Below are 115,343 nucleotides of genomic sequence, written 5' to 3'. Positions count from 1 at the left end.
TCGGGGGTCGATCTCCTCGAACGTCCGCCCCTCGCAAAGGGGCTTGAGCAGTTCGATGCCACTGAGAGCGGAATGCGCCTTCGCGAGCATAGATGTTTCGGCTTCTGCCGGATCGTACTCGTCACCAACAAGCGCAGTGAAGGCCTCCCTTATGTTGGCCTGCGCTCGCTGGAGGGAGACAGTCGCAGTGTTCTGCTTGGCTTCCTTGGTGGCGACGCCAAAGTGATTGTTGAATGCTCTCGTATTTGTCAGCGAGGCCACCCCCTGTCGCAGTGCCGAATACCGCTTCAGGCCTAGCAGCCCGGCGAACGATCGGCCGCGCTTCTGGGGCGCTAGATCGATAAAGTCCTGAAATGTTTTTCCATCGAGAAGGACGAACTCGCGATTGAGGTCGGCCAGAATCGCGTTTCCGTCTGCCCCGGTACTTGCTGCTACGGTTCGCCCGCCGGCCGCATCGCGCCGGACCGTCACATCGACCTCGGCGCCGCCACCGGCTGGCACAAGGGTCAGGGTGATCGTTCCAACACCACCCGCATGGAAGCGGTTGAGGTAGTAGGACGAGCCTTTTTCGGCCGCTGGCAGCTCGTCGAGCTTGGGAATGCGACCGGTAATCGCGTAGACCACCGCATCGAAAATCGACGTTTTCCCGACACTGTTCGGCGCGGAGATGGAGTTGACGCAATCCGGCTTGAGTTTGAGAACGAGGGGAGCACCCTCATTGTTAATGCCGCGAAAGCCTTCGATTGAAACCTTCTGAAGATACCAGCCGCTCATTGGGCAGTGCTTTCCTCAGGGCAGGTCTGATGCGGCTGCACCGGCTCAGTCGCTGCGTACAACGCATCGAGGAGCGCCTCCTGATCGACGGCGATTTCCAGGCTGAGCTTTTCAAGTGCCTCTGACAGGACGTCCGCTAGCGGATCGTCGATTCGTTTCAGCGCGGCCGCGAGCGCCGAGATGTTTTGATCAACGGTATTCTTGTCATCGATCTCAAAAGCAATGTCATTGTTGGCCACCATCGTCCCCCAGCACATCGCCTTCCATCATCTCATCTCGAAACCGCAAGCACATTTGGTTTTTTTCACGGTTCGCGCGCAAGAGATTCGGCGCTCATTTCGACACGCGTAGCGCGTTATCAACCTCGCACACAGCACGTCCTTTGTACGTTTCGTACAGAATGAATTCCAAGCGACCGCATTGGTCGTCCGAGCCGGCCTTCAAGCACCCTTGCGTCGTCATGTTGTCAAATGCGGCCATCGGCTGGGAGCGCAGCGGGGCAACTCATCGAACTTTCCGAGCATGGCAAGACAACTATGCGCCCGGGGCGGCGCGGCGCCGCGCAACACGAGCATGGCTGGCGCGCGCGACCATCTGGATAGCGATAAGGATGGCCGCGTTCTCCATGCTCGAGATTGGATGAGCGTTGCTTTCACTATAAACGGCCAAGTCCACCTCGACGCCAAACCCAGGGACAGCAACCGTCTGACGCAACTTTCTGATGCCAGTCACAGTTCGAGAGCAGATGAAGCACTCGCCGTCATATAAAATTCGGAAGGGGATTCGTTGCTCGCGCATCATCACCGGCCTTGATGACTCAAGGGAACTTTGGACGCCCGCGCTGCGTTCGCGCCTCGATATCATTGCTACGCGCCGGACGAAAACATCATCGCTCTCACGATATTAGCGCGATTCGCGCGCTATATCGTTTGGTCAGCAGCCTCACATTGCAGGATTTCGGCAGATTAGCCTGTAGTTTTGTTCAATTCCGCCCCCGTCCGGAGGCTTTGTCATTGACGAAGCCTCTCTCACACCATGCGGTTCTCCTAACATGTCGTCGGAGCAACCGGTCCTCCCACGAGTCTTACCAAGCCACCGCCAACGTCGCAGCCGCTGAAGGCCACTGCCACAACAGCAATTGCAGTGGATTGCCTCTGAGCTGCTGATGCTGTTTCGGCCCGACAGACCTCGTGCCGGGTGATCACATCCCGTGTCGGCCACCAGTTCTTTCGAGTCGTTCGTCTGGCCTGCGGCTACATGGGACCATCGTGCAGTTAAAAGCCGGCGAAGGATCTCCTCGCGCGAACTGCCGCACCGCTGAGTGCCGTCTAGCCGCGCGCGACCACAAGCTGATCTAGCAGAAATACGACAGATCATGCCCCTCAAACGCCGCAGAACGTCCTGGTTGCAATGTTAACATCCCTCGCCGATCGCCCGGGGAAACAAGCATGGTTAAAGCATTTCGCAATACCGTCATGGCACTCACTTTTGTCGTCGTCGCCGGCAGTAACATAATTTGGAGTTTGCTGGATGACTACGTCGCCTGCGGCCTAGCGGTAGCCGCTTCAGTCACCGCCGGCTTTTGCGTCGAGCGCGCCTTCATCAAACGGTCCCATAGCGAAATGATCCGTCAACACGGCGCAGACTGGCAGGCTGGTAGCGAGCGCATAGAGTCTGGCGGACCAACTAGGACGGCGAAGGCAGAGAAATGACAATCGATCGGAATATCATCGAGAGCGGCACAAAGCAGGAGGCGCCCAAGCTGGAGGTGCTCGATTGCCAAACCTCGTCGACAGTTGCTAGCCCATGCATCGGCGATCGAGGCATTGCGCGCCTAGTACGCCATGCAATCAACCGTCAACACCATCGCGCCCTACGACGCCGCAGCCGCGCTGTTCGGCTCCGATTTCGGCCGGGCCGAATACCACGATGTCGAGTGAATATAACTTATCTCGACGCGCTTGCAGTTGCGAAAGCGCGGGCCGAACTCCAGATTATCTTACGTCGACAGAACGAGTGAAAGCCTCTAATTCGATTCCTTCCGTTACGTCGCGAGGCGGCCGCCATAAGTCTCTGCCTCACAATAGCCATGGGCCCGAAGAGGCAGGTGATCACCCTGAAATTATTTTATGGCGCCCTTAAGGGGACGCCGCTCGATCGAGACAACACTCTGTCCGCTCGACCGGCGTTTCGACAAAGATTCACAACATCATAGAGATCGCGCGGGCGCGTTCACTCGGCCAAAACCCTGAGGTTTCAGTGAAGGCCTCAACGTAGTCGTAGGCCGGTACCTCGATGCCGTCTTCAGGCATGGCGGAATAAGGGTGAAAGATGTCGACGGGCACCGGCGGCGGGAGGATGCGTTCGTCAGCCGTCAAATCAAGTTTAACTCGCGGAAGAGGGCGGGTCGTGAAAGGGGCCCCTTGTAGCTGGTCTTGCTCCGACATGAGAGCTTGCCGCGCCGATTTTGGACGAGTTCGAGTTCTTGCTGATCCGCCGGGACCACAATTGCGCTTTCGTCATAGACCTAGGCGCCACCTCGGCGAACACCCGCGAGAATGCTTCGTCGAGGTGCGCTTCATTGCGCAACGTAAAATCCAGATACTCAGAAAAGCGATAGTCTCCAAAGAAGCATTTTTTCGGACTGTACCGCCCTTGAAGACCTTGCCTTCGGCGAGTTCCTCATGCGCGCAGAGCTAAAGACTGCTATGGCCGGCAAAGGTCTGAACTGTTTTTAGTTCAGGTCGGCCTCGATCCAGCAGGATACCGCGAAATGTCGCAAGGCGTGCCACTTGAAGCGCAATCCGGCATCTTGCGCGTTTTTCGACCGAAGTGTGGCGATCGGGCAGGCCCATTTGGCTCACCGAAATTCTCTGAGTGCGTCAGCTTGACGACAGCTGGTCCTAATAGAGCGAGAGCGACACACTCGAACCGGGGGCGGACATGGACCCATTTAACACCATCAACCCATTCGACGCAGGGTTCGCTGCTTACGGCGCCGCGGTGCCGCAAGCGCACCAGCAGCAAGCGGATTTTGAGCCGTACTTGGATGAAGTGCCGCAAGTTGGTACCTCCGCGGTTGCAGAGAATCCTGTTTCTGCTGATCCCTACTATCCTCATCTGTCGGAAGAAGGCCTTAGACTCGCCGGGACCTTGGGACTTGAGCACCAGAGGGCCGACGGTTCTCATCCCGAACACGCAGTCACCGGACGCGAGGACGCCGCTGCCCTGATGGGTGAGGACTACACCGGCCAGTTGAGGCCTGCGAAGAGGCAGAGGACACTAAGCCAGACGCAAGCCGATGCCATTGAGCACCAGCCCAGCGAGGCTAGCAATTCAGCCGCTCGCGAGCTGATTGAAGAGGCTGGCACACCGTTTCGGGCCAGCGATCGGTTGATTCTTCCCGCGGAAGACTACGCTCAGGATCTGCTGTGGGCGATGCTGGAGAACGCCGGCTCATCGTCGTCTCTCGAGGCAACCGAGCGTCATGACCACGCCGTGGATTCAGGAGCGGCCGTTCGCTCCTTCAACTCGCGGCAGGACGACCAGCGCACGTCAGCCGCGCATGAGGGTAGCAGCGTCCCGCCGAGCCAGGACACCCCACCCGCTCCTTTCATAGTTCATAACGACCGCTTCACGGCGCTGTTCGTGCCCGCGGCGGCGATGAGGGGCGGGTCTCCACTCAATCTGTCAGCCGCACCCATTCATTTCGGATCTCGACCGGAAAGCTTTTCGCAGCCGAGCGCACAGCCGGCGAATCGGCCCTCGCCAGCACTGCTTGCACAGACGATGGAGCAAGCCGCCCCGGCGTCCGTCAGAGCTGAGACGACGCCGCCCGCGGCCCGCGAGATTTATGCCGCATCATTCGCCGTTCCTGAGGGCTTTTCGCACGGCACACAACCCGCCCCAATGACGATGATCTCCAGGCTCGGCCGCTGGGGCCTCTTGCCGGACGCAGCGCAGCCGATGAAGCAATACGACATTCGCGGCGAGCGTTACACGGCCCTATTGGGGCCGGGAGGACCGAACGACGTTCGGCTCATCCACCATCCACAGATGTAGACACCAGGGACAGTCCCTACGTGAGAGGCCGCTCCAGAAGCTCAGGTAGCGGACTTGGTGATGGACGATAGCTTGCTTCAGCGACTCTTGCGAGCTTAGTGGGGCTCAGGGCGGTGCGGATAAGTACTGCCGGCCCCAACGAACTTGCGGGCGCCCATCGCTTAGCGGCTCCTTGTTGAGCCGAACAGCCAAGGACCCTTCTTGTTTGTGAAGAGCGTGATCACGTTGCGGGCTGGTTGCGGCGAGGTGATAGTCCAGAAGAAATCGGAGGTGACTGCCGACCCCTCAGGGGCCGCGAGTCGCTATAATGTCTGCCTATGTCTCGACTTTCTTTCTGGCAAGGCATAGGAACGAATGGGCATTGACGCATTCGGCCCCTGCTCTTGAAGGTCTTGATGAAGGCCTTGTCGGGGCTTGCAGGGTCGCGAGAAAGTCCGGCGTGCCGCCGCGCTGAGAGTCTACAGGTCACGATCACTCGCCTCCTTGATCGGCGCGGATCTTTGCCCGGAATCCCACCGACCTGCAGCCCCTTCCAGCATCACCACGTTGGCGGTGCCGCGGAAGGCGATCCTGACCAAGCAGCCGAAACCAATCCAGAGGAACTCCAAATTGTGATGAAGGCGCGGATAGATGACCCTACCAATTCGTGCAGGAGATTTTGCAGCTCACGTCAGTTAGCTTGCTCGGTGATAGTGACTTTGGGAGATTTCTTCGATGTTGATTGTTGAAACTATTTTGAAGCCAGACCAGTTTGGCGGTATTGGACTTTTCTCTGCGACTCGTTTGTCTAAAGGCGCGCTACTTTGGATTCACAACCCGATCGTTGACATCGCGGTGACGCGCGAACAATACGAAGCTCTAGCTCCAACATTTCAAGCTCTACTTGATAAGCATGCCTATCCGAGAGACCACAAGGTTAATGACGGCGTCGTAGAGTATAATGCTGACAACGCTCGCTTCATGAATCACAGCAGTCATCCAAACACATATCAAGACGATCATTGCAGAATTTTCACAGCCCGTGACGTACAACCTGGTGAAGAACTGACTTGCGATTACTTGTCTTTCGATCCAGGGTGTGACTTATCGTGGAATAAGGAGCTATTGCCGATCGCCAGCTCCTGCTTTCCAAGCCTGGAGCCGGCTCCGACAGGTTGATCCTGCGCCGTACGCGCTGTTCTAGTGATTCAGTGAGCAGTTCTCGACAACCTAAAAATTCTCGCCATCCGATCGCGCAGCGGAGCAGTGTCGCTTTTGGAGCGGACTCGCGACGTTCAGGACGTCAGACGCTGTAATCGCATGCAAATGCAGCTCGTGAAGCAGGAATTCTGCATATGAGAGTTGTATTTTGAGTGAATTCACCGGGTTGAGTGTGTGAAGCTGCTTTGCACCTAGGCAGCTTCGGCACCGGACGTGTCTGCAAAAAGGGTTGGCACAGAAGCGAGTTGGTGGGATTGCTTATTGACCCGAGATTCGACGCTTCGAAGTAGGCGCATATGTAGTCCCCGCCAACTGCGCTCTGCTCGCCCGGAATAGTTTTAGGACGGAGGCTCCCTGAAATCTGATGCCGTCTAAGCTGCCAGGATTGAAAAGACGGCTCGGGAAGAGCCCTGCCGCGAGTCAGGATGTGCTCAGGCGATTCACGTGGGAGATCAGAGCCATTAATGTGTGTCTGGACGACCTTCGTTCTTTCCAGGCGCATGCGCTGGGCATTGCTGCACCACAAATGATGATCTTGATGGCGTTGATCGACTTGGAAAATGACGGCGGAGTTCCGGTCAACGTGGTTGCAAAGTTGATGAAGGTTGAGTCCGCCTTCATTACGAGGCATTCGAAACAGCTTGAGGATAAGCGATTTGTGCGACGTAAGCGCTGCGCGAACGATGCACGAATCGTCAACCTGTCGCTAACCGACAGCGCTCGCAGACAACTTGCGAGCATCGCGGCACAGCAGGAAGAACTCGATGAGTTTGTTTCTGGTTATCTCGATATTACGGACTTTGCAAAGCTGGCTAGTTGCCTTAGCGGAGTCAGGCAACGGCTGGAAAAGGCCCGCCTGCACGCCGCGTTAAAGATGCAAGAACCTTCAAGAGAGCAGCAGCTGCGGGACGCCTAGCGGGCAACAACTTGAGACCACGAACCTATTCGCCGCGCGATCACAGCGAGCACAACCCCAATCAGGAGCTTGGACTTCCTCTGCCGCACTGAACAGCTCGAGCCGAGTGACCAATTCGGTCCTCCAAGCTATGGCTGTGCGCATGCTGAAGGAGCCATGCGCCGACACAAGCTCCAACGCAGCGATTTACGTGGCTCTAGCGATCGTTTCTGCATCTTGTTCAGTGAGACGATGATAAGCGATAACTCTGCGGCATTTGACCAATCCTTTGCTCGTAGGCGCGGTATTCTACGAGTGCCCCTAGGGCTCTATCGGCTATCCTTGATAGCTCGTCGCGTCGTTCGTTCTTGGTTGCGCATTTTGGCTGATCGTAAGAATGACTTCACCGTCTAATGTGAGGACAACTGGCCCGATGCGTTCATTTTGCACGAGGCAGCACCCTACACCGTTGCTTGATACTTCTCTTCTGTTAAGAACGCATTATTTTGCAGCCAACCACGACGTGCCATCGAATTGCGGCGAGCACCATCGTCGATGTCTTACAGCAGAGAAGCAGGGATTCCTGGACAACTGCCCCCGCGGGCAGTCGGCTGGTTGATAGCCATGGCGCTACGTGATCAAGCGCGACTGAGCGGGGGCGGATCCTGTATTCTCGCGTTTTCATAGAACTTTTCACATGACTCCTATTGAAACAATCAAACATTGGTACGTGTCCCTGGACGACGAGCTTCAATCAGACATCGCGTATATGTTCGTATCTCTCACGCTCGGAGACTGCCAGTTGTCGCCTACTGCAGCCGTTCGAAGACTGCTGCAATGGTTCGACTTGCGCAGCGCAGGCACGGAATATGAGGATGCGCTAGCCGCGGTCGTGTTTCGCGCCTCGTTCGAATACATGTTTGCCGACCGCTTCACAGCCGCCGGGTGGACCTTTCCCGAACAATTGTTCAAAGACGTGATCCGCGAGGCTGCTGAAGGGAAAGAGGCAAGCAAGTTTGCAACGAGGGCATTTCGGTTGCTGCGTAACCTTCCGGACCGAAAGACGAAATGGAGAGAGGCAGGTGAGAATTGGAATGCCTTGGTCAACTCGGTACTCAACGACGATGCGCTGAAGCAATGGACCCACGAGCAATTCCTGGCGAGCGACTTCGGGCCGACGCAAGACTGAAAATACCCGGAAATATTGCGAGAGCGCCGATTCGGAATGAAATTGGGTGAGACCAGGCAGCGCGACGATTAGAACGGTAACCTCCAAAGAGAGTAGAAAAGCTACCCGAGAGCGCCCCAAAAGAGCACCGCCGCGACAGGGAAATATAGTGATCTAACCAATGGCCGGTTTCTCTTAGGGATATTTGGCGATATAGCATCGCAACAAGCAGGATAGCGGCGATTGCAAAAAGGCGTAGGCGCCGTATTTCTGCTCGGAATTGGCGCCTAGCGGCCGAGTGCATCCATACTCGGGCAGCCAATCAGAGCAGTGGGGCCGCCCTGGCTCAGCGCACAGGGCGACCCGTCGCCAATCTGCTACGGCCGCTGGCCCAAATCGACAGCCGCAGCCGGCCCACTAATGTTAAGACAAATTGCCTGACAATCTTCGGCCTCTTGGAGGGCTGTCTTGATGAATCTCGGCTCAGCCACTGCCTCGAACGGAGGTTATACTCCTTATTTGTCTGTGGCGGAGAAGCACAGGGCTTTGGGTATCCGCGGGCTTCGCCGGCATCCGAGAAAAGGCGAGCGCAGAAAGGGTGAGGCGAACGAACGGCAACAGGAGCCTGCCCGGGCAAATGTTCAATCCGCCGCTTGGCGTACCAGCAATTCTGATTCACATCAGCGCGATTGTCTTCCTTGCTGCCCGAAAGCGTAGGTCGGATTGATGCCGCAATAGGCGTATGTACCTGATGCAGTAGCCATGCACTGGTCATAGGTCGAGAACTGGCAATTGCCCGGATATCCCCAACTGCGTCCCTGCAGACAATAGACGTCCTGGCGTACCGGTGGCGTGTACGAATGAGCCCTCGAGCCAGCCGTCGAACGCGATCCTGAGCCGACGAGGATGGGAAGTGCGAGCACTCCGATAAGGAGAAGGTAGCGCATGAGACTCTTGCCTCCGTTAAGTTCACCAGAAGATACAGGATCTGAATTGCACGCTTTGATCTTAGTCAATGGCAGATTGCCGGGGTCACTCCGCGGGCCAGCACGGGAAACAGGATTCAGCGTGACTGGTGCCTGCGGGCAGGACCGAAGTTGAGCGGGACCGCGGGTACACAAAGGCGCGAGCAATGAGACGGCCCAACGGAACGGCCCCGCGGTCAGGGGTGAACGTCGGTCAAACCTTGGCGCAGCTTTCCTGCTACTTTCCCCGGCAGAAAGACACTTATGGGCGCGCTTTGGCATGTTTGTGCGGACTCGCTAGCAGGCAGAATGAACGACCGTTACATTCGCTTAGCTCGCCGTGACGAACATCGTGCGCGGCAAGCATCATGGACGTTCTGGGAGGCCTGCGTCATGCTAGGGCTCGCCGCTATCGAGGCCTTGGAAAGCGCTTCGCGACCGATTTGTTTCAGCCGATCGGGCCTCGTCTCACCTGTGCTGGCACCTCCAGAATTTGCGAGGTGACATCAACGCGAGCGCTCGTCTCGTACCGGGCGAGGCTCACGCAGACCTCATCGAGGACCGACCGCAATAGCGCGGTTGTAGCGGCGTTCAACATTTGGAGATCCCACAGTGCCGGCGGGCGAGGCAGTGTAGGTGCGCATCAACTCCATAGCGATCGAGCAGAACTCCCTCGACCTAGTCTGCTCTCGCCCCATCCCAGTGAAGTCAAGGCGTAATCCTCAACCCAGGCGATCGCTGTCGAGGCAACCCAGAGCAGAGCGCCGCGACGATGGAATAAGAAGCTGCCTCCTCTACATTCTTGCGCGTGTATTAGTCCTAAAAATGCATTCTCGCGCAGATCTAGAGCGTCTTCTGGCTATTTGCCGCCGATTCTCTGCCGCAAGCTTTATTACGCAAGCTGAACGAAGGCTCACATCGATTCTGTTGCAGCGCACCGCCTGCTCACGCAGGTCAGTCCCGGCGGGCCGATTCAAGTCAAAACCAGTTCAGCGTATATAGCCTATGGGGCAAACGGGCTGCACTTGTATCGCGCCACGCTGGTGCGCGGCACTGCCTTACAACGATACGACTTCTTCTTCTCATACAAGCTTGTTACAACCCTCGCAGCCCCGCAGATTGCTCCCGACATTGAACAACGATCGATTCAGTCATTATAATCTTTCAGTGGTTCAGGAGTGCCGGATTATGTTTGTAGGCATCAGCACGGACCAAAGATCTTGCCGTAATGCGCTCAATCAGCTCGGCATATCGAGCCCGTCAAATCCGATCGTCGGGTTGAGTGAATTCACTTACAAGAAGGGGAGGACGATCTACATCGACGGCGGCCCCGCCGAGTACGTCTATCAGGTCATGAAAGGGACGGTACGGACCTACAAACTGCTGTCCGATGGGCGACGCCAGATTGGCGCATTTCATTTACCAGGTGACATTTTTGGATTCGAGAACGGTGGGGTACACCGATTTACCGCGGAATCCGTTACGCAGAGCACTGTTCGCCTGATCAAGAGGCACACTCTTGATGCGATCGCCCGGACTGACGCAGTCGTCTGGCGCACCTTGCTCAGCATGACCACGATTAAATTGCAGCACGCGGAGAACCATATGCTGCTGCTTGGACGTAAGACTGCTCTGGAGCGCGTTGCCGCTTTCTTGCATGAGATGGATGTGCGGCTCATGGCTGTTGATGTTATGTCACTGCCAATGTCTCGGCGAGACATCGCGGACTACCTGGGCTTGAGCATCGAGACCGTCTCACGCTCAGTGTCACAATTGCATAGTGATGGCGTTCTTGGTTTCATCGGCAACACTCAACGCGAGATCATGATTCTAGACCGGCAGCGGCTTGCTAGCTTCGAGTTGCAAAGTTGAGCGCCAGCCGAGTGCGCGCAAACCGTAACTCGGACGAACATGAGGCGGCGCAGCAACGGCCTATCAGGCAGCCGTTCGGTGAGCGCGCCGATATCGGAATACATGAGCTCGTGGTTGCGCTCGACTCCCCTCAACTGATGGATGATCCGTATCTTAGATCCCCTTTCAGAGCGTGTTCGCAATACTTGGCTCGCGTACCCAAAGCCGTTGCCAATTGCTCCACGACAGCGTTCTCCAATCCCTCCTTTTGCGCGCGCGTGCGAATGTCCGCCACCAGGTCGGGGATCTGCCCGGCCATAGAGATCAGGGTAGCGATGAGTACGTCCGCATCAACACGCGTCTCCACTGGCGCAAGCCAATTTGATCGAGCTTGTATTCCCCCCCGACTTTCATGGCGAGTTTGATCTTGCGCTGATCGACATGGTCGTAAGGAAGAATGCTGGCGATGTCGTAAAGGGGGGCGAGACGCACGAGAAGACCGCTGGCCAGAAGCAATGAATAGTTCTTGGCGTGAGCATCAGAGCCTCCAATGAGCCAGTTGAAGACCAAAGCACTGACGAACGTCTCAAGGTCAGCCTCGCGGTCTGTCGAGTAGGTACGCAAGAGCTCGACAATATCGGCAGGCGTTGGTCCGCCCTTGTTCTGGTATTTCTTCGTCGGCAGGATGCCCATGGCCTGGCAGATATCTTCCTGATGAACGCGGATGATGTCGTTCCCTCTGACCTGCCGATCGTAGCGTTCAACCACGATCGCGATTTCCTGTTCGAAGCGCATCACCTTGGTTTCAGCGGCTGGCAGTCCGAGCTCGCGTGCGAGCTGCAGGCAGATATGCTCATTCTCGGCGTGGCCATCAAAATGGCCTGTCGGTAGTTTCAAAATGTGGGTGGTCGGTATGCGCCCGGCCGGAATACCCCATTTGTTGTCTTTGAGGACAAGCGCGGTTTTCGGCTGGACGCCTGCAAGACTGAATTGACCCGTGTCGCGGGGCAGACGCCAGGCAGCGTGATCTTCGCGCAAGATTCGAAGCCGGTTTGCTATTTCCGGCTTATCCAGCCATTCGATCTTGTCGTCTTTGCCTGTTTTCAGAGCCTCCAATCGATCAGGCGTGACGAACTGGACAGCCCCGGCGCAATCTTCGCCAACGTTAGAGATGAGGGCAAACACGTTGCGCGCCGATACCTGAAATTTCTTGGCCCAGCGCTCGAGCACCTGCTCGTTGTCAGGAAGCAGCCCCCACAAGAAGGCCTGAACGGTGGCTGGACCGTGCTCCTCAGCGGCAAGCGGCATCGATAGCGATAGGGGTAGGCCCCGTCCGCGTTGCGCCATGCATGGTCGTAGACGAAGGTCAGCCGACCGCGTGCGTCACTGCGGACGCGACCGGCTTCGGTGCCATCCAAGAGTGCAATGAGCTCGGCCATTATGTCTTGCCTTTTTTGGCTTTGGTGACGATGGCTTTGATATCAACTGCGGAGGTAGACCCGCGGCTGGTGGGCGCTCCACTGTTGGCGTCCACCGGGATGCCGAGAACGTCGAGAGCACGGAGGATAAGGGCCAGCTCTGCGCGGGGATGACCGTGCTCAACCTCAATTACCCATTGACGGCTAACGCCGATCCGCTTGGCCAGTGTCGACTGGTCTAGCTTGAGGCGTTTGCGTCTGTCGCGAATGCCGAGGTCGGCCGGTGTACGGATAAGCATGGCAATTCCAAATGTCAGCGGTCGCTTACATTGTTCTATGTCGCCGTTCGCTGACAACCGAGAATGTCGCCGCTCGCCAACATTTCAGAATGTCATCGATCGTCGACGTTGTCGACCCGGGAAGTATTAACCTTTTCAGAGACATAAAGAGCATAACCCGGCATTAACCAAGCAATGCTCGCTCCGCGCTGCGGCAAGGTCCTAGCCTGCTCGGTGTCTCCTTGCTCGGATGTGACACCGAATGGCGGCTCCTCGCGGGTCATGAGCCGCGCGCGCTCATGTGCGTGCGGATCAATCGGCATGAGCATTTCCTTCTGGCCGCTCCGATACCTTGCGGAGCTTCTTCACCGCTTTTGCGGGTCTGAGAAGATGATGACGTTGCGAGCTATGCTGCCCATCCGCGTTCGATGCGTGGCTGCAACATTGCTTCGGTCATCCACCTCTACCGGCCAAGCAGAACCCACAACCCTAGCCCGTGGATAAGGCGCACAACTACTCCGATATTCAAAGTCGCCCCTTACTCGCGATGCCGTTCTCAGGGAGAACAAGGCGCGCCGCGGCGCAGGCCGCGGCGGAATTTTGGCCTGAAACCGATACAGGAAGTCCGCCGCCCGCTGGGCATTGGACGAGGTCTTAAAGATCGCGCGTTGGTCGTTCTTCAGCACGTTGATCCAAGAGGGGATATAGGAGGCGTGACCCTCCCTCACCTCCGGTGTCAGGCCGAGATCGGCGGACAGGAAGGCCGCGCCAAGCTCTGCGACCAACTCTTCCATGGCATAGCCTTCATCGCCGAAGCGCTTGCGGCCGAACTCGCGATTCAGGCGGCTCTCATGGCGGTATGTAGTGTCCAACGCCACTCATTGCGCGCCTCGCGGCAGAAATGGAAGTACGTGGCCCTCACCTTTTCAGGTGGTGTACCGACCTTCGCCAGAGTACCTGCGAAGCTTGTCGAGATAGCCACCGCGATCGGTCGGAGCGAGATGTAAAACAGTGCGGGCGCGGCTCGGTGCTAACCGACCCGGGGGCTGAAACCAAGCCAACTAGTCCCTACCACATCCGCACTGCCGATGAGATTAGCGGAAAGGTGACTCGGCGCTGATCGATCTGGAGCAATAGCGCTGTCCCTGCCACATCCCGTTAACCCCAAAGGGCTCTGTATCTGTGATAGCTTACCGCAAGCTGACAGGCCTTTGCGCAGTCGGTCAATGGTACGTGTGGACTATCAATACCCGCTCAATCTGCCACGGAAATTCCTGCAACCACTCAGACATGCTCTCAGTCTGTCAGCCGTCACGACTTCAGGATCACCCGGACAGTTCAGGCTGCTAATCAGTGAGACATTTTCGGTTGCGGACCATACCATAGTAGATACTCCGCCCCCGTTAGAGAGCAGGTCTCCTGTGGCGTTAAATTGCGAATTCGGTGCTTTGCGCCCGCCCATACCTCCGCCGTGCATATTGTACAGCCATGTTCGTCGCACTCCGCGTATCGGTCGATTGTCGAAGTGCATTTGTGGAATTCCAGTAAGCCTTCAACCGGGGAATCCTGCGGATTGACGAAAAGCGAGCCAGAGTGATGATTGCACACTTAAATTGTAGGCTCTGTGATGCGAGAGAAGTACAGCATCGCACGACTGAGCGACATAACGCCGGTCAGCAATAGATGGAAAGGAGCGGGGATGCGACTTGGCGCCTATCGAGGGAACTTGATGAGAAAGGCGCTATCCCTATCCGCATCCGCACTGCCAATGAAGTTAGCCACGGGATCGAGAGGCTAACGCATCGGTTTGCCCTGAGGGCTGCTCACACGAGATGCCTCGTGGGTATTAACGAGAAATCGGCCTTGAGCGACCTACCCGGACTGATAGGCGAGACTGAGGGCGTAGCTGATCGCTCGGATTCATCCCAAGGGAGATACCATAGTCTGCGGAGAATGAGCAAAGACGGGCTTGCTGACGCCGCTGCCGATAACGTCGTCCGCCAAGCGTCATCATTGAAGTAGAGCTTAGTCCTCGACATCACTCATCGACAAGCCGCCGGGATACATAAGTATATTCTAGAGCGATCCGGCGTGCCTGTTCAATGAGGTTGGCGGCGGCGCTATGCCCCCCGTCGGTATTCTCATAGTAGAGGTACGGTTGGCCCAACGCAGCGAGCCTCGCCGCTGCCTTGCGGCCATGCGCTGGATGCACGCGGTCGTCCTTGGTGGACGTGAGAATGAAGGGGGCCGGGTAGGTCTTGCCTGGCACCAACCTCTGATAGGGCGAGTAGGCCTCGAGCCACTTGCGCTGTTCGGGAATGGTGGGATCGCCATACTCGCCGATCCAGGAGGCTCCGGCGCCCAGCTTGGTGAACCGAACCATATCGAACAGCGGAACCTGTAAGATGGCCGCATTGAAGAGCTCGGGTCGTTGGGTGATTGCGGTCCCTACCAGGAGGCCTCCTTGGCTACCGCCGACTACGCCCAGCCGGCGGGGAGAAGTGATTTTGCGCCGGATCAAGTCCTCCGCGACGGCGATAAAATCATCCCATGTGCGCTGCTTCGTTGCTCCTTGGGCAGTCTGGTGCCATTGGGGCCCGAACTCACCCCCGCCGCGCAGGTTCGCGACAACATACGCGTTGCCCTGCTCGAGCCAGAGTCGTCCGGTGAGGCCCACGTAAGAGGGGATGAGCGGAGTCTGAAACCCACCATAGCCATAGAGAAGCGTTGGAGTTGATCCGTCAAACCTTGCGCTCTTGGGTCGTAGCAGAAAGTAAGGAATGCGGGTGCCATCGCGCGAGATTGCCTCGAACTGTTCGACGACAAGTCTCGAGGCGTCGAACCTAGGAGGTGTCGCCTTCAGTGTCTCAAGGCGTTCGGTTGCAGCGTCGAAGTACCAGAGCATCGTCGGGCTAAGAAAGCTGGAGACGGTGAACATCGCCTCGTCAGTTTCATGCGATGCCGCAGCCAGACCGACACTCGCATTCTCTGGAATCGGGATCGGCGTGGCCTGCCAGGCGCCCTGATGGTACTTGTAGACGAACGCCCTGCTCTGAACATTGTCGAGAATCGTTAGGATTAACAAGTTTCTTGTGGCGGTGAATCCGACGAGCGCTTGTCGAGGCCCAGGCTTGAAAACGAGCGTGGGTCTGGCGCGCAGCGGATCCTGCTTCCATTCGGCCAGGTCATACGAGATGATCGAGCCGCCTGAGAAGGGGGTGTCTCCGGACTGTGGCATCCAGTCTTCGTTTAGCGTCACCAGCAGGCGACCACTCGCGATGCCCCCGATGGTCGCTTTCTTTGGCAGATTGAGCTTAGTCGGCTTGGACCCAAAGAGAACATACTCATGCTCGAACGAACTGATGCTGCGGACGGCGCCGGTCGCATGGATCGTGCCTTCACTGTCGCGCAGCACGAATGGTGTGGCCGCGACATCGGTCGGCTCGCCACGGAAGACCTCGTGCGCTTCCGCGAGCGACTGAGCGCGCTTGAGCTCCTTCACAACGAAAGGGTAACCGGCTTGCGTCATGGTCCCTTCGCCCCAATCTCGTGTAATCAGGACCGTGTCCCTATTTACCCAAGTGACCTGCTGTTTTCCCTCCGGAAGTGCGAAGCCGTTCGTGACGAAGGTTTTGTCGACTGCGTCGAACTCCCGGACGAACACAGCGTCCTTTCCGCCATCGGACAGGTCGAGCAAGCATAGGCGCTCTTCGGGCGGAAGGCAGCTCACCCCTTTAAGAACCCAGTTCTTCTTGTCCGCGTCAGCGAGAGCATCCACGTCGAGGATGGTCTCCCATCGAGGGCTCTGGGTGCGATAGCTTTCAAGCGTCGTACGCCGCAAGACGCCGCGCACCTGGTTCTCGTCCTGCCAGAAATTATCGAGACCGCGCCGTCCCAATGAGACGTACGGAATCCGGTCCTTGGCCTGAAGAACGTGGAGCGCTTCCCCGTAGAAGCGCTGGTAACGTGGATCAGATTGCAGCGCACTGAGCGTCTTGTCGTTCTCGGTGTGAGCCCAAGCCAATGCGCGCGGCCCTTCGATTTCCTCAAGCCAAAGAAAAGGATCCTCAGCCCCGCTCGCAGGCGCTAGCGCCTGGGACAGTCCCGCGGCCATCAAACAGCTCATGGATAGCGACGCTGCGAGAAAAAGCGAATTTTTCATGGGAGTTGACCTGAAGTTAGCCAGCCGGACTTGGCGTCTTGCTAGGTGAGTGGAAGCATTCGGAAGATGCATACTCGGCTTCAAAGAGCGGGCATGCGGGAACTGAGTCCGCTGGCTTTCGATGGTGCAAGCAGCGTGCCGCTTGAAAATTGGAGGTTCTCCAGTCGTTTCCAACCCATGTAGGTGTCGACTTTTGGACGTCCGTCTCAAACCTGACAATCGGTTCTTAGGAAGGGCGGCATGTTGCGCAGCGGCCGCCTTGCTCGTCGTCGCAGTACGTAAATCCTCGACGACCGCTTGCGCCACCGTTCGGCCACTCACAACTCGGCTATGGGCAGCATCATCCGTCGACAGTTTCGACTTTAGGTGTGAAGTGCGAGCACAGGCCGATCTTCACGGCCTGCTGATCGCGTTGGCCGGCACCATCAGTGCCCCGCGCAGGCTGCCGGTACTCGATGTGATTTGCGGCCTGTTGGCTGGGAGAGACTTGAGGCGATTGGCGTTGAGCAACGCCTTTGTCCGCCAGCCAAACGCGTAACCTGCGGCAGGTTCGGCGGCCGAGCCCGTATGGAAGGCGCTCGACGCCACGATTCCTAAATTCCGCAGCGGGATCCCTCCTGAGCAACCGTGACCGCGGCGAGCCCCAACATCACGTCGCCAGTGAATCCGAAATGGAGACGATAGAGCCACCAGATTGCGCAGCACCGGTCGAGATCGTACATGGCGAGCGCGCGCCTTATTGCAACGACCATCCGCGCCATCGGCTTCATTCCTCGTGTCTGGAAACCTCGACGTCTCGGGGCCAGCGTTCTCCATTTCGTGTTTTGATGGGCGATGGTTCGCTGTGCGCGTGCATCCGCAATGGATTGGTGGCTAAGATTGATGTTCGTCATGCGCTCTTTTCCGCGTTTGGAAGCTGGCTGCACACGCCTATGTGCATGCGATCTACCGTGACCCTACGGTGGAGGTACTGCTTGCAAAACGCCCAGATCTGGTAGGGCCAATTGACAGGACTCCCATCCGATAAATGCGCTCGCGCAATCCCACTGCTACGCAAAGCGTTGCGACGGTCGGTTGCGGCTACGCGACCTTTGCTGCCACCTTCCTAAGAATACCTCCGCGTCCGCCAAGACTATGTAGGCTCGCACCGGCAGAGACTACGCCGCTTCCGAGTGCCCTCCACGGTCACCGGTTTCGCTGCCCAATTTGCGCGAACCAAGCCGACATCGAGCGCTGGTTTGGCGGCCAAGCCCCGTCTGAGCGCGCTGGCAAGTCTCCGCCTCGCTGAACAACACCTCGGACAGTTCGGCCCGCCGCAGCACACCATCGTGCAGCGCTTGTTAGGACCGCTCAGACGCAAAGCAGCCGAGACGATCATCCCGCGCACGGCTAAAGGTACGGCACTGGCAGCGTGTAATGGGCATTCCGCGACGTCCTCCAATCCTCCGATCCTGCATGCTATGGTGCAACCTCGGACTGGCCGACAGCCGGAGCTACATCGGTCAAGCGAAAGTAACATCCTCAGGTGAGGCAATACGAACGGGCAACTTTGTCCCGGCCGCTATTGACGCTCAGCGTCATGCCGATGGCGCTCGTGTCAGGGCGCGCTAGAGGAAGCGGACATTTCAGCGGCGACTTCGACACCGCGCGCACGAACTACGACGATTTCCTTATTCAGGACACGAGTGAATTCTCTTTCCAACGATCCGTTGGCGAAGAAACGTAGGCCGCATACGTGCTCGCCCGTCCGGGCACACGATCGGTAGCTCCTGCGTGTGGCGTCACTGATTTCCCTTAGCAGCTCCCCATGTGGTTGACCAAGATGTACGCCCCTGAAACTTTGGCAGCGCTGACCGAACGACTTGAGATCGGCATCGTCGGCGTCGGGGCCGAACAGCCGCGCCTTGTCCCCGTCCCGGGGGACGCCCTCGCGCCGTAGATAGCCGCGATGCGCAGCGAGCGGCGCCGAACGCACCTTTATGACGGACGGTCTGGGGCTTGATTGTCACCAGATGCGAGCGGCCCCGGAGCAGACGGTTCGCCCGATCGCTGGCGAACCCGGCCGCGACCGAATGTGGAGCACCTAAAAATGGTGACCTTGCACGTGCGCGAGAAACCGCCGCAGGCGCGCTGAGTGGCGGCAAGCGCCTGGCGCTGAAGGGCGTGGCCCACTGGCTCCTTAAGGTGTGGACGCAACCAGGCGACGCTGAAATGGCTCGAGTCGTCGTCGATCGTTGTTCGGCGCTCGCCAATATTGTCGCAAACTCGCCACAGCAGCCCAATGTCTGCGGCGCCCGACAACTGCAGCAGGTTTTCATATTTGTCTTGCCGGCAAGACCGGCGATCAGATCAAGGGTTAAATGGGCCGCGAAAGGCCAGGCACTTTTATTGCAGACGTTACTGTTCGTCGTGACACGCTTCAGCCTACATGTGGACAGGCGCAATGGCCGTGAGGGACGAGCTCGGGCCAAGTGGAATACAACTTTGCGGGACCTGTCTGGTCGAAATGTTCGGGCCAGGATTCGCGCTCCAGATTAGGTCGAGGATGGCGAGGCAATTTACTCGAGAGAGGCTGGAGCCGGTCCCCGGTCCCGCAGACCAACGGTTGACGGGCCGCGCCGTGTTGGGCGCAACCATCGGCAATATTCTCGAATTCTACGACTTCGGGACCTATAGCTTTTTCGCGATACAGATCGGCCAAACGTTCTTCCCGGCAACCGACTCGTTCGCCAGCCTCATGCTGTCACTCGCAACCTTCGGCGCAGGTTTTGTGACCAGGCCGATCGGGGCCATCGTACTCGGCTCGTATTCGGATCGGGTCGGCCGCCGGCCCGCGATGACCGCCAGCTTTACCATGATGAGTGCCGCGGTCCTATTGTTAGCTATCACGCCATCGTATGAGACAATAGGACTTGCCGCCCCGTCACTGGTCGTCTTCGCACGCTTACTGCAAGGCTTTGCTCTCGGAGGTGAAGTGGGTCCGACGACCGCCTACTTGATGGAAGCGGCCCCCGCTGACGCCCGCGGTCTTGCTGTCTCCTTTCAGCCCGCGAGCCAACAGATAGCTGCGACGGCCGGAGCGTTGGTTGGAGAAATACTCTCCCTGACCATGCCAAGCGAAGCGCTCAATGCGTACGGATGGCGGATCGCGCTGTTGCTCGGCGCCGCTACGTTGCCGTTCGGACTTTGGTTGCGGAGCGTCCTACCCGAAACGTTGCACCGGCCCGAGGCGCCCGTTCTGGTCACCCAGCCTGGAGGGCAATCGCGTGCCGATCGCCGCATCATGAGCTTGGGATTTGTCATCTTGGCCAGCTGCACGATCAGTACTTATGTTACGGGATATATGACCACCTACGCGTTGAACACCCTCCACGTTTCCGCACCTCTCGCCTTTGGTACCACGCTCATCAGCAATGCGGTCGGAATTGCTGCAGCACTGCTGGGCGGCCTGCTCGCCGACCGCGCAGGCCGTCGGCGCATCATGATATGGCCGCAGGCCACTGCCTTGCTGATGATCTATCCGGTATTCCTGTGGATTGCCGAGAGCCGCAGTGCCTTCGCACTTCTAGGAGGTCTCGGCGCCCTCACCCTGATCGGAACGATTCCATATAGCGCCTTCTACGTGAGCATGGCCGAAGGTTTGCCCAGGAACATTCGTGGTGGCGCCTTCGCGACGATCTACGCTTTTGCGATAGCGATTTTCGGAGGCACAGCTCAACCGATCGTCACCTGGCTGATCCACCTTACCGGGAGCGCACTCGTGCCCGCCTGGTACATGCTTTTCGCGAGCGCGGCCGGGCTCTTTGCCATGCTCCGGATGCCGGAGACGTCGCCACTCACGTCCAACCATAGACGACCGTCCGTAACGCCACGACCGCTGCGCTAGGCATAGCCGAACAAGTTGAGATGACACCCATGATGTCCAAATGCAAAACATATAACAGGTACGCTATGAGCGTCGCATGAAAGCAATCTATCCTGAGAATTCGACCAGTTTTAGATCGAGCAGAGCTCTTGTCGAAACACAGCGTCGCGGTCGAAAGCGACTTTTCACCCGACCGTCGCCGATGCGGCAGTTGCGCGATTGGCGGTAGTCACCGCTGGCTGTAAGTAAGCAATCCTTCTCATCATCTTTAGAGAACAAGATGGCCCCGGCTTTCACCATCTGCCAGCGTAACCCTACGGCATGAGGATGCGGCCGCTTTCAGAGCAAGCGGCCGCACGAGGCTCGATCCTCATTCTCTGCTTGACTTGTTTTGGGTCCTCAGTGTCGCACGCACGAGGGATCGGTCAAACAGAAAAACAGGTCGCAGATACCATCCAACGGGTCATCCGCGCACTGAGGATATGATGTATCGGCTACCTGCATCCTGGGGGTGACCGGTTGCGCAGTAACTTTTGCAGCAAAAGGCGGCACCGCCGCCGTTGCAAGCGCGAGAGCGCTCGCCGTCACTAACACAGACTTTTTCATTCGAGAATCGCATCCCTAGGTTGGCCCCAACCGTCCTCGAGGGTCTATATGGCGACGCTGTAAGCGGTAAAATTGATTTTCTTGATCAGATCTATCTACGGAATGGATCAGTTCGGACATCACCGTATGGCTCAATTTTAACCCGCTCGGTAACCTGCAAATCTGCTTCATGATCGAACGCTCGACGAGCCTCGGAGTGGTCATGTCTCGGAGCACTCGAGCACAGCATTTTCTTGAATCTGACTTGTAACGTCCCAGCGAGGCCACAGCCGGTTTTCATGGTTCCGAACATGCGCTGCACGAACGCACTTGCGTCACACTTGGACGCACGATTGTTCGTCACCGCGTGAGAGGACTGCGAAGATCGCTTACCCAGCCTTTTGTTCGGCTGCGCTGCAGGCCACAAGGCAAGGCTTGGGCGGAGCCGACCGCGGCGGCATGCTAGCAGCCTAGCGGGACTGCATTCGTGGTCAGAACTTGCCACCCGCCGAATATGGTTGATGGGCGCAGCCTTTTCCCGATCCTGTCAGACTAGTCAGCCGAGGAGTGGAGACGCGACAGTGACGATGACGGCATCTTGGCTGGACTCATCTCGGGCGCTGACAACAGGCCGCCAGCCGCAAGGGGTCGGAATTTCTCGAGCGATGATACAAGTCAGCTTATCGACAGCTCAGGGTCCTAGCAGGAGAACATCTCGATCCAGACGAGAGGGTCGGCCTGATCAGCTCAATCTGAAAGAGGAGAATGAGCCGGCTCCCCTCAACAGACCGAGCCGTTCGAGAACCGGAATCATGCTGCTGTCCGGCGGCAATCATTGGTGCGCGGACCAGCGAGCGTGTTCGGCCCTTCCAATTTGAGCCGCGCTCCATGATCGCCAGCTTCGTTCTCGATGGACCGCGGCCATGATGAGAGATCGGCTTTGCGCAAGCGGCGCTTCAGCGCATTTGCTTCATTTTGTCAAGGGAGAGGCGGCAACAATGGATAGAGCTCGGGGGCAGCTTGAAGGGTGATGGTATTTTCGCGATTTCCGACTCGAAACGTCCCAATCCGAAGCCTCAGAACCCGGCTCTCCCCTCGCAGCGCATTGGGACGAGGCTCTGACGGACGCGCGGCCGTCCGCCGCGAGCTCGGCCTGGTCGCAGGACCACGTTCTGGAGGCGTGGGCGGCCGAAGAGGGGCAGGGCGAAGACGAGAACCGCCAAACCGCCGTCAATCGAATGAGAGCTTCGCTGGAGGATGGGAATGAGGCGCTGGATCTGTCCTCCCTCTCCCTGACCGCATTGCCCGCTACACTTCCGCCCGAGCTTGAGGCCTTGGGCGTGAGAGACAATCAGTTGGCAAGCTTGCCCGTGCTTCCGGCCCGGCTCCGTGCGCTCAATGCAGCGGGGAACCAACTGACCACCCTGCCAGCAGACCTGCCATCCAGGCTCCGGTTACTGATCATCGGCGACAATTCACTGACCAGCCTGCCTGCTCTGCCGACAACCCTTCGGGAACTGACCGCTCACGGCAACCACCTGACCAGCCTGCCTGAGCTTCCAGCCCGGCTGCGTAGCCTCAGCGTTGACTTTAACCAATTGACCGGTCTGCCCCCTCTTCCGGCAACGCTTGAGGAGCTCGACGCTGCAAACAACCAGCTGACCAGCTTGCCTAACCTTCCAGCCGGACTGCAGACCCTGGACGTCGGTGGCAATCAACTGGCCAGTCTGCCCGCCCTTCCGGCAACGCTCCTGGAGCTCGCCGCCCCAAGCAACCAGCTGACCAGCCTACCCGCTCTTCCAGCTGATATTGAGAGCCTCGATCTCGACGACAATCAGCTGACTGAACTGCCCGAGCCTCTCCCGCCGCGGATCGAATTGCTATCGGCCCGCGACAATCAGCTGGTCCGGCTGCCAGAACTGCCGGCTGGCCTCGAAGCACTTGATGTTAGCAATAATCGGCTGACGGACGTACCGGAGAGCCTGCTGCAGCTAGGCAGCGATGCGGCGGTCGATTGACGGATAATCCGCTGCAAGAGCGGGTGCAGAGCAATTTATTGAGAGCGAGGACTGCTGCGGACTATGCCGGCCCGCAAATCCTTTTCTCGCTAAGCGCAGAGCCGACGGAAGCTACGCCCCGGCCGCTGCACGAGGTTGTCGAAGAACTGGTTGGGACAGGACCCAATCACACTGGCAACGTGGCAAGGCTTCGCCGACGAGCCGGTGCGCAAGACTATGCTCGTTTCCTCGACCGGCTTGCCGGCACGGTGAATTACCGCAATGATGAATTTCGGCATTTCGGCAGGCCGTGGGCGAGGATCTGCGGCAGGCCACGGCGAGGCCTCGACTGCGCGAGTTGTTTTTCCAGCTGGCCTCCGATGCGTGCGCGAGGTGTGAGGATCGGGTCACTTTGATGTGGAACGGGATGCAGACCGCACGGCTGAACGCTGACATCGAGGACGGCCTGTACGACGATCGGCTCGCCGAGTTGCTCCAGCATGCCCGCGTCATGTTCCGCTTGGAGGCGCTGGACGGGATAGCGCGCCAAACGCTGTCGTGAGCTCGGGCCATGACTCAATGGACAGCCTTCGCCAAGCTGAGGCTGCAGAGGCTGCTCTTCGGGCGATACCGCCCTTGGTCGCTCATGACGGCGACTGAAACAAGCAGCGACATGACTGACCATACGCCCATGTATTGGGATTGTCGCGGCGGCGCTCGGCGCCATTGTCAGGTGAAGCGAAGCAGATCAGACGTCACTCGGCTCGAGACGCTCAACGAAGAATGACAAGCCCCAGCATCATTTGGGGGCCAAGGAGGCTTGATGCTGGGGCCGTCGTAGCCTTATGCAAGATTAGCAAACAGGCAGCGTTGTTGTGCACCGCCCGGTTTGATTCGTCAAAGCGGCCGGATGCTCAGCTCCGGTACATCCGGAGCATCCGCGATACGTTGAAGCTTTGCCGAGGGTTTGCGCGCCAGTTTGCCGCGGGCAGACATGTGAAAGCACTGTTATATCCGAGCGGATCGGCGCCGGCATCAGGCACATGTTTCTCCGCCTGCCGCACTCAGCGGCCTAGCTTCTCGCCCGAGCGCCGATCTTCGCGACGCCTCGTAATGCGCAGCTTGCTTGTCCGGCGATCGACAATTGTCCGGATCGCCGGCTGACAAGCCTGCCGTGGTGCGTGTTCTCTTCCCCAAGGCTGCATCCTTTTGCGAGATGGAGCCTGAACGAGCTCGGTGCTACTCAGGTAATCCGCCGAGCCGATCCAGAGGCATGAAGGCTGCCACCAAACGGCACACTGCCGCAAGACAACCAGCTCACTAGATCCCCAGCCGAGCCATCTGCGCTGAAACGTGCTCCGGACCGGGAAGGGGGTGCCACGGCTGGCCAGCGGCGGTGCTCAACAAGGACCTACAGAACGCAGGGGTGAGCTTGCCGCGGTGGATCACGACGTTCTCGTGCCCCTCGGCGGCTCGAGCGCTCTGCCAGTGCTGATTGTACCCGCGCTGCTCGTCGGACTTCACGTGACAAGCGGCGAATTCGCGATCGCCCAGCGTTGCCAATTGCCAGGCATGTACCGGCCGCTTGGTATGGATGTGCACCCACATCGGGCTTGGCGTCTTACCACTGCGCAGCGCCTTGGGCTGCAGCTTGATCTCGAACAGCCTCCCTGGCTCTCCCTTCAAGGCGCGCGGTGGATCCACCGACGCCAGTTCCCCCGCCGCCCGCAACTGCTCAAGATACTTTTGCGATGGAAATGCATAGGTCTTCATGCAGTCGCTCGTGATTTCTGCCTTTGTTCGCGTGTTCAATGAGTTTGCCTGTCCCTGCACCTCGGCCCACATCGTCTTGAGCCGGACTATTTTTTCGTGCACTTCGGGCACTTGCGCAGCCGTGAGCAGGCCACGTCGGCGAGGCTCCTCCAGCGCGGCGACACAGGCCTCAATCTCGGCGGCCTGCGTCTGCAAGCGCTTAATGACGAGATCCAAGACGTGGTCGGCGTCCTCGGGCTTCATCTGGCGCGCTTGCGAGACGGCGCTTTGCTGAGCCGGCAGATCGAACTGCAGCAGCTCGTCCAGTCGCTCGAGCAATCCCGCCAGTGCTTTCCTGGACGGCGGAGCCTGCCACATCTGGAGGTGCTCGGTGGCGGAGGTTGACGCCCTCGCCCGTGCCTCCTCCGCGGTCGCGAGTTTCTTGGTACCGAGATCCGAGAGCACGATAACCTTGCCTGTTGGGGCCGTGGCGGCATCGGGCCTTGCGAGTTGCGGCTCGGGCGGGCGGGCCGTCGAACTCCCCTCGCCTGCGGCCGCTGCGCGCCTTCCTTTGCCCTTTCTGCGCGCTGGACTGCCTTCGCCCACCACGGCGGTATTTTCGGGCAGCGCAGCCCAAGCCGGCGGTGCAATCGCGGCTGGCGTCTTTGGCTGCACTGCCAGCAGCCGCATGACTTCGTTCGCCGTAAGCCACGCACCTTCCACGATCTCGTCCAGCAACTGCAATGGAAGCTCAGCTCCCGTTCCGGCCTCCCTCAGCGTGGCAACCATGGAGCTCACCCCCGATGCGAATTCCGAAAGCCGCTCCATGACTCCTTCCAGAACGGCGCGATGCTCAGCGTCGAGCACTGCTCCATCGCTGTTCAGAACGGCGTCGGCAGTCGAAACAAATGCCGGAAAAACGTCTCCGATGAAGGTCCCGAGCAGACGCACCTGCCCGTTCTCGTCCATGAGGGCACCGCGCACGTCTGGTTCCAGCGTGCTCGCTTGCGACTTAATCAAGAGCTCCGCGAGAGCGATCCGCGATTGCAGATACATGCACTTCGTATTGAGCGCCCAGCCGGTATGAAGCCTTAGTGCGGCCTCTTCGGCCTTGCGCATCTCGGGCGTGCTGCTTGGCAAGTCGGCAGTAGCCGCGCAGACGGACTGCATCCGCTCCGAGCGCAATGCCTTCTTTCCCCACCACTCCATGCAGGCCGCATAGTGTTCCGCCACGCCTGCAACCGCGCGGCTCAGCTGGTCGGGCGTCGCCGCGCCTTTGATCTTCTCGAGCCACTCTGCTGCTGTCCTTCTGCTCTTCTCCAGTGGATAGATGATCTCGGTGGCCACGTCGTTACATTGGTTGCCCGCGTCCAGCGTGTCATCGCGGAGCCGACGAGCCCGATCGTCGGGCAGAATGCGACGTGCCAACTCGGGGGGCAGATCGGCGTAGTAGTCCAGAACTGCTGAGCCTGCCCTGACGACTTGGTCGATCAGCTCTTGCGCCTCTGGCAAGTTCTGGGCGTGCGTGGCCGCTCGACGCCAAGTTTCAAGCTCCTCAAGCAGGCTGCCCAATTTTCGCTCTGCTGCCTTGATCTCGTCCCGAGTTGGCGCCACCACATCCGGAGTTGGTGGCGGGTTCGCAAGCGCCGGGGTTCTATCTTGGGGCCCGGCGCGCATCCGCTCCACCACGGCATCGAAGGATTGACTGTGTTCCCCAGGGAAGAGGCCGGGCTCCAGGCTCGAACTGCTCAATTGTCCGGTGCTGTCGGCTCCTGCAGCCCCAACCTGCGATGTGCCAGCTCGGCCAATGCCCGTCATATTTCATCTCCGATAAAGTCGAGAATGCGCAGCCTGTCTGAATAGACCGCCTGGCTGACGACTAGCTGACCAAGAGCGTTCTTCCGGATGCACAAGAAAGCCGATGTCGCCTTTGGTTCCAATGCCATCGCAGCTCGTGTGTTGCTGAAGCCAGCGATGCGGGATAACTGCGACAGTTGCGGGATAATCAGCTGAGTTACGTGACCGCAGCCTGACGTGCCCTGGCCAAGATCTGCACTGTGGACTGCGACAGTACCGGCCGCGAGGCGATCCGTAAGAGTCCCGCTCCTATGCCGATGGCTACTTTTCACAAGAACCTGGCCAAGCCGTCCCAAAACGTTAGAGAGCAGCCAGGAGAACGCTCGCTTCCTGAACGGCGAATGTGATCAGGCAGAAATGGCCAGCGTATATCGATCGGCAGACCTACGGCCACCGCGCGCGTCCCGCTATCCGGTAAGGAGACTTCGACCAAAAGAGCTTACCAAGCCAACGGCCATGCACCGATTGTGACGAGACGCTGAAGGCCGATCCGCAACAACATTTCTCCTCTGAATCGAGCAGAATCGACGTTGCGCAAGTCCCTTTCAAACTACATTTCGCCGAGCCGGCGCCCATCCAGGCCCGGTCAGATCGCCATCATAGAAATATGGCAGCCAGCGTACCAAGCGCGCCGAGCATCAGCCCGATCAGCGAACCGGCTGTTGGCACGTCTCTAAAGAGCAAGAGGGTGAGTATCGGTTCTACTACCAGAATAGCTCCTACCGATATCGCGACAATGATCCAGATATTCTTCAGATGCATGTAGCCCAGCGCGTATCCGAAAACGAGGAGGCTGCCACCGAAAGATATCAGGAGAAACATCGGCAACAGCATTGCCAGGTCACCGCCCGCCCTTCCAAATTGCCTTGAGGCAATCAGTTCGGCGAATATCGAAAGCGCCTCCCCAAGGAAAATCGCTGCCACTGCTACAATCTTCAATATCAAGTTTATCGGCCTTTACGGTTCCGGCCATCCAAGGCAGCTCGGAGACGGGGCATGGGAGTTAGAGTCGAGGTTGCCTTTTCGGCCTGTCAGGCGCTTGCAAACGGTTCGCGCGCTATTCCTCCTCACCGGCACTTCAAACATCTGCCCGGATGATGACTAGATCCCGACATGCAGCAATTGTCTCGCGTCGATCAAACCATCTTCGCTGCTTGCAGAAAGCGAAAATGGCCCACGACGAGCCCGACCCCACCGCGTGCCGCGTGCCAGACCGGAGCGATCAGGCCCTAGGCTGCAATCCGCACGGGGAGAGCGGAATAGCCGTGCACGAAGCTGGACGCAATTCGCTCGGGTTCGCCGACAACCTTGACCTTCAGTCCCGCATCCAAAATCTCTTCCCAGAGCACTCTCAACTGCAGTTCCGCAAGATGTCGACCAAGACAGCGATGGATGCCGAATCCGAACGAGAGATGCTGCCGCACATTCTTGCGGTCGATGACGAAACTGTTGGCGTTCTCAATGATCTCTTCGTCCCGGTTTCCGGAGATGTACCACATGACGACCTTGTCGCCCTTCCTGATCTGTTTCCCGCCTACGATGCTATCGGTCGCCGCGGTGCGGCGCATATGCGCGATCGGCGTCTGGTATCGAATAATCTCGGACACGGCGCTCGAGACCAACTTGGGATTATCGGTCAGTTTTCGCAGTTCGGAGGGGTACTGACTCATGAACAGGACGCCGCCGGTAATCGAGTTGCGCGTGGTGTCATTCCCGCCAACGATCAGAAGAATCAGATTCCCGAGAAACTCACTCGGATCCATATGTCGTGTGGCGGGCGAGTGCGCCATCAAGGAAATCAGGTCGAGGCGCGGCTCGGCATTGATGCGCTCGTTCCAAAGCCGGGTGAAATAGTCCAGGCACTCGGACAAGATTGTACTTCGCTTGTCCCAGCTGTCGATTGCATGGTCTGCTTTCGGAGCTGTAACCGCGACTTCTGACCAATAGGTCAGCAGTCGCCGATCCTCAAATGGAAAGTCGAACAGCGTGGCGAGCATTTGCGTGGTCAACTCTATGGAGACCATGTCCACCCAGTTGAAGGCCTCATTGCGTGGCAAGCCCGCGAGAATCGCCCTGACCCGAGACCGGATCAAGCTTTCGAGCTTCGTCAAGCTTTCCGGTCCGACGATTGGGCTGACGGTATTGCGCTGCCCGGCGTGCTTGGGAGGCCCCATCTTGATGAAACTCGGGGTCCAGTGCTCGCCAGGCACGTCGACAATAGTGACACCTTCTTCTGACGAGAACGCTTTGTGGTTTGTGTCTACGGCTACGATATCCCGGTATTTCGTTACGGACCAATATGGACCATGAGCGCTGCCTTGACAGTAGTGAACGGGATCTTCCTTTCGCAACCGCTCAAAGCAAGCCCACATGCTGTCGTCTTGAAAGCGCTTGCCCTCGCTTACATCCAGCTTGCTCAGCGGGATAACACACGAATCCTCAGCCCTATAATCTTCCGATCTCCTTGTCATGATCATCTCTGCAGATTCTGCTCTCGAGAGTTTGCGGTGTGGCGCGATACATGGCTTCGAGCTGCCGCAGCGCTTGGCTGCGACGGGCCGCTCGACCAGGCTACCTCACAGCGCAGTTAGCCTCGCCCTACCATGTCGGGCAGTAAGGATCGCATTGACTTTCCAAGTCGATCTACTCAACGGATCAGTGAGAGCTCTCAGCGCTGGTTAGAGATGGCTATGCGCTGGAGGCGACATTCAAGCCGAGTACACCTTCATAAGGTGACCCTCGCCTTGGGATACGGCCGGAACGGATAGCTTTCTCAAGGCATGGATGAATAATCGTCTGGCTAGGACTGTTCAGGCAGATCGATCCAGATATCCGAAGGACCCTTCATGAGGGTATCATGATCTGGAACGTAGATACTATCGAAGATCCTGAGACCATGAGCCGTTGCCGCTCCAAGAATTATGAAAGGGAGCTTGACTTGCTCCAGGTCTTCGAAGTTGTCAGCGCCGACGATTCGAACAAAATCGAGTTTAAAGTGTTGGAACTTGATCTGAGATGTCGCCGACGCGACCAGATCCTTCACCCTAGATACCCCATGGGCGATCTCTTTCCTCGAGTGGTTGAGTGCCGTGAAAAGACACGACAGCTCATCAAGCTCGAAACGGTTAAATCGCCGCAAACGCGACGAAATGGGCACTCCGTTCTTGTATCTCACGGTCGGCACAAACCTTATCTCGCAATCCAGAAGGAGGTCTGCGACGGCGCGCTTCACCAGGATCGCCTGACCGATATCCTTCAGGCCGAAGTAGCTTCGAGTTGGCCTTGCATAGCAGATCCACCGGACTGCCCCGGTAACGGCTTCCTTCAAATAGGCCTCAGGCCCCCCTAAACGCAAATGACAGTCTCCTTGCGATACAAAGGTTTGATAGCCAGGCGGGAACATTTCGGTGTCGTTGGAGGAAATCACGGCAGTTGCTCCCGAACGCAATGCAAGTCCAATATCCTCGTCAAAATTGAAATCGTAGCTCCCACCTGGTCTAAGCTGGATCTTGTTCGGGTAGACTGTGACGATCGCGACGTCGTTCTCCGATGCCGCCCTTCTGATCAGTTCTGCATGCCCAAGATGCAGGGCGCCGAGAGTATGTACCGTCCCGATAGTCTGCCCTGTTCTCGCCACCTCCCGGATGAACGCTTTACCTGCGGAAAGACATGCCAGATGCATTTTCCTACTCCAGTCTCTTTTAATGCCAAAAGAGCGATTTGATTGAATGCCAAAAGAGCGATCTGATCGGTCGGATCGCGCAGAAGGTCTGCCCTGCCTCTCGTATCCGCCGGCAATGCCAACGAGCCCCATAGCGCTTTAGCGCTCGCTCACAGCTCGGACGACCGCCCAGACCTGTCCTAAGCTCACCGACACGGCATTCCCTTCTATTTTGCAGTTTCCCAAGCCGTCAGGTGGACCCTTCTCGACCCCGTCTGATCAACGATGAGAATTCAGTTAGATAGCTTGATGGCTCGCGTGGCTGGTCCCCCTTCAGAGCGCTCTGTAGGCCCGGACATCGGTCTGCAAAGAACGGTGGCTCGAATGTGGTTATCTTAGCGCCCGAAAAGTCCACCTTTACGAAGCTGGCCTGGAACGGCGACATCCCACTCAGGTTCGCCTCGCGCAAGGACGATTGGTTCATGCGAACGTACGCGGCCCGCGTTGCCTCCAGATTGGTTCTCGTCATTCCCGCGGCGAGATATGCCTGAACGAGATTCGATCCTTCGAGATTTGCCTCATCCAGTGCCATTGATTGCGGGGGATCACCGGTGATCATCGATCTGTAGAGATAAGCATTGGATAGGTCTGCGCGTTCGAGATCGCAGTCGCGCACAAAGGCACAGCGGCCACGAAAGCCCGATAATTTGGCGGCTCGCATTGTGCTCTCTGTTATCGAAATGCATTCGCCTGATGCCAGAGACAGGTCCGCTCCGTCGAGCTGACAGGAATGAATAGATGCACCGTTCAACACAGCACCGACGAGGTTCGCGCCGGACAAGCTTACGGACAGAAGCCTCGCCTCGGTCAAGTCTGCCTGCTCAAGCTCCGCACCTGAAAGATTTGACAGGTGAATATCAGCAAATGGAGCGCTCAGGGCTCTCGCCGTAATGCGGCCGCTCACCTTTGAGAGTCTCAGATACGGAAGATGAGCGCCTTCCAGGACAAGACCATCGACCGAGGTGGGACGCACGATCGATAAACAGTCCCCCTTTGACTGGAAGAACGAGCAAGCCGCCAGATGCGCCTTCGTGATCGTGACTTGGCTCAGCTTGGCAAAGCGGAAGGAAGCAGAAGGAAGGAAGCATTCATTGATGGTCGAACCCTGTAATTCCGCGCCGTCAAATACAGCATCACGCGCGTCGCACTGGTAAATGAGAAGTCCGCTGAGCATCGCGTTGTCAAAGCGTGTCCTTTTCATACTGCAACCGTGAAACAGACTGCCGGTTGCATCAATGACATTGCGCAGACTGGCATCATCGAAGTTGCAGACCTGCGCTGCAATCGCGTGCATATACGCAAAATCGAGCTTGGCCCCGAGGAAACTTGCCCTTTCTAGCCCCGGACAGATAAGGTTCGCCCCAGAAAGGTCTGCCCGATCCAACTTTGCTCCGTAGAGCTGCGCACGATTGAGGGTACAGCGTCGCAACGGGAAATCTGATAGGTCGTGACCGTTAAAGTTCTCGGAGGATAGCTGCAACCCAATCCCGGTCCTTCTGATCGCCTCTTCGGTTCGCCTCCCGACAGCGGCCACCGCGCCCAGCCTATCGGCAGCTCGGCTCCAGTACCGAACGAACTCGCCATCTGATGAAAGGTTGTTTTTCGACTCTGACCAGTGCTCTGCCCCTTCATTCGTGGTGCACTCGCTATCGGCGCCGATCGTTTGTGACATGTCGACGATTCCGTACTGCCCGGATTTCGAGGGCCTGTTATCGACCTCTTTTTGCTCGGCCTTGGAGGTACGCTATGCGATTTGTGGCGAACTCGTCGGCGAAATGGCGACACGATGTGTCGATGAGGCACCTATTGTGTTGGCGGCCCCTAGCCGGGACGCTTGAGCACGTCAGCCGAATTTTAGTCATGCGCCCCCCACTGCCGCTCGCTGCGATTGTTCACCGAGCCCGGCAACGCGGACCACGCAACGGGTCGTTTGACAGTGCCGATATGTCCAGAGGTTGCGATTTGTCTCGTCAGCTCTTACAGGCAAATCCACATCGCTCTCCACCAAACCGAATGCGAAAGATTCAAGGTCTTGCTTCTTTTTCAGAATGGACCCACGGCTTGTGGGCGGAAAAGTGATCGTTCATCTAGGGCTCCACTCAGCCCTTGCGCGGCGTTACCTCATTTTCGATAGCAACGACCGTGCCAGCCGCGCATCAGTCGCAAATAAGGGGCTGAATAGGCTTCATGAAATCGAAATTGACGCCGAATGTTCTGAACCTGACAAGCACGGTCTCGTTGTCGGGGACTGCACCATGCTCGCAAGACTATCGTGAAAGCGAAAATTCCGAGCTCGTTCGCAGGAGAGCAAGAGCCGCGAGTCCTTGCGGGCCGCTATCGATGACTTGCAATTCGACACATGGGAATCGCCGACCTCACGGTTAGCGAGTGTTCGAACTCGGCTCGCCCTGCTCCGCGCGCCGGCCGGTCCCTCTAGTGGGAACCCGTGCCACAGATTGTCCTGGACGAGCGATGAACGAGCGCGCAATCATGACCAAATCGGCGCGCAAAGGCGAATGCCCCCGCGATCGGAGATAGACAATTTTATGATGCGGATCGAATTCGAAGGCATTCATGCGATGCCTTGTTCCAGGATCGTAGCTGAATGACCTATCTGGGGGGCGCGCACAAGACGCGGCATGGCGGCGATAAGGCTCTTGGTATATTCAGATTGTGGGTTGCGAAATATCTCGTCAGTGGCGCCACTATCGACGATTCTCCCCCGGCGCATAACTATGACGCGATCGCTGACGTGACGAACAACACTGAGATCATGCGAGATGAAGAGATAACTTACGCCGAGGTGGTCCTTCAGATAGCAGAGCAGATCCAAAACCTGGGCCTGGATCGAGACGTCGAGCGCCGAAACCGGCTCATCGCAGACGATTACAGCCGGATTTGGTGCGATCGCGCGGGCGATCGCAACGCGCTGGCGCTGACCGCCCGAGAGCTCAAGCGGTCGTCGGCCCAGTAAGGCCTGGGATAGTCCGACCATGTCGAGCAGCTCGATAACGCGCTCCTGCCGCTTGCGCGGTGTCTCAACGTCACTCGAAAGGCTGTCGGATATGATGCGTTCGACCGTCCAACGTGGATCAAACGAGCTAAGAGGATCTTGGTAAATGAGCGATATCAACCGCCGCCGAGCCCGCCGTTCGCGCTCGGCGAGCGTGGTCCAAGGCCGGCCTGCAAACTGAACGGCTCCCTCGTCAGGCTCGTCGAGCGCCAGGACCATGCGCGCCATCGTTGACTTTCCTGATCCAGACTCACCCACGATGCCCAAAGTCTCGCCGGATCGCAGTTCGAAGGAGACGCCGTCCACAGCCGGCCGTAAAGTGCCATCCGGGCCCTTGAAGCGCTTCACCAGACTTGTCGCTTCGAGCAGGATGGGACGAGATTTCGGCGGCGATTGCACGGCTGGCTGCGTCTGCCGGGCAGGCGAACGCACAATAGTCGATGGTGAGAGGCGTGAGCCGCGCGGCCGGCCTGATGGCACGGCGTCCAGCAGCTGCTTAGTATAGGGGTGCCCCGGATCTCTGAATATTTGGACGGCGTTACCGCGTTCGACGACCTCGCCTCCTCGCATGACGAGGATCTCATCCGCCACGCGGGAGACCACTGCCAGATCGTGACTGATCAGGATCAGACCCTTGCCCCTCGTTTTGGTCTCCTCAAGGAGTGACAGCACATGAGCTTGCGCTGTCACATCGAGAGCGGTCGTTGGCTCGTCGGCGATCAGGATGCGCGGATCGAGCGCAAGTGCCGAAGCGATGAGAGCCCGTTGACGCTGGCCGCCGGATAATTGATGCGGCAGCTGCTCAGCCTTGGTCTCGGGGTCAGGGACACCGACAAGCTTAAGGAGAGCAATGACGCGCTGCGCGAGCTCCTCGCGTGATGATACCGCACGGTGGAGGAGCAGGCCTTCACCAATCTCTTTGCCGATCCGGCGAAGCGGGTCAAGCGAGACGAGTGCATCCTGTAATACAAAGCCAATCTCGTTGCCGCGGATGCGCCGCCAGGCACGATCGCTAAGTCCCATCAGGTCCGTCCCGTCCAAGCTTAGCTGGCGCGCATGGACATTGGCGTAGCGACCAGCGAGGCCTATGAGAGTCCGCGCAGTCACGCTCTTGCCCGAGCCGGATTCACCGACAATCGCAAGACACCGTCCCGGCCGGAGGGAGAAGGATATACTACGCACAACCGTTTTCTCGTCGATGCCGCGACCGAAGGAAACACGCAGCGAATCGACCGTGAGGAGGTCTGGCTGCTGCGGGACAGGCTGTGGGCGACCCTGCGACATTCACTTTTTTCCTTCCAGACGGTCCTGTAGATGGCGCCCGATGATGGTGAGGCTGAGGGCAAACGCCGTAACTGCCAAGCCGGGTATGATCTCCAGCCACCAGGCGTAGATTACATAATTGCGCCCGGCATTGAGCAGCGCGCCCCATTCAGGCGCCGGGGGAGCGACGCCGAGTCCTAGAAAAGCAAGACCGGAGGCCCATATAATCGCCTGACCTACGCCGATCGTCATCATTGCCGTCAGCGGGTTCATGGCGTTGGGAAGAATATGCCTCCACACGATACGGGGAAATGGATGGCCCAGCACCTTAGCGGCCTCCACATACCCTGTCCCCTTGATGGCAAGCATCTGGCCCCTGATCATGCGCGCATAGCCTGGCGCTGTGCCGATTCCGACAGCTATGACCTCAGTCAATACCGACGGCCCAAAAACGGTCACGAACACAAGGGCGAGCAGGAGCGTGGGAATTGCGAAGAGCACGTCGACAATCCGGCTCAGGATGCTGTCGAATACGCCACCAGAAAGTGCGGCGGCGGCGCCGAAAACCATCGCAATGGACATGCTCAGCGCCGTCGCACCAAGTCCGATGGCCAGGGATTGGGCTGCCCCCTCGACTACTCGAGAGTAAAGATCTCGACCCAATTGATCAGTTCCGAACCAATGGGCGATCGACGGAGACTGCAATGACGATCTCAAATCAATAGCGAACGGATCGTGCGTCTGCAGCACCTTTGGCGCCACAGCCGCGAGGGCAAAGAGGCCAATGATGATGAGACAGACGGCAACTCGGAAGGGAACATGGCGGACGATTGCCAGGACTTCTTTGAACGGCCGAGACACGGTGACTTCGGCGAACATGCTCATGTCAACTTGATCCTCGGATCGACTACCCGGTACGTCAGATCGACAATCAAACTGACAAGTACGAACAGGCCCGCAGAGATCAAAACAGCTCCCGAGACAATCGGAACGTCTCGCGAGGACGTTGCAGCAACAAGGACTCCACCTAGGCCTTGACGGGCGAAAACCACCTCGATCAAAATCGCGCCCGAAAGAAGTTTGCCGAGCGCCCAACCTGATAAAGTAATGCCGGGCAATGCGGCGTGGCGGAGGACATGGCGAAGCCTGACGCCGAAATCACTCATCCCTCGGGCGCGCGCGGACGTAACGAACGGCTGCTCGAGCACGCGCGTGAACTCGTTCTGAACGACTTGTCCGAAAAAGCCCGACAGTTCAAGAGCCAACGCAAGTGTCGGCAGAACGAGCCCGATCGGCGAATTTCCACCGATGACCGGAAAAATGCGCAGCTTTACCGCAAAGACAACCAGCAGAATTGTGGCTAGCCAGTAAGGCGGCACGGTTGCCAAAAAGACTTGCATGTCATTGAGCAGCTTCGACCATATGTTGTCTTTGCCGGCGATGAACAAGGTTGTCAGGATTGCGATAATCCATGCGATCAGCAGCGCGGCGCTCGCCAGAACAATCGTGGGGCCAATCTGTTCCGCGATGATCCCTGCGACAGGCCGATGCTGCTGGTACGATTCGCCCAGGTCTCCATGCAGGATTCGCAATATGTACTTGCCGTACTGAACCGCGAGCGGTTGATCAAAGCCGTATTTCGCATTGATCGCTGCAAGCTCTGCCGACGACGACGCCCCGACGTTGCCACTCGTCACATTGATGATGATCTGGGCGCGATCGCCAGGCAGCACACACTGAATTACGAACGCAAACGTTGCGGCAGCCCACACCACGGCCACGCCGGACAGTATCCGGCGCGCGAACCAAACAATGGGATGATGGGCTACTATCTTCACGGCGTCATTTCTTGTCGTCAAAATGAGCGTCATAGAAGACAGGTTCGCCAACTGACCCGCGGTCCAGCCAAACGTCTTTCAGGTTCGGCTTGGTCGCCAAAGTTACGTCCAGCACCGTGAGGCCAATCACAGGAGCGTCATCCACGATCTTCCGTTCCGCCTGCTGATAGAGACCGGTACGTTCAGCCCCATTGAAATCCTGCTCCGCCTTTTGGATCACCTCCCAAAGTGTCGGATCCTGGAAGCGCGATGGATTGAAGCGATTGGGCTCGCCATTCTGGTCCGGCTTCCACGAAATTCGGAATATCTCAGCGCCGGGTGCAACCCAATAGAGAAGCACGATCTCATAATCATTGGGCCCGAGGTTTTTTCCGGCAAAGAAATCAGCCGGATTGGTGGGCTGAAGACGTACGTCAAAACCGGCCGCCCTTGCCTGCTGCTGGATAACTTGCAAGGCTTGCTCGCCATCTGGCTTCAGAAAAGCGTTCGAATAGGAAATGCGCACGATAAGCGGGTTGCCGTTCTTGACACGAACGCCGCTAGGATTACGCTCAGTCCAACCCGCCTGATCAAGCAGCTGATTGGCTTTCCGAATATCGTACGCATAGGAGCGCCCGAGCTCATGCAGGTATTCCGGCGAGCTCTGACTTAGCGCACCGTTGCCTTCAAATGGCAAAGAGCCAAGGAAGGATGTGTCGACCGCGGCCTTTCGGTCAGTAGAATAGGCAAAGGCCTTGCGGACGAGCACGTCGTCAAATGGGGGCCGGGCCGTATACAACGCCAGGCGCAGAGGGGTGCCGCCGGTCAGGTGCCGCAATACTGGAAAGCGGGAATTGGCGTCCTTCCATGCGATGGCCGGGATATCGTATATGGCATCGGTCTCCCCCGTGATCAGCGAGCCGTATCGGACAGTCTGATCTGGCAGAAACTTCCAGCTGATCCCGTCAACGTAAGCCGGTCCTTGATGTTTCGCGGTGGCCGGCGCCGAATTGTAGTCGGGATTGCGGCGGAAGGTGACTTCCTGCCCATGGCGCCACTTGTCGACAATGAATGGACCTGAGCCGACAGGGTTCTCGCAATTCACCGCAAGCCCACGTTTGAGCGCGGATGGCGAGAGAATGCCTTGTGAGGATTGGGCGAACACGTTCAGCAAGGGTTGGAATGGCACCTTTAAGGTTACCTGCAACCTCAGAGGAGCGATTGCCCTTGCCGATTCGAAGCTATCGCTAAGATAAGGAGCGGCAGTCGGATTACGAAGATCGGGGTCGTTGCTGAGCCATCCGTTGATATTGTCAGCGACGGCCTGCGCATCGAGAGGAGTCCCATCCGTGAACTTCACATTGGGCTTTATCTCAAATGTGTATACCCTTTTGTCTTCGGAGATTGTCCATGTCTCGGCCAACCATGGCACAATCTTGCCATTCTCGCTGCGGGCAACCAGATTATCGCTGTACTGGCGTTGCAGATACCATTGCTGCACCCACCCGCCGAACAGGCACGCCGGCTCTTGAAAATGCCCATAACGGATAACGCCTCCTGACTTGACGTTGCCGGCCGGCCCCTCTTGTGCATGGCCGCTCGGCGCGAACTGTGACAGGCTTTGGAGCACGAACAGGCCAGCCGCCACTTTTCTTCCGCGATGGTTCGACTGGCGGGTGAAACGCCTCGATGATTGCGCATTCGATAAAGACATATCCAAGCTCCAGGGAAATGAATGCGGACGACAGAATGCAGCATCAGACCGCTGACGTACTCGCCGTTCTTGCCGGTTCGATGTGGAGGGGAATCCCCAAATGCTCGCGCAATGTCTCTCCCCGATATTCTCTGCGAAACAGACCGCGCTTCTGGAGGAGGGGAACGACATGGTCGACAAAGGCCGCAGTGCCATCTGTCAGCACGTCCGGAATGATGTTGAAACCATCAACCGCGCCAGCGCGGAACCACGCCTCAATCGAATCCGCGATCTGCTCGGGTGCACCCACGAGCAAGCGATGGCCAAAAGCTTGAACGCTGCTGATGATCTCGCGAACCGTCCGACCTTGACGCGCCAGAGTTTCAATCGTGCGATGGTGACCGACAGAAAACGGAACATTATCTGCATCAGGTAAAATCTCCTCCGGGATGGGCCTTTCGAGGCTAAGCTTCTCGACCGCCACGCCCATGCTTCGTGCAAGAGCGGCGATGGCGCGCTCCAGATCGACCAACTCGTCAAGCTGCTCTTTGCGACGAGCCGCCTCTTCTTCGGTTCCGCCGATGCAGGTGACAAGACCTGGGAGGATGAGCGGAGCCGCCGGGCGGCCGAATTCGCGAGAGAGCGCGCGCAGGCGCTCTGCCTCCTGCAAAGCCGTTGTCAAGTCTCCGGCTGCCGCAAACACGACATCCGCACTGCGGGCACCAAGCCGTAGTCCGGGATCCGAACCACCCGCCTGAACGATGACTGGCTGGCCTTGGGGTGAAGCGGGATGCGTAAGTGGGCCTCGGATGCCGAAACTATTCGTATTGGGGTCGAGCAGGCGGAATTGACTCGGATCTGCGTAAACTCCCGCAGCCTGATCGGCGATGACCATCTCGCCGCTCCAGCTCAGCCAGAGAGCACGGACGGTTTCAACGAAGTCCTCGGCGCGTCTGTATCGATCCGCTCGCCCGACTTCTCGACCGCCAAAGTTTGCTACCGTCGCCGGGCTCGACGTCGTGACCGCGTTCCACGCAACGCGGCCACCGCTGATGACATCAAGCGATTGGAAACGCCGAGCGAGATTGTATGGTTCATTGTAGGTTGTCGACGCTGTCGCGATCAGGCCAATCCGCTCCGTTTCGCGTGCAATCACAGTGAGAACCAGCGTAGGTTCGAGCCCATTAAGCGGCGGCTGGTGCGTAATGTCGAAACTTATCGCGGGGGTATCGGCGAGGAATACAGCATCCAGCAGACCGCGCTCCGCAACCTTCGCAGCCCGGACGTAGTGCTCGATATCGAAAAAGGCGCTTGGATTTGTGCCCAGCCAGCGCCACGCGGCGGAATGACCACCAGCGCCATGAAGATTTAAGCCAAGATGAAGCATGGAGTTAACCGAAGACATCACAGCCTCTAATGCGGCGGCCTGTGAGCCGCTTGGTGGGCCTTGAGGACAAGTCGATCTCGGCGACCACCCTGCGCTTTCGCGCAAGCTCACCCTGAATGTGCCCCGGGCAGCCGATTTGAGGGATAGATAACAAACAGCCGGCTGATGTGAGAGGAATGTCACCAAAGAAGCTTTGGCTACGTCCTGTGATGTTCTCCAAGCGGACGCGGCCGAGAAGAGCTTCGGCGACGCTGGCCGCCGATTGACGCCGACGTGCGTACAGCCCGCTTCCAGCGCCCAGTTGATTCCACACGAGTACACTCACATCGGCTCTCCAGAATTCATCAAGAAGCCAGCTCCTTCTCAGGAAGGTGTTTTGGATGCCCATTCGCCGATCGAAACATTTGGACTCCCGACCGGGCCAGCAAGGATCAACCTAGAAGGATCTGTAGAGGTCGAGACCATGCAAACGCAATAGTTGAGTATTTCAATCTACTATCGTCTGTTGGCATCCTCTTCTATTGCCATGCCCATCTTTCCATCGCTTAACCCAAATGGTCTCTGATCAGGCTCACCGAACACGCGCTGCCTGATTGCAGCGGCTTCATTGGCAGCGCCGGCTCGAAGCGAACGACATGAATTGATGCGTTCGAGAACACACGACAGATTTGGCGCGACATCGTTGATCAACCGCTTGCTGCCCCATTACAAAGCGACATCCGATCAATAAGGCCGCGCCAAGCCAACCCTCTAATAATGCGATGAAACGTTCCAGATTCTCGATGCCTCGTTCAACCCGCGAGCGCCAAGAGCCGCTTCCTTCGGGCATCACAGCGGCCAACTGGCCGCTTTGGATCGACCCAAGAAGACTGATGATAGTCCGATTTTCATGCATCGGGTGCGGCACCACTTAATCAGTGGTTCAGGAGCAGGCCTCCGCCGCTTGAATAGCTCATGCCTTTTTAGCTGCACGCGTTGCGGGAAGCCCGTCCATCACTGGTCTGGGATCTATCGCTACTTTGACTGGAAACGCGTCGGTGCCCGGAGGATGGGAAGGAGGGGCCGATACGACCGACTGCGCAGATCGCTCTAGGTCCTTTTGTTCGGCTGCGCCTGCAGGCCACACCACAAGACTTTCGCCGCGACATGTTTGTTAGGCGCGACCAACCTTGTGCAAGTGTGGCGCATTGGCTGCAAGCGTCAACTCCGCATTCTAACTTTCCGAGCTGAGGCGCCCGTGCGCCGGTTGGTCGCCGCCGCGGCTTTCATGCAAGCCGAATCGTTCGTGGCCTTGGCAAAGTCTGGTCGGCAATCCCACGTCTCGCGGCCGCGCAGCCCCCTTGATACTGTGAGTTTAGGCTATTCCGCGCGTGTTGCGGATGCCTGGATCGAAGTAGCATCGCGCGGGTCTTGTTGGCGACCAGCGCCCGGCGCGCCCACGCGAATCCTCGCGCCCATCAGCAATCTCAACAGAGCACAATGAGCTCCACGCCACGCCGGCGCGGTCACGAGCCCGATGGCCGCGACCAGATCGGCTGTTCGGACCAGAGCTAGCATCTCGAGGAACGTTTCAAGGACATCGACTTGCAGCCGATGCAAGCTGGCCTCGGCAGACTTCCTCACGCAGCTCAAGCTCACCGATACCTGCGCTTCCGCCGGGCTGCTTCTCCCGGACCTTTCACACCGCGCTGCCGTGGAGCTGGACAGGGACGATGGCCCCATCTCGGCCAAACTCAGCTCTGCAACGAACAATAGGCTCGCCAGCACAGTCGCAAGGGCACCGAATTTTCTTCAAACAATGAGTCTGGTCAGCTGTTCGACCGCTAAGCCCTCTAACATAACAACATCTCTGTCCGGACAGGAGGCCAACTTGATGGCTCAAAATCTGGAAGAGAAGAAGGAGCTGGATCCGGGTCAGTCCCACGTATGCCCTCGACATACCGACCCTGTCGAGAACCAGATCCGATCCAGTTTATAGACATTTGCGCGCGCCTCAGCTGCTGATCCTTATCGGATCAACTTCGTCCGAATGATATCGACAGAGGCTACCAAGGGAGAAGGGAATGGACCCATTTGACAACGTTAACCCATGCGCGGCTCGGATGAATTACGTCGAGCCGCAACAGGAAGAGACAGCGCAAGCAGACTTTGAGCAGCGGCTTAGAGAGCCACAGCCAATCCTCCCAACATCAGATTCACCCGGGGCTGGATCGACCCAGACTGCAACCGATGGCAATAAGAGAGCGCAGGCTATCCAGGAGAACGAACGGTGCGCAGCTGCATCCTTTGTGAGAACGCGCGCTCAGCTTGCCGCAACGCTGACCTGCGCGAATATTGCGGAACTCAGAAGAGAAATCGAACTCGCTGCGCAAAGATCAGCACAATGGTCAAGCGCGACTGGGCCGTCAGCCGACGGCGTCGATAGTGGCCGCCTCTACGACGACGTGGTGGCACCTTCGTACGCGGAGCTGCAGCGCTTTCAAAACCACGCCAGCCATTGCAAGCCACATCGGTTGGACCGTCAAAGCGCGATGGCCCATTTGCGTTCCATGGCGGCTTTGCGTTACGACGCCGCCCCCTGGAGTATCTGGGGAGGCCAACGACTTGATCTGGGTCGCGCAGCGGCAGAGCACATGAGGGGCGATACCAGTTCTTCGCCTTTTGTATCACTGTCCGAGGAGGCCTCACAACTGCTCCTTTCGCCGGACGACGACAACGCGTATGGCGCCAAAGCAATCGCGGAAAACGCGAATGAGTTGCACAGCTACACGGTGCCGAGGGTCACCCACTTGGACGGCCGAAGAGATCGTCAGTATTCTTGAGGACGGAACTGAGAATGATGAACCCAATCTGGCATGGGTGAGCGATACCCCAACTGAGGAGCGCGAGGTACTGTTTCTGGGCGGGAATCTAGCTGACTATCGGACCGCTAGCGCATCGAATCCATACAGAAAGTCAGGGACAAAAGGCTGAGGGTAGAGGCTCCGCATTTGTCTTTTCCGATGCTCGGAAACATCGAAAGCAGCGTTAGCGCCATCTATAACACTCCGGTCCGACTGGCCAGCGGGGGCTGGCCGCGTACTGCACTTGGACAATCAGAGTTTCAGCCGAAAGCTGTACCGTCTATAAATTCGCCGCACTTGTCGTCAGGTTGGCAAAGGCAGTTGCTCGCCATCATTCATTCTATCTTTCCGCCCGGCCACGTCAGGTTTTGGAAAGCTAACGTGAGTAGCGAAGAAGTGAGGAAGCGATGCCAGTGGACTGCACGATGGACGGATACAACGCGATCAACCCAGCCGATAAAGATTCCGCTGCGTCAGATACCACGGTAGAGCAGCCGCAACAACCGCAAGCAGTGTTTGAGCAACACTTGGGAGAGGTGCGACAGCTCGGCCCGATATATTCCCATAGCGATCTTTATGACGTCACTGAAGAAGACGATCGCCTCATCCAAGCAGCGTCTGGTGCTGCCCTTGACCGAGGGCCACCGCCGAATGCGACCACCATCGAAATTTACGACCGTCGGCTTCGCAAATTGGCTGAGGCGCTGAAGCAGTCTGGTCAGTCGATTGCTGAGCTCGATGACGATACGTTGCTCGACCGCTCCAAGAATCTACTGCCAAAAGACAAGGTCATCGTCCCTGCATTGTCAATGGTTAGTAGGTACCGCGAGCCCAGCGACACCGCTCCGGCCCCCACAACACATTATCGTCCGTCCAAGGAAGACGCGAGCCTCATCAGAAAGGCCACCGAGGCGGGCTTTGGTCGAGCACTCGATGCAAAAACCGCCGGAAATTATGCTAGCTGTCTTCGGAAGCTCGCGGCAGCACTGCGACCTTTGTCGATTGCTAAGCTCACTCACAAAGCGCTGCTCGGCCATGCCGACGCTTTGTTTCCGAAGGACAAGAAACTCATCTACGCGTTGAACAGGCTGAGTGACTACCGCCGGATCGCCGGGCAGGACAATTCGGGGGCTGACGGAGGCAACTCGCGCCAGCCAATACAGCCGGCCGCCGATTTGCCCGTGCAGCTTTTCGATCATGAGCAGGCTTTGGGGAACGCTGCGGACCAAGGCGGCTCATTGCCGGCCGACGCTTTCAATGCTACGCAGGTTTGGGAGGGAACGGGTTTAAGCCTTCATTCATCCGGGCAACGTGTCGCCCAGGATGTGCTTTGCGACGCTGTGCGCCGAAGCGAAGTGCCTCCACTTGCCAGCTTCGATGCGCCGGTACTTTGGCGTGGAATGCGTGCCGCCGCCGCCTCGCCCGTGCAGAGTTTTGCTCAGGAAGCGCTTTTCGATGCCGCGGATCGCGAGGGCCTGCTGCCAGCGACATCCTTCGATGCACCGCTGATTTGGCCAACCACGAGTTCAGTCACCCACTCGCCCGTGCAAAGTGTCGCCCAGGAAGAGCTTTTCGATGCCGCGGATCGAGATGGGTCTGTGCCTGCTGTCGATCTGGATGCATCCAAGTTATGGACGGCAATGGGGTCGCCCCCCCAAAGCGTCGGCCGAGCGGATACTTTCGATGCCGTGATCTGGCAGCCCAGCTCACGGTCGCAGAATCCCGCCTCTGGAGAAGACTTTGGAAGGATGATGCATCAAGATAGTGCGCCCCCGGCAACACATGATACGATGTCCGCCGCAGCCGGCGAGAGCTTTGATGCCTCTTTGGCCGTTCCCGAGGATTTCTCCCATGGCACCCAGGCCGCGCCGGATATGATGCGCTCCAGGCTCAGCCGCTGGGGTCTGTTGCCGGATGCAGCACAGCGGGTAAAGACCTACGACATTCACGGTGAACGCTATACGGCCGTGCTAGGACCGCGTGGGCGCAATGATGTTCAGCTCATCCATCTGCGGTCTCCTGCTATCGGCGATACGTTTGATGTTTCGTTCGCCGTGTCCAAGGATTTTTCGCATGGCACCCAGTTGGCCCCCGAAATGTTGCTTTCCACGTTGGGCAAGTGGGACTTCTTGCCTAATAGAGAACATCCGATCATGAACTATGAGATTGGCGGCAATCGCTACACGGCCGTGTTGGGACCGAGAGGATCCAACGACGTTCAACTCATTCATCACCCAAGGCCCGCTTTGCCGGATGAAACTGCGCTTGTAATGCCGACGGCTCCCCCGCCTGCTTACGGCGGCCTTGCACCTGGGTTTGATCCGCTCTTCTCGTTCGGATTGCGAAAGGACGCTCCTTTGGCGCTCGCGCCAAACATTCCACTGCCGTCTGCCGCATCGGGATCGGGCCATCAGCCGTCCCCGCCAGTGCCTGAACTCGGAGAGTTGTTCGGCGACGACTGGAGGCACGGCCCCCAAGAGGCTTCGCCTGTCGTGATCGACATGCTCCAGAACCTGGGCCTTCTGCCGAGCCAGGAGGTCCCAATGACCCGTTTTCTGATCCACAGTCAGCCCTACACGGCCGAAAGCCTACCCGGTGGCCGCGTTCTTCTCTTCCATCGGCCGCAACTTGGCTGAACGAGGTGCTCGTCGGCACCTCGGGCAGCTGCTCAAGCTCCCGAAACCACGTCGGAGCGTTTGCTTTCAGAGAACTTAGAACTGCGTCCGAACGACTGTTTTAGCGGCGAGCAAACTCCCAGCGGCCAGTCCCAGCATGATCTTAAGCGGGATGGTTCAATCACGTTATGGCCGCATTCGGCAGCACGGAGGTTTCGGGTGAAAGGATCCCAAAAGGCGCGGGATGCAAGATACGAGCGCATCCTGGGGTGGCCGAGGGACGAGCGTCATCAACGCGGGCCCGCGGCTTGATCGGGTTGGAAATAATGTCATCACAAGGACCGCGGACAGCGTGCGGACGTACCTTGGCGAGCGTTCAACTGAGAGGCCTTGGCTCCAACCCATACGACGACAGTCTGAACCGCCGATCTTCCAATCACTGAGATCGAATGGAGATCGACGGCCCTCATAAGTTACCTTGATCGAACTGCAGCAAGTTCGTGCAACTCGATGCCTGCCCCGAGGAAAAGACGGCCAGAAAAACTCTGACTGTTCCTGACGATCGAAACGATCCGTGTCATGGCTTGCGAAGGTGTCCACACGATTAAAGGATCAAGTCTTCGAAGCGCATCCCCTGCCCTGTGCTCTTTGTTACCAGATGAACTTTGCGCCATCCGGCAGTTCGCAGATGAATTCGCCCTGGTTCACGAGTTCGGTGGTCCCGACGACCAGCTTCGAGGCTCGCACCGTCAGCTTGCCTTCGCGGCTGAGGCTATGGCGGATGTACTCGGTCACGGCATGTCCGGAGCTGTCGACCGTTTGGTGCGCATTGGCGAAGCTGATGCCGTTCTGGGCGGTCACCCTGAAGGCATTGATGACCAGACCGGCCTGCGTCGCCGACGCAGGCTTGCCAGCCTCCGCGGTGGTACAGCGGCTCATGTCCAGTATGAGCTTCACATTCTTTCCGGCCTGCAGGGCATTGAGCACCTCGGTGTATTTCGGCGAGGGCTCATCGGCTCTCGCCAGCGCGCTCACGCTTGCGGCCGAAAGCAAGGACAACAGGATCGTCAGTCCTATGCCAGTAAACTTCATATGCTCTTCTCCCTCGATAAGTACCACAGATCTCGTTTTTCAAGACGTCGTGCTCGCAAACCGTTTGGCTGATTCCACACATCAAGCGCGCTCGCGCCTGCGACAAAACATCCTGTCGCGACCAGGCGCAAGCAGTTATGATGGGTATTCCGACATCACAAACTCGTAGGTCAGGTTTGCTGAAGTGGCTTAGCCTCGCGCGACGTCGACTAGAACGATCTGATCGAAGGTCGGCTGCTTGGAAACCACAAAACGGCAAGCGGTCGCGCTCCTCCATTGCAGGCCGAACGACTGAGAGCATGCAGTTCTCACATCTGCTGCATAAGCAGACGATCTCCGAAAGAACACTTCGACCAGCCGCATGCGCGAGCTTGTCCATCTTTATAGCTGTGCAAGGACTGTCTGCCCTGGACGACGTGTCCGCAATGAGGTGGTGGAGCGAACCTGACGCGGCGGTCGGATCAAGCTCCGTCAAGGCACCCGATCTCGACATGGTCGAAACAGCAATACCAGAAGGCACAAGGCGGCACCGACTTTTGATCCGTCGCTTTGCGCGGCTTCCGTCCAGCTGACCGCTCGCCTCACTGACTGACTCCATTCGGCATCCCTCAAAAGACTAAAGCTAAATGGCTTCCTTCCCGGTCCGTCAGCTTCTCGAAAGCTGCACCTGCAACCATCTACGCCGACAGCCGGCACTCGAAGGGAGAGAGATATGAATGTTGATCCACGGAATGCCGCAGACACTCCCCTTGAGGTTCACGACGCGCTGCAGCACGCGCACAGCGTCGACTGGCAACCGCACGAGCTTAGCGCCCAGACCGGCGCACCGGCACACAGTTCAGAAGATCAAGAAAGCTTTGAGCAGCAGCTGAATGACTTGGATCTAGACGACTTAGATTCGGACTACCCGATCTCGGATTCAGTCTCCTTAGCGACAAATTCCACGACTGCCACGTCCTCGTCTGCGCGAAAGGAGGTGGCCCCGGAAACCAGTCGCTATCCAGCTTCATCATTTGTCAGCGCGCGCGCTCAGCTTGCCGCAACACTGACAGGTGCCACTCTTGAAGCGCTTCGGAACGAGATCGACCTCGCCGAGCGGCAAGCAGCACCATTGGCGATCCTTGGGCGAGAGCGATCGCCAACAATGCGGACGCGCTGCACACCTATACCGTACCGAAGCCAACTGTCTGGACCCCGACGACGTGCTGAGTAGCATTGGGCTTGGAATGAATGCCGAAGATCAGGACAACATCGATGGCGACGTCGATTTGATGTGCTCACTGGGCAGAACGCCAACCCGAGAAACCGAGCGCCTGTTCCTGGGCGGCAATTTGGAAAGCTACCGGGCCGCTAGCGAAGCAAATCCCTATAAGCGCGGGAGTAATGAGTAGATGGTCTGTCGACTGCGCCATTTGGCAGGTTCGTTGGCGTTCGAGCCCCCCAAGGAAGAACTGGAAAACGGCGCACCAGCTCCGCCTCACGCATAACAGCTTGAGCATAATGGCGGGGTGACCGATGGCCCGATCAATTCGCCCATCGAGCGGTACAGCGGTTGAGGGCTGCGACGGAAGATGCACCCCCGACGGTCGGGAGGACGCCGGACCATCCTCTCTCCCCTGCCCGCTCGTTGAAGCATCCTGGCATCTTGGATGCCTTGTGACATCGCCCGGCATCATTTGTTAGCTGCCATCAAGGTTGGCCGGCGAGGTAAGCCGCTGAACGCTGCCCCGCCTTAGCTAGCTCGGCCTGACATTAACCGCGCGGCCAACCAACAGGTGTTTCGGCGGCGATCCTATCAGGTATTCACTGGTCCGCAGCAAGCGGCGCTGTTGCAGTACGGGCGATCCGCCACCTGGATGTGTTCCATCAAAACAATCGATTTTGCCGAGCACGCCTAAAAGCTCCATAGTCGATCGCAATGTATGGAGGCCGCATTTGACGTCTGGCAATCGATTCTCTCCTCAGTCCCTTGCCGAACAACTTGGCTCGCGCGATCGGCCGTCTGCATCTCGGACGTTAGCTCCTATCGTCACGTGGCCGCATCCCGCGCCTCGCCACGGTCTTCCCGCTAAATTGCCACGTATGAGGCGGATCGGATCGCCCGATGGCGTCATGGCTTACCCAAAGCTTAGTAAGAACGACTGCCTCTTCGCGCACTTCAAAGGGTTTCTGGCGCTAGCTCAATTGGACGGACAAATGCTCACGACGTTGGACAGAGCGAGACCGACTGCCACGCGCAGGTCAACGGCATGGCCGAACTGTGTCGCCGTTGCCTCACAACGATTTTGAATTTGAGGGCACCGCTACAAGGAGCCTTAAAGGCACTTGAATCTCCCGCAGCGTCAGATTGTAGGATTTCCGACAGTCTCGCGACAGAATCCGCTCGCGTGAACTCTTCCTGACAGGTAGCAACAATTGCGAACGTCTCAAAACCTCAATGCTCGACCGATCCGCCTCGTCACACCACTCGACTGCTCCCCTTCAGAGCTTGCGTCGTTTATCTGCTCTGTGAGCGCAGGACGCAGCGCCCTTCTCGCAGCCAGACCAGGATCCAGCGGGCGAGAACAACGCGGGCAATCGCTATTTCGCCTATACCGACCACAGGCCGAGTCCAAGCTCGAGATTAGATCATTCTTGCGCCGTTCACCCTGTCTGACGAAACGGTGGCGGCGTAACCACCTTAGACAATGCGCGACAGCAACGCCGGACTCAATTTGTCCTTCGTTGGCAGCATTCGCTCGACTGCGGCGGAGAACGTCTCCGGAGCGACCGAACTTCGGGACAGTTGACATCTTGCTTGGCTATCACCGGCTAGCGAGAGGATGTCTATCCCGCAGATGGGCGTGTTGATCGTTTCGTCGCGCATCTTGGCCTTTTCCAGCCATTGGCCGATGCATAGTGCGTGAAGTGTCTTCAAACGCGGAAAACTTGCGTTGTCGTGACCTGACGACACTACGGGCTCAACAGCCTTGCAGGACACCGCGGTCAAGGCGAACTTGGGGAGTTTCCAATGTCGGTTTCGCAAGTCTGTTCGGCGGCAAATACAGCCGCTCTCGCCTGCGCTTTCGTTTCGTTCGGGCGGTTTGGCACGATCGCTACTGCAGGCGCTCGTGTAGTGCATGCAGGCACGGCTATGCTCGGCCTACAGATGCATCAGCGCGCGGCCAGGACTCTCGGCTTCGTGAGAGATTGCAGAGCTCTGGCCGGCGTAAGGGAGATTTTGAGCCGCGCCCGCCCGCACAGACGATCCGCCGTAGGCCGCCACCTATCCGATGACGATGGACGCGCAGACATGGGTCGCCTGCCAGCAACCTCTTGCGCGTCGTTTACGACTTTTCGAATTCACGCCAAAGCGGCAGTCTCTGGGTTCCGCCGAATCTCAGGGTCAGCGTGACACGCTCAAGTCCTGCCGAGGATGGACGAGAGGCGATGAATGCGAATTCTCCTGGTTGATCATCATGCGGACTTTGCCCGCGACGTGAAGGAAGCGCTCTTAGATTGTGGCTTCGCCGTCGACGTGACCCGCACGTTGGATGAGGCGGCGGCCGCGCTCGATTGCGCGAACTACCACATGGTCCTGCTCGAATCGGCTTTGCCCGATGGAGACGGATTGGACTGGCTGAAGCAGTTGCGGCGCGAGGGACGATCAATGCCGGCTATGATGATGAGCAGTCTCAATGATCTTAGCCGGCGGATTGCGATCCTCAATGCGGGCGCGGATGATTTTCTGCCCAAGCCCGTGTCTATCGACGAACTCATTGCCCGCATGCGAGCTATTTTGCGACGGTCAACGCAAATGATGGCGCCGGTTGTGACATTCGGGAATCTGCATTTCGATCCGATCGCGAGACAGGTCTCGATCGGTGGTCGAATACTGAGAATTGCGCGCCGTGAAGTGTGCATTCTTGAACATCTGCTCAACCGCGCGGGCCGTACCGTGCCGCGCGCATCGCTCGAAGATAGCTTGTATGCATTTGACGATGAGGTCTCGACCAACGCGCTGGAAGTCGGGATTTATCGCTTACGCACGCACTTGAGCCAAGCGGGCGCAACGCTGAGGATCAAGACCGCGCGTGGTGTCGGTTACACCCTCGAACTCATCGGCGCAGCATCGGCTGCCTAGCCGATCGAACTTGAAAGCAGCACTCCCTTGAACGTGGTTAACAATGACGCCGGCGAGCCGCCGATGGTCGCCAGCGGCTCGCACTATGCCGTTTTTCCCCGCCTCAGCTACGTCCTGTGCGCACTCGCTCTGCTATTTCCGCTTGCTGTCACAGCTCAGACAAAGCGGGATAGCAAAGGGGAACCGCCACGTGCGGCGCCTGGCAGCACCACGGGCACGATCAACCTTACCTCCTCACAGGGCAAGACAGTTCATCTGACCGGGCCGGCTGCGAGCATTTTTATAGCCGACCCGGCGATTGCGGATTATCAGGCGCCATCGAACACCACGATTTTCGTGTTTGGCAAAAAGGCCGGACGGACGAGCCTGTTTGCCCTGAACGACAACGGAGAGGCTCTCGCCGAGCTGCGTGTTGTCGTCACCCAACCGATCGAGGATCTGCGGGCCGCGCTTAAGGCCGAAGTCGGCGACTATCCAATTCAGGTCAGCTATACCCCGCGCGGCGCGATCCTTAGCGGTACGGCGCCTAATGCCGACGTCGTCGAGACCGCCAGGAAGGTCACTGAGCAGTTTCTTGGCGCGGGCGCGCTGGTTGTCAACAAGATCCAGGTCGCCGGCTCATTGCAGGTGAATCTCAGCGTACGGGTGGCAGAAGTCTCCCGCAGCGCCGTCAAGGATCTCAACATCAACTTCACGGCCTCGAGCCCAAACGGCGCTTTCCTTGTGACCGGCAAAGGGGGCGGGTCCGGCGCGGCCGGCGGCGGCGGCACGATCGGGATTGGGTTTAGCGCCGGCAATACCAACCTGAGCGCTGTTCTCGACGCTCTCGCGAGCGAGCACCTCGCCTCAATCCTGGCTGAGCCGAATCTAACGGCCATGTCCGGCGAAGCCGCAAGCTTCCTCGCCGGCGGCGAATTCCCCATTCCGGTGATGCAGGACAACCGGCAGGTTTCCGTCCAATTTCGCCAGTTCGGCGTGAGCCTCGAGTTCGTTCCGACGGTTCTCAACAATAATCAGATCAATGTCCGTGTGAAGCCCGAAGTCAGCGAACTGTCGAGCGAAGGCGAAGTTAAAATCAATGGCATGGCGGTCCCTGCCCTCTCGACTCGGCGGGCGAGCACGGTGGTCGAGCTCGCCAGCGGTCAGAGCTTTGCAATCGGCGGCCTCATCAGGCGCAACTTCAACACTGATATCGGCGAGTTTCCCTGGCTCGGCGATGTGCCGATCCTGGGCGCGCTTTTTCGCTCCTCATCCTTTCAAAAACGTGAAACCGAGCTGGTCATTATTGTCACGCCTTACATCGTGCGGCCCGGACCGAATCCGAACCGGATGAGTGCGCCGAGCGACCGCATCTCACCGCCCTCGGACGCGGGGCGGATTTTGACGAACACGGTGGCCCGGCCGCCGCGAGAGCGCGATGCGCCTCGCGCCAGCGCACCAGGATTGACCGGCAGCGCCGGCTTTATTGTCGAATGAGGATCGCCAAATGACTTTGCGACATCTGTGCTATCCGATCGTTATTGGAGCAACATTGGGCGGCTGCGCAAATACTGCTTCGATCCAGCCCGCGCCGGCTGACCAAGAGATCCAGGTCGAGCAAAAGAGTAGCGTGCTGTTCCTGCAGAGCCTTCGTGGCCCCGAACGGCATCGGCTGCGAAGCTTTATTGCAGCGACCAGTCGCGGCCGGCGGGATGCGCTCCATGTGGGTGTCATCGGCCCACCCAGACTCATTGCACAGGTGGCCCACGAGGCTCGCGCCATGGGCGTTGCGACCTACAACATCCATCTGTCTGCTTCTCGTGTGGATTTGCAGCCTCGTTCCGGGGTGAGGATCGAAGCGATCACTTTCGAAGCCCATCCTCCGGTCTGCCCTTCGCTCTCCATCGTCGGTCCTACAGTGAACGACAATTCGTTCAATCCAACCCTTGGCTGCTCAGTCCGGAATAACCTTGCGGTCATGGTCAACGAACCTGGCGACTTGTTAGGAAATGGCGCTGTCATGCCGACCAGTGGTGATCGTGCAGTGCTTCCCATCACCGCACGAGGGGCCACGTCGGCGGGCAACAGGAGCAATGTGGAGGATGAAACGCATAACAGGGTTGCGCCAGAAACCCAATAAGCGGCTCGTAAGACCCGAGCAGCATGACGCCGGTTGGCATTCTTGTCCATATCAGTCTTGGAATCGGCCGACGAGCCTCCTGGAATCCGATCTTTGGTCGGTCCTTTTCTTGGGATCGTGCAGCTTGCAGACCAGGTTCTGGGACAGTTGGGTCGTTGACCAGAGATTTGAGCGCATCGCTGTTTTGCGCGACGCTAAACTAGGCCGGCGGCAAAGACTGCCTTTGCAACCCTCTCGAAACACTCCATCGGAACGGCCTTGCCCATCGCACCTTTTCGGATCAGCTGGCGCGCCAAGACATGATCCTCGACAATGCTCAGACGTTGGGCGCGCGCCTGCGCTAGTAACTGTGAAGCCGTTTCGCCCTCACCGCGGCACACCAGTACCGGGACGCCGGTCTCGCCCCGAACGTAGCGCAGCCCAATCAATGTCGCTCGCCCCGTCAGGATCACTGTCGCCCGATGGATGCCGAGCGGAGACTCGTTCGCCGACTCCCGGCGGAGCCTGCGGTGTTCACCCTTGATCTGCGGACTACCATCCTGTTCCTTGGACTCGCGCTTGGCTTCGCTCTGCGTCATGCGCATGTCGCGCAAGAACAACCAACGCTGAATGAGCAGATCGGCCAAGCCGCCAATCAGAAGAGCGCCGGCAGCAATCGCGATCAGCACTTTGAGCTCTTTAAAGACAAGACCAAAGCAGCTCAAATCGCACACGGGCAAGTATACCAGTGCCCTCCAACTTGCGAGCACAGTGAAAACGAACGTAGCGCCAAGAACCAAAACTTTGACGATAGACTTTCCAAGCTCGACAACCGACCGCTGGGAGACAATCCGCTTCAGCCCTTTGACGGGGTCCAATTTTTCAAAGCTGGGTTTAAGCGGCTCAACCGAAATCGTCAGCCCGCCGCCGGCCAAGACACCGGCCAGAATCGCCGCAGCCACCGCCGCACCTAGGATGGGAGCCGCGGCCGTTATAGAAAGGTCCATCAATTCGAACAACACCTGCCGAGCCGCACTGTTGAAGGGCTGTTCCTGCAGCTTGTCGATGAGCCGCACGGCTTCGCGCCATCCGTCTTCGATCGAGCCCGCCCTGAAGCACAGGCAACCGAAGCCAGCGCAAAGGCTTGCCGCGGTCACAAAGTCGGCGCTGCGCGGGCTCTGCCCTTTCTTACGCGCGTCTCTCAGCTTCTTGTGACTTGGTGGAAGGTTTTTCTCTTCGCTCGTGTCGTTCATTTCAAGAACTTCCCGAGCCACTCCAGCACGCCGTTGAACTGAATGATCTCTGCTCCCATATATTCGATCAGGAAGACGGCGTAGCTGACCATAATGATGCCAAAGGCGGCATTCTTGATGGTCGGAGAGAGATCGTTCAGCTTGATTTGCGGCGCAAAGCGCCCGAGCAGCATGAGGGATACGTCGATCAGAAGCAGCAGAGCCAGCACGGGCCCTGCGACCACGAGGGCCGTATGCATGATATGGTCGAGGAGCCCGATAAACTCCATTGCCCCTTGGTGGGTCAGGGGCGGCAGCAGCCGATACACGGGCCAGATCAGATAACTTCCATAGAGGCATCTGACCATGGTCTGCAGACCTCCTGATACAACGAAGATCGTAACCGCGGCAGTCCCGAGAAAGAGCCCCATCGGGGCGGCTTGACTGCGTGTCGCAGGATCGTCCACCTGGCTCGAGATCCCGCGCTGGGTATCAATGATGTCACCAACGGCCTGGATGCTCCAAAGTGGTATACTAAGCAGAAAACCGAACAGCAGGCCGATAAATATCTCCTTCAAACCGAGGAGCGAGACCGCAATCAAACGGGTGCCCTGATCTAGTGTCTGCAAGCCGTTCCTGATCTGCATCAAGCAAGGCAATCCAATCACAACCGTCGCGCTTGCGCGGATAATCCCGCTAATGTGCGGTCGCGTGAATACCGGAAGAACCAGCATAATGCCGAGGGCCCGCGCCGCGCCGAGTCCGGCCGCAACGACGAACTCGACAGCAGTCTGAATCAGAGTTTGCGTCTCGGCGGGTGACAAGGCATCCATTTGAGCTCAGCTCGTCGTTCCTTCAGCGATGCAACCGTCGCACTCGCGTCGCCATGATGTGAGACGTCAAGAACTCTGCAGATCTCGTGTTCCGGCGGTTGCAGAGCGACAGGCCTCCCACAGGGCAGATGACTTCGGCTTCAACCATCCATATGACCACAGCCATCCAGCGCAGAGGTATGACCATTCGATGAGAGCACCGGCGAATCGTGCCGCTGCGCGGCCTACAAGCCAAGCTTCTTCCGCTCTCACCGGCCGCAGCACGGTTTGGAGATCTGAGGGCCTCGAAGCTTCCATCAATTTCGCAGTCTATGGAGATCGGTCTCGAGCGCACCTTCTCAGGTGACTTCGGTAACCGGCGGGGTCCTTGTTTTGAAGACCTGTTTTGAAGACCTCACTGATGGGGCCCATTGCGATTTGCGAAGGGAAGAACCCTCGGCAGTACCTGGAATTGATACATCCGAGTTCCGCGACGAAAAAAGCCAAGCACAACTGTCCGGTTTTACGTGTGCTTGCGGATACAAAGACTTGCGCTTAAGGCCCGCCGCATCCGAGTTTGGCCGGGGCCATCCTACCTGTAGCCGGTGGCCCTCGGCAAGGACTCGCCGGCGACATATTCGCAGGCTCATTCACCAGAACGCCAGAATCGTGGGGCCGCTTGCAATCAAAGCGGCTCGCCCGTTCACTCCGTCGACAACTCGCCAGGCAATGCATCGAGGATCTCAGCAGGCAATTCCATCACGTCGTGAGCAAAAAATCGAATGGATAGAACTTCCAAATGGGGTCATTCTCCTCCGAATACAGCAGGCTCACGGAGCCGAACAGGACAGTTCGGATATCTATCCGTCTCATGCTAGTGAGGCGAGCTTTCGATAAGCTGACGAACTCGCTTTTTGTGGTTCACAATGAAGGCGACAAACGCGCGCTATAGCTAAAACTTAGACAGCCTTGCGTTCCGCGCACTAATACCTCGCTGTGAGCGCGGGGAACTCAGTGAAGATATGCTGCGCTTGCTCGATCAGCGGCGCGCTCAGCACCGGAGCAAACAGAACGAGCACGGCGACGACGACGAGGAGCTTCACGGTAAGCGGCAAGGTTTGATCCTGGAGCTGGGTTGCTGCCTGCACGATGCCGATACCCAATCCGGCCACGAGGGCTGCCAGGAGCGGCGGTAGAACCCAGATCATGAACAGGACCAGTGATCGGCTCAGGTGGGTGAGGATGCTGGCCTCGTCCATCTCAACTCCCGGGAGATGCGTAGCTTAAGACCAATCCGTGCATGAGCCGTGACCAGCCGTCGATTGTGACGAACAGAAAAAGCTTGAAAGGAACGGATATCATTGTTGGTGACACCATTGACATGCCCATGGCCATCAGAATTGTCGTCACAATCAGGTCAATTGTGATGAACGGAAGATAGAGAAGGAAACCGATTTCAAACGCACGCTTAAGCTCCGAGATCAAAAAGGACGGCACAAGGATCGCAAAATCATCGGCTGTTGCGTTGCCGCGCATCTCCTCCGACCAGATATGTTCCGTCGACGACAGGAAGAACGCGCGCTGCTCCTCAGTGGTGAACTTTTTGAGATGGGCGCGCAGCGGCTCGCTGCCCTCCTTGGCGGCGGTCAACCAGTCGTCGGCGGTTTGGTAACGAAGTTGCATATCGCTCACGCGGTTGTATGTTTGCTCAAATACCGGGGCGTCTATGAACACGGTAAGGATCAATGCAGCGCCATACAGAACGATGTTCGGTGGTATGGACTGAGTGCCGAGCGCGTTGCGGATCAGGAAGAGAACGACGGAAACCTTGATGAACGCTGTCGTTGTGACGACTGCGAACGTCAACAGGCCAAGGCCGACGGTCGCCGCAACAAGCGCAAGGATGCTCGGTTGAATTTCAACCATTGACCGCCAACCTGCTACGTAACCGGATCCCCAACGCTTCACCGACACGTACGATGTCGCCGCGGCCGATCAATTGACCGTTGGCGACAATGTCGACCGGACCGTCCAGCTGCCGGCCAAGCTCGAACACGTGCCCCTCGTTGATGCTTCGCAACGTACCCAGCGGGATGGGCCAGCGGCCGCATTCGAACACAAGCGTGATCTCAACACTGTCGATGTCGGCTTCTGAGGGTGGGATTGCTTGCTCCGCTTGGGGGCGAATCGTCATATTTGCATACCTTAGAGGATGGGAGTGCAGGCGGAATGGTCCCCGAAGGATAAGTCTGTCGCCCGCGACCTGCGCCGGCGCCCACAACTTGTCCGCAGCGAGGATGAGCTGGCCATGGGCAAATGGAATGACGTCGGGCAGCAGTGCGTCGCCGGGCTGTGCCTGACGAAGAAGGCTGACGGGCGCCCGCAGCGAGCCGATCTCTCTCGCAATCAGGACCGGCAATTCCGAAGAAATCTTGCCTAAATCTCGCGGTAACTGGCCGATCAACTCGCCTAACAGACGAAACGCAGACGGAACCAGACCGTCAAGAGGCGCGAACAAGAACAGGCGGGCCTTGGCCGCCACTGGTCCGAAAGTAACGTCGAGCTCCAAATAGGGGTCTTTGGCCGTTGCGTCTTCGATGCGGATCAGCTGCAAATTCCGCGCGAGCATGATCTCTAATCGAGCGAGCCAAGCTTCCAGAGCAAGTTCGAGAAGCAGCGAGCGGGTTGGGTCGGAAGGTAAAGTAAGGCCATACTGGACCGTTGAAATCAGCGCCTCGACGAGAAGGCGGGGCAAGGACAAGACGGCGGTCTCGCCTCCGGCGCAAAATACGCAGTCGAGCATCGGCATGGCATATGGCTCGGCCTGCCAAACAAGCCGGTTTATACGGATCGATACCGGCTTATCGCCAAGGCGGCTCTGCAGAACCGTGCGCGGTGCCGCGACCTCGTTGATCCACGAGACCACGCGATGCGACAACTTTACCGCTGGCTGAAATAGTGCGGGTTCACCCACGGTATTTACCGACAGGTTCCACGGGCGCAGCTCGCGACGTCATAAGAGAACCAGTCATTAGTTCGAGCCACCGACCGCCTGGCTGCGCGAACCACCCTGATATCGGAGCAAAACCTCGTCGTCGGCATCGATTTCGGCTGCACATTCCGAACGGACAGCGGTAGTGCGCTGGACATTGCCCTCAATCTCCTCCCATTTCTGGCTCGCCGCCGAACGCTTGGCCCATATGGTACGCGTCCCATTCACTGCCCGTTGAGCCTGCTCATGCGCGATGCGCGCCTGCTCACGCGCCTGGCGTGCCGATTCGATCTCTGCTGCCAGTCGCCCAAGGACGAGTTGACAGCGACGATCGAGCTCGGTCACGGACATCGTCTCGAGCGACGCCAGCTCCTGATAAAGTTCAGCTTCGACCTTGGCGCGACGATTCTCCGCGCCTTCAAGATTCTCAGACGCTCGCTGCAGCGCTTCGACCGCAATTCGGCGCCTGGCTTCCATGTTTGACAATTCACGAAGCGCGCTTCGCTCTCTCATGTCTTTCACCAGCCGCAATTTCGACGCTTGCACGAGATTCAGGCCGTCAGACGCGACATCCATGAGACGGTCTCCTCAAAGCTAGACGGCTCGTCCTGTCCCTGGCGCAAGAATGAGCGCAGTTCCTCGATTGAATCGATTGCCCGATCAGTCAGTGGATCGCTGCCCGGCTTGTATTCACCGACCTTGATCAGGAACTCAGCCTCATTGTAGCGCGAGAGCAGATCGCGGAAGACGGATGCCGCCTTGCGATGTGGACCAGAGGCGACCGCATCCATGACACGACTTCGGCTCGACAGCACGTCGATGGCGGGAAAATGCTCTCGCGAGGCCAGCGCGCGCGAAAGAATGATGTGACCATCGAGAATGCCGCGCGACTCTTCGGCGATCGGATCGCCCGTGCCGTCACCTTCGACAAGCACGGTATAGAATGCCGTGATCGAGCCCCGCTCGCCCATACCGGCACGCTCCAACAGACCAGGCAGCAGCGCAAAGACGGAAGGAGGAAAGCCGCGCCGGGTAGGAGGTTCTCCTGCGGCAAGGCCGATTTCGCGCATCGCACGGCTAAAGCGCGTCAGCGAATCCATCATCAGAACGACCTGCAGCCCTTGATCACGAAAATACTCGGCGAGTGCGGTCGCCATATGAGCGCATTGCGCCCGCTCCATTGCCGATCGATCGGACGTCTCAACGACAACGATCGTGCGAGCGAGGGCATCTCCAATATGACGTTCGATGAATTCACGCACCTCGCGTCCACGCTCTCCTATGAGCGCAACCACGGTGACGTCGGCGGCCGCACCTTTTACAATTTGCGACATCAGCGTCGACTTACCGCAACCGGCATCTCCATAGATTCCGATCCGCTGACCTTCGCCACACGTAAGAAGTCCATCCAGCACGCGAACGCCGAGCGGAAACGGCTGCTCGATGCCACGCCGCCTCATCGGGTTGGGCGCCTTGCCGCGGAGCGGACACGTGTGGACCGTCTTTATCGGCCCCTTGCCATCGAGTGGACGGCCGAAGCTATCGATCACGCGGCCGAGCAGGTCGGGTCCGACTGACACCTCCTGCATGCGCCCGGTCGGGAGCACTTCCGCGCGGTGGGACAAGCCCACCAGATCGCCAATGGGCGTCAGCAACACCCCGTCCGGCAGCAAACCGATGACTTCCGCTTCAAGTGACCATCCGGAAGCGTGATCCTGCAACAGGCAAAGTTCTCCAACACGGGCCCCTGGCAACACGGCATGGAGCAAGGTGCCGATCGCACGCGTGATCCGTCCCCGCACGGCACGCGTATCGACATCCTTTGCTGCCAATCTTAGAGATGCTATCGCCGCATGCACATCTCCTACTCCGGCCGCTTGATCATGGCCTGATCGTTGCGTCGTCACGGATCGCTTTCCTGAGAAGATGGATTAAGGCTGAGACGCAATGTGCGGAGCTGCGCGGCAAGTCCTAAATCGACACTGCCGAACTCACTCCACAGAACGCACTGGTCGGGTCCCACGGCCGGGTCCGGATCAATTTTGACTTTCGGCCGACCATCCGTTCCATCGAACGCCACGAATTCATGCCTTAGTGCATCAGCATTCACAGGAGAGACGTGAAGGCATACTTCTGCGCTGCCATATCTTTGCTCGACGGCGTGACGAACGGTCATTACTAACATCTCACCCGGATCAAAGGAGCCCAACAAACCGGTCAATATCTCAATCACGAGCTGTGGCAACTCCTGTTGCAGAACGGCTTTTCGCCGGGCCACATCGGAAGCAGCTCGGGCGATCAACTGTGCCATTTCGTCCGAGCCTGACCTAAGACCTTCGCGATGGCCGCGCTCCCGCTCCTGCTGATAGGCTTTCCTTGCCCAACTGCGAACCTGCCGCAGATATCGCTCGGCTAGCGCGTGCGCCTGCACCGCATCGTACCAGATACCAAGTTCCGCGGCTGGTATGAGCGGACCAAGCGGCCGTATCCGCGGGCTATCTGGCAAGACTGTTTCATCGGCCGTCATGCCGCTGGCTCCTCCGTGGCCAAATGGGCCACCACCAAAGACAGTAACTGACCTGCTGAATTGTGGTGTTCGGCTGCTGGGGATTCGGCGGTGGTTCCCACAGGTAAACGGAAAAGAACGCGCACACGGTCAAGCTCTGATGCGTCCTTGAGCCAAGCACCAAGGCAGGCACATCCGTCATGTTCAATCTGGCTCGCCAGCTTCTGCGGATCGTCAATCGATGTGGTTGCGACGGCGCTGGATACGTGTCGGATTGCGAAAGCATGAGCTTCCGCACCAATATTTTTGATCAGAATCGCTACATCATGCTTTGACACAAGCTTGAGCACCGAACGGGCATGCCAGATACTGCCGGCGAGCAGGGCCACCCGACGCGGATCATGCCCGAGCAGAACGTCGCTACCCCAGTCGGTTCGGTTCGAGACCAGCTCACTGCCCAGCAGCAATTCGACCAGTCTTTGCTGCAGTCTCGGAGTCTTCTGCAACTGCAGCACTGTGGCGGCCGACAGGAGCCCATCAAGATGGCCGGCAAACCGGTCGGGATGAATCAAAGCGGCAAGCTCGCGCAGGCGATCGGAATGCGGGTTGAGTGAATGATTTGGGTCAGTGGATGCCATCGATACGGACCTGCTTGCCGCCTATTTCGGATCGGAGGACAGTTTTTTGCCGGCGGACTGGACCGCTGGCTTGCTGGCACCTCTGCCGAGATTTGTCACTTTGCGCCAGGATTGACGAAGCTGTGGCCCACGTGTGCTCAGCAGCACGTAAGAAAGAATGCCCAACGCGGCGAGCGCACCTCCTGCACCGATCGCAATGTGGGTTGCGATGAACTTGGTTGGTTCGGCGGAAGCTGCCGCTGGCACAACGGAGACCTCATGCTGAGCCCGCTCAACCGGCACGAACACGACCGCCACCTTGTCGTACGATAGACCTTCGATGCTGTTGGCGACGAGCATCTTGATCTGCGGCAGCAAGGCTGAGAGCTTCGCGTTGGAGGCGTGTCGAATGAAAACCGACGCCGAGGACGGGGTTGCATCCTGTCGCAAAAGATCATTCTTCGGCAGAACGACATGAACACGGGCGGAGAGAACCCCATCGATATCGTTGATCGTGCGCGACAATTCTTCACTGAGAGCATAGACGTAGCGGGCTCGCTCCTCAACCGGAGAGGCAACGAGGCCCGCCCCCTTGAACACCTCACCAAGGCTCTTGAAGGATTGGCGCGGCAAGCCCTGGTCATTCAGCAGCTCGATTGAGTAGGCGAGCTGCTTTTCTTCCACCTGAATCGTGCTGGTCCCATCCTTACCGACGACACGGATGGCATCGACGCCCTTGCTCAGGAGCAGCCCAAGCATCTCGTTGGCTTCACGCTCCTGAACTTTGGTATACAGATCAGCTTTGCAACCGGCGAGGGTCAGCAAAAGCAGCAACAGGAAGAGAGCATGAAGCCGCTTTCCTGCGGGCCGGCCATTACCGATCTTGTCTTTCGTCAAGACAGCCAACGGCCCGCTCAGCCCGCCGATAGAAGCTTGTTCAGAGATGAACTGACAGCACCTGTCCCCTTGGAGAGGAGCGAAACCTGGATGACGCCGTTGTAAACATCCCGCAGATTCGCCAGCGCCGAGTCGAAACGATCCGCATCTTCAGGTTTGCCCGCTGGATGTACCTCGACTTGCTGCACACGCAAGACCGGTTGCGCGGCCGGCCCAAGCTGGAGACTCCTGGTAGGATCAGGCTCGCCGACGAGCGTCGGCGAAACTGCGCCCGACGGAAGTGGTTTGCCCTGGTGAATAGCAGAAATGCCCTGAAGGACGCGATCGCCGAGCGGGCTCGCCGGCGTGACCGCGCGCTGCACTTCCGGCAGCGATGGAGCTGGCGCGCGCTCTGGCACAGACGAGGCGACACCTTGGTTTGAGGCCGCCTGCGCAAGACTCTCGTCAAACTTGGCGAGTGCCGGCGAACAGCCATTGGAGGCACACTCGACGGAGTTGGCAGAGATCGACGTAACGCAAAACATGGAGGCAATCATTTCTGTCACGTGGTGAGATGAGCCGTTCGTTCACACGAATGGGCCGCACCTTAGAGAAGCAAGCTGACCAAAAACTGACGAGCATCTGCCATCTAATGATCACGGTTAGCTTCCAATTTGGGACGAAGCATCGGCTTTCAAATTTTGGGACGAATTTCGGTGCTTGTTCTCAAGTGTAAAAAAGCAGGAATGCTCGTCTCATCCACAAGGCTGCACATCTTGAAGAAGGTTCTCTATGCTGGTGTTTTCATTTGCTTGGGCCTCGTCGAGGCGCTCGGCGCTCCCCTGGCGCTGCCATCGACACCTTATAGTTACACAGTTCTGGATCAGGACCTCGCGGCCGCACTGCAGGAATTCGGCAACAACCTAAATATCAGAGTCAATGTCAGCACCGGCGTGAAGGGGCGCATTCGCGGGCGAATGCCGGATCTCCCACCGCGAGAGTTCCTCGAACGGTTGATCAATCTCTACAATCTTCAATGGTACTACGATGGGCTGGTGCTCTACGTATCCGATGCGCATGAGGCGCAAAGCCGTCTTTTGGTCTTGAGTCCAATCAGCTTTGATGCGTTCAAGGCGACACTCGATGCGCTCAACATCTCCGACGAGCGTTACATCGTGAGACCCGTGCCGGGAGATGGCCTCGTCTTCGCCTCTGGTCCACCCCGCTTTGTCGCGCTTGTCGAGCAAACAATAAAAGGACTTGTGGCGGAGGCACAGGCACGGCGAAACTCGAGCGGTGCCGAAAAGCCGCCGCACGAGTCGGTTTTGATGCTATTTCGGGGATCCTCAAGCGTGGTCATTCGCGAAGGACGACCGAATGACGCTCCTTCGCCGGAGGCACCACATCAAGACGGCGTGGTCCACACACCCGATGCAGGTAAGAAATGACGTGATGACAACAGATTTCCTAGGAAGAGATGCAATGCGTCTGCTTATGCCCTCTGTCAGCTTTTCGAAAGCTACTGCTGCCATTGTCAGAGCGCGGATGTGTCGATGGCCGATGCCGCAGGGTGGCGTAATCAACGTCCAGGCCGGAGCCACGGATGCGAACCAGAATTCTGGCCAGCAGCATCGGTGAGCGCTTTGCCACTTTAGCGCCTCATGCGAGCTTTTGAACAACACCACGAAGTCCGTCATGCAAATGAGCTTCGTCGCACAAGAATGAAAGCCACTCCGTTGTCCAAAAGGAGGAGCAGGATGGACTTCAACGCGCTAAGCCCGGCGGACAACAGCCCAGCGCCCCACTCGTGCTCGTCGCCCGCCGGTCCAAGGGAGTTTGAGCGTGAACTAATGGCATTGCATGAAATACCCGAATACAGCCAGGACTTAATTTGGCAGGAACTCGGAGCCAGATCATCGCGCGTCGAGCCATCATTGAGCGGCGGCGAGCGGTCCAATTCCCAACAGCCGATCGCTCAACACCGCGCGGACGCCTCCGATTTCGGCAACGACCTTGTTTGGCAAGATCTTGAGCCTTGGCTCATGCGGGCCGGGTCACCTCACGCTGGACCGTCTCAACCTGGGCCCACGTTGCCCGCAGGGGTTGCTCCGCCGGAAATTGGAGATTTCGCCATGGCAAGCGGTCGTCGCGCCCAGGACGACTGGGTCTTCACTGGCCAAACAGCTACGCCCGCTCAGATCGAAATGCTGAGAAGCCGCGATCTCATACCTACCAGGGGTGTCCGGACAACAACGTTCACCATCCTGGGTGTGCCTCACACGGCGGAATGGCGAGAAGAAGGTTTTATTCGTCTCAAACCGTCGCTGGCCCCTTCCCTTTGGCCTGTAGGTTCGAGCGAACACTCGCCAAGCGGCTAAGCATGATGACATGAAGAATGCCAAGCGCAGCTGAGCTTCGATCCGCTCGGGGCAATACGGTCCGCAGCATCTACGCAAGCGCCAACACTCTCGTTGGGCGCAGGCGCGAGGTCGCTACGCGTGGGTGATTTCACCATACGATGCTGCGGAGACCTGCGACGTTGTTGCACGAATCAGCGCACGTGACCATCCGCAGAGCGGCAGACTCGGCTTCGTTAATTCGACCTCGTTGGCCCGGAGGCGAGCGATCGAGCATAACAAGCAAGCCGATTCCGATATCGAGAACCCATCACCGCCTCTCACACCGTCATTGCGCGTCCCGTTGTGAAACCTCTGAGTGCCGTCAGCTTTTGGAAAGCTAATCGAACCTACCATATGGCGTGAATATCTAGACGGCGATGTGCCTATAGATTGTAGCGGAACTGAGCGCTGGGGGCGCACTGAGCAATCGGAAGCAAGTGGTAGGAGCCATCGAAGCCTATCGACATTTCTTGCTCGTTGTTCGTCGCGATTCTCGGGCTGCGCCACATGACCGGCTTGTGGTGCGATCTCAAATCAGAGGACGTATAATGTCAGTCAACAACCTATCGCTAACCGCCAGCTCGACTTTGTCCGGCCTGGCCCCCGGGCCCTCATCGGCGCGGGATCTTTCAAACTTCGAGGCGATGCTGGCTAGTTTCTCGTTGAAAGACAATGCCGATGACCATTCCACACCACAGGATCCGGCGGCTGCAGACTCAGCCAAGCAGCTGACGGAGGAACTCACGCAGGAGGTGCGGAACATCCTCCCGCCGGAGATCAAGGCCGCACTGGACGCATGTCAGCAGGCCCCAGAGCCATCCTCCGCGGAGTCCTCCTCCGCTGCGAGCGCCCCGAAGATTGCAGAGGCACCCGTACAAAGCTCCAGGATCACGTGGAACAGCGGCACGTTGACTGATGCCGAGCTGCAGATTGTGTCGGTGCTGAACCGACACAAAGATAAATGCCCGCTGGATTGGAAATCTCTTGGAGATTTGGCCAACGATCCCTCCACACCGCCGGATCTAAAGGCGGCGATCGAGGCTCTGCAACAGGACCCAGAGCTCTTCTATGCGATAGGCTCGCAAGGTGACGGCCGCTGCGGCGGGAAGATCAAAGCAGGCGACCTCTCCGGCTTCTCCGATCACCACCCTCAGGTTGCTGCTTTCCAGGAGCAGCGGGCAAAGAGCTATACGCAAAACTATATCCCTTCCGACGGCACCCGGAATGGCGGGCCATCGGTTATGACCCAGACCGATGCATTGCGCGAACTCTATCGCTATGCCGACAACCTGCCTAAGAACCTGAGCCTCGCGGATTTCAAGCGTATCGTCGACGGCGAAGCTAAAACCGGCAAATGCCCGCCACAGGTTCTCGCGGCCGCTCAATACTTCCTCGACCACCCGGATGAATGGAAGCAGTTGTACGGTGGCTCGATAGACAAGGTCCACAAAGAGGACTTCCTGCAGGTTGCTTCATCATCGATGAATCTCACGCAAGCCGAGCTCGATACGCTCAATACGATCAGCAAGAACCAAAACGCTTTCTTCGGGAAGGGTGACCTGACCCGGGAAAAGCTAGCGAGCATGGTCGATGATAAGAGCCTCGCGCCCGAGGTGCGAAAGGCGGCCTCCCAGCTGCTCTCCGATCCTGTGTTGTTCGGGTTGATGAACAACGCGATTACGGGCTACAAAACCCACCACAAGTTCTTCGACTTCGGCGGCGGCCATACGGTCGATTCCGGCAACATCAGCAACAGCGACTTCAACCAGTTCTTCAACAACATGTCGGGTGCGAACCGCACCGTTCACCAAGTGAAGACGCATGCCGTCCGAACGCCTGCCGAGCAGGACGCGGTCGCGGACATGACGATGGGCATGGCAGACCAGCCCGACATCAAGTCTCCCAAAAAGAACGGTGGCGCCTTCATGCACGCACTTAATGACGTGCTCAGGGTTGGCTCTAAGGTATTCGACTGGGCCGCGACAGCAGTCGGTGTACTTGGCTTCATTCCAGGCTTGGGTGAATTGGCCGATCTGGCGTCAATGGTGCTCGAAGCCGAGGCGCAAGCTGCAAATCTTCTTCACACTGCCATCAGTGGCGGCAACATAAAGCAAGCGCTGGAAGAAGCCGGGCTGAGCCTTGCGGCACAGGCGGTGGGCTGCATCGCCGGACCTGAGGTCAAATTCGCAATGCGAGAAGGCTTGGTGAAGCAGGCAATTCAAGAAGCCGCGACGGCCGGCATCAACCTGCCGGTTTCGGTGGCCCAGTCCTACGCGGAGGATTATCTGAATAACCTGAAGGCTCGCATCGAGTCCGAGCGCTTGCAAGCTGCAGGCGCTAACGCCTAGCCGGAGCGACGCTATCTTCTCAGGATCACGCTGGAAACGCTAATCGAGCTAGCGCGGCCTCCGCGCGGTTGGGCCTCTCTGCCGAGCAGTAGGTCGCGCAAGCTCTACCAGCATACTTGAGACCGCCCCCGAATCCGAGGAACTTATTTCGGCTCTTCACTGCGTACACACTATGTTGGCCGCACTCGATTGCCCGAATCCGACCTCAAGCCCAGTCTGCCGCTGTGAAGTTCCATCGACTGCATACCCCGCCTGTCAAGAGCGCGATGCATTAACACTACGCGACAGACCGGCCGCAGCCGCGGAGCCTGCCGGGTTGCGCGAGATCGAGAGCACATTGGTCCAGCGCGGTAGAAGTCGAAGGGCTTTTTTGGGTCGCGATTGACGGATCTGCTATGGGCCCGCCAGGACCGAGGGACCGCTCTTGGCCGCTGAATCGGCCGTCACTCTGGTTTTCCGCCTCGCTCCCGACCAGGTCAAGCTCCATGCCGCTTCGCCTGACCGCAAGCAAATTGTCGAAAGAGCTCGGAGGAATCGCAAGAGACGTGAGCGCGAGATTGCAGCACGTCGGCCTCAAAACGCTTTTATTAGTGGTGGCTTTGATATTTCGCCTATTGAAGCTTTCGAAACGATGAGCAACGTGCTCACCCGATCAAGCTCCACAAACGATTGTTTGTCTTAACGATCTGATCTCCAGCTTTCGCGGGCTTCAAATACGGTCGGCTGGTGAAGACGTTTAATGATGATCGACCAGCGGCTCATTGCATTTTCTACGACTCGTCAGCTTTTCGAAAGCTAATCCTTGCATAGTGGCGGGCGGAAACTGCCTCCATTGGCACGATTGAATTGACATAGGAGAACCCGATGCGCGTTACGAGCTCTAGCGCCGCTGGGCACGTTGATGCTGACCTCCATGCGGCTGGCGGCAAAAGCGGCGGCAAAAAAGAATCTCACAAGCCTGGCGAGCGCGACGATCATGCCCGATCGCCTGATGCAAACATTCCCGTGAACGGCGGCGCGTCCACTCCGGGCGGCAACTCGCAAGAAGCCGCTATGCAGCAAGCGTTCAGCGTCGCCCTGGGAGCCGTTGCTCTCCAATTTGCGAATAGTGCAATGAGCCGTTTCGACGATGTCATGGCCGAGACAGAGGAGGATTCCTGACGTCGCATGTTGCGACGTTAGGAAATAGGAGCCGCACGTGGCGGCGAAATCGAGCAAACAGGAGAATAGTATGGGTAAAGGAGTTGGTGCGTCTGGTACCTCGACTGTAGGTGGGGCAGCCGGCACCACTACTGCTGCAGCCGCTTCCGCGGGTGCTGAAGTTGCTGGAGAGGCGGCATTCCAAAAGCAAATCGCCGCTCTGACTGCGACCAGCACAAAGGCTGCTGAGAGGGATGTGGAACTTCGCGTCGTCTCGACTGAGCTTTCGACTATCAAAAAAGCCGCCGATGAGCGGGTGCAGTAAGGGATGAGATGGGGCGGCGTCGCCGCCCCACTTTCCCCGGCTGCTTAGTCTGTGAAGTCGCAACGGGCCGTACGGTTTTGCCGTACGGTTCCGTTCGCTGTTCAGGAAACCGACCGTGAATGAACCAAATTGCCCGCATTTCGAAGTGTTGTCGGGGTGTTACTCCGGGCTGACAAGTAAAGTGGGGGTCGGATCGTGTCTGATTGGCAGCAGCCTCGATGCTGACTTAATCTTCGTCGAACAAGGCCTCGAACCGCACCATCTTCGTGTCACCCCCCATTCCAATTCAATCGAGATCGAGGCCCTTGCGAGGGACGTTAGGATTGAGGGGCACGAGACTGTTTTACCGAACGAACCCATTGTTGTCCCTCTTCCTGTCGTTTTGCATGCCGGGGCGATGTCCATTCGCTGGACGATCGAGGACTACAAACAAGCTGGCTCCATCGACCGCCGGCATATATCGCTCGCCTTTCTCGCTTTGGTCCTGATCAGCTCTGCCGCGGTTGGCGCAGTCTCATCCAGTTTTGTCCAGACCGATACCACCGTGGCGTCAAGTCCGTCGTCCCCTGCTCCGGACATTGCGCCCAAGCTGGCGCTCAGCGCTCCTGATGCTCTGGCCACCGATGCAGCTGCCGAACGGTTGCAAGAGGAAGTTGACAGAGCGGGCCTTGTCGGCATCAAGGTCGGCTATGGGGCGGGCGTTGTCACCGCCGATGGCACCGTTACGCCTGCCTCGCTCGCCACATGGCGAGACGTGCAGCAGCGGTTTGATCACAATAGCAATGGCGCTTATACGCTCGTTAATGCGGTGGCTATCAAGGATGAGAAGACGCCTCCCGCAATTGGGGTCCAAGCTGTTTGGCGCGGGAGCGCCCCCTATATTGTCATTGCTGGTCAAAAGTATTTCGTCGGCGCGCTCTTGAGCAATGGATGGACCGTCTACGGGATTGAGGAAGGGCGTGTTCTGCTGAGCCGGGATGGCCGGCTTGCCACTCTACCCTATTAGCGTTTTAGGCCGCAGGTAAGGAAGCAAAGTGCCATGACTAGGCTGCCCCCGAATCCCGTCGAGCCCGGCACCTCTTTTCAAGAGCCAAACGTTGATCATCATGCATCTGCCATCACGCCGGTCCATCCTCGAGCCAAGTCCATCGGGATTGACCGGACGCGTGGCAATGATCACAAGAGCCACACCTCAATTTCTCGTCATAGTGTCGTGCTGGATCGGTTGGTGGACGCCACGATCGAGAGCGCGCTCGAGCTCAGTTCGATCGATGCAGTTTCGCGCATCAATCTCGACGAGGCGCGCGCCCCGCCAGGTCAGATCGAGCCAAGCTCGGAACTCGCTTGGCTTAATGAGCCCAATCTCGCGCACAGTCTGCTCTCCTTCGTGACGCCGCGCTTACGTCATTCGCATGTTCTGCGTCCAGAGCAACACGGCCTTCTTCTGGAGCGTTTGGCTGATACGCTATCAGCCGCGCCAGAGGATTTGGTGCCACGTGAAGGGGCCGCCCTTCTGCAACTGGAGCTGCAACGTTTAATCCTGCTCCGGCAGAGTCACAACGGCTTGATCAAAGGCTAGCAATGGTCGGGCCAGACAAAGTGCAACACTTCACATCTACACAGCCGCCGATCGTTTCCGAAGCCGGCGCGATCGAGCTGATCTCCGGGCCGGAGCGAGATTTGCTCTGCGTGCTTTCTTACGTCTACCTTGCGTGCGGACAGAGCGACAAGAGCCTGGCTCTGTTGCGGCTGGTCGCTCACGAACAGTCTCAAGACATCGGCCTGCTCCGCATCCTGGCCTACGCTCTCATCTCGGAACGTCGCGGTGACGAAGCACTGTCGGTATTGGACAGGCTTGACAAACTGGATGACGAGCCGTCTTCGTGTCCGCCCTTGATGCTGATGCGCAGCCACGCCCTGCGTCACGCTGGCCGCATGACCGAAGCGCAAGCCGTCTTCAAACGCTATGTTTTGTTGCGGGGCAGCACAGCTGCAATCAAACAACAATAAGGCTTCTCATGGCCAACCTTCTACGAAATCTCATCACGCGCGCGCCGGCTCACCCGGATTTGATGGTCGCGTTGATGCTTCTTCTGGCGATCGGAATGATGATCATGCCGATCCCGATCGTCGTGATCGATATGCTGATCGGCTTCAATCTGGGCTTTGCCATATTGCTGTTGATGGTAGCCTTGTATCTCAACACGCCGCTCGACTTTTCGTCCCTGCCGGGCGTCATCCTCATCTCCACCGTCTTTCGTCTCGCTCTTACCGTTGCAACGACGCGACTGATCCTAGCCGAGGGCGATGCCGGCAGCATCATTCATACGTTCGGCGATTTCGTCATATCCGGCAACATCGCCGTCGGCATTGTCATATTCCTGATCGTGACCATGGTGCAGTTCATGGTTCTCGCCAAGGGCGCCGAACGGGTGGCGGAGGTATCGGCGCGCTTCACGCTCGATGCGCTGCCGGGCAAGCAGATGGCGATCGACGCGGAGCTGCGCAACGGCCATATCGATCAGCACGAAGCCCGCAGCCGGCGCGGCGCGCTGGAGCGAGAAAGCCAACTGCACGGCGCGATGGACGGCGCTATGAAATTCGTGAAGGGCGATGCCATAGCCGGACTAATAGTCATCTGCATCAACATGCTGGGTGGCATCACGATCGGATCGCTCTCCAAGGGCATGTCCCTCGAGGAGGCGATGCATCATTACACCATCCTGACGATCGGTGATGCGCTCATTTCGCAGATCCCGGCCCTGCTGCTATCAATTACAGCCGCAACCATTGTCACTCGTGTCAATGGTCCTTCCAGACTCAATCTCGGCGCCGATATCGTCAACCAACTTACGGCCAGCACACAAGCGCTACGCTTGGCCTCCTGTGTCTTGCTTGTGATGGGGTTCGTTCCTGGCTTCCCTTTGCCGCCCTTTGTCATACTGGCCGCGCTGTTCTCCGCGGCCAGCTTTCTCAAGGTTGGCGTGCAAGAGGGCAAGACCGCTCCCAAGGCCGGCGCCGGTCCCACCGGTTCGGCTCCCGCTTCCGCACAAGGTCAGAAGCAAACCGTGCCCGCGGAGGCACTTCCGATTACGCTGTTGCTCGCGCCGAGCCTGATGCAGGCAATCGACGTAGGGGAACTCGAGCAGTGCGTCGCACGGCTTTCGGCACTGGTTTCAGCTGATCTTGGCATCACAATTCCACGCATTCCCGCCCAAAGCGCACCGCACCTGCCCCAATCGCAATTCCGGGTGGATGTCGAAGGAGTGCCGGTGGAAGAGGGCGCCATTGACCCGACACAACTCTTACTTAACGACGACGTGGCGAACATTGAACTGAGCGGGATCCCGTTTTGGCAGGACCCAGACACGAAGCGGATCTGGATCGAACAAGGACATGCGCCTGCTCTCAAAGCTGCCGGAATAGGGCACCACCGTCCGAGCGAAATCATCGCCTTGCGCGTCCAGTCGACGTTGACACGCTATGCACAGCGCCTGGTGGGCATTCAGGAAACGCGTCAGTTGCTTAGTCGGATGGAGCAGGAATATGCCGATCTGGTGAAGGAGGTGCTGCGCACGACACCGATCCCTCGCATCGCGGATGTGCTACGTCGCTTGCTGGACGAGGGCATCCCGATCCGGAACACCCGTTTGGTTCTGGAGGCGCTTGCAGAATGGAGCGAACGGGAGCAAAGTGCCGTACTGCTCACCGAATATGTGCGCTCCGTTCTGAAGCGGCAGATCTGTCACCGCTATGCCAACGCCCATCGTGTTGTGGCGGCCTTTATCGTCGAGCGTGAGACCGAGGATATCGTGCGAGGTGCGCTGCGCGAGACCGCTGTCGGTCCCTACCTCGTTTTGGAGGATCGGCAAAGCGAGATGCTACTTGCGCAATTTCGCCAGATTCATTCGAGCATCGCGCGCAGTCAGAACCAGCCAGTTATCCTGGGCTCGATGGATATCCGGCGCTTCGTCCGCGGCTTTCTCACCCGCAATGGAATAGACCTACCTGTTCTCTCGTATCAGGATCTCGCCTCGGATTTCACCGTCCAGCCGATTGGCTCCGTAAAACTTGCGCCTGGCAAGGACAAGCCTCCTACAGGCGGGCATCGTGACCTCCTCCCTGCGGCCGGCTGACGAGCACAGGTGTGGGGTCGTGAGGTCGCTTATGAATTCATGTAAGATTAATGTTCTGCGGCGCCGGCGTAACTTTCGTCGCCATTCGTGCTCGGCCTTTCTCCCCATGCTTGCCATTGTGCTGCTCGCGGGTTGCGCTAACTCGCACACGTCGGGTCTTTCACAGCAGCCGACGTCTACGGCAGAGCTGGTTGGGGCCAAGGAGGTCGATCCAGCTATGCGCGAGCGCATCTCTCAGGCCCTCAGTCGGGATGCTGACGAGAAGGCTTTGCGCGATGCGCTGAAGCAACGACCGGACAATGTCGATGCGGCGATTCCTCTTGCGCGGGCCCTGCTGATGCGTGAAAGCCCTGATGAGGCGCTTGAGGTGCTCGACAACATCTTGCTTGCAGCACCCGGCGACCTGCGCGTACTGAATGCCAAAGGTGTTGTGCTCGATCACGAGGGCCGCCATCACGAGGCGCAAACGCTGTACCGCCAAGCTCTGGCAATTGACCCAGAAAATCCGATGTTGGGCAACAATCTCAAGCTGTCGCTCGCACTTGAAGGGACGACGCAGAAAGGCAATTCGGGCCCACAACTGCAAGCGGATGGCCGGCACGCACCGTACCGTTAAAGCTAGGCGACGAACCGCTTGTCCTCTCTACACATTCGCCCAGCGAAAGCTCGCGCAGCAGCGTTGGGCTTTGCTGAGGTAAGCGACTCGATGATGGCGCTTGATCCCGCCAAGCAGGGCGACAAGTGGAACAAGAACAAAGATGCCAAATGCGCGAGTAGGCCGCTTAGATCTTTGCCGCAGCTGAAGACAGTGGCGCCAACGCCGACATGATCTCACGAGGGCTGGCTTGCGCAACCGGATCACCTGGCCACCGTTCCCTCATGAACCTTACTTATTGTTCGATCGTGGATCTGCGAAGCGCCCGCTGCCGTTAACGACAACATGCGGCCGAAGAACTAAAGTATCTCTCGAGCTCCGCGATCGCGCGTTCCTCCCACTCTGCAGCTTGCGCTAGTAATGAGTCCCGTTGAACTGGCCGAAATGCGGCGGACTGACGGCACAACGAAGCTATCGCGCGATAGCGGCGCACGTTTTCCATAACGGCCGGTCCGGTCATGTGTGGATCTCCTCCCCTGCTATCCCGGGCAAGAACTTGCTCGAAAACCGTTTTCGATCCGTTAGCGGTCGGAGTGGAAGGCGTGAATGGTTGGCAGACTCTTGTCGGCATGAGGAGGACCGACAATGAACGTCTTCCTAGAGGAGCACATCCACATAAAACCCGGCTCCGCAGTGCTCCATCCGGGCGCTTCTGCACCCCGTTGTCTCAGTTTATTGGTTGGATAGCGAGATGTAGAAATAGCTAACGGGAACGAGGCACGTTCGGCTTGCAATCTTGTGATCTGGCCTGTCTTTCGAATCCTCAGGACTAATGAGACCGATTATTGGTGATTTGAAGGACGAAGAGGGCCGGCGCTTTGTCGACATCCCTTTGCCTCCATAAACAGCAAACGGCACGCAACTGTGACTTCCTCCGTCTCATCGACGCTAGCGAGACTGAGCAGTTGTTTAACCGAAATGCTGCTTAGAGACAAATCCTCTTAATCTCGCAACCCTAGGCGATCTACCAGGTCGTGTAGGCAATCGCATAACCTTCCGTGGCTCGGTTTACTTGATTTAGCAGTGCGCTTGCGCGGCGGAGTGCACAGGGATTCATTAAGCGAAATCGAAGAAGGCCAGAGATACTCATCGATGCTCAGCTCAAGTAGTATCGCCGCAAGTGCCGAAAAGTAAAAGGCGATGGGAACGAGGCTAACGGCCGGGATCTCCTGGGACGCAGAATAACCACCCCTTGGTCCACATCCGATTGGTGCCCGGGCCTCCCATCCGATGCCACGTGTGCCGCTCATTGTGCTTCAAAACGTGCCGCAGTCCTCCCCCTCAATAGGCGGCGTCGTGGATCTGCTGAAACTATGGTGCCTCTCAGCATGGCGGCCACGCCGGAGTCAGGTGAGGCCGTGTTGGACCGGCGACTAGCAATGACGAGCGTCCCTGGTTTTGCGGCCGTGTGCATCACGAAAGGCTACTGCGCCATTCAAGAGGAGGCGTCCGCCAGCCGAAAGGCCTCTGGCCATCAGCCTACCAAAACAAGGAGACGACGGCATCTCTTGTTTGTTTGTAGCATATGCTGTGCGAGCGTACGGCTGACAACAGATGACAACAATGTTGCGCCGGAGCGCTCGCACGGTACGCGATTAGGGGCACTCGGATGATCACGCCGTTTCGACGGAACTGGAGTCCAAAAGAATTATTCGATGCTCTTACGCCAGCGATGTTCGCCGCCGAGCCGTCGACTGTCCGCGCACGTTGGGACAAATTGTGGCCTGATCTGTACACGGAATATGACGCCCGGTATCTGAAAGAAGAATTAGTGGCGCGACATCTTATTGCTTCCGATGAAGCTGCGGCATTCTTCAACGCTTGGGCGATTGACGAAGAGCGCCACACCGACGGATTCATCCGAATCATTGAACTTGTCGCTAACGGATCGGAAAGGGATCTTCGGGCGAGATTGGACGCCCGAACGCATGATTTTGGTCCGATCGTTGAACACCTGAAGGACGAATTCTCCCTAATGGTTATAATCGCGTTTGATGAGATGTGCACTTGCCGCGCCTATGCAGCAGAAAAGCCATTTTATGACGCCCTTGGGAACAACACGTTCCATCATTGGCTGCGGGAGGTTATTGCCGACGAGGCGGTCCACTCGATGAACGCCGTTAATGTTATCCGCGCACGCTATCGCGACCGCATCGACCAAGCCGCCACAATTCTCGATAACCTAATCCGTGCGGCCGATAATCTACGTTATTCAGGCACCTTCGTCCTCGACTACTTCGGCGCAGTGTACTCCAAGGAGCTGCTCGCCGACTCCCGCCTCGCGACCATGAGAAATATTGCCAAGCCACTCATCGTGTAGAGCAAGATCTGTAACAGCGAGCCTGCCGAGAGTTGCACCGGCGTCATATCGCCGCTCAATCCACCTTTTAGTTTCCATTCTATCAGTAACGCCAAGTTGTCCTGACGCGTTGTGCGCAATGTCGTGTTCACGACATGTCGACGGTTCACCTTTGGCCAGAATAGTACGCGCCAGTTCTGTTTTGTGTCCAGTTGGTGTGCGCGCGATCGTGAGTACGTCATCCGGCAATTGGTCCGGCCTTTGCTCTGCTGTTTTGCCAAACGACGTGCGGCTCCCCGCTTTGTCGGATTTGTCCGCCACAAACGTGGATCAGTATGGAACGAAAGGCGATGCCATGAAGAACCGGATTTCGGTCACCGCCAAGGCGGGAGGTACCGCCGCTAATGCCTCCGACTCGACGACGCCCGCCGCGCTGGCGGTCGAGCACAGAACGGATGATAGCACTGACTTATATCTTCCTGAAGAGGGTAGCGTCGTTGCCGACACGGTCAGATCAGATCGACCAGCTAGTTTCACGCTTCAGAATGGCCTGCAGGTGGTCGTGATCCCGGATCATCGCACACCCGTTGTGACTCAGATGATCTGGTATAAGGTCGGTTCCGCCGACGAGCCGCCTGGCAAATCGGGGCTTGCGCATTTCCTCGAACACCTGATGTTCAAGGGCACCTCCAAACATCAGGCGAATGAATTCTCCAAGGCCGTGCTGCGCGCCGGCGGCAATCAGAACGCCTTCACCGGATTCGACTACACCAGCTACTTCCAGCACGTGCCGCGCGAGCACCTCGGCAAGATGATGGAATTTGAAGCCGACCGCATGACCGGTCTCGTTCTCAAAGATGAGAACGTGCTGTCCGAGCGCGACGTCGTGCTGGAGGAGTTCAATATGCGCGTCGCCAACCATCCAGGTGAACGGCTCGCTGAGCAGATGATGGCGGCGCTTTACCTCAACCACCCCTACGGTTGCCCGATTATCGGATGGCGCCAGGAAATCGAAAAGCTGACCCGAGAGGACGCGCTTACCTTCTACAAGCGCTTCTATGCACCGAACAACGCAATCCTGATTGTCGCTGGAAACGTCGTCCCCGAGGAAATCCGCTCGATGGTGAAGGAGACGTTTGGCGGCATCCCCACGCAACCATCGATTCCCCTGGAACGCCTGCGGCCGCAGGAGCCGACGCCGGCGGCGGCGCGCACAGTGACGTTGGCCGATTCCCGCGTCGAACAGCCAGCCCTGCACCGCTATTATCTCGTACCGTCGGCTCGCACCGCAGCCGCCGGCGAGGGACCAGTGCTTGACGTGCTAGAGCAGTTGATGGGCGGCGGCGTCAACTCATATCTCTATCGCTCGTTGGTGGTCGAAAAGCAGCTCGCGGTCACTGCCAGAGCGGGCTACCACTCTGCCGCGCTCGATCCCTCGCACTTGGCGATCTCTGCCATACCAAAACCTGGCGTTAAACTCAGCCAGATCGAGCGCTCCATCGACGAGGTAATCGCCGACCTTGCGCGTAATCCCGCGAGCGCCGAAGATCTCGAGCGGGTCAAAACGCGGCTGATCGCGCAGGTAACCTACGCTCAGGACAATCAGGAAATGCTCGCGCGCCGGTATGGCCGCGGCCTGGCAACGGGACTATGCATCGACGATATTCGAGGCTGGCCGGACGGCATCCGCGCGGTCGGTGCAAAGCAGGTGCGCGAGGCCGTGCGGAAATGGCTCGACAAGAAACGATCGGTGACCGGCTATCTCATCAAAGAGCCTACGCCAAAACACGGGGAGAAGCTCTAGTGGTCCATCCTTGCGCACGACGTGGGATCCTCCTCGGGGAAGCCTCGCTCGCAATCGCGATGCTCGCTTCGCCAAATTCGCTTGCCGCCACCAGGACGCTTGCGGGGGGCAGGATCGAGCGCCTGGTTTCGTCTTGCGGTATAGAAGCCTGGTTCGTGCAGGATTCCACTGTCCCGTTGATCGCGATGGAATTTGCCTTCACCGGCGGCGCGACTCAGGACCCCCCTCAAAAACCTGGCGTAGGCCACATGGTTGCTGACCTGCTCAAGGACGGTTCCGGCGACCTCGACTTCAAGACCTTTCATGAGCGGCTCGACCGTCGTGCCATTGAGCTGGGTTTTCGCTCGACCCATGATCACTTCCGCGGTGCCTTGCGCACGCTCGAGGACAACGCGGACGAGGCCTTCGAACTTTTACGGATGGCGCTAACCTCGCCGCGTTTCGACGCGGCCGATGTCGAACGGATCCGTGCCACTGTGCTTGCGCGCCTTCGGCACGACTCGACCGATCCATCGTCTCTGGCCCATCGCAAGTTCCTCGAAGTCGCCTTTAGCGATCATCCTTATGCTCGCCCAGCCGGAGGCTCGCTGGAAAGCGTGCCGAAGATCGAGGTCGCGGATCTCAAGGGCTATGTCCGACGCGTGATCGCAAAAGACACGCTCAAGATCGCGGTGGTCGGCGACGTCGATCCAGGGGTCCTCTGCAAACTGCTCGACAAGTCCTTTGGCAGCCTGGCCACCAAAGCGGAAGCGACACCGGTTCGCGAAGTCGTCGCAGCAAAGCCGCCGCAGCGGGTCTTTATTCCGCTCGACGTGCCGCAGACAGTTGTGACTTTTGGCGGTCCAGCCGTCCGTCGCAGCGAGCCCGATTTCATGGCCGCCTATGTCGTCAACCACATCCTCGGCGGCGCCGGCCTGACGTCGCGCCTGTTCCGGGAAGTCCGCGAGAAGCGCGGACTGGCCTATTTCGTCCGTGAGAACCTGGTCTGGTTGGATCATTCAGCCATGTTTCTCGGCAGTAGCGGCACCTGCGCCAATCGTGCCGGCGAAACGGTTGAAGAAATCGAGAAGCAGGTCCGCCACATCGCCGAGGAAGGACCGACTCAGCAGGAACTCGATGATGCAAGGTCCTACCTGAAGGGCTCGCAAGTGCTGGCTCTCAACACATCATCAAAGCTTGCGCACACGCTGCTGCAGCATCAGCTTGACAAGCTGCCCATCGACTATTTCGAAAAGCACAACGCTGTGGTCGATGGGGTGACGTTAGAGGACGCCAAGAGAGCAGCGCAGCGGCTGTGGGGCGAGGGTCTGCTCACAATTATCGTCGGCCGCTCCGCAAAGGACGCAGCGCAGCCGACCACCATGCCATCGGGGACCACACTCCCGCCAGGCGCAGAGCAGCTAGGCGCCGCCTCGACGGCGCCACCGAATTGCACTTTCTAGCAGCCCAGGCGCTTAGCAAGCGCCTCCCTGTTGCGCGCGGAGTGCGTCTAGCCACCCGCCTTTAGCTCGCGGAGACATTCGATGATCGGGTAGTTACCACGCGGCCGCTCGAGTGCCGCTTTTGCTCTATCGCTTTGCCAAACAAGGCGGTAGTCCGGCTTGAAGTCTTCAGGTAGCGAAATGCAAAAATAGAGTTATCACCAAGAAAACGGCCTCAGAGGGGGATACGCTGAGGCAGAGCTTCCACTGTGGTCGTGCCATTGAGGGAATGGCACAGACGTGGAAATAACCGCTTACCAAATGGCCTGTTCTTAATTTTTTCATTTCCGGCCTGACCAGCGATCGGCGGATCGGAGCTCTTCGCTGCGGCAGGAGGATCGCTACTTTCGGCGGCCTCCGGCGGCAGCAATGAGGTCGACACTTCCTGTTTTCCACGCCTGCCTCGCTTGTTGCAGTAAGTATCCGCCTTAGTCGCATTCAGTTGTGCTCGAGTTGCGTTACCCTGGTCGGCTGGCGTTCGTACCGTGGCGCCAGCGGGATCGATGCTCCCTAGAGAGCAGTTCTCGGGGATGCCTAACAAGCTTCGGTGTCCCATGAAGGATATGAAGGTGAGCATGATGTAGCTTTACGCCGAGGCCGAGTATGCAGACCAATTATCTAAAGCGCGACCGACCAGAAGAAACGAGAACTGGACGCGCACCTCGCACCCCATTTCAGGCAGGCTTGCCTAGCAAATCGAAAGAGTGGTCAGAATGGGCGCTTTAAAACGGTAATGTACACCGTCTGCCGCACCCAAGGAAGCGGCCCAGCGAGAGCGCACACGCGCCAGGCCATCGTTCATTCCCTGCAGATTCTTCTCGACCTGCACCACGTCGCCTCATCGGCGAAATCTGTGCCCAAGACAAAGATCGTCCCGATCGCTCGACGCCGACGACGGAGCGTCCTCGATATCGCGCCGCCACCGCCGTCGGCGGGCCGCGCCCCGCTCACCCTTCGATCTTGTTCTCCGTGACACGATAGTCTCGCCTCGGCGCGAACAGATGCATGCTCGCTATTTGCGTCAGCATCAGCGCTCGCATACCTCGATATTCTTCAGCAGAGTGAGAGTTCGGTCGTTCAGGGTCATCTCTCAGTAATTGACCAGCCACTTCGCTGTCTGCCGAAAAGACGACGAACTGATCCAGCAGACCTTTGATGATCTGCCAAGCCATAGTCGGACCGCGTAGCACCGCCTCAATTGCGCTTCCACCGAGCTCGCAATCTGACGTTACGTAAGGTTCGCTCGCTTCATGCCAATATAGAGAGCGGCCGCGATAGATGACCTCTGTCAATCGCCGATCACCACAGGCAGACCGATGGTTCTTGGCGGCGCGCATTCCAGCCGCCCACAAACCTAACGTAGATCACCAGTACTAGTGATTTACTCCCAATCTTGGCCTGCATCGTCGTTGCGATCCAACGACGTCACTCGCTTGATGTTGAAAACATTCATCGGTTGCAGAGCTCTCGCATCGAAGATTCATTGCCCCTTCTTTCTGCCATGTTCGCACCCAAAGCAGAGACGCGCCGGTTGCGCACTTTGCGCGCGGCAATAGCGAGTGTCTCAGGAGATTTCCATGGTTAAGCCAGTTGTAATTGTGGTCGGTGCGGACAAGGGAGGAGTCGGCAAGACGACCGTATCACGAACGCTACTGGACTACTTCAGCGTCAACAATGTGCAAACACGCGCATTCGACACGGAGTCGCCGAGGGGAACGCTGAAGCGCTTTTATCCCGAGATCACCGAGATCGTCGACATGACGACGACGGCGGACCAGATGAAGATCTTCGATACCCTGAACTCAGGGCTGTCCGTCACTGTCATCGATGCTCGCGCAGGCTTACTGTCCTCTGCGCTGGCTTCCTTGCGCGACATCGGATTTCTGGACTCGGCGCGGTCTGGCCAGATCACGTTTGCCGTGTTCCATATCCTGGGATCATCCATCGCTTCGCTAGACGAGATCGCGGAAACCGCGACCTTCATGAGCGGCGCAAAGTACTACCTAGTCAAGAACTTCATCAATGACACTCAATTCTTCCAGTGGGATCAAGCGACATATAATTCCTATTTTCACCGCATCAAACATGCGACTGAGTTGGTCATACCGAAGCTTAACGAGATGGCCTATGAGCAGGTGGAAGTCGCGTCCGTCCCATTCATAGACTTCGTCGCAAACAAGGGGCGGAACGATGAACCCGCGAACAACTCCTTCGTGTTGCGCGGCTATGTCCGGCACTGGCTGGCAAATGTCTGGAGCGAATTTGATCGCATCAACTTGACGGAATTGGCCGGCGCCAAGTCCGCCACCCGGGCCGGCGAGAAGTAGTCGCGTATTCGGCGAGCTCAGGTTCGGGCCCACGTAAGAAACGAAATTGATCTGCTGGCTATGTTAGCGACCCCCATCTACATCATCTGCTCTCCTAGCCCGCAGGTCGGTAAAACTCTCATTGCTCGGGCCATGAGCGAGTTCTTGCTGCTGAAGAACGGCACAGTGCTGTCGTTTGATGTCAACTTGAAAGAGCCATCATTGCTCGACTACCTCCCCAACATCACGGAGACCGCGGATGTGATCGACACTTACGGCAAGATGCAGCTGATGGACCCTCTTGTCATTCACGACGGGGTATCCAAGGTAATCGATCTCGGCTTTCACGCCTTCGACGAATTCTTCAAGATGTGCGAGGAGATCGGCTTCATGAAGGAGACGGCGCGCTGCTATGTCGCGCCTATCATCCTCTTCGTCGCGGGCGCTGACCGCATCTCGTTTCGCGGTTATGAAATGCTGCGGCGGCGAATTCCGCCGGCGTCGCTGGTCACCGTCCACAATGAATTCGTGCTGCGCGGCGGATTACCTGAAGCGATGGATGGCGAGCGGGTGCTTCGGATTCCCGCGCTTCCGCTGTTCCTCAAGAGATATATAGACCGGCTTAGCTTTTCCTTCACCGGATATCTGCGCAACGAGAACGACTGGTCCACCGAGCTGCATCAATGGATCCGACGGAATTACAGCATGTTCCGCGATCTGGATTCGAGTGTGATGCTGCGAAAGTCCTATCGATCTCGGGGCACGGATATCGACAGCCTACGTTCCACAAGGGCTACTTGAGATTCCGATCTGCTCGCTGTCTATTCGTCCGGCCTATGAGCAGTCTTCAATGGCGCTCTCAACTGGACGCGAACGCATGAATTGCGGTGTACGACTCTGCAGTGGATTGCGCATCTTTACCGTGATCGTCCGCACGGACCACGCGACCGGCAATTGACGGCAGCTCATTCGCCGAATGGCTCATGTAGACACGCGCGTCCTCGAAAGGATCGAGGACTGTCTTCATCTTGGCGGCTAGGCGGATCGACGGGTCCTTCCATCACAGGAGGCTCATAGATCAAGGCCGAGTTCCCCGAGCACCTGGTGCATGACCGCGCTCTTGATCTCGCGGGCGATCTCGTTTCGGATCTGGGCTCCGAGCACCCGCTCGGCATCGGCATCGCCTGTCAAACCTTCCTCGGCCAGTCGGAGATTCAGACGGGTTTGAAACACTTCGCCCATCGCGTCGACGAGCCGCTCCTGCATGGCAGCATAATCTTCGGGCGCGATGCGCCTCACCACGCTTTCCCACGGTTGCCAGCGCGTTGCCAGATAGTCCGGAAATTCCGTCGCTTCCTGATTCCGCACCGATGCCTCGGCGCTGGCCACATCGTCCTCGGTCACGTGAGAGACGTTCATGAAGCGCATGTCGGGAGCGATGTGCCGCAGCTCGAGCGGGTCACGCAGCTGGGTCTGGTAGGCAAGGTAGACCTCGATTTCATCGACGTCCGCGTCGGGATCGGCACGACGAAGCGAGTTGACCCTCTCGCGCGCGATTCCGTCCAGCGCTTCCAAGCGAAACATGACGCGGCCGTGTTGGAGCAGTTCGCCCAGTCGCCCGTCATAGACGCCATCCTCAACATCAGCGTTCAGGCGTGCGGTCTGCATGCCGTTCCAGGCCAAAGTAATGCGATCTTCGCAGCTCGCGTTCGCTCCCGAAGCCAACTCGAAATATTGCTTGCGCAAACGCGGCCTGACGGCTGCCTGCCGCAAATCTTCGGCGACGGTCTGGCGGAACGTCTCGTTGCCATAGTTCACGGTGCCGCGGAGCCTGTCGAGGAAGCGTGCATAGTCCGCTGCCCCCGCTTCATGGCCGAACTGCTGCCAAGTCGCCATTGCCGTGGGCTCGCCCTCGAGCCAGTCCGCGGCAACCTCTTGCAGGGACCGCGGCTGAACTTCCACCGCTCCATCCGCGGTCGAGATGAAAACCTGCGGGCCGGCATAGTGTCCGGCATGCATCGCTGTTGCCAGGCCGGCCTGCACCCAATCGGCGAGCGGATTATTCTCCAGATCAACGCTCGAGTCACGGCTTAGCTGCGTCAGCAGGGTCTCGGGCACGCTGGTCAGCTGGTTGTTGCTGGCCCCGAGCCACAGCAGCTCGGGCGGGACCGTCTCAGGTAGGCTGGTCAGCCGGTTGTGGCTGGCGCTGAGCCATTCGAGCTCAGCCGGAAGAGGCTCGGGCAGGTTCGTCAGCTGATTGTAGTCGACATTCAGACGCTGGAGCCCGGCTGGAAGCTCGGGCAGGTGGGTCAGGCGGTTACCGCTAGCGTCCAACTCCTGAAGCGTTGCTGGAAGGGGCTCGGGCAGGCTGGTCAGCTGATTGTTGTCGACATTCAGCCGCCGCAATCCCGGCGGCAGCTCTGCGGGCAGGCGCGTTAGCCCATTGCTGATTGCATAGAGCCGCCGCAGGCCAGGTGGAAGCTCGGGTAGGCTGGTCAGCCGATTGTTGCTGGCGTAGAGCCGTTGGAGGCTCGCCGGAAGGGTCTCGGGCAGGCTGTCGAGCTGATTGTCGTCGACATTCAGGCGGCGCAACCCGGCCAGAATGGACGCCGACAAGGCGGTCAGGGACAGAGACGACAGATCTAGCGGCTCATTGAGATCACCCGTGCCCCGCCAAGCCCTCGTTCGACTTACCGCCTGTAGCCGATTCTCATGTTGCCCCTGCCCGTTTTCGGCAGCCCAGTCCGCCAACACCTCGTCCTGCGAGGCAGCCGCCTCGGCAGCGGACGCCTGCACGTCCGTCAAGGCCTCTCCCCACTGCAATGCGGCCGGAGAGCCCGGTTCGGAGCTTTCCGAATCGGAAGTTGCGGAAGGAGTACCAGCGCCAAGCTGTTCTGCATTCATGGATGTCGTCTCTTCGGTAGCAAAATGAAGCGAACGTGCCGGGGCGGCGCATCTTAGAACCGGTAACCCCCGCCATGGATGACGCTCCACCGGCTAACTGCAATGAGGTCTCACGCACATGGCGCGAATACGCTGCTGCGAGTGCTACCGAATAACGTCAGAGGGTGCAGCGAACCCAGGCGAAGTCTCGCTCGTGGATCGGTTGATATTGGAGTTCTATCCCGGTGTCCCCTGCCAGATCTACGCCCGTTGAGCCGCGCCTGCCAGCGAGCAGCGACGTTCATGATACGAGAGCCAGCTGTCGATAAGCTGACGGACCGCGGAGCGAGGAAACTGGACGGTCCCATCAATTTCTCAAGCTTAGCTCAGCGCTCCGCAGACGAATCACTTCGAGTTGGGCCGATCGGTGCCGGGTGCCGGCACGCCGGCAGCGGGACGCTTAGGCCGGCAACTTTGCTGTCGCTTGCGGCGAGGCGGCCCCACTTCCCCCTGCGTTCAAACGCTTACGCTAAATAGCTGAGCTAAATAGCTTGCAGCCCATCGCGCCTAACGCTGCTCGGCCTTGGCTACGAGACGCGGCGCGCACCCGATGTTAACAACACGGGCTCGCTAAATTTCTCCGATGACGAGTTTCCAGCCATTGACAGCGGCCACAAAGACCGGCCCTCCCCCTCGGCTCACCGTCGCAGATCTCGACGGGCAAGCGTTGATGAGACGGCACTTGACCCGTATGCGTTCGACTGAATGATCGAACAGCTGCATCTGCACTGGTCGACAGAATTTCTGTATGTCGACTTCAATTTATCCGCGCCGCGATCAATGAACTCGAGCATCGACTGCGCCTTGTTGATCTCGCGTGAAACACGTTTCACTATCCGTACTGCTATCTCCTCCGTCGCGATCAGTCCCGCTCTCTCGCAGGCTAGCCCAAAATGATGCATCACCTGCTCATCAGAGGGCGCGATACGATTCTGCAACAAGCTGGTCGTCAATGACGAGAGCATGTGCTCGACGACGTCATTCTCCGCCTGGCTCAAGACCTTGTCCTTCTGATTTCTAGTTCAGTTCTGTAATCTTTGGCCACCACATCGCGAGAGTGTCGCTGCGGAAGGATAGTCGTCTTCGACACTGCAGCTTCATGCCCGTTTAACGCTGCTATCGAGAGATTTACAAGCCGCAAGCCCTTGCAAGTTCCGCCACCATCGACCATGGGAACATGCGTTGTGCGTCAAATAGTTCCTGCTTGGGCCGTCTGCGTGTCGGACATGAATTTAACTGCTCCGGTTCTTGGCTTTTCTTCGCGCACCAATCAATCCTGTGGAGCGCAGGAATTGTGCAAGGCACTCGATCGCAGCGCCATGAAAACGCGAGGATCTGCCTCGATTTCTCGTCGCGCGCGCGGTGTAGGCTGATATTGATGATAAGAGTGGCATACATTGAACTGCTCGCCGAAAGACGAGCGGGAAGTCGCAAGTCCTCGGATGCAGTTGTTCGGCAGGAATGCGGAGCCTAGGAAATGACCGCTCGATGACGATCGCCATAATTGATACTCCAGGGACGAAGTGAACTATATCTGTGATGACTTCAACTGATGATACATTGAGTGAGATCAGACGGCTGCGGAACGACATTTGGCGCTGCCGTCGACTCCTTAAAAGGGACTTACCTGGCGCGGAGCGCAAGGCCGTTGAGACGCGTCTGCTTGAACAGCTTTCTGCCTTTGAACGGCTCTTGTCGACGGCGTTTCCTTTGACGTTGAGCCCTAAAGTGTATTCGGCCAAGAGCACCACGATGGGGCGAGGCGACTCGCCTGAAGCGCCCATCGAGAACGCCGCAATAACATCAAGCGGTTCCTTCGGGAAGTCGATGGGCGGCTAACAAAAGAGGTTTCCTAGATCTATCTGCACCTTGAGCCCGGCAGTCGAGACGAACTAATCCCCAGCTGAGAAATCTGAGGAAGACCGCGATTGGCAGCACGGATTCCTGCAGATGTCCGGCTGTACCCACCACAGTTTACGCAGTCCTCTCGACCAGTTACAGCGGAGCCGATGGCAATCTCACGACGGCCTCAAAGTCGGCGGTTGGCTGCAGCGCTGAACAAAGCGCAACTGCTGCAGTACGAAATCGAGGTTCAGAGCGCATTTCACCTCGTAACACGCATGGGCGCACTATCGATCGCTGATCGAGGCCAATCGATCCACCGAACTCAGCCCCCCTGACAGATGAACTGCGGTTCGGCAGGGTGATGCTTCCAGCCAATCGAGTTTCGGCCGCCAAGCTGGCCAAACTACGGCGCCCCTCAGTCTGACCACCTCACTGTCGCTCGATTTCTGCAACTGCCGCTCGGACGCCTCACTCTCGATGAAGGACGACCGGAAGCCTGTTAAGACGTCGTCTCGGTCTGTCGTTTCTCTCCGCCGCGGTTGGCACCATGCTGCGGCATTCGCCGCGCAAGTTCTTGAAATTGTCCCTAAGACAAAACATGGCTACGTCCACATCGCTACGCCCAGTAAAGCGGTCACAGAAGCGGATCACGTCTGGTCTGCACGACATCAAGACTTCCTCGGCCCGCCGATCTCGCGCGCCAGCCTGTCCTGTGCACATCGCTGCGATCGCGATCGCGGCGAGGGCGACTGCACAGCGATGCGCATTGCAAGTCCAGCCCATTCGTCGCTCTTGATTCACCAAACCTCTCTTAAGCCGCATATCCTTCACTATTGCTCTCTGCCCCGCGAGCATAACTGTTTACCGGATTGGGCCGCCTCGGCAGCCACTGTCTCGCTCACGCAATGATTACGGGCTCCCGAATCATCGTCCCGCCACGCGCAGCACGCTGATTGTGAAGACCGAGATACAGCAGAGATCGGCCGTTTAGCGCTTGTGCGGCGATGCTGGCTCCCCATACGGCGTTCTGCTCCGCAATGCTACAACCTGACGCCGCGGTCGATTCAAGCACTTTGAGCGTCGTCAAGTGTGTGAATACGTTCCGAGACGGGCATCCCCACATTGAGGGCAGTAGGACGAACTCCCGACAATTGGACGCCTGACCGGCTGCTCCCCCCGGGACGAACGTCCCCGATGACGCTCAGCCTGGTGTTGGGGTTGAGGGCGTCAAGGGCACGCATCCGAGACGATCAGCGACAAGCTGCGTCGACGCAGCTCGCTTGTTCGCGATCCGAACCAGCTGACCTGCAGAGTCAAAGAGTCCCGTACGATGAGGTTTCCGAGAAGCACAGAGGTTTGGACCGACAGGCCAGGATAACCATGGCGGCATGGTGATTGTCGCAACTGTCGCGTACGGCCGATTCCACAGCCTCAAGCCGCCTGCTGCTATTCACGGTGGGCAATTGCTCAAAACCAGCTCAGCGGCCTCGAGCCGCTGGCACGCCGGTTGCTACTAACACCGACAGCGCGTCAGCCTGGGTGCAGCCTAGCCGGAACACGGAAGGCACCATGCGTTGTCGACTGTGCAGATCTTTCTGCGGACGGACGCGGACCGCGCGCTACGTTCGCGATTCCACGATCTAGGATAAAAACGAGACTTCACATGAAGAAATTGGCGGTACGCGAGCTTTCCTTGGTCGGCAGGTTAAGTGTTGTGGCCGCAGCCATTCTGGTTTCGCCAGCAGCAGGCGCCAATGAGGATTTGCTGAGCGCCGCCAAGCGGATTTTCAAACCGATTCCCTCAACCGTTCCAGCGGTGAAGGACAATCCTATCACCCCTGAAAAGGTCACACTTGGCAAATCCTTGTTTTTCGATCCGAGGCTATCGGCGAGCGGGGTTATTAGCTGCAACACGTGTCATAACCTTGGGACGGGCGGTGTAGATGCCGGCCCGACGTCGATTGGTCATCGCTGGCAGCTGGGGTCACGTCGTGCGCCAACAGTCTATAACGCGGTCTTCAACGTGGCGCAGTTCTGGGATGGGCGGGCGGCGGATCTTAAGGCGCAGGCCGCAGGCCCTGTCCAGTCCAGCATCGAAATGAATGCGACGCCCGATCGCGTGCTCAGCACATTGAATTCAATGACCGATTATGTGGTTATGTTCAGTAAGGCTTTTCCCAATGATGCGGTGCCCGTGACGTTTGACAATTTCGCCAAGGCCATCGAGGCTTTCGAGGCGACTTTGACTACTCCTGCCGCCCCCTTCGATCAGTACCTCGACGGAGACGGATATGCTCTCACTGATCAGCAGAAAGCCGGGCTGAAGCTATTCATCGAAAAGGGATGCTCCTCTTGCCACAACGGAATCAACGTCGGTGGACAGGATTACTTCCCGTTCGGCATGATTGAAAGGCCAGCCGAAAACCTTCTTCCGAGGGAGGACAAGGGTCGTTTTTCCGTCACGAAGTATCTCGGCGACGAGTATGTTTTCCGCTCGGCGCCGTTGCGCAACGTCGCATTGCGTCCCCCCTACTTCCATTCTGGTCAGGTTTGGAGTCTTAAGCAAGCGGTTGGCGTGATGAGTGAGGTTCAGCTTGGCGCAAAGCTCAGCGATGAAGAAGCTGACGAGATTGTCGCCTTTCTGAATTCGCTCACCGGGCAGCTGCCAAAGATCGATTACCCTTTACTGCCCACGCGGAGCATTGCAACCCCAAAGCCCTCCTTAGACAAATAGGCCTTCACGATAGCGACACGCTACGTTGTGATTAGCGAGGAAGATAGCGCTGCCGCAACGAAATCAGGCGATGTCGCGGTCCAAGCTGGAGCATTCAGCGCCCACATTGCGAGCCTCGAGCCCCAACCCGTTCGTCGCTGACGCAAGAATTCCTTAAGGGGCCTGTCAATATCCATCTTTGGCAGCACAATCCTGGGTCACCTCGCATTGCAGTGAAGGTTCGCGCGCCCTGAAATGCGCCGGCAGCCGGTGCTGCGAGGAGGATTCTCTCGCGTAGTTAGCGGGCACCGCATATCATTTCACATCAGCCTTTTTCCAAGCGCCTGGCAGCCGGCCTTCTCCTGCGCGCACATCGGAAGGTGCGCCAAATCGGATGCAATGACTTGTGCATCATTGACGCGTTTTACGGCCGCGAGTTCGCCAAAGCACCATCTCCAATGCAAGAGGCGATGGATCATCCTCAGCTTCCATCTCCTAGCTCCTGCATGTGCGGTTGGTGACGCAAGCGTCCAAAGCCCTACAATAAGATGCGGCGATTTAAGACGCCCGTCGGAGACCGATACAAAGCCCCCTTGCCGCTAGACGCGTAGATATTCCTTGAAACGGCACGCGGATTGCTGGGTAGCGATCAACCAGTTGCTGCGACGGACGCCTCGCGGCGGAGCCGGAGTTCCAATGAGGCTTATCCGATTTATCCTGATCGATCTGGCTTTGATGCTGCTCGCACCCGAGAATGCAGAGGCCATGACTATGGCGACCGGCGCAAACTTCAAATCGGCTACCAAAGCTGCGGGATCCTTGATGCGGCTTTCCGGCTCCGAGCCAGTATTCAGCGCTGGTGTGAGCCGATATCTTTACTGCCTAACCTCCCAAGCCGCGCCATTTGGACATTCAGCAGAAGCCCTCAGCCCGACCAAGCAGGCTGAGAACCTCGCGGTGCTGGAAAGGCGCTTTGCCTCTCATTGGCAAGTGCACCGGGCAGCGTCCGATTGTCACGATGCTCGCGGCGAGGAGATGCTCAACAAGCCTCTGGTCTTAACACCGATCTGCAGTCCGCCGCCGCACCTTATGCCTTCACCCGAGCAGAGACGCCGTGCTGGAGCGGCACAGACTGGATTGTCGCAAGTATGGCCATCATCTCCATTGCATCGATTGTGCTCCTGACTTGGATGGGAAGATAGAGCACAGGCGCAGGTTCATGAGAGAAGCAAAAACGGCCTATATTGAGGTTTCCTTCAACGGCTCTAACGCAAACATTCCGCTCGATGCGCAATTCTGCCTACCAGCCAAAGGGGTCACAGCGATTTTCGGTCCGCCTGGGTGCGGCAAGACCACAATCGCGCGCTGCATCGCTGGCGTGCAGCGTCTGCCGAACGGATTTTGTGCGGTCGATGGAGAGATTTGGCAGGATGAGACGACGTTTCGACCGCCTCATCTGCGTCCCGTCGCATATGTATTCCAGCCACCAATTCTTCTTTCTCATTGGTCTGTACGGCGCACCCTTCTATACAAGGCGTCGAAATCGACACCGACACTGATCGATTTTGATGGTGTGGTCGAATTGCTCGCCTTGGCGCCACTGCTCGAGCGTTCGCCATCACATCTTTCCGCGGCCGAGCGACAGCGACTGGCCCTTGGCAGCGCGCTGTTAGGCCAGCCTCGGCTGCTTTTGCTGGACGATCCACTCATTGTGCTCGACCGCTCCGCCAAATGCGAGATCCTGCCATTTCTCGAGCGCATGCGGGAAAAGCTCCCATTGCCGATGATCTACATCAGCCATGACATCGCTGATATCGAGCGTTTTGCCGATCATCTTGTCGTGATGAAAGATGGCGTCGTGACTGCGGCCGGTCCGCTCAATGTCGTTCAGAGCGATCCGGCGCTTGCCAAACGCGGCGAAGCAGCAGTCTGTCTTGATACCGTGGTCGGCGGCTATGACGGACGATATGGGCTGATCATCCTCCGCCTCAAGGGGGCGCGCCTTCTGATACCTGGAGTGCCGCTTAGACCGGGCGCGCAGCTGCGGCTGCGCATCGCAGCCGGCGACGTCAGCATTGCCTGCGAGCCCCCGCGTGCAAGCTCAATTCTCAATGTATTTCCGGCACGTATCAAAGCCTCTCTCCCGTTCGGCGAGGCTGAGGTCACCTTGGTTCTGACTCTTGAAACTGGCCGTTCTGGCGTGCCGCTTTTGGCGCGCATCACGCGCCGCTCCTTTGATGCGCTACGGCTCAGCAATGGAGCGGACGTGTTCGCGGAGGTCGGGCGCGCCGTTCCGCTCGCGCCGACCGAGCGGCTGCTTGCACGCATGCCACATCCGCGCCCGAACGTTCGACAGCTATGCCCGGATACGAAAAACACATCAACAGGATCCCGGCCGTGATCGATAATCCGAATGAGATAGATCCGAATAGTGTGGGGGCAATTCTCTACCGTCCAAGAGACGATGTAGATAGGCTACTGGCCGATTTCGCTCAGGATCTCGCGCAACAAGGCGTACGCATCGGCGGCATCGTGCAGCAACACTCGAGGCGCGCAAATGGCACGCACGTCATGCTCGCAATCGACGTTGCGACGGGACAAGAGATCTCGATTTCCCAGCCACTCGGCAGCGGAGCTATGTCCTGTAATCTCGATACAAATGGGCTTGCCGAGGCCGCAGCTGTCGTTTCCCAGGCACTTTGTAACAAGATCGATCTCCTCGTGATCAGCAAATTCGCCAAACAAGAAGCAGCTGGCCGCGGCCTGCGCGCCGAATTCGTTGACGCGATCACCCGAGGCGTACCAGTCCTGACAGCCGTTCCGAAGAAATGCCTTGCCGACTGGCGAACCTTCACCGCGGGTGTTGGCACGCTGCTGCCTTGTGATCGTCAATTCTTGAAGAAGTGGTGGTTCGATATCTCAACGCGCGTGGCGCGCAGCGGGGCCTTCAGCCCCAGCTGCGGTTATTTGGGGACGACGATACCGGACCGCTTGATGACGACAGTAAGACTGTCGAGCACGTCGGCTCCGAAATCGCCCATCAGACTCCTTCGCCGCCTCCGAAAACAGCCTTAGCTCTGGCGTCCGCTCCCATGCTCTGTGCCACCGTGATGCCTTGCGAACGTGCCGATTGCGGACCTTCAATGGCGAGACGTCGCAGTTCAATCAGCTGCGCGCGCTAGCCAGTTCAAGCCGACATCAACCTCTCAGTCGGTTCTGCAGTGCCTGCCGGTCGACGACGAGATTGCTAAGGTTCAGGTCCGGCTGCCGTCTTCCCGCCAACCGCCTAGCCAGCGCCCGCGTACCGTCGAGCACAAAGACACCGCAATCGTAGCCGTTCCTCTGCTGGCGTATGGGAGCGTTTTGCAGGTTGGCCCCCACGCGTTGTGCGAGCATTGCTGCAGGGCTATCATTGTGCCCCCTGGAGGAGTCGTAGTGGTAGGCAACGGGATTGTTGCGATCGCGGCGGTCCACCAGCAGCAGCGACCAATGGGAGCCACGGTGATTGAGGTCCGTAGCGCTGGCATCGTTCACCGGCAAGAACAGGAAGTCGGCTGTATCGTTCCCATTCCGATCATCGACAATGCGATGGAATGCGCGGAGCGCGTCGGCCTCGGTAGCCTGACCCACCCGAAAGGCCATGAGAGGATCTACAAACCGTATCCGGGCGGCGAGGTTGGGATTGCTTCCCTGCAACTCCTGCGACAGGAGCTCGTAGTGCCGCTGGATATGCTCGTCGCCCAGCCAATCCCTGGCTCCGAGCACCCGCCCGCTGAGGTCGCCGGCAGAAGCACTCGCACCCGAAGCGGCGACCTGGGCTTTAGGAATCGAGGATGGGCCAGGATGATGGATAAGCTGAGCGTCGCGGCGTCCTCGCGGACCCAACGTGGTGGAGTAGGTCTCACCGTTGATGGAGACCGGCTGCGGTGCCATTCGCGAACTCGGCAATAGCATCTTATTGTCCAATACATCGAGCAGGAAATCCGGCACCGGCTGTGAGCCATGCTGCCAATCCTCCCCAACGAGATATCCTATATCCGAGCTCTTGCGGCATGCCTGACGCCCCGATGAAGAACGGGGGTCTGCCGGCAGGGCTCAGCACCGGCCCTGACTGGGCATCGTCACGCATGTCCTGCGGTGTAGATGGCAGGTCAACTAAAGAACCGAGACCGATGTCTGAGGACCGAGCTGGTTCGCCCTTCGGCGTTGGAAAGTCGAAATAGGACGGCAGTCGCGGGGACCAAGTCGAGCTCGACCCAGCCTGCTCCTGCAAACCGGCTTGACCAAACGGGCCTAACACCGGCGGCCATTCACCTTCGGAGGGCGGCGTCGGCAAGTTTCGCATCCAGGACGAGGTTGAGTTCGATGCTTGCCTCATCCGAAAAGCGACGGCGTTCGCGCACTCCTCCTGGGCAGCGTCGCATGCGGCACATCGGGATCGATATAGGCTGTTCCATTCCCGTTGAAGGACGTTCCAGGATTTGAGACTTGCGCTGCAAGTTCTGCTTCATCTTCGGTTCTTCACGCCAATGTCCTCACATCCGCTACAAACCGGGGCGTGTCTGCACAGCCACATGCTCCAATGCACTTAAGATCTTGAGACGTTGAGGTCTCTCCTTGTGATCATGAAGCTTCAGAGCGTTCGCCGCATCCAGACTATACAACCTGACGCTACGTACACTTCTAGCCCCCATCGCCGCCGCGGCGAGCCTGGTTGGCTTTCGTACGCGTTTCAGGACGCGGCAAATCCTCCCAGCTTGGTGAGCTACACCGCTTCAAGCGCCTCAAGCGCGAGGCGCCGTCCCCCATGACTACTAAACACCGTATTTGGCAGCGGCGAGGATTGGGGTCTTACTCAGCTCAATCTAATCGTCGCGGCGATACGCCCGCTCTTGTTTGCGCCAGATTCCACAAAACCACGCGGCTTCGTTAGGTTCAGTACTCCCGTTAAAGGCCGGCAGGCCGAGAGCCGTGACGCATTCGGCACATCAATGTCTCGATGAAGCGGTTTGCTCTGAGGGACGCAGAATCGGCTTTGACCAGACTCTTGCAGCCGAACACCTCAGGCGCTCGCACAAAGGTCGAGTGTTCTCATGGCGTTTTGTGTGTACTCCAGACGACCGTCAACTTAGTGTTGATCGACGCTCCAAGCGCGCGAGCATGCCTATACCAAGCCGCTGGGCTGGCTTCGTTGCGACAATTCCAATCCTGAGAACGGATGGCATATAGCTTGCTTCACCAGTGAGGTCACGATCTACAAAAAGCAAATTTGTGAGGACAGCATGCTCGGAATTGGAAGTCAGTTGCCGCCGTTCGAAATCACAGGTGTGAAGCCCGGCTTTCAAGCGCAGGAAGAAGAAGGACAGAGTGCATTCGAGACGCTGACCCAAACGAGCTTTCCAGAAAAGTGGAAGATCATCTTCTTCTATCCCAAGGATTTTACCTTCGTCTGCCCCACCGAGATTGCTGAGTTTGCTCGGCTTTCCAAGGAATTCGCCGACCGTGATGCGGTCGTACTGGGTGGTTCGACTGACAACGAGTTCTGCAAGCTCGCTTGGCGGCGCTCACATGTCGACCTGCACAATCTACAAATCTGGCAGTTTGCCGACACAAAGGGAACGCTCGTTGATGGTCTTGGCGTGCGTTCACCCGAAGGGGTTGCCTATCGTTACACCTTTATTGTTGACCCCCAAAACACGATCCAGCACGTCTATGCGACCAATCTCAATGTCGGGCGCAGTCCTAAGGACACGCTCCGCGTTCTGGACGCGCTGCAAACAGACGAGCTTTGTCCATGCAACCGCGAAATCGGCGGCGAAACCCTGAAGGTTGCTTGAGGCGCAGCATGTCGTCGATCGAACAGCTGAGCAAAACGATTCCCGATTTCGCCAAGGACGTCAGGCTCAATCTGACGTCCTTGGTGGCCGATGAGACGCTCTCGCCGCAGCGACAATATGGACTGCTGCTGGCGAGCGCGATCGCCACCCGCAATGCAGCCGTAATTGCCGCAATCGAATCGGCTGCGGTCGCCGTGATGACGCCTGTGGCGATTGCTGCGGCGAAATCCGCTGCCTCGGTGATGGCGATGAACAACGTCTACTACCGATTCGTTCACCTCGCCTCTAACCCGGACTACAAGACGATGCCACCACGGCTGCGTATGAACGTGATCGGAAGCCCTGGTGTCGACAGGTCGGATTTCGAGCTGTGGTCGCTTGCGGTTTCCGCCATAAACGGCTGCGGTGCTTGTATCGATGCCCACGAGAAGACGCTGCGAGCCGCGGGCGTGAGCTCCGAAGTGATACAGACCGCCGTGCGCACTGCTGCAATCGTGCATTCAGTGGCGACCGCAATCGAGGCCACCGGGCCGAGCCAGGCGACGGCCTAGTTCCTCCTCCCGCCGTCCGGCCGATCCTTGTGGCGCCACGCAGCGGCGCCACACCAGTGCCTTGCGAGTCCCTAACGAGCGTCATACCCGCAAGGCACCTCTTGCGTGACATCACCTTTGAAGCGTGCCTAGCTCAAATTTGCACGCACCGCGCCAGAGGCGAAAGTGCGCGAACGATGCGGCGAGATTGTAAGGTCGGTTAGAGCGAGCGCCTTGCGCTGCACATTCACCTCATCCTCACCCAAACTTGAACAGCACCCCATATCCGCCGCGCGGATAACTCCACTGGATATCGCTGGTTGGCTCGGCGATCACGCGGCAGGTGCCGCACTCGATGCACCCGTCGACAGTTATCTCAACCTGGCCATCGTCGTTGAGCTCGTAGCATCGCGCGGGACAGGCTTTCAAAAGTGCAAGCAGCTGCGGCGACGGCGTCGTGTGCGCGCGTACCTTGACGTGAGGGTGACCGACGTCGACAAGATAGCGGTTATAATACAGCTTGTCTTCGACGCGCATTGAGGGTTCGACATTCATCCTTTGGCCTTCCATTGTTGGACTTCACACTTTTGCGGTCAGCGCCAGGCCCGGGCAAAACGACAAGCATCGCCGAACAAACCTGCCCATGACCGCGCCTTAACAAAGGATTTAAGGGTCGCCTTCTCCTTCTCAGCCTTGGGCGTACCATCGACGCGCACAAAGTTTTGCATCGCCTTGGAGATGAGCTGCGGATAGGTGAGAAAGAAGTTTTGTGAGTGGGTATGCATCAGGGGCGGCAAATCCTTGTACTTCTTTAGATCTTTGATGACGAAGGAATCGTCCAGCATCTTCTTATAGATCGACAGATTTGCTCCACTCATCGGCTCGCCGCGCGATTTCACCAGACCTATCGCTTCGGCGGCGATGCGGCCGGAAGTCATCGCGAGATTGGAGCCCTCACGATGAATGGCATTGTTGAGTTGGGCCGCATCGCCCACTACGACCCAGCCTTCCCCATAAAGCTGCGGGATCGACTTGTACCCGCCTTCAGGAATGAGATGCGCCGAATATTCCTTGACTTCGGACCCTGCTATCAGGGGCGCCACAGAGGGATGCCTCTTGAATTGATCGAGCAGGCCGTAAGGCGTCTGGCCCGTGCGCTGGAAGTCGGCGACGAGACAACCGATGCCGAGCGAAATGCACTCTTTGTTGGCGTAGATGAAACCCATTCCGGTCATGCCGCGGGAAATGGTACCGGCCGCCTCGATCACGACGCCTTCATCGCCCTTGAGATTGAAGCGCGCCTCGATAGTCTCGCGAGGCAAGAAGTGCATCTCCTTCACCGCGAGCGCAACGTTATCGGGTGTCGGGCGCGCGCGTAGGCCCGCGCGCGTCCCGAGCAGGCCATTGACCCCTTCGGCCAGCACGACGACATCGGCATGTATTTCGCCGTCTCGGCGATCTGTACGAACACCGACGATCCTTTCACGCTCGTCCCGTACGAGCTCGGTGACGGTCGTCTCGCACAGCACGGTCGCGCCCGCCTCCCGCACCTTGGAAGAGAACCATTTGTCAAACTGCGCGCGTATAATCGTGTAGCGGTTCGGCCGTTCCTCGTTGAAGTCGTCTGAACGATAATGCATGCCGACATGGGAACGATCGTCCATCATCCAGAACCGCTGCTCGATCAGGTGACGTTCGAGCGGCGCCTCCTCTCGAAATTCGGGGAGCAGCTTTTCCATCATGTCGGCATAGAGGATGGCGCCCTGCACATTCTTCGATCCGGGATATTCGCCCCGCTCGAGCTGCAGCACCTTCATGCCGCGTTTGGCCATGGTCAATGCCGCCGCGTTGCCGGCCATACCGGCTCCGACCACGATCGCATCGAATCTCTCTTCAATCATTATCATCTCCTTCTAGACAGCGATCCGGGCGCGCGAATTCGGCAAAAGCCGGGCGCGAAATGCGGCCGTCAGCGCCGGTAGCAATTGAATGGCGTCACTGACGATCGCGAGATGGGCGAAGTCAAAGATCGGAGCGTTCTTGTCAGTATTGACGGCGACGATTAGATCCGCACCCTCCACGCCAACCCGGTGCTGGATCGCGCCGGAAATGCCGGCGGCAATATAGAGCTTCGGCCGGATGGTTTTGCCCGTCTGGCCGATTTGCCGGTCAGACGTAACCCACCCTTTTTGCACGAGAGGACGCGAGCAGCCATATTCAGCGCCAAGCAGAGTTGCGAGCTCGCGCACCAACCGAAAGTTCTCAGGCGACCCCAGTCCCAGGCCACCCGCAACCACGACATCGGCATAGGCCAGATTGGACGTTTCTGCATCGCGGTCGGGTAGGAACGACAATACTTTCGTGACAATATCGTCTTCGACAAGGCCGAGCGGATGGACGATGATACGAGCGGCATCGCGTACGACGCGCTCAGGCATCGGCATGACCCGCGGGCGGACGGTTGCCATCTGCGGACGATAATTCAAGGTATAGATCGTGCAGAGCAGCGAGCCGCCAAAGGTCGGACGCGTCGCCGCAAGCGAACCATCGGCGTCGACGTCCAGCGCGGTGCAGTCGGCAGTGAGCCCCGTCGACAGGGTCGTCGCCACGGAACCTGCGAGATCGCGACCGAGCGTCGTCGCCCCCAACAGTAGGATCTCGGGCTTGTAGGTGTTGACGAGTTCGGTTAGCGCTTTGGTGTAGGATTCGTTGCGGTAATCCGACAAAACATTGTCGCTCACGAGATAGGCCAGATCGGCGCCATAGCAAAATGCGTCAAGCGCGGCGTTACGTGTGTGCTGCCCCTCCGGACCGATAACAACAGCGGCAAGATTCACCTTTAGCCTATCGGCAAGCCTGCGCCCCGCACCCATGAGCTCCCAGGAAACCGGATGAACCTGGCTGCGCTCCAGCTCGACGAAGACCCAGACGTGCTTGTACGCCTTGAAGTGCTCCGGCAGTTCTTTTTTGGCTGCTGCGCGGCCGGACGCCGCCGGCATGGCCGTTCTGGTGGCATTGCTCATACTCTAAATTCCCCTGAAAGATAGGCGCGCCCGCGCCACAGGTTGCTTTTTAGCTTCGTTAACTGAAGATCACTTTTGGTCAGCAATCGGCCGGCTGCTCGGCCCCGTATGCTTAGTCGGACCGGCCTCACAACAAGACGCGTCGTCGCGATAGACGTACTGGTCCGGCCGGATTTGGCGAGGTCTTCCACACTGAACCCTTGCGCTTCGCGTTCGACGAGCGGCACCGCGGCGGCCAGGGTGCCGCGGTGATTCTGACCGTTCGCTTCCATGCCTGAGTTGGCGAGTCCGTTCGCTGCGCAATACCTGCGCGTCACTTTCGGTACAGCGGCGCCACATTGACTGTGACGACGAGGGCGATCCTGGCAACGCACCTGTCACACAATCCATGCCGAGCCTCCAGCGCCGACAACCCGTGGGCCGACGGTGGTCCTCTTTGCTATCCGCCATGAGATGGAGACAAATCCGAGCGGAATCGGGGGGCGGTTTGATGCGGATGACGCTGTGCATACCCTCTCCAGGTGTAGCGCGAACAGGCGACTTATCCATTGACCACCATCTCACCGTCGATACGGAACTTCGATCGCGTCAAAGACCGTTTCGAACGGACCTGGCGAGATCGTAGGCCACGAATGATGGCGCAGGGCTCGGCAGGCACTAAATGCAGCATCATGGGTCTTCCTTCAATCTCATCTCGGACGGCTACCATCTGCCGGCATCGATGATCGGATCGGCAGGACAACAGCAAGTGTCGTACCAGTTGCAAAAACCATTGAAAGTCAGTCGAAAGTGATGGTTTGGCAGACACTTGAAATATCCGCTGATACCGTGGACACGACCAGTTCAGACATGGGTCGGGAATACGACAGCCGCCGCTCGGGTGATGGCTGCAGAGAGTTGACCCGGATAAAGACGAAGGCCGCGCATCGGGTTGCCACGTCGCCCCGTCGGGCAAACCTTGCTTGCAGTGGAGCGCGAGATCACTTCAGCTCGCTCAACGGGACAAAGGCCGCGGCCTTCTTAGGGTCTGCGACGGCATCCTTCAAAACTTTGAACACTCGCTGGTCGATCGGTGACGATGCCACGAAATCGGCATAGGCCTGCTCCAGCATCGCCTTGCACCGAGCTCTGATTTCCGCCTCTGCGGCACCAGCAAATTGCTCCTTTGCAAGATATTGTCCCATGCGCTTTAAGATGTGAAGGCGCGCGACATTCACGATTTTAGGGTCGTAATCGACGCCAAGCAGCGAAAAAAAATCCTCTGCCGACGAGGCCTTGCTGAGCCGATCCAGGATACCGGCTGCCGGGGTTGAGTTGATCATCGAAAATCCTCCTTCGGATTAGCTCTCGACGTTTAACGAGATGGGGCGGCTCCTGCTGACTGCTGCCGTCCTGCCTCGCACAGCTGTCCGTCGCCAAAGCCTGGTTCCGGAAAGCGGTGCCCTCAACTTCGCTGCTCCAGATTGGCAGGTCCGCCGGTGACGACGTAAGCTCCGATGAAGATCCGGGATCAATCGCCAAACCACGATCGAGGTTGACGCTCGTCAGGACGGTCGCCGGACCGGAAATCAGCCGCGCGAAAAGAGGCCGATTGGCAGTCCGGGGACGGCTCGCCATTGGGTAGGAGATCACAGCATGTATGGCGGAAGGGCAAGTAAGATCTGGAGGTGAGATCGCGCCAGGGGATCTGACGTGCGAAAGCTGGACGCCGTTCGCGCCCATCAGCGCTATCGGACACCGTCCTTTCGGCGCGTCGGTTTGCGAATGGTCGACGCAAATGCTGTTGGACACGGCTTTTCACGCGGGGTGGGTTGCCAGGCATCCGCACACGTCGCGCCAGATCGCCGCCACGGTTTCGCGCTCGACCGGCCGCTTGTGCTCGATGGCATATTTGCGGACTCGCGACAGAATCCGTCTGGCTTGATCGGCGCTGGCGACGAGCTGCAGTTCATCGAGTAACGCGGTGATCGCCCCAAGTCCGGAATGCTTGCCGATCACAAAGCGGTTGCAGCGGCCAAGCAAAACGGGATCAAGCGATTGATAGGTGCGTTGATCCTTCAAAAGGCCATCGACATGAATGCCGGATTCGTGCGTAAATACATGCTCTCCGACGATGGCCTTGTTCATAGGAATCGCACGTGCGGCCGCGGCTGCTACCACCGCGGCGACGTTCTCGAGCTCCGGGAGTATGATGCCGGTCTCGTGCCCGTAGAGCTGCTTGAGTGCGACCGCGATTTCCTCGAGCGGGGCATTTCCGGCCCGCTCGCCCAGCCCGATGACGGTCACTGAGGCGTGGCTCACGCCAGCCTTGATAGCGGAGAGCGTGTTGGCGGTTGCGAGTCCGAGATCATCGTGACCGTGAAATTCGAGTTCGAGATCGGTGGTCGCACGCAGATCCTTGACCAGCGCGTAGGTTGCGTCGGGATCGAGCACACTGAGCGTATCTGCAATACGAAAGCGACGCGCGCCCGCGGCTTTTGCAGTTGCCATCAGTCTGATGAGAAAATCGAGGTCGGCGCGGGAGGAGTCCTCACCACCGACGGCGACCTCAAGTCCGCGCGCACAGGCATAGCCCACCACTCGCTTGACCCGTTCCAGCGCCAGGTCGTGATGACCACCTAGCTTGGCCGCGATCTGGACATCGGAGGTCGGAATCGACATATTGATCATGGACACCTTTGCTTCGATCGCCGCGTCGACATCCGATTCCCGCATCCGGCACCAGCCTATGGTGGTCAGCGGAAGATCTGCTTCGACAATGGCGCGAATGGCGGCGATCTCCTCGTTGCCCATCGCCGGCGTTCCCGCCTCGATCTCCGTGACTCCGGCCCGCGCCAGCGCCTGCGCGATCGCCAGCTTTTCCTCTGTGGTGAACGCAACGCCAGGTGCCTGCTCGCCGTCGCGTAATGTCGTGTCGTTGAGCACGGTGGGCTTGGCGCGCACCTGGTCGGACCAAGACGATTTGGCGGCGGTGTTGGCGGCAATCACGCGAGAGCTCCTCATTGTTTGACCTACCTAAGCTTCAGCAACCAGCATGCCAGCCCGTCGACCCAGGCAACCCACGGACGAAGCTAACGCTTCGGTCCTCGACCCCTCTTCAGCAAATGGATTGTCGCGAATGCGACAGGCTCATGAAGCGGACGCCTTGCCTGTTGCCACGCCGAGTTCGAACGCTAATGCAATTGCCGCGCGCCGGGATATCGAGAATTGTCGCGGAGCACTTGGGGCCCGCCGCCGCCTTGGACACATGGTCACTCGCTCGCATCGAAACGGCGTCAGCCGCGCCCTCAACCTCCCGCGCGGCTTACCAAATCCGGCGAGGCTTTCTCGGATGACGGGGCGATCGCGGACCCTTGTGGCAGTTCAGATGGCCAGTCGCCGGCAACGACCGGCCGAGCCGCCTGCAACAGAAAATCGCGCCGGCGCTCGGCCATCCGGCTCTCACCGCTTTCTTCGCCGAAGCAGAGGTTGAAGTCGTCACATTGCTTGCACACGGGTGTTGTGCACATCACGAGACCTTCATTCTCGCAAAGCATGCGGTAGAAGAAGCGCTTCCAGCGCATATTGTTGACATTGCGCGCGGCGAGCGGCGCGAAATGGCGGCTCAGCAGCCGAGAGAGTTCGGCACGATTGCGCAAACCGAGAGCTTCCCACAGATGTTCTGGCTCAATGGCGCGTCGCGCAATCATCGCAGCCAGCCAGCGGCCGATATCCCCTTCCGTCGAGCGTTGCTTGAGCAAGAGATCGCGCAGCATTGCGATCTCGTCGTCCTCTTCGCACTTGAAAGCCGAGAGCTGCTCCGCGAGCTTGATCTCAAGCGAGGGAAAGTACTGCTCCAGCAAGGCCGCCAGTTCAAGGCCGGACAGGCCGGCCTTCTCGGGAAGGGAGCCACCATCCATTGTGGCAGCCGCCAGGATAGACGCCAGGACATGGCGATCGAAATTGCTGTCAATGGCAATATCGGCATCTGCAGGAGGCACACCGGTGAGCAGACGGTAGGTTGCAATTCCCCTGTGTATCTGGCTGTTGGCATCAACGGCACAAGCAGCCATGAACGGAAGGTATTGCGCTTCGAACATATTTTGAGGGTTCCACAGCAGTCAGGTATGCCCTGCCGCATCCTTGTTTTGGCAAAATCGATCGTCAGAATGCCGGCCTCCCGGATGGGCGGTGAGGGAGACCGGCATCCGTCGCGGCGCCTTCACAAGGCCGCGACTCGCGACTTTTACGAGGCCGCGAGTTCGGCGGCGGTCTTGCCGATGATGGATTCGTCCACGGGCTTCATAATGCCATGCTCCATCAGCATGTCCTCGAGCTCGTCCATGGAGATCGGCGTCGGGATGATGCCTTTGCCGCCATTGTTGTGAACCTTGGTCGCAAGATTGCGATAGTGATCGGCCTGCTTGGAATCCGGTGCATATTCCAGCACCGTCATGCGGCGTAATTCGGCATGCTGCACCACGTTGTCGCGCGGCACGAAGTAGATCAGCTGAGTGCCTAGCTTCTTAGCCAACGCCTCCGCTAGTTCCAGCTCCTTGTCGGTCTGCCGCTCGTTGCAGATCAGACCGCCCAGCCGCACGCCACCAGAGTTCGCGTATTTCAGGATGCCCTTGGAGATGTTGTTCGCGGCATACATCGCCATCATTTCACCGGACATCACGATATAGATTTCCTGAGCCTTGTTCTCGCGGATTGGCATCGCAAAGCCACCGCAAACGACGTCGCCGAGCACGTCGTATGAGACATAGTCAATGTTCTCGTAGGCGCCGTTCTCCTCCAGGAAATTGATGGAGGTGATGACGCCGCGGCCGGCGCAGCCGACACCCGGCTCAGGACCACCGGACTCCACGCAGCGAATGTCCTTGTAGCCGACCTTCATTACGTCCTCGAGCTCGAGGTCCTCCACGCTGCCGGCGCTCGCTGCAAGGCTCAAAATCGTGTCTTGCGCCTTGGCGTGCAGAATCAGGCGGGTCGAGTCCGCTTTCGGGTCACATCCTACAATCAGAATTTTCTGACCCATCTCTGCCAGGGCCGCCAGCGTGTTCTGCGAAGTGGTCGACTTGCCGATGCCGCCCTTCCCGTAGAACGCGATTTGTCTCAGTGAAGACATGTTGCTCTCCATCAACCTATTTGCCAACAGTTGCACGCTTCTTGCGCGCTAGATTGTTTCTCTCTCAGAAACGGGGGCACACGGGTTCAAGGGAAGGAGCGCATTCGTCTTACGCGTCGGCGTGCACTCAGCCCTCACTCAGTGTTGCTGCCGCTTATTAGCAACCGCCGTGCCAACGCTTGACCGCGCTCCTTAAGCTTCTGATTACGTTTTTTAAAAACCAACCAGCCGGTGAGCGATCCTGGCTGTTTTGGATCTGACAGGATCTGCGCGGCTGTCAGAAAACGAACAACGACCACAATCATCAACGCGAATAGCCGGTTTGGCGGGACCTGTTCCGATGCCTTCAGGTCTGGAACGGAACTTGCTGCTCTTCTCGCAAGTCGGGCGATTTGAGAAAGTGAATATGCCGGTCGGGCTCGAAACCTGGCGGACCAGCGGCGAGTGTTGCAAATACGGTACGGCGCTTGGTGCGCTGACATTGGAGATGATCGGCAAGAAATTTGAATGGCCTCCCGAAAGCAGCAGCGCCGTGCCAATCGTTCAGCTCAGCGCGCCTTCATAGGTATATCGTGGCGACAATCATCTTTTATCAGAAGCCCGGCTGCGCCACTAACGCACGTCAGATTCAAGCGCTGAAGTCCGCCGGACACGACGTGATCGCCCAAGACATTTTAAAGGAGCTATGGGATACGGAGGAATTGCGCCGGTTCCTCGGCAACATGCCCGTCGACTCCTGGTTCAACCGAGCTGCGCCCCGTATCAAGTCAGGCGAAGTCAATCCCGACACTATCGACGCGGCAAGCGCACTCGCATTGATGGTGGGCGATCCGCTCCTGATACGACGACCGCTGATCGACGTAGACGGGGCACGATATGCCGGATTCGATCATGAGCCCGTGCTGTCGCTGCTTGGCCGCAAGACGAAAGATGATCTTAAGGGATGCTTGCACGAAGCAAACCGCACGCGTTGTCCGCAGACGTGAGGAAACAACGGAGCGTACCCCAGGCCATCAAGCGAGGCAAAGAATGACGTTCCCTACGTCCGGCTTCCTTCACGGGTAGTAACCGAGGGGACCTTTGCTGAGACGGCCCGCGCCAGTGGCTGCTCCGTAAGGCGGCATCGCCCATGTTGCACTCGAATGCTGTGCTTCTCGTCTTCGCAGTGTGTGAGAGGCCGCCGCCGTTGCCGCCTTTATCACGCACGACCACCGCGGCCTGGATTGGATCAGAGCACCAAGCCGAGAGGTAGTTTCTTGAAGAGATTCGGCTCTCTTGAATTGAATAACGATCAGAACAGACCATCACGCTTCGCGGCAGTGATCCTTATGCAACTTAGCGGCATAATTGCGCTACGGCCGCTCCCATTTTGATCGGTATCAAATCCTCCGCCATTCCCCATGTGTGACAGAGATCTAGCGCGGCTCCTCGCGCGAACTTTGGAATGGAGAATTCGATGAGAACAAGGACAGTTCTGACGAGGGCATCGCTCCTCGCGCTAGCGGCCTCGTTAGCCAGCATCTCGGTACGGGCTGCGGATCTGAGTCCGGCGCCGGTCTACTATAAAGCACCTCCAATCGAACCCTTCAATCCATGGATGATCCGCCTGCGCGTGCTCGGCGTTTTGCCGGATACCGCAGGCAGCTCGGTCACCGTTGCCGGGGCGCCCCCACTGTCCTCACCAAGTTCTGGGCTTTCGATCAGCGATCAAGTCATACCCGAGCTCGACATCACCTATTTCTTCACAAGAAACGTTGCCGCTGAACTCATCCTTGGCGTGACCAGCCACCACATCAGCGGCACTGGCGCGCTCACTGGGCTCGATATCGGCAAAGCCTGGCTGTTGCCGCCAACGCTGACCCTGCAATATCACTTCACCGATTTCGGCCCGCTCAAGCCCTATATTGGTGCGGGCATCAACTACACCGCATTCTTCAACCAATCGGCAGCGAATACGTCGCTCGCCGGCCTTGCCGTGACGGATTTGCGCATCAGCAACAAATTCGGCGCGGCGGTCCAATTCGGCTTCGATTATATGCTTAATCGTCACTGGGGCCTCAACTTTGACGTGAAGAAGCTGTGGCTGCGGCCGGAGTACTCCGCGACCGTAAACAATGCGATTGCCGTCACCGGGCGCGCCAATATCAACCCATGGCTCGTCAGCGGCGGCGTCACCTACAAGTTCTGACGCTAGAACAGGACCAAAAAGGGGAATCGGTTTGATTAACCGGACGCGGCGCGCTCATCGAGCTTGTCCCCTAACCTCACCATAGTGCAAGCAAGGAGCGAGATGACGCGTCAAGGGCGCGTCATTTCGCAAGACACGGGGAGCGCTTCGCAGCATTGCTCTCGCTGTGAGCTACGGATCGCGCGGCATGGAGTGACGATACAAAAACAGGTCGACCCAGCATATGATCATATACTCGTTTCGTCGCGCGTTGCCAGGACGCCATTTGCCTATTGGGCCGGAGAAAAAAGGCAGCACGCCGCGCCAAGGTCAATGACCTGCTGTTCGCAGACCCGGAGCGTGAAGCCTCCGCTCAACCTCAGACGATCCGACCTCCGAGCGGCCAGCTCATGGACGGACAAGCCGTCCATGCTTGCTAGCCCGGGCAAGTGGCCGCTAGGCGAAGCCTCTAGCTTCGCTTTAGCACCATCACGAGGCGGTCGACACGTTTGCCCTGCTTGAGGTGGGAGTTTACGACTTCGTCAACGTCCTCAGGCGTGGTCGCACGATACCACACTCCGTCGGGATAGACGACCATCAAGGGACCAGAGTTGCAAAAGCCAAGGCAGCCTGCCATCGTGAAGCCAATATCGTTGAGGCCTTGAGCTTCGATCGCCTTGGCCATTCGATCCCACAGGGCTTGCGCGCCGGAGGCGCCGCAGCTGCCGTGCGGATGAGTTGGCGGACGCTGCGTGTTGCAGGCAAAGACATGATGCCTATAAAGTTGAGGAAGCTCGAATTCGGTTTCTGAGTTCATGCGCCTATCCTGTGATCAATGCGCTTCATCTGAAAAGAGACAAGGTGCGAGCACATCGCCCCCGCAATTTCTTACGATTGAACGCCGCATCGACCAATTGATGCTACTGATTCCCACTCGCGCTTGCGAAAGCAGGCGAAATGAGCGGGCGCCATCGTGATTGTCGTCGCTGAAGATCAGCGATAGATACCTTCGCGTCCGGAGCCGCCTCCTTGATCAATTCCAACCTCTTCTGCCGTCATCGTGATCATTTTTACTCGCGCATCACTTGCTCACCATCCAACTTCTCCAAAGCAAGTTGCACACCAGATGCGTAACGTTTGTTTCTGCAATGATCCCTTGCTTTGCCCGGCGCGACTTACACTTCTTGCCGAGGTTGCGACAATTTCGTTCGCTTCTGTTTCGGACACGACAAACCTCGCATAGCGTTTGACCTCCCGCTTCACCCTTCTGCAGTTCGTACGCAGAATAACCGAGAATCTCGGCTATTTTGCCCAGCTCTTGCGCTATCACATCTTGGAATGAGCAGCGATCTTCATGACCCTCGTGCCGCCTATCGAAGAGCCTTCATTCTCGATGATCGCGCGGAGAATCGAGCGCTCTGTTCTGCCATGGCGTGATCGGCTGGCCGCATAGTCCGGCGCGAGTCCACAGCATCTTTTCGCCCTGAAGCTGGACGCTGCGTTCCGCCGCTGCCCATCTATCGTTTGCCTCACAGATAGCGCCTGTCGCGAGAGCTCAACGAGGCAGGGATGATCGCCGAGCCACCATTGAGGCTGCAGACCAAGCCAGCCGCAATCCCCATTGGCAGCAAGTTAAACCGGCAACACAGCGGTCCCAGATTGGCCCCACACCTCGCACGATACACGTCAACAGGCGCTTGCAGCCGCAAATGCGGAACGACGAGTACGGTCTCATTAATGCATTTGCTCCTAACCGGTCCTAGCTGACGATAGTGGCGCCATTTGCTAAGGGCGTCGCACGAACGGAGGTTTGGCATGGCCGTTGCAGCAGCCAATAACGCCAGCTGCGCCGGCCGGCCAAAGACTTCTGACACAGGATCGTCATTCCTCCTGGCCAAACGGTCCTGTCAGTCTGGGTCTCCCAGACGATGCCCTCGGCGAACTCCAGCCGCCGGGGGCATTTCCCGCTCGAATATATCGCCGGTAGTAGGAAGCATGTCCTGCCTACCGGCTCGATTTGGCGAGCTAGCGCAAGAGCAGCTTCTTGGTGCGGCGGAGGTCGCGGAGTGCAAGGCCGCAATCCGGCGGGCTGCCCGCGCTCACGAGTACGACGGCCTCATCCGACGGCAAAGCGCCGTAGGCAGGTTGAGCACAGCAAAGCGATAGGCGCGTTAGTCCGGTTGGATCGTGATATCCATGGTTTCGTCGCTCTCCCCGAACGGGTCGGCAAACCGATCGTCCTCTATCAGCTTGACGCCGCACAGGCAGACGTCACCTTCGATCACGGCGAGCGCTACCGGCTCAAGCGATTGTCCATCGCAGGGGCCGTCGATGCACATCCCAGTGTCGATCTCGAATCTCGCACCGTGCCGGCCGCATCTGAGAAAGGAGCGGTCCGCCGAGAAAAACGCACCGGAGCCGATGTTGAGCCAGACGCTCTCATGCGGACAACGATTGACGTAACCAAAATAGTCGTTGCCGAAGGTGCGCACCACAATAATTGGAAACGGCCGGCTCTCGCCCCTATCGTCTATCCGCGACAGACTAAAGCCCATGGCCCCACTCCGCTCGATGGCATCGGCCGGACAGACGGCAAAAACCTCGATCCGATCGCTCATCAGGTTGCCGATTTCCGGTTCGCTCATCGCGGCCTCGCAGTTTCCTGCTTGAAGGCTTCGATCGCAGTCCGGCTCAACCGAAAAATCCCACGGCCACGAGCGAGCGGCCGATAAGCCGAGCTGGCACGGGCGTTGAGGACATCAAACCATTGGTTCGGCGTGAACTTCGCCGGACGGTCGCTGATTTGGATCACCCTCCCGTTCGGACCGAAGCGGACGTGAATGATAACTTCTTGCGAGTTCATACCGATTCCCTGTTTTGGTAGCTCTAAACATCCCGAGCGGAAAACGACGATCTCGACTGTGATGTGCTCGGTTTCGGGCACCTTGGCGCGTGGGTCTCAAGCCGCGCCTTGGACGCGGCGCCTTCTCTATTATCGAGCAGGTCTTCTTCGGACTCGCTTGGAGCATTTTCTCTTGCGGCCTTCCCAGACGAGTACATGCCTCCAGCGGCATCCGGCGCGCTCCCGCATTTGTTTGGATCACGATGTGCGCCCGGCAACGCCGTCACAAACGACGTATCCTCGGTCTCTTGCTCATCTCCCGCGACGACGAAAACTACGATCATCGCAATTCAATCCTCGTTCTTCCGTGTCGTGGATGACGAGCACCTCAGTAAATCGCCGCACCCGCTCCCACGTTGATCGACGCATCTTTCATGGTCTCGACGATAAACTCGATCTGCTGGTTCGTGAGATGGGTGTGAAACGGAAGCGCCAGAGCGCGATCGGCTATTCTTTCCGCAACCAGGAAATCGCCACGCCGATAGCCGAAGTCAAAGTAGTGGCGTTGCAAGTGCAGCGCTTGGCTATAGGCAGCGGATTCAATCCCTGCGCCGCGCAGATCATCGATAATGGCGTCGCGCCCCGATCGCGTGAATCGTGTTCCCAGATGAACGAGATAAAGCAACCAGTTCACCTCGGTCACATGGGGCCCAACATAAGGAGGCTTGATGCCCTCAAATGATTGCATATGCGCGTTGTAAAGCTGCTCGACCAACCGACGCCGCTCCAGGATTTCATCGAGACGCCTAAGCTGCGCCAGGCCCAAGGCAGCCGTGAGATCGCTCATGCCGGCCTGGTAAGGTGGCGTGCTACCGACCACGACTGAGGAGCGCTCGTCCAGACGATGGAGGCGATGGCGACGCAAGCCGACCGCGATGTCGATATCGTCGGTCACCACCATTGCGCCTTCGCCACAGGTCAGGGCCGCCGGCTGGGCAAAGTCGAACACCGCGAGGTCACCAAACCGGCCGACGAGCTCACCCTTGTAGCTCGACCCGATCGCCTCGGTGGAGTCCTCCAAAAGCAGCAGCTGATGGCGCTGCGCGACTACGCGCAGGTCCGACCATGGCGCGGGATGACCGTTGGGATTGCCGGCGACAATCGCCCGCGTGTTGGCCGTGATGCGCTCTTCGACCTTCGCTGGGATCAACGCTCCGGACCAATAGTCGATATCGGCAAATACCGCTCGTGCGCCTGCGAGACTGATGGCATGCGCGGTCTCACGAAAGGAGTAGGGCGAGACGATAACCTCCTGCCTCGGGCCGATTCCGAGCGCCTTCAGCGCAAGCAGGAGCCCGATGGTACCACTCGAGACTGCAACAGCATGTTTGCGGCCAAGATAGGCGGCGAAAGCGTGCTCAAACGCCTCAGTGATCCGCCCGTTTGACATTTGCGGCGAACACAGCAGCGTTTCCACGGCAGAGAGTTCGGCGAAAGTGATATCGGGATCGGACAATGGAATGAATGATGTATTCTCCTCCACAGTGTGCGCGCCATCAACCCGATATTCTGCTAGTTCAGTGCTCACCGCCCAACATTCCTTTTGGCCAATACGATGCCGGTCGCCCGCGTCAGATCGGCCGTAATCTGCACGCAATGATCCGATCCATCGATCAGGTGCAGGTCGAAACGCGGAAACTGCCGGAACGGCTGATCCGCTACATCCGACGCATCACAGCGCACCCAAGAAAGCTGCGGAAAGCGGCGCCGCAGCTCGACGAACAGACGCATCTCGGCGCCATCGGCTGCAAGCAGCCGCTCGATTTGGATCAATTCCTCCGCGGTGAGCGCCATCGTGGCTCCTCTATGACTCGCCGAAGGTGGTTCGTCATTGCCAGAACAGACGCTCCGGGTCCGCGTTCAATTCGTCGATTGCAGACGTCAACCGATGGTAAAGGCTGTAAAATTCCCAGATTCCTCGCGCGTGGTTCTTGCGAAACAGCTTCCAGATCCCGCTCACGGCATCATAAAGAATCAGCGCGACATCGATGAGAGCACCATCCTTGTCGATGTTGCGCGAACAACAGGGGCTCTCGACGAGGTAGCCGCCCCTTACCGGCGTCACGTTCGGCGAGACGTAGAGGTATCGCTTGCGCGAACTCAAGCCGCGCTCTATCCGTCTGCGATCGAGCTCGTTGGGGTGAGGCACCAGCCCGGCCTTTACCTTTCTCATCAGCGCGGCATTCATAGCGAAAGCCTCCATTCAAGGCACTGTGATTTCTTCTTCAAGACAGCCGATGAGCAGCTGCTCACCAAAATCGACAATATAGATCGGCAGGTTCGCTTCTGTATGGATAGCGACGTTGATGATCTCGCCGGTCGCTCCGGCGGCGAGCAAGACTCCCTCGGGTTCCTATTGGGGAATGAGCTGTCGTTGATGAGGTCCACTGCGGTTTTGACCCGCTGGCCCCGCCGATATTTCGGAAAGCCGGGCTGGGTCATGACTCCTCCGGCAATGGCAGATCATCGATCTCCTCGCAGGCGTCCACCGGCTCTAGTTCCTTGCGCTTCATGCCAACGCGGTAGCCGCTTTCCAGAAACTCGACGCCGTAGATGTAGAATTGCTGCAGGAACGTGCCGATCGAGACGACGTAACCCACCTCTCCCTTCTTGACCAAAACGTCGCCAATCTCCTTGCCGCGATAGGTACCATCATTGCGGATGGTGCGATTGGCTCGCAGCTTTTGGCCAAAGCTGAAGAAAGGCGGCTCGCTGAGCTCGACGACGTCGCTGTCGCGAACGATGCTGTTCATGTACCGCTCCTCATGCATCGCTCTCTCGTAGAGATGCAGGGACGCCGCCTGGCCCACCGCAGGCGAGATCCTGTATCACTTCGTGCTCGCGCTGCATTCAGTCACATCGACGATGGCAGCGCCGGCCTGGAAGGCCGCTCTCGACGTCGCGAAGCGCCTTTGGACCGCCACGCGGAATGAAATGCTCGCCAGGGCCGTGCTGCCGACCAGCAACAGCACGATCGCAGGGCAATCCAGCGCAGTCGTCGTCCGTGATGGAGGACCGAACGTCGGCGCCTGCGCCTCCGACAACGCGCAGCACGAAGCTTGCGACGTTTTCAGCACCAGCTCTTGGCATGCCGTTCATGAGGGTTCACGCTCTAGGCTGGCGCCTGGTAGCGAGGCAAGGACGTGTCAACCACGCAGGTATTGTCGACCGGACAGGCGGCGACACATTGCGGCTCGTCGAAATAGCCAACACATTCAGTGCATTTTGCCGCCTCAATGACAAAGCTGCCCCCCTTCTCCGAGATGGCAACGTTCGGGCATAAGGGTTCGCAGGCTGAGCAGCTCGTACACTGCGAGGCGATGATCTTGAATGGCACATATTCCCCCTTACGCTGCAGAGATCAGAGATCCTTGCCGGATCGCGGCGTCGCCGCGCTGCGCGTGCTGGATCTCCCCGCGTTTCACCTTGTCCAGATAGGATCTGAACCAGGCAATCGCCGACTTCTCAATGAACTCATGGGCGTATTGATCGACCGGCTCGATCCCCGCCTTGATCAGATTGCTTTTCGGGCAGCCGCCGATCTTGGACACGAAGACCGCATGGCAGTCATGGATGCCACGCATGACGGCAGAAAGCCTATCCTCCTCGCCATAACCGCCCTGGCAGTAAACGTCCACGCGGCGGTGGCCGACGAATTTGGCGCCGGATGTAGAAAGTTCGTACACTTGGAACTCCTTTGCATGCCCAAAGTGCTCGTTGATCAATCCCGAGCCTTTGGTCGCGACGGCCACCAGAACAGTGATCGCGCTCATCTCTCCGGCAAATTCCGCAAGCTCCTTTTGGCCAGCCGCGATTTTGGCGGCACGCTCATCCTCTACCCTGTCCTGATATGTCTTGCGCATCTCTAAGTCATATTGGACATCCATTTTCATGACCTGATCGGTGGTGAACTCTGCGCTGCGATCCTCCCCGAGCAGACCGACCGCATCGGCGCGGCACTGGCGGCAATGCCGCATCATTTTTATCTCCCCTTCACAAGCATCTTGCAGCGACTTCAATTCCTGCGCCGTCGGTCCGCGCTGACCGTTGAGGCCAAATACTGTGCCGTGCTCGGGCGCGGAGATCAGAGGCATGATATTGTGAAGGAAGGCACCACGCGACTTCACCGCCTTGTTGACCTCGACCAGGTGGTCGTCGTTGATGTTTGGGATCATCACCGAGTTGACCTTGCACAGGATACCCCGTTCGCTAAGCATCTCGAGGCCTTGCAGCTGGCGATCGGTGAGTATCCTTGCCGCGTCGAGGCCGGTGTAGCGCTTGTGGTTGAAGAAGATCCACGGATAGATCTTGGCGCCGATTTCGGGATCGACCATGTTGATGGTGATGGTGACGTGGTCAATTTTGGACCTGGCGATGGTATCAATATAGTCCGGCAGAGCCAGTCCGTTGGTTGACAGACACAGCTTGATGTCGGGAGCCGCCTTGGCGACCAGCTCGAACGTCTTGAACGTCTTTGCTGGATTGGCCAGGGGATCGCCGGGACCAGCGATGCCAAGCACCGTCATCTGGGGAATGGTGGTCGCTACCGCGAGCACTTTTCTTACTGCCTGCTCAGGCGTGAGCTTCTCGCTCACCACGCCCGGACGCGATTCATTGGTGCAGTCGTATTTTCGGTTGCAGTAATTGCACTGGATGTTGCAGGCAGGCGCGACCGCGACATGCATGCGGGCGTAATGATGATGCGCTTCTTCGCTGTAGCATGGATGGTTCTTGACCTTTTCCCAGATTTCGGTCGGCAGATCGCCTTGGCCTGCCTGCGAGCCGCAGCTCGCCTGCCCGGTCTTGGCCAAAGCGCGACAGCCCTTAAGCTCGGCGGGCGGGCTGCATCATCTTGCCGCTATCCACTGCAGCTTTGGCATATTTTCCGCGTTCGACGACCGCGTTCATTTTCATCTTTCCCTGCAGGCATCATCGGCCACCCAGGACCATCCGTGGGCGAACCTCAAGAAGCCGGGTAGCAACTTGCATGCCATGGCGGATATGATGAAATTGCAGCCATACGCCAACGCGTTAGCGGAAACGATCGTCTCTGGCGCATCTAAGAACAGCAATGATGCGCTTGTTGACGATGCGACAGATACGTCGTCATTCTCACGCAGAGCTCCATGGCTTGCGCATTCATTCTCGCACTAAGCTCGCCGGAACCCGGCTCCATCTGAACGGGTTTTCTCGCGTTGCGGCTCTCGCAATATGCCGATACGAGCTGGGGGATCCGGGCTTCACAAGGCCACTAATGGGTCAGCAGTATCTCAACCGCCCAAGGGAGCCCAATCGCAAGCGGTGTCAGGCCTTGCTCGAGTAGGAAGCGGAGTTCGTTGCGAGAGAGCGCGTCCGGATCAACGATCGCATAGTGGGTGTCGGCCGAGCGCTTGATGATCTGCCGCGCATAGCTACGCAACAGCTGGTCGTTGAAGCGACAGCCGATGAAGAGAAAGGTCTGTCCGGTTCGCCTTTCCTTGATGATGTCCGGAATTGGTGTCTGAATGTCGATTTCGGTCAACGCCTCGACATAGTCAGCGTCGGAGATAAGGAAGTTGTTGGCCGGCTGCACGCTGCCATGCGGCTTGTACAGCACCGTCGCCCAGCTGCCGGCCACGGCACTGTCGACCTCTTGGCCAACTGAATCGTAAAAGCGATACCAGCGGTTCTCCCCAATGCCGACGCGGGTGATACCCTGCACTTCGCCCCATCCATCGCGCTTACCCAGCGCCGCGCGCATGGCGGCATCATACCAAGCGTCTACTATGACGGGCAGCGACAAGGACGCAAGATGATGGTGCAACCGCGTCGGCTCGATTGGCCGAGCGAAGTCCTGCGTCATCAATGCCGTCACGGCGGACCGATGTTTGCTGATCTCGATATGCTGCGCCGACGCCCACGCATTGCCCCTAGCCCGCCGCGGCAGCGCAACCTTGCTGGCGAAGAAGCCGGCCAACGCCTCTGGTGTGGTCGGAACATCGGATCTGCACAATTCGGCAAGGCCAGGACCGAGATAGGGAACAATGCTCGCGGCCCTCAGGCCGGCAGCGATGTCCACGAGCGTGGCCTTTGCATCGGCCGCATCGACGAAGTCGATCTGCGGGGGCGCCTTCACGGATCGTCCCCGTTCTCGCCCCGTTTTTTAGCGTTGATTGTGATCGGTAACCGTGTGTCGCTCGCCATCTCGGGCAAATCGAGCACCCAGCCATTAGCTACTTTGATCCAGCCGCCCCATAGCGTCTCGTACTCGGATTCCACGATTGGCTCTTCGAGATCCTTTTTTGGCACGTAGATCGACAGGCCCGCGTCCGGAGACCGGCGGATCATGATTTTCACGAGGTCAACTCCCTGACTGTGACGCGGGAGGTGGCGCGCAGGCGAGCCACGATGTCAGACACTGCGCACACGACCTCATCGACCTCCGCGAAGGCGGTTTCACGCGACAGAGAAAAGCGCACCGCGCCGCGTATCCGCCACGCCGGCACCTGCATGGCACGCAGAACATGCGATGACTGCATTGAGCCGGAGTTGCAGGCTGATCCGATCGACACGGCGATGCCCGCCCGATTGAGATGGTGAGCGATGGCTTCGCCTTCGAGATGATCGAAGGCAATATTGGCCGTGTTCGCTAATCGATTGCTGATATCGCCGAGCGCAACGCACTCGCCATTGTGCAAAATTCCCTGCTCAAGGCGGTCGCGCAACGCGCCAATGCGAATGCGCTCCAGTTCGAGCCGCTCCGTCGCAAGCTCGGCGGCCTTTCCCAGGCCGACAATGCCGGGAATATTCTCAGTCCCGCCGCGGCGCCCTCGTTCCTGTGATCCGCCGCAGATCAGCGGCCGGAATTTTGTCCCTGTGCGCAAATAAAGCGCCCCGATCCCCTTGGGGCCGTGCAGTTTGTGCCCGGATAGCGACAGCATGTCGATGGCACTGTCCTTTAGGTTCACGCGCACCTTACCGATGGCCTGGACCGCATCAGTGTGAAACAGCGCGCCCGCCTCACGGGTCAACCCGGCCAGAAACTCAACAGGAAAGATCGTGCCGGTCTCGTTGTTGGCCCACATAACCGAGGCAATCGCTGTGCGTGGCCCGAGCGCGCAGCGAAACGCCTCGACGTCGAGCCGGCCGCGGGAATCTACGGGTACAATGTGCGTTTTGACTCCTCTTGAGGCCAATTGCTCAGTTAGCGCAAGAATGGCGGAGTGCTCAACCGAGGTGGTGACGATCTCGTCGCGGTCTTCCTGCGTCGCAAGCGCAGACAGGACCGCGGCATTATTGGCCTCGGTCCCTCCCGAGGTGAAAACGATTTCGTGATCGTATGCGTTCCCTAGAAGGCCCCGCAAGCTAAGCCGCGCCTGCCTCACAGCGACTGCGACCTCGCTGCCAAAGGCATGCGTGGACGAGGCATTGCCGAATTGCTCGGTGAAGAACGGCAACATGGCTTGCACGACAGATGGGTCGGTCCGCGTCGTTGCATTGTTATCGAGGTAAATCGGCACTCGATTTTCGCTCAATCCACTACCTCGCCTGCAGCAGCGACGGGGTCAGGCGAACCAATTCGCCGAGTTTATCGACCAGCCGCGCCTGAATGCCTTTCAGCGTCACGCTCGAAAGCTTACACAACGTGCAGGGCATCGGTCAGCCTGACCATGATCCTGCTGCCATCGATCCCGGTTAGGTGACAGTCGCCACCGTCGCGTTGCAGATTGGGTCGGATCTCTTCGACCGCGCCGCGAATGCGACGCTCTCGGTCTGTCGCAGTGGACGACGATTGCCTCAGTTGTCCTGGTTCGGCCGGCATGCTTCGATGTCTCCTCCTCAGCAGCTGAATTGTTTCATCAGCTGAACGAT

95 protein-coding genes and 2 pseudogenes (2 of these 97 running past the window's edge) are annotated in these 115,343 nt (G+C 58.3%); 37 read left to right on the top strand and 60 right to left on the bottom strand.

What is annotated here, in order from left to right:
* Both ACVIIV_RS14600 and ACVIIV_RS14595 read right to left on the bottom strand, forming a co-directional pair.
* Positions 1-774, bottom strand: the 5' portion of a protein-coding gene (locus ACVIIV_RS14600; protein WP_456744810.1) for an AAA family ATPase. The gene continues 96 nt to the left of window position 1, outside the view; the window shows 774 of its 870 coding nt (coding positions 1-774); its start codon is at positions 772-774; the stop codon falls past the left edge of the window.
* A complete protein-coding gene (locus ACVIIV_RS14595; protein WP_456744809.1) occupies positions 771-1,013 on the bottom strand; it encodes a hypothetical protein in 243 nt (80 codons plus the stop codon). The genes ACVIIV_RS14600 and ACVIIV_RS14595 overlap by 4 nt, the downstream gene beginning before the upstream one ends.
* Before the next feature lie 1,209 nt (positions 1,014-2,222).
* Between ACVIIV_RS14595 and ACVIIV_RS14590 the strand changes: the two genes are divergently transcribed.
* Positions 2,223-2,486: a hypothetical protein gene (locus tag ACVIIV_RS14590; protein ID WP_456744808.1), complete on the top strand. Its 264-nt coding sequence runs from the start codon at positions 2,223-2,225 to the stop codon at positions 2,484-2,486.
* Between the two features lie 489 nt (positions 2,487-2,975).
* On the opposite strand, the gene ACVIIV_RS14585 is transcribed toward ACVIIV_RS14590, so the two are convergent.
* Positions 2,976-3,221 carry a hypothetical protein gene (locus tag ACVIIV_RS14585; RefSeq protein ID WP_456744807.1) on the bottom strand — a complete coding sequence of 82 codons (246 nt, stop codon included), beginning with the start codon at positions 3,219-3,221 and terminating at the stop codon, positions 2,976-2,978.
* Positions 3,222-3,717: 496 nt separating this feature from the next.
* Here ACVIIV_RS14585 and ACVIIV_RS14580 point away from each other — a divergent pair, with 496 nt between their 5' ends.
* From ACVIIV_RS14580 to ACVIIV_RS14565, 4 genes are all read left to right on the top strand, one after another.
* The gene (locus ACVIIV_RS14580; protein ID WP_456744806.1) at positions 3,718-4,836 is read left to right on the top strand and encodes a hypothetical protein; all 1,119 of its coding nucleotides are present in this window, start codon (positions 3,718-3,720) and stop codon (positions 4,834-4,836) included.
* A 714-nt stretch (positions 4,837-5,550) separates the two neighbouring features.
* Positions 5,551-5,994, top strand: a complete 444-nt coding sequence (locus ACVIIV_RS14575) for an SET domain-containing protein (RefSeq protein ID WP_456744805.1) — start codon at positions 5,551-5,553, stop codon at positions 5,992-5,994.
* A 406-nt stretch (positions 5,995-6,400) separates the two neighbouring features.
* Positions 6,401-6,952, top strand: coding sequence for a MarR family transcriptional regulator (locus ACVIIV_RS14570; protein ID WP_456744804.1), 552 nt, complete (start codon positions 6,401-6,403; stop codon positions 6,950-6,952).
* Positions 6,953-7,628: 676 nt separating this feature from the next.
* Complete coding sequence (locus ACVIIV_RS14565; protein ID WP_456744803.1) at positions 7,629-8,120, top strand: hypothetical protein; 492 nt, start codon at positions 7,629-7,631, stop codon at positions 8,118-8,120.
* A gap of 659 nt (positions 8,121-8,779) precedes the next feature.
* Here ACVIIV_RS14565 and ACVIIV_RS14560 read toward each other — a convergent pair.
* The gene (locus ACVIIV_RS14560) at positions 8,780-9,046 is read right to left on the bottom strand and encodes a DUF3551 domain-containing protein (RefSeq protein WP_456744802.1); all 267 of its coding nucleotides are present in this window, start codon (positions 9,044-9,046) and stop codon (positions 8,780-8,782) included.
* Positions 9,047-10,252: 1,206 nt separating this feature from the next.
* On the opposite strand from ACVIIV_RS14560, the gene ACVIIV_RS14555 reads away from it, so the two are divergent.
* Positions 10,253-10,936, top strand: a complete 684-nt coding sequence (locus ACVIIV_RS14555) for a helix-turn-helix domain-containing protein (RefSeq protein ID WP_456744801.1) — start codon at positions 10,253-10,255, stop codon at positions 10,934-10,936.
* Between the two features lie 303 nt (positions 10,937-11,239).
* Here ACVIIV_RS14555 and ACVIIV_RS14550 read toward each other — a convergent pair whose 3' ends face one another.
* The 6 genes and pseudogenes from ACVIIV_RS14550 to ACVIIV_RS14525 all read right to left on the bottom strand — a co-directional run bounded on the left by ACVIIV_RS14550 (position 11,240) and on the right by ACVIIV_RS14525 (position 17,666).
* Positions 11,240-12,262 carry a type II toxin-antitoxin system HipA family toxin gene (locus ACVIIV_RS14550; protein ID WP_456744800.1) on the bottom strand — a complete coding sequence of 341 codons (1,023 nt, stop codon included), beginning with the start codon at positions 12,260-12,262 and terminating at the stop codon, positions 11,240-11,242.
* 91 nt (positions 12,263-12,353) lie between these two features.
* The gene (locus ACVIIV_RS14545) at positions 12,354-12,632 is read right to left on the bottom strand and encodes a helix-turn-helix domain-containing protein (protein ID WP_456744799.1); all 279 of its coding nucleotides are present in this window, start codon (positions 12,630-12,632) and stop codon (positions 12,354-12,356) included.
* 92 nt (positions 12,633-12,724) lie between these two features.
* Entirely contained in the window at positions 12,725-12,934 is a 210-nt protein-coding gene (locus ACVIIV_RS14540; protein ID WP_456744798.1) for a hypothetical protein, read from the bottom strand.
* A gap of 282 nt (positions 12,935-13,216) precedes the next feature.
* Positions 13,217-13,468: pseudogene (locus ACVIIV_RS14535) on the bottom strand (zincin-like metallopeptidase domain-containing protein); the annotation flags it as partial.
* A gap of 1,181 nt (positions 13,469-14,649) precedes the next feature.
* The gene (locus tag ACVIIV_RS14530; protein ID WP_456744797.1) at positions 14,650-16,725 is read right to left on the bottom strand and encodes a prolyl oligopeptidase family serine peptidase; all 2,076 of its coding nucleotides are present in this window, start codon (positions 16,723-16,725) and stop codon (positions 14,650-14,652) included.
* 641 nt (positions 16,726-17,366) lie between these two features.
* Positions 17,367-17,666, bottom strand: coding sequence for a hypothetical protein (locus ACVIIV_RS14525; protein WP_456744796.1), 300 nt, complete (start codon positions 17,664-17,666; stop codon positions 17,367-17,369).
* A 1,652-nt stretch (positions 17,667-19,318) separates the two neighbouring features.
* Here ACVIIV_RS14525 and ACVIIV_RS14520 point away from each other — a divergent pair.
* The 3 genes from ACVIIV_RS14520 to ACVIIV_RS14510 all read left to right on the top strand — a co-directional run bounded on the left by ACVIIV_RS14520 (position 19,319) and on the right by ACVIIV_RS14510 (position 23,782).
* Complete coding sequence (locus ACVIIV_RS14520; protein ID WP_456744795.1) at positions 19,319-20,659, top strand: MFS transporter; 1,341 nt, start codon at positions 19,319-19,321, stop codon at positions 20,657-20,659.
* 1,802 nt (positions 20,660-22,461) lie between these two features.
* On the top strand, positions 22,462-23,241 hold the full coding sequence (locus ACVIIV_RS14515) for a leucine-rich repeat domain-containing protein (RefSeq protein ID WP_456744794.1): 780 nt from the start codon (positions 22,462-22,464) through the stop codon (positions 23,239-23,241).
* 289 nt (positions 23,242-23,530) lie between these two features.
* Complete coding sequence (locus ACVIIV_RS14510) at positions 23,531-23,782, top strand: NEL-type E3 ubiquitin ligase domain-containing protein (RefSeq protein ID WP_456744793.1); 252 nt, start codon at positions 23,531-23,533, stop codon at positions 23,780-23,782.
* 758 nt (positions 23,783-24,540) lie between these two features.
* Here ACVIIV_RS14510 and ACVIIV_RS14505 read toward each other — a convergent pair.
* From ACVIIV_RS14505 to ACVIIV_RS14460, 10 genes are all read right to left on the bottom strand, one after another.
* Positions 24,541-26,790, bottom strand: a complete 2,250-nt coding sequence (locus ACVIIV_RS14505; protein WP_456744792.1) for a hypothetical protein — start codon at positions 26,788-26,790, stop codon at positions 24,541-24,543.
* A gap of 636 nt (positions 26,791-27,426) precedes the next feature.
* The gene (locus ACVIIV_RS14500; protein ID WP_456744791.1) at positions 27,427-27,753 is read right to left on the bottom strand and encodes a hypothetical protein; all 327 of its coding nucleotides are present in this window, start codon (positions 27,751-27,753) and stop codon (positions 27,427-27,429) included.
* 305 nt (positions 27,754-28,058) lie between these two features.
* Complete coding sequence (locus ACVIIV_RS14495) at positions 28,059-29,300, bottom strand: cytochrome P450 (protein WP_456744790.1); 1,242 nt, start codon at positions 29,298-29,300, stop codon at positions 28,059-28,061.
* A 329-nt stretch (positions 29,301-29,629) separates the two neighbouring features.
* Positions 29,630-30,511, bottom strand: coding sequence for a pantoate--beta-alanine ligase (locus ACVIIV_RS14490; protein WP_456744789.1), 882 nt, complete (start codon positions 30,509-30,511; stop codon positions 29,630-29,632).
* Between the two features lie 229 nt (positions 30,512-30,740).
* Positions 30,741-32,222: a pentapeptide repeat-containing protein gene (locus ACVIIV_RS14485; RefSeq protein WP_456744788.1), complete on the bottom strand. Its 1,482-nt coding sequence runs from the start codon at positions 32,220-32,222 to the stop codon at positions 30,741-30,743.
* Positions 32,223-33,122: 900 nt separating this feature from the next.
* The gene (locus ACVIIV_RS14480) at positions 33,123-34,847 is read right to left on the bottom strand and encodes a dipeptide ABC transporter ATP-binding protein (protein ID WP_456744787.1); all 1,725 of its coding nucleotides are present in this window, start codon (positions 34,845-34,847) and stop codon (positions 33,123-33,125) included.
* A complete protein-coding gene (locus tag ACVIIV_RS14475) occupies positions 34,848-35,711 on the bottom strand; it encodes an ABC transporter permease (RefSeq protein ID WP_456744786.1) in 864 nt (287 codons plus the stop codon).
* On the bottom strand, positions 35,708-36,697 hold the full coding sequence (locus ACVIIV_RS14470; RefSeq protein ID WP_456744785.1) for an ABC transporter permease: 990 nt from the start codon (positions 36,695-36,697) through the stop codon (positions 35,708-35,710). The genes ACVIIV_RS14475 and ACVIIV_RS14470 overlap by 4 nt, the downstream gene beginning before the upstream one ends.
* Positions 36,669-38,357 carry an ABC transporter substrate-binding protein gene (locus tag ACVIIV_RS14465; RefSeq protein WP_456744784.1) on the bottom strand — a complete coding sequence of 563 codons (1,689 nt, stop codon included), beginning with the start codon at positions 38,355-38,357 and terminating at the stop codon, positions 36,669-36,671. The genes ACVIIV_RS14470 and ACVIIV_RS14465 overlap by 29 nt, the downstream gene beginning before the upstream one ends.
* Before the next feature lie 43 nt (positions 38,358-38,400).
* Positions 38,401-39,741, bottom strand: coding sequence for an NtaA/DmoA family FMN-dependent monooxygenase (locus ACVIIV_RS14460; RefSeq protein ID WP_456744783.1), 1,341 nt, complete (start codon positions 39,739-39,741; stop codon positions 38,401-38,403).
* 2,045 nt (positions 39,742-41,786) lie between these two features.
* On the opposite strand from ACVIIV_RS14460, the gene ACVIIV_RS14455 reads away from it, so the two are divergent.
* A complete protein-coding gene (locus ACVIIV_RS14455) occupies positions 41,787-42,545 on the top strand; it encodes a hypothetical protein (RefSeq protein ID WP_456744782.1) in 759 nt (252 codons plus the stop codon).
* A gap of 446 nt (positions 42,546-42,991) precedes the next feature.
* A complete protein-coding gene (locus ACVIIV_RS14450; protein ID WP_456744781.1) occupies positions 42,992-45,202 on the top strand; it encodes a hypothetical protein in 2,211 nt (736 codons plus the stop codon).
* Positions 45,203-45,832: 630 nt separating this feature from the next.
* Here the strand turns inward: ACVIIV_RS14450 and ACVIIV_RS14445 are convergent.
* The gene (locus tag ACVIIV_RS14445; RefSeq protein ID WP_456744780.1) at positions 45,833-46,300 is read right to left on the bottom strand and encodes a VirK family protein; all 468 of its coding nucleotides are present in this window, start codon (positions 46,298-46,300) and stop codon (positions 45,833-45,835) included.
* Between the two features lie 1,034 nt (positions 46,301-47,334).
* Here ACVIIV_RS14445 and ACVIIV_RS14440 point away from each other — a divergent pair.
* The 4 genes from ACVIIV_RS14440 to ACVIIV_RS14425 all read left to right on the top strand — a co-directional run bounded on the left by ACVIIV_RS14440 (position 47,335) and on the right by ACVIIV_RS14425 (position 52,515).
* Complete coding sequence (locus ACVIIV_RS14440; protein ID WP_456744779.1) at positions 47,335-47,664, top strand: hypothetical protein; 330 nt, start codon at positions 47,335-47,337, stop codon at positions 47,662-47,664.
* Between the two features lie 2,042 nt (positions 47,665-49,706).
* A complete protein-coding gene (locus tag ACVIIV_RS14435) occupies positions 49,707-50,396 on the top strand; it encodes a response regulator (protein ID WP_456744778.1) in 690 nt (229 codons plus the stop codon).
* Positions 50,397-50,423: 27 nt separating this feature from the next.
* On the top strand, positions 50,424-51,872 hold the full coding sequence (locus tag ACVIIV_RS14430; RefSeq protein WP_456744777.1) for a type II and III secretion system protein family protein: 1,449 nt from the start codon (positions 50,424-50,426) through the stop codon (positions 51,870-51,872).
* A 10-nt stretch (positions 51,873-51,882) separates the two neighbouring features.
* Positions 51,883-52,515: a CpaD family pilus assembly lipoprotein gene (locus ACVIIV_RS14425; protein WP_456744776.1), complete on the top strand. Its 633-nt coding sequence runs from the start codon at positions 51,883-51,885 to the stop codon at positions 52,513-52,515.
* A gap of 194 nt (positions 52,516-52,709) precedes the next feature.
* Here ACVIIV_RS14425 and ACVIIV_RS14420 read toward each other — a convergent pair whose 3' ends face one another.
* From ACVIIV_RS14420 to ACVIIV_RS14370, 11 genes are all read right to left on the bottom strand, one after another.
* Entirely contained in the window at positions 52,710-53,747 is a 1,038-nt protein-coding gene (locus ACVIIV_RS14420) for an EscU/YscU/HrcU family type III secretion system export apparatus switch protein (protein ID WP_456744775.1), read from the bottom strand.
* Positions 53,744-54,559 carry a type III secretion system export apparatus subunit SctT gene (gene sctT, locus ACVIIV_RS14415; protein WP_456744774.1) on the bottom strand — a complete coding sequence of 272 codons (816 nt, stop codon included), beginning with the start codon at positions 54,557-54,559 and terminating at the stop codon, positions 53,744-53,746. The genes ACVIIV_RS14420 and sctT overlap by 4 nt, the downstream gene beginning before the upstream one ends.
* A gap of 962 nt (positions 54,560-55,521) precedes the next feature.
* A complete protein-coding gene (locus ACVIIV_RS14410; protein ID WP_025038819.1) occupies positions 55,522-55,797 on the bottom strand; it encodes an EscS/YscS/HrcS family type III secretion system export apparatus protein in 276 nt (91 codons plus the stop codon).
* 1 nt (position 55,798) lies between these two features.
* Entirely contained in the window at positions 55,799-56,464 is a 666-nt protein-coding gene (gene sctR, locus ACVIIV_RS14405; RefSeq protein ID WP_456744773.1) for a type III secretion system export apparatus subunit SctR, read from the bottom strand.
* Positions 56,457-57,512 (bottom strand): type III secretion system cytoplasmic ring protein SctQ, encoded by a 1,056-nt coding sequence (sctQ, locus tag ACVIIV_RS14400; RefSeq protein ID WP_456744772.1) that lies wholly within the window; start codon positions 57,510-57,512, stop codon positions 56,457-56,459. Before sctQ ends, sctR begins: the two co-directional genes overlap by 8 nt.
* Positions 57,513-57,569: 57 nt before the next feature.
* A complete protein-coding gene (locus tag ACVIIV_RS14395; protein WP_456744771.1) occupies positions 57,570-58,106 on the bottom strand; it encodes a hypothetical protein in 537 nt (178 codons plus the stop codon).
* Entirely contained in the window at positions 58,082-59,437 is a 1,356-nt protein-coding gene (gene sctN / locus ACVIIV_RS14390; protein WP_456744770.1) for a type III secretion system ATPase SctN, read from the bottom strand. Before sctN ends, ACVIIV_RS14395 begins: the two co-directional genes overlap by 25 nt.
* Entirely contained in the window at positions 59,434-60,057 is a 624-nt protein-coding gene (sctL, locus tag ACVIIV_RS14385; protein WP_456744769.1) for a type III secretion system stator protein SctL, read from the bottom strand. Before sctL ends, sctN begins: the two co-directional genes overlap by 4 nt.
* The gene (locus tag ACVIIV_RS14380) at positions 60,054-60,674 is read right to left on the bottom strand and encodes a nodulation protein NolU (RefSeq protein ID WP_456744768.1); all 621 of its coding nucleotides are present in this window, start codon (positions 60,672-60,674) and stop codon (positions 60,054-60,056) included. Before ACVIIV_RS14380 ends, sctL begins: the two co-directional genes overlap by 4 nt.
* A 21-nt stretch (positions 60,675-60,695) precedes the next feature.
* A complete protein-coding gene (gene sctJ, locus ACVIIV_RS14375) occupies positions 60,696-61,550 on the bottom strand; it encodes a type III secretion system inner membrane ring lipoprotein SctJ (protein ID WP_456748725.1) in 855 nt (284 codons plus the stop codon).
* A 17-nt stretch (positions 61,551-61,567) separates the two neighbouring features.
* Positions 61,568-62,086 carry a nodulation protein NolB gene (locus tag ACVIIV_RS14370; RefSeq protein ID WP_456744767.1) on the bottom strand — a complete coding sequence of 173 codons (519 nt, stop codon included), beginning with the start codon at positions 62,084-62,086 and terminating at the stop codon, positions 61,568-61,570.
* Positions 62,087-62,275: 189 nt separating this feature from the next.
* Here ACVIIV_RS14370 and ACVIIV_RS14365 point away from each other — a divergent pair, with 189 nt between their 5' ends.
* The 9 genes from ACVIIV_RS14365 to ACVIIV_RS14325 all read left to right on the top strand — a co-directional run bounded on the left by ACVIIV_RS14365 (position 62,276) and on the right by ACVIIV_RS14325 (position 72,493).
* Positions 62,276-62,977 (top strand): secretin N-terminal domain-containing protein, encoded by a 702-nt coding sequence (locus ACVIIV_RS14365; protein ID WP_456748724.1) that lies wholly within the window; start codon positions 62,276-62,278, stop codon positions 62,975-62,977.
* 1,499 nt (positions 62,978-64,476) lie between these two features.
* Positions 64,477-66,276, top strand: a complete 1,800-nt coding sequence (locus tag ACVIIV_RS14360; RefSeq protein ID WP_456744766.1) for an HrpF/NolX family T3SS translocon protein — start codon at positions 64,477-64,479, stop codon at positions 66,274-66,276.
* An 864-nt stretch (positions 66,277-67,140) separates the two neighbouring features.
* Positions 67,141-67,437: a hypothetical protein gene (locus ACVIIV_RS14355; RefSeq protein ID WP_456744765.1), complete on the top strand. Its 297-nt coding sequence runs from the start codon at positions 67,141-67,143 to the stop codon at positions 67,435-67,437.
* A gap of 37 nt (positions 67,438-67,474) precedes the next feature.
* Positions 67,475-67,741, top strand: coding sequence for a nodulation protein NopA (locus tag ACVIIV_RS14350; RefSeq protein WP_456744764.1), 267 nt, complete (start codon positions 67,475-67,477; stop codon positions 67,739-67,741).
* 115 nt (positions 67,742-67,856) lie between these two features.
* Positions 67,857-68,747: a SctD/MshK family protein gene (locus tag ACVIIV_RS14345; RefSeq protein WP_271520417.1), complete on the top strand. Its 891-nt coding sequence runs from the start codon at positions 67,857-67,859 to the stop codon at positions 68,745-68,747.
* 33 nt (positions 68,748-68,780) lie between these two features.
* Positions 68,781-69,320, top strand: a complete 540-nt coding sequence (locus ACVIIV_RS14340; protein WP_057027928.1) for a hypothetical protein — start codon at positions 68,781-68,783, stop codon at positions 69,318-69,320.
* Positions 69,321-69,322: 2 nt separating this feature from the next.
* Entirely contained in the window at positions 69,323-69,751 is a 429-nt protein-coding gene (sctY, locus tag ACVIIV_RS14335; protein ID WP_018319571.1) for a type III secretion apparatus assembly chaperone SctY, read from the top strand.
* 8 nt (positions 69,752-69,759) lie between these two features.
* Positions 69,760-71,877 (top strand): type III secretion system export apparatus subunit SctV, encoded by a 2,118-nt coding sequence (gene sctV / locus ACVIIV_RS14330; RefSeq protein WP_456744763.1) that lies wholly within the window; start codon positions 69,760-69,762, stop codon positions 71,875-71,877.
* Positions 71,878-71,983: 106 nt separating this feature from the next.
* Complete coding sequence (locus tag ACVIIV_RS14325; protein ID WP_456744762.1) at positions 71,984-72,493, top strand: tetratricopeptide repeat protein; 510 nt, start codon at positions 71,984-71,986, stop codon at positions 72,491-72,493.
* 313 nt (positions 72,494-72,806) lie between these two features.
* Here ACVIIV_RS14325 and ACVIIV_RS14320 read toward each other — a convergent pair whose 3' ends face one another.
* A complete protein-coding gene (locus ACVIIV_RS14320) occupies positions 72,807-72,992 on the bottom strand; it encodes a hypothetical protein (RefSeq protein ID WP_246784304.1) in 186 nt (61 codons plus the stop codon).
* A 1,149-nt stretch (positions 72,993-74,141) separates the two neighbouring features.
* On the opposite strand from ACVIIV_RS14320, the gene ACVIIV_RS14315 reads away from it, so the two are divergent.
* The 3 genes from ACVIIV_RS14315 (at position 74,142) to ACVIIV_RS14305 (ending at position 78,077) form a co-directional block, all read left to right on the top strand.
* Positions 74,142-74,852 (top strand): hypothetical protein, encoded by a 711-nt coding sequence (locus ACVIIV_RS14315; RefSeq protein ID WP_456744761.1) that lies wholly within the window; start codon positions 74,142-74,144, stop codon positions 74,850-74,852.
* 334 nt (positions 74,853-75,186) lie between these two features.
* Positions 75,187-76,635, top strand: coding sequence for a M16 family metallopeptidase (locus tag ACVIIV_RS14310; RefSeq protein ID WP_456744760.1), 1,449 nt, complete (start codon positions 75,187-75,189; stop codon positions 76,633-76,635).
* A 59-nt stretch (positions 76,636-76,694) separates the two neighbouring features.
* Positions 76,695-78,077, top strand: a complete 1,383-nt coding sequence (locus tag ACVIIV_RS14305; RefSeq protein WP_456744759.1) for a M16 family metallopeptidase — start codon at positions 76,695-76,697, stop codon at positions 78,075-78,077.
* A 986-nt stretch (positions 78,078-79,063) separates the two neighbouring features.
* On the opposite strand, the gene ACVIIV_RS14300 is transcribed toward ACVIIV_RS14305, so the two are convergent.
* Positions 79,064-79,453: a hypothetical protein gene (locus ACVIIV_RS14300; protein WP_456744758.1), complete on the bottom strand. Its 390-nt coding sequence runs from the start codon at positions 79,451-79,453 to the stop codon at positions 79,064-79,066.
* 240 nt (positions 79,454-79,693) lie between these two features.
* Here ACVIIV_RS14300 and ACVIIV_RS14295 point away from each other — a divergent pair, with 240 nt between their 5' ends.
* Both ACVIIV_RS14295 and ACVIIV_RS14290 read left to right on the top strand, forming a co-directional pair.
* Positions 79,694-80,443, top strand: coding sequence for a P-loop NTPase family protein (locus ACVIIV_RS14295; protein WP_092302639.1), 750 nt, complete (start codon positions 79,694-79,696; stop codon positions 80,441-80,443).
* Between the two features lie 60 nt (positions 80,444-80,503).
* The gene (locus ACVIIV_RS14290) at positions 80,504-81,223 is read left to right on the top strand and encodes a hypothetical protein (RefSeq protein WP_456744757.1); all 720 of its coding nucleotides are present in this window, start codon (positions 80,504-80,506) and stop codon (positions 81,221-81,223) included.
* A gap of 270 nt (positions 81,224-81,493) precedes the next feature.
* Here ACVIIV_RS14290 and ACVIIV_RS14285 read toward each other — a convergent pair whose 3' ends face one another.
* Together ACVIIV_RS14285 and ACVIIV_RS14280 are read right to left on the bottom strand one after the other, a co-directional pair.
* Complete coding sequence (locus tag ACVIIV_RS14285) at positions 81,494-83,326, bottom strand: NEL-type E3 ubiquitin ligase domain-containing protein (RefSeq protein ID WP_456744756.1); 1,833 nt, start codon at positions 83,324-83,326, stop codon at positions 81,494-81,496.
* A 677-nt stretch (positions 83,327-84,003) separates the two neighbouring features.
* Complete coding sequence (locus ACVIIV_RS14280; protein WP_456744755.1) at positions 84,004-84,363, bottom strand: hypothetical protein; 360 nt, start codon at positions 84,361-84,363, stop codon at positions 84,004-84,006.
* A 2,510-nt stretch (positions 84,364-86,873) separates the two neighbouring features.
* Between ACVIIV_RS14280 and ACVIIV_RS14275 the strand changes: the two genes are divergently transcribed.
* Positions 86,874-87,944 (top strand): cytochrome-c peroxidase, encoded by a 1,071-nt coding sequence (locus tag ACVIIV_RS14275; protein ID WP_456744754.1) that lies wholly within the window; start codon positions 86,874-86,876, stop codon positions 87,942-87,944.
* A gap of 299 nt (positions 87,945-88,243) precedes the next feature.
* Here the strand turns inward: ACVIIV_RS14275 and ACVIIV_RS14270 are convergent, their stop codons facing one another.
* Positions 88,244-88,402 carry a hypothetical protein gene (locus tag ACVIIV_RS14270; RefSeq protein WP_456744753.1) on the bottom strand — a complete coding sequence of 53 codons (159 nt, stop codon included), beginning with the start codon at positions 88,400-88,402 and terminating at the stop codon, positions 88,244-88,246.
* 740 nt (positions 88,403-89,142) lie between these two features.
* Between ACVIIV_RS14270 and modC the strand changes: the two genes are divergently transcribed.
* Both modC and ACVIIV_RS14260 read left to right on the top strand, forming a co-directional pair.
* Positions 89,143-90,324: a molybdenum ABC transporter ATP-binding protein gene (gene modC / locus ACVIIV_RS14265; RefSeq protein WP_456744752.1), complete on the top strand. Its 1,182-nt coding sequence runs from the start codon at positions 89,143-89,145 to the stop codon at positions 90,322-90,324.
* On the top strand, positions 90,321-90,998 hold the full coding sequence (locus tag ACVIIV_RS14260; RefSeq protein WP_456744751.1) for a DUF2478 domain-containing protein: 678 nt from the start codon (positions 90,321-90,323) through the stop codon (positions 90,996-90,998). The genes modC and ACVIIV_RS14260 overlap by 4 nt, the downstream gene beginning before the upstream one ends.
* Before the next feature lie 123 nt (positions 90,999-91,121).
* On the opposite strand, the gene ACVIIV_RS14255 is transcribed toward ACVIIV_RS14260, so the two are convergent.
* Positions 91,122-91,856, bottom strand: coding sequence for a Ulp1 family isopeptidase (locus ACVIIV_RS14255; protein WP_456744750.1), 735 nt, complete (start codon positions 91,854-91,856; stop codon positions 91,122-91,124).
* 1,349 nt (positions 91,857-93,205) lie between these two features.
* On the opposite strand from ACVIIV_RS14255, the gene ACVIIV_RS14250 reads away from it, so the two are divergent.
* Both ACVIIV_RS14250 and ACVIIV_RS14245 read left to right on the top strand, forming a co-directional pair.
* On the top strand, positions 93,206-93,760 hold the full coding sequence (locus tag ACVIIV_RS14250; protein ID WP_456744749.1) for a peroxiredoxin: 555 nt from the start codon (positions 93,206-93,208) through the stop codon (positions 93,758-93,760).
* A gap of 8 nt (positions 93,761-93,768) precedes the next feature.
* Positions 93,769-94,311, top strand: coding sequence for a carboxymuconolactone decarboxylase family protein (locus tag ACVIIV_RS14245; protein ID WP_456744748.1), 543 nt, complete (start codon positions 93,769-93,771; stop codon positions 94,309-94,311).
* A 237-nt stretch (positions 94,312-94,548) separates the two neighbouring features.
* Here the strand turns inward: ACVIIV_RS14245 and ACVIIV_RS14240 are convergent, their stop codons facing one another.
* The 8 genes from ACVIIV_RS14240 to ACVIIV_RS14205 form a co-directional block, all read right to left on the bottom strand.
* Positions 94,549-94,845: a ferredoxin family protein gene (locus ACVIIV_RS14240; protein WP_456744747.1), complete on the bottom strand. Its 297-nt coding sequence runs from the start codon at positions 94,843-94,845 to the stop codon at positions 94,549-94,551.
* Between the two features lie 38 nt (positions 94,846-94,883).
* Positions 94,884-96,191, bottom strand: coding sequence for an FAD-dependent oxidoreductase (locus ACVIIV_RS14235; protein WP_456744746.1), 1,308 nt, complete (start codon positions 96,189-96,191; stop codon positions 94,884-94,886).
* 12 nt (positions 96,192-96,203) lie between these two features.
* Positions 96,204-97,313 carry an electron transfer flavoprotein subunit alpha/FixB family protein gene (locus tag ACVIIV_RS14230; RefSeq protein WP_456744745.1) on the bottom strand — a complete coding sequence of 370 codons (1,110 nt, stop codon included), beginning with the start codon at positions 97,311-97,313 and terminating at the stop codon, positions 96,204-96,206.
* Between the two features lie 980 nt (positions 97,314-98,293).
* Entirely contained in the window at positions 98,294-98,635 is a 342-nt protein-coding gene (nifW, locus tag ACVIIV_RS14225) for a nitrogenase stabilizing/protective protein NifW (RefSeq protein WP_456744744.1), read from the bottom strand.
* A gap of 475 nt (positions 98,636-99,110) precedes the next feature.
* Positions 99,111-100,301 (bottom strand): homocitrate synthase, encoded by a 1,191-nt coding sequence (nifV, locus tag ACVIIV_RS14220; RefSeq protein WP_456744743.1) that lies wholly within the window; start codon positions 100,299-100,301, stop codon positions 99,111-99,113.
* Positions 100,302-100,600: 299 nt separating this feature from the next.
* A complete protein-coding gene (locus tag ACVIIV_RS14215) occupies positions 100,601-101,392 on the bottom strand; it encodes a nitrogen fixation protein NifQ (RefSeq protein WP_456744742.1) in 792 nt (263 codons plus the stop codon).
* 146 nt (positions 101,393-101,538) lie between these two features.
* Entirely contained in the window at positions 101,539-102,423 is an 885-nt protein-coding gene (nifH, locus tag ACVIIV_RS14210; RefSeq protein ID WP_027571409.1) for a nitrogenase iron protein, read from the bottom strand.
* Positions 102,424-102,557: 134 nt separating this feature from the next.
* Positions 102,558-102,731, bottom strand: a complete 174-nt coding sequence (locus tag ACVIIV_RS14205) for a hypothetical protein (RefSeq protein ID WP_456744741.1) — start codon at positions 102,729-102,731, stop codon at positions 102,558-102,560.
* A 32-nt stretch (positions 102,732-102,763) separates the two neighbouring features.
* On the opposite strand from ACVIIV_RS14205, the gene ACVIIV_RS14200 reads away from it, so the two are divergent.
* The 3 genes from ACVIIV_RS14200 to ACVIIV_RS14190 all read left to right on the top strand — a co-directional run bounded on the left by ACVIIV_RS14200 (position 102,764) and on the right by ACVIIV_RS14190 (position 104,611).
* Positions 102,764-102,988, top strand: a complete 225-nt coding sequence (locus ACVIIV_RS14200; RefSeq protein WP_456744740.1) for a hypothetical protein — start codon at positions 102,764-102,766, stop codon at positions 102,986-102,988.
* A 7-nt stretch (positions 102,989-102,995) separates the two neighbouring features.
* On the top strand, positions 102,996-103,409 hold the full coding sequence (locus tag ACVIIV_RS14195; protein WP_456744739.1) for an ArsC/Spx/MgsR family protein: 414 nt from the start codon (positions 102,996-102,998) through the stop codon (positions 103,407-103,409).
* Positions 103,410-103,879: 470 nt separating this feature from the next.
* Positions 103,880-104,611: an OmpW/AlkL family protein gene (locus tag ACVIIV_RS14190; protein WP_456744738.1), complete on the top strand. Its 732-nt coding sequence runs from the start codon at positions 103,880-103,882 to the stop codon at positions 104,609-104,611.
* 448 nt (positions 104,612-105,059) lie between these two features.
* Here the strand turns inward: ACVIIV_RS14190 and ACVIIV_RS14185 are convergent, their stop codons facing one another.
* From ACVIIV_RS14185 to ACVIIV_RS14120, 14 genes and pseudogenes are all read right to left on the bottom strand, one after another.
* On the bottom strand, positions 105,060-105,407 hold the full coding sequence (locus ACVIIV_RS14185; protein WP_456744737.1) for a (2Fe-2S) ferredoxin domain-containing protein: 348 nt from the start codon (positions 105,405-105,407) through the stop codon (positions 105,060-105,062).
* A gap of 1,354 nt (positions 105,408-106,761) precedes the next feature.
* Positions 106,762-107,235, bottom strand: coding sequence for a Rieske (2Fe-2S) protein (locus tag ACVIIV_RS14180; protein ID WP_456744736.1), 474 nt, complete (start codon positions 107,233-107,235; stop codon positions 106,762-106,764).
* A gap of 585 nt (positions 107,236-107,820) precedes the next feature.
* A complete protein-coding gene (locus ACVIIV_RS14175) occupies positions 107,821-108,975 on the bottom strand; it encodes a DegT/DnrJ/EryC1/StrS family aminotransferase (RefSeq protein ID WP_456748723.1) in 1,155 nt (384 codons plus the stop codon).
* A 41-nt stretch (positions 108,976-109,016) separates the two neighbouring features.
* A complete protein-coding gene (locus ACVIIV_RS14170; protein ID WP_456744735.1) occupies positions 109,017-109,286 on the bottom strand; it encodes a DUF6129 family protein in 270 nt (89 codons plus the stop codon).
* A 34-nt stretch (positions 109,287-109,320) separates the two neighbouring features.
* Entirely contained in the window at positions 109,321-109,680 is a 360-nt protein-coding gene (locus tag ACVIIV_RS14165) for a DUF3024 domain-containing protein (protein WP_456744734.1), read from the bottom strand.
* A 15-nt stretch (positions 109,681-109,695) separates the two neighbouring features.
* Positions 109,696-109,934 (bottom strand): annotated as a pseudogene (locus tag ACVIIV_RS14160) (nitrogen fixation protein NifZ).
* Positions 109,931-110,245, bottom strand: coding sequence for a nitrogen fixation protein NifZ (locus ACVIIV_RS14155; RefSeq protein ID WP_456744733.1), 315 nt, complete (start codon positions 110,243-110,245; stop codon positions 109,931-109,933). Before ACVIIV_RS14155 ends, ACVIIV_RS14160 begins: the two are co-directional and overlap by 4 nt.
* 359 nt (positions 110,246-110,604) lie before the next feature.
* Positions 110,605-110,829, bottom strand: coding sequence for a 4Fe-4S binding protein (locus tag ACVIIV_RS14150; protein WP_091881697.1), 225 nt, complete (start codon positions 110,827-110,829; stop codon positions 110,605-110,607).
* A 10-nt stretch (positions 110,830-110,839) separates the two neighbouring features.
* Positions 110,840-112,303 carry a nitrogenase cofactor biosynthesis protein NifB gene (gene nifB, locus ACVIIV_RS14145; RefSeq protein ID WP_456744732.1) on the bottom strand — a complete coding sequence of 488 codons (1,464 nt, stop codon included), beginning with the start codon at positions 112,301-112,303 and terminating at the stop codon, positions 110,840-110,842.
* A 440-nt stretch (positions 112,304-112,743) separates the two neighbouring features.
* Positions 112,744-113,607 (bottom strand): SIR2 family NAD-dependent protein deacylase, encoded by an 864-nt coding sequence (locus tag ACVIIV_RS14140; protein WP_456744731.1) that lies wholly within the window; start codon positions 113,605-113,607, stop codon positions 112,744-112,746.
* Positions 113,604-113,828, bottom strand: coding sequence for a putative nitrogen fixation protein NifT (nifT, locus tag ACVIIV_RS14135; protein ID WP_018319613.1), 225 nt, complete (start codon positions 113,826-113,828; stop codon positions 113,604-113,606). Before nifT ends, ACVIIV_RS14140 begins: the two co-directional genes overlap by 4 nt.
* Positions 113,825-115,006 carry a cysteine desulfurase NifS gene (gene nifS, locus ACVIIV_RS14130; protein WP_456744730.1) on the bottom strand — a complete coding sequence of 394 codons (1,182 nt, stop codon included), beginning with the start codon at positions 115,004-115,006 and terminating at the stop codon, positions 113,825-113,827. Before nifS ends, nifT begins: the two co-directional genes overlap by 4 nt.
* A 101-nt stretch (positions 115,007-115,107) precedes the next feature.
* Positions 115,108-115,293, bottom strand: coding sequence for a NifU family protein (locus ACVIIV_RS14125; RefSeq protein WP_456744729.1), 186 nt, complete (start codon positions 115,291-115,293; stop codon positions 115,108-115,110).
* A 37-nt stretch (positions 115,294-115,330) separates the two neighbouring features.
* Positions 115,331-115,343: the final stretch of a HesB/IscA family protein gene (locus tag ACVIIV_RS14120; protein ID WP_456744728.1), read on the bottom strand. The gene runs 308 nt beyond the window's last position; only the last 13 of its 321 coding nucleotides appear in the window; the start codon falls outside the window, past its right edge; the stop codon is at positions 115,331-115,333.

It is taken from the genome of Bradyrhizobium sp. USDA 4354, from assembly GCF_054060315.1.
The sequence above is the reverse complement of the archived record's forward strand: the minus strand, read 5'-3'. Positions and strand labels throughout refer to the sequence as shown.

Coding starts and splice junctions, on each gene's coding strand:
- ACVIIV_RS14590 (WP_456744808.1), top strand. CDS start 2,223: ATGGTTAAAGCATTTCGCAATACCGTCATGGCACTCACTTTTGTCGTC.
- ACVIIV_RS14585 (WP_456744807.1), bottom strand. CDS start 3,221: ATGTCGGAGCAAGACCAGCTACAAGGGGCCCCTTTCACGACCCGCCCT.
- ACVIIV_RS14580 (WP_456744806.1), top strand. CDS start 3,718: ATGGACCCATTTAACACCATCAACCCATTCGACGCAGGGTTCGCTGCT.
- ACVIIV_RS14575 (WP_456744805.1), top strand. CDS start 5,551: ATGTTGATTGTTGAAACTATTTTGAAGCCAGACCAGTTTGGCGGTATT.
- ACVIIV_RS14570 (WP_456744804.1), top strand. CDS start 6,401: ATGCCGTCTAAGCTGCCAGGATTGAAAAGACGGCTCGGGAAGAGCCCT.
- ACVIIV_RS14565 (WP_456744803.1), top strand. CDS start 7,629: ATGACTCCTATTGAAACAATCAAACATTGGTACGTGTCCCTGGACGAC.
- ACVIIV_RS14560 (WP_456744802.1), bottom strand. CDS start 9,046: ATGCGCTACCTTCTCCTTATCGGAGTGCTCGCACTTCCCATCCTCGTC.
- ACVIIV_RS14555 (WP_456744801.1), top strand. CDS start 10,253: ATGTTTGTAGGCATCAGCACGGACCAAAGATCTTGCCGTAATGCGCTC.
- ACVIIV_RS14550 (WP_456744800.1), bottom strand. CDS start 12,262: ATGGCGCAACGCGGACGGGGCCTACCCCTATCGCTATCGATGCCGCTT.
- ACVIIV_RS14545 (WP_456744799.1), bottom strand. CDS start 12,632: ATGCTTATCCGTACACCGGCCGACCTCGGCATTCGCGACAGACGCAAA.
- ACVIIV_RS14540 (WP_456744798.1), bottom strand. CDS start 12,934: ATGCCGATTGATCCGCACGCACATGAGCGCGCGCGGCTCATGACCCGC.
- ACVIIV_RS14530 (WP_456744797.1), bottom strand. CDS start 16,725: ATGGCCGCGGGACTGTCCCAGGCGCTAGCGCCTGCGAGCGGGGCTGAG.
- ACVIIV_RS14525 (WP_456744796.1), bottom strand. CDS start 17,666: ATGACGAACATCAATCTTAGCCACCAATCCATTGCGGATGCACGCGCA.
- ACVIIV_RS14520 (WP_456744795.1), top strand. CDS start 19,319: ATGGCGAGGCAATTTACTCGAGAGAGGCTGGAGCCGGTCCCCGGTCCC.
- ACVIIV_RS14515 (WP_456744794.1), top strand. CDS start 22,462: ATGAGAGCTTCGCTGGAGGATGGGAATGAGGCGCTGGATCTGTCCTCC.
- ACVIIV_RS14505 (WP_456744792.1), bottom strand. CDS start 26,790: ATGACGGGCATTGGCCGAGCTGGCACATCGCAGGTTGGGGCTGCAGGA.
- ACVIIV_RS14495 (WP_456744790.1), bottom strand. CDS start 29,300: ATGACAAGGAGATCGGAAGATTATAGGGCTGAGGATTCGTGTGTTATC.
- ACVIIV_RS14490 (WP_456744789.1), bottom strand. CDS start 30,511: ATGCATCTGGCATGTCTTTCCGCAGGTAAAGCGTTCATCCGGGAGGTG.
- ACVIIV_RS14485 (WP_456744788.1), bottom strand. CDS start 32,222: ATGTCACAAACGATCGGCGCCGATAGCGAGTGCACCACGAATGAAGGG.
- ACVIIV_RS14480 (WP_456744787.1), bottom strand. CDS start 34,847: ATGTCGCAGGGTCGCCCACAGCCTGTCCCGCAGCAGCCAGACCTCCTC.
- ACVIIV_RS14475 (WP_456744786.1), bottom strand. CDS start 35,711: ATGAGCATGTTCGCCGAAGTCACCGTGTCTCGGCCGTTCAAAGAAGTC.
- ACVIIV_RS14470 (WP_456744785.1), bottom strand. CDS start 36,697: ATGACGCTCATTTTGACGACAAGAAATGACGCCGTGAAGATAGTAGCC.
- ACVIIV_RS14465 (WP_456744784.1), bottom strand. CDS start 38,357: ATGTCTTTATCGAATGCGCAATCATCGAGGCGTTTCACCCGCCAGTCG.
- ACVIIV_RS14460 (WP_456744783.1), bottom strand. CDS start 39,741: ATGTCTTCGGTTAACTCCATGCTTCATCTTGGCTTAAATCTTCATGGC.
- ACVIIV_RS14455 (WP_456744782.1), top strand. CDS start 41,787: ATGGACCCATTTGACAACGTTAACCCATGCGCGGCTCGGATGAATTAC.
- ACVIIV_RS14450 (WP_456744781.1), top strand. CDS start 42,992: ATGGACGGATACAACGCGATCAACCCAGCCGATAAAGATTCCGCTGCG.
- ACVIIV_RS14435 (WP_456744778.1), top strand. CDS start 49,707: ATGCGAATTCTCCTGGTTGATCATCATGCGGACTTTGCCCGCGACGTG.
- ACVIIV_RS14425 (WP_456744776.1), top strand. CDS start 51,883: ATGACTTTGCGACATCTGTGCTATCCGATCGTTATTGGAGCAACATTG.
- ACVIIV_RS14420 (WP_456744775.1), bottom strand. CDS start 53,747: ATGAACGACACGAGCGAAGAGAAAAACCTTCCACCAAGTCACAAGAAG.
- sctT (WP_456744774.1), bottom strand. CDS start 54,559: ATGGATGCCTTGTCACCCGCCGAGACGCAAACTCTGATTCAGACTGCT.
- ACVIIV_RS14410 (WP_025038819.1), bottom strand. CDS start 55,797: ATGGACGAGGCCAGCATCCTCACCCACCTGAGCCGATCACTGGTCCTG.
- sctR (WP_456744773.1), bottom strand. CDS start 56,464: ATGGTTGAAATTCAACCGAGCATCCTTGCGCTTGTTGCGGCGACCGTC.
- ACVIIV_RS14395 (WP_456744771.1), bottom strand. CDS start 58,106: ATGGATGTCGCGTCTGACGGCCTGAATCTCGTGCAAGCGTCGAAATTG.
- sctL (WP_456744769.1), bottom strand. CDS start 60,057: ATGACGGCCGATGAAACAGTCTTGCCAGATAGCCCGCGGATACGGCCG.
- ACVIIV_RS14380 (WP_456744768.1), bottom strand. CDS start 60,674: ATGGCATCCACTGACCCAAATCATTCACTCAACCCGCATTCCGATCGC.
- ACVIIV_RS14370 (WP_456744767.1), bottom strand. CDS start 62,086: ATGATTGCCTCCATGTTTTGCGTTACGTCGATCTCTGCCAACTCCGTC.
- ACVIIV_RS14365 (WP_456748724.1), top strand. CDS start 62,276: ATGCTCGTCTCATCCACAAGGCTGCACATCTTGAAGAAGGTTCTCTAT.
- ACVIIV_RS14360 (WP_456744766.1), top strand. CDS start 64,477: ATGTCAGTCAACAACCTATCGCTAACCGCCAGCTCGACTTTGTCCGGC.
- ACVIIV_RS14355 (WP_456744765.1), top strand. CDS start 67,141: ATGCGCGTTACGAGCTCTAGCGCCGCTGGGCACGTTGATGCTGACCTC.
- ACVIIV_RS14340 (WP_057027928.1), top strand. CDS start 68,781: ATGACTAGGCTGCCCCCGAATCCCGTCGAGCCCGGCACCTCTTTTCAA.
- sctY (WP_018319571.1), top strand. CDS start 69,323: ATGGTCGGGCCAGACAAAGTGCAACACTTCACATCTACACAGCCGCCG.
- sctV (WP_456744763.1), top strand. CDS start 69,760: ATGGCCAACCTTCTACGAAATCTCATCACGCGCGCGCCGGCTCACCCG.
- ACVIIV_RS14325 (WP_456744762.1), top strand. CDS start 71,984: ATGCTTGCCATTGTGCTGCTCGCGGGTTGCGCTAACTCGCACACGTCG.
- ACVIIV_RS14320 (WP_246784304.1), bottom strand. CDS start 72,992: ATGACCGGACCGGCCGTTATGGAAAACGTGCGCCGCTATCGCGCGATA.
- ACVIIV_RS14315 (WP_456744761.1), top strand. CDS start 74,142: ATGATCACGCCGTTTCGACGGAACTGGAGTCCAAAAGAATTATTCGAT.
- ACVIIV_RS14310 (WP_456744760.1), top strand. CDS start 75,187: ATGAAGAACCGGATTTCGGTCACCGCCAAGGCGGGAGGTACCGCCGCT.
- ACVIIV_RS14305 (WP_456744759.1), top strand. CDS start 76,695: ATGCTCGCTTCGCCAAATTCGCTTGCCGCCACCAGGACGCTTGCGGGG.
- ACVIIV_RS14300 (WP_456744758.1), bottom strand. CDS start 79,453: ATGCGCGCCGCCAAGAACCATCGGTCTGCCTGTGGTGATCGGCGATTG.
- ACVIIV_RS14295 (WP_092302639.1), top strand. CDS start 79,694: ATGGTTAAGCCAGTTGTAATTGTGGTCGGTGCGGACAAGGGAGGAGTC.
- ACVIIV_RS14290 (WP_456744757.1), top strand. CDS start 80,504: ATGTTAGCGACCCCCATCTACATCATCTGCTCTCCTAGCCCGCAGGTC.
- ACVIIV_RS14285 (WP_456744756.1), bottom strand. CDS start 83,326: ATGAATGCAGAACAGCTTGGCGCTGGTACTCCTTCCGCAACTTCCGAT.
- ACVIIV_RS14275 (WP_456744754.1), top strand. CDS start 86,874: ATGAAGAAATTGGCGGTACGCGAGCTTTCCTTGGTCGGCAGGTTAAGT.
- ACVIIV_RS14270 (WP_456744753.1), bottom strand. CDS start 88,402: ATGATCCATCGCCTCTTGCATTGGAGATGGTGCTTTGGCGAACTCGCG.
- modC (WP_456744752.1), top strand. CDS start 89,143: ATGAGAGAAGCAAAAACGGCCTATATTGAGGTTTCCTTCAACGGCTCT.
- ACVIIV_RS14255 (WP_456744750.1), bottom strand. CDS start 91,856: ATGGCACCGCAGCCGGTCTCCATCAACGGTGAGACCTACTCCACCACG.
- ACVIIV_RS14250 (WP_456744749.1), top strand. CDS start 93,206: ATGCTCGGAATTGGAAGTCAGTTGCCGCCGTTCGAAATCACAGGTGTG.
- ACVIIV_RS14245 (WP_456744748.1), top strand. CDS start 93,769: ATGTCGTCGATCGAACAGCTGAGCAAAACGATTCCCGATTTCGCCAAG.
- ACVIIV_RS14240 (WP_456744747.1), bottom strand. CDS start 94,845: ATGAATGTCGAACCCTCAATGCGCGTCGAAGACAAGCTGTATTATAAC.
- ACVIIV_RS14235 (WP_456744746.1), bottom strand. CDS start 96,191: ATGATTGAAGAGAGATTCGATGCGATCGTGGTCGGAGCCGGTATGGCC.
- ACVIIV_RS14230 (WP_456744745.1), bottom strand. CDS start 97,313: ATGAGCAATGCCACCAGAACGGCCATGCCGGCGGCGTCCGGCCGCGCA.
- nifW (WP_456744744.1), bottom strand. CDS start 98,635: ATGATCAACTCAACCCCGGCAGCCGGTATCCTGGATCGGCTCAGCAAG.
- ACVIIV_RS14215 (WP_456744742.1), bottom strand. CDS start 101,392: ATGTTCGAAGCGCAATACCTTCCGTTCATGGCTGCTTGTGCCGTTGAT.
- nifH (WP_027571409.1), bottom strand. CDS start 102,423: ATGTCTTCACTGAGACAAATCGCGTTCTACGGGAAGGGCGGCATCGGC.
- ACVIIV_RS14200 (WP_456744740.1), top strand. CDS start 102,764: ATGCCTTCAGGTCTGGAACGGAACTTGCTGCTCTTCTCGCAAGTCGGG.
- ACVIIV_RS14190 (WP_456744738.1), top strand. CDS start 103,880: ATGAGAACAAGGACAGTTCTGACGAGGGCATCGCTCCTCGCGCTAGCG.
- ACVIIV_RS14185 (WP_456744737.1), bottom strand. CDS start 105,407: ATGAACTCAGAAACCGAATTCGAGCTTCCTCAACTTTATAGGCATCAT.
- ACVIIV_RS14180 (WP_456744736.1), bottom strand. CDS start 107,235: ATGAGCGAACCGGAAATCGGCAACCTGATGAGCGATCGGATCGAGGTT.
- ACVIIV_RS14170 (WP_456744735.1), bottom strand. CDS start 109,286: ATGGCGCTCACCGCGGAGGAATTGATCCAAATCGAGCGGCTGCTTGCA.
- ACVIIV_RS14165 (WP_456744734.1), bottom strand. CDS start 109,680: ATGAATGCCGCGCTGATGAGAAAGGTAAAGGCCGGGCTGGTGCCTCAC.
- ACVIIV_RS14155 (WP_456744733.1), bottom strand. CDS start 110,245: ATGAACAGCATCGTTCGCGACAGCGACGTCGTCGAGCTCAGCGAGCCG.
- ACVIIV_RS14125 (WP_456744729.1), bottom strand. CDS start 115,293: ATGCCGGCCGAACCAGGACAACTGAGGCAATCGTCGTCCACTGCGACA.